This is a genomic window from Pseudomonas sp. PLMAX (assembly GCF_046042685.1).
Taxonomy (GTDB): Bacteria; Pseudomonadota; Gammaproteobacteria; order Pseudomonadales; family Pseudomonadaceae; genus Aquipseudomonas; species Aquipseudomonas putida_AE.
On sequence record NZ_CP064950.1, the window covers coordinates 114,395 to 228,010 of the forward strand.

The window sequence follows — 113,616 nt, forward strand, 5'->3', positions numbered from 1 at the left end:
GATAGATCGGCAACGACAGTTGATGCAGCGCCAGGATGAATGGGATCGCCGCCAGGCTGCCCCATGTACCAGGGGCGGGGTTGATAAGGCCAGACCCGAATCCCGTCGCTAACAGGTGCAGCGGGCGTTTAGGGTCTGGTCGGGCGATGGGTAGTGCAGTTTCAGTTTCAGGTGTTTCAGCGAACGCCATGTCGTATCCAGTAGGAGGCGGTGAAGTCCTCCTTATGCCGGAGGTGATTCAGGCGAAAGTCAGACCGCACCGTTTGAAAGAAAGGCTCAGGCAAACTGGTGTCAGCCTGGCCGTTGTAGTTCACCTCGCTCAGCACAAGGTGTGTTGCATGGGGCAGGGCGCCACTCCAGATCGAGACACCGCCGATCACAAAGACCTTGTGGTCGTGCCTCACCAGCTCCAGTGCCTGTTCAATCGATTTGACGACCTCAACACCCGGCAGAAAACCAACTTTCTCGCTGACGACAATGTTTCTGCGCTTTGGCAGTGGGCAGCCGATGGACTCAAAGGTCTTGCGGCCCATGATCACCGTCGCGTTCAGAGTGGTCTCTTTGAAGTGACGCAACTCCTCCGGAAGACTCCAGGGCAGGTTGTTTTTGAGACCGACCTGGCCCTGGTTACCGAACGCTGCGATCAAATGCAGTTGAGAGCTCACGCGAATTTTCCTCTATTGTTTTTATTGTGAAGGAATAACGATGAATCAGAATTGTCTACAGCATATCAAATCGGGAAGTCTTCTTGTCGCTTCTCTTCGCGAGCCTGAGCTAGACGGGTTACGAGGTCAAACGCGTTGATCTTTTTCGGCATCGGTGGCACTTCACCGTTGTCGATGAAACGACCAAGAACGTCGTCGATCACAGGATGGGTCAAACCTTCCACGTCGAGCACAATCTCGAAGGCGATACCGTCCTCGGTTTCGGTGTCTAGCAGGAAAAGCTCTTCACCGATAATGCCGACGCGATCAAGCAGAGCAGGGGTAATGGCAAGCTTCTCTCCCGGCAATTGACCCAAGTCGTAGGCGATCATCCTGGCGGCCTTGAGCTGCGCCGTCAGCATGGTGACCCGGTAATACACATCGCTCTCGCGCACCGGCAGAATGATGTTCATAAGTTGCTTTTGCGGGCTATCTTGGTCGTCAGATAACCAAAACCGGTCTGGCGACTCTTCACAGAGCCTGTCCCAAAGTCGATTTACGTCTTCTGCGCGATCCGGCCTCGATTTTTTAATCCAGCTCATAAGGAGCATTCCTGGGTGATATACGTATTTTGCAGTATATCTTTCGTCCATGCTCAGTCAATCAAAAGCGTCTAGCTAGATACCCAGCTCCTGGGTGAACTTGACTCCCTTGTACCCCAGGGAGTCAGTGAGCAAATGCTTAAATTCAGAGTTCACAAGCCATTCTAGATCGTCGTCTTTTCTAAGTTTACGAGAGCACAAGTCAAAAAGTGGCTTTAGTCTCTCTGGGTCAGCTTCTATCCTTTGCGAACTGAGCACTCCCATCGCTTTTCTCAAGAGCTTCAGAGCCGAGGAGTTTTCGTGGGTCATCCAGTCATCTGGCATCACGTTCTCGTACACCAGGGCATGGGCGAGCATCGCGATCAGAGTCTTGTCATCTGCTGGCGCAGGCTTGCCATCGGGCCCGAGGAATGAGGTTTCGTAGGTGCCGAGATCTGGGGACTGGGAATGCTTTATTTCCAGCTCGATCAAATCCTCTGGATTGAAACGGAAACCGCGTTTGATAAGTACCGCAGAAAGCCATGGGAGGCCGAGCTTTTCCGCCTTCTGGTGAAGCTTTGGCTTGTACTCATGGTTCCAACCACTTGCCAGCAGCCGCTGCGTAACCAACGACTTGTTGTCCTCTAGCCATCGCTTCATTCCCGGCCAGGCCGGGGCTGCTCTCTCAGGATCTGGACAAGCCCCATGAAAGACAGGACACCCTTTCCCCCTTACGATAAGGGATAGGCAAACGGTTATGTTTATGACTAATAGCAACGACAAGAGTGGGGAGCTTTTGGGCCAGGAGCGGCGGCGCCGCTGGAGCCCAGAGCAAAAGCTGGCCATGGTTCGCGAGAGCCTTGAGCCAGGACAAAGTGTGTCGGTGGTCGCTCGACGCAACGGCATCAATGCCAACCAGTTATTCCTGTGGCGCAAGCTGTATCAGGACGGCAGCCTGTCGGCGGTCAGTGCAGGCGAAGCCGTGGTGCCGGCCTCCGAGCTGAGCGATGCGCTCAAGCAGATCCGTGAACTGCAACGGATGCTGGGCAAGAAAACGATGGAAGCCGAAATCCTCAAAGAGGCCGTGGAGATCGCCCGGTCGCGAAAATGGATTGCGCACTCACCCTTGTTGCCGGGGGACGACCAGTGAAGCTGGTCAGTAAATGTCTCGGTGTAGCGCGCTCGCAATTAACGGTTCGAATCAAGCAATCGGTATCGCCCAAAGCGCGGCGAAGCCGGCCTGTGAACGATGTAGAGCTGGTCGCTGAAATTCAGCAAGAGGTCAGCGAACTGCCCAGCTATGGATACCGTCGCGTCTGGGGACTGCTGCGTCGAGCACGTGAAAAGCGCTCGCTGCCAGCGATCAACGTGAAACGGGTTTACCGGGTGATGCGTGACCACAACCTTTTGCTTGAACGCCGGATCAAACAACCCGGCGTGCCGCGTCGGCACGAAGGCCGTATTGCGATGCAAACCAGCGATACGCGTTGGTGCTCGGACGGCTTTGAGTTCCGCTGCGAGGACGGCGCCAAACTGAGCGTGACCTTCGCCCTCGATTGCTGTGATCGCGAAATTATCGGCTGGGTCGCCAGCCCGACCGGGTACAGCGGCGATGATATCCGCGACTTGATGCTGGAAAGCGTGGAGAAGCGTTTTGGTGATCAACTGCCCGCCACGCCGGTGCAATGGCTAAGTGACAACGGATCGGCGTACACCGCCGGACAGACACGCTTGTTTGCTCTACAGATCGGCTTACAGCCGGTGACCACCCCGGTACGCAGCCCGCAGAGCAACGGCATGGCCGAGAGCTTCGTGAAGACGATTAAGCGAGATTACGTGGCGCACATGCCCAAGCCGGATCGAGAAACGGCGTTGCGTAACTTGGCAATTGCCTTCGAGCACTACAACGAGCAGCATCCACACAGCGCCTTGAACTATCGCTCACCGAGGGAGTTCAGGCGCTTAGCGGCAGCATCAATTTAACGGGGAGTTGGTGTCCGGTTTGGTAGGGGCAAGTCCAGGATCATCTCTACCAGCTTCAAGGATTGCAGCGATAGCGTGTCCCTTGGGATCCATAGACGCATCGTTATCACTGATATCGAGACTGAAGATGTGGTCGAGGTATTCCTTGGCGATGTTGTCTTCGTATCCCACCCAAGCAAGCTCAAATGGGATCGTCACAAGATCAGATTCAAAGTCGGTGATCTTGAACAGGATATCGCCAGCGAAGCGCGGGTTCGCAGCCTGTACGAGCTTCATCTCGTGCTCAATGGTCTGGTAGCGCTTCAAGTTCTCCACCATCGCATGCACGAGCTGGGATACCACTTGCTCCTGGCCATCGTGGTTGGAGACTGTACTCGCATGGCCAGCGACCCTGTTTGCGTTCCTAACGGTCATTGGAATCGTAGAGACCAAGGTGATCAAGGGAACAGGATCAAGGAGCGTTGGAGAGCCGGTGGAAAGGTCATCCATCAGTCGTTGGAACTCATCACCAAGCGAGACCCGCATATCTTGCGAAAGAGGCTCTGAAAGGCTCTCAAGGGCCTTGCCGGCGCTGACCAACCTCTCGCACATAGCAGGAAGGCCCATTGGCAGCTTGATCTCTGTGATGGGTTGGAGGAGGTGGCCATGTGTGTTCAAGACTTAAACTCCAAGCTCTTGAGTGAAGAGACGTGCACGGTAAGTCAGGTTGTTGATCGCATACCTCTCCGCCCAGGTACCCACCAGCGGATCCATGGAGTGCTTAAGCGGTGTAGCATCGATGACCTGGTCGACGATCTTCTGGATGTCGCCAACACGAGCAAGCGATTTGTATTCTGGTTGGTCTAGCAGTTCCCCTGCAGCCCGGAGCGCCTTAAGCCCGCTGGCATTCGGGTCGAGGACAATGGTTTCTGGCATGACATCCTCATACACCATGGAGTAAGCGATCAGCGCCTTAAACGTGGCTTGTGACATCAGCGAAGAACTCTCAGAAGGAATCACCCCGGTGCGGAATGTCACGTCTGCACGCAGGCCCTTTTCATAGGCATGGTGCAGATCTTCAAATGTTGGACGATTGGTGCGAAAGGCGAGGGCTGCCGCGAGTCTAGGTAACTCGTAATCCTTTCTAACCTTCTCGATCAGCCTATCCGTGTTGAGATCGGTGACTTGATTCTGTGTGACACTTTCACATAGAAAGTCTTCGTTAGACTCGATCCAATTCATCAGCAGTTCTGTTGATTCGATGCAGCATTTATTCCCCTCGGAAACAGCTCGCTCAGTTCTCTCCAGATGGGCGATTGCATCATTGTTAAACTCTACCAATGAAGCCATGAAGGCCGACACTTCGCCTGCGGCAAATTCATCCATGGTCAGGCCCGCGCTCAACCTCAGTCCGCGTTCCAGGATTTTACTTGTCCCGGTGCCGCGCAGCTTATCGTTAAGTAGCGTTTCGTGACGGGACAGGTTGCGAAAAATTGCCCCAAGCAGATCCTGGGTGAATTCTGTCGGACTTGTCTGCTGGAGCGACTCAAGCGCCTCATCCAGGTAGTCACTGCCCATAGGGAATAGCTCAAGAGCCATTGCGATGACTTCTGGTGAGCCGTCCCTCTCGAGCGTTCTCAGGAAACCCCGACTGCAAGCTTTCAGCTGTTCAGCAGCAAAACCAACCAGGCTATGACTTTTGGCCTCAAACGCCTTTTCAGACGCCTTAGCGAAATCATGCATCAGCTCAATGAGTATGGCGGGCGTACCGCGCCTTTGTTCGAGAGCAATGCGCAGGGCATCACCGGTGGTTTGAAGCTCTCTTGTCAGCGAGGTCGCCATACTCTCTCCGTTAAACCCCGAGGGCCTGTGTGAACATCTTACCTCGCAGCTCCAAAGAACCTTCGAGGTAAGGGCTGATCATTTTGGTCATGAGCGGCTCAACAGACTCGCTCGGTTTTACGTGCTTGCTTAGGATCGCAAACAGGGGCTGGCACTCTGCAGGAGGTTTTGGCTGAATACCAGCCTCTCGCAGCTTTTTAAATGCGTCGACCAGACCACCAACAACCCAGGGCTGGCGCGTCTGAAACTCGGCGGGAAAGACGTTTTCCACCGCGATTGAGTACTTGAGCAACTCTCGGAGGTGTTTGATCTCTGGGTGGGGTTTCTCGGTGAATTGCGAGATGTAGCTTTCGTCCGGCTTCAGGCCGTAGGTCTTGTTCAGCCTCATCAGTTCCTTGGCATCCAGCATGTCGCTCCGGAAGTACAGGGCATTGGCAACTGAGTGCAAGCCCGCTTCGCGGAAGGCATCGACTCGTTCCTTTGACGTGATGCGCATTGGAAACTTGGCAACCATTGGAGCGATGAGCTCTTCTTTGGAACCAATCCAAGCAAGAAGGTCGCGTGCAGCTGCGTCCTTGTCTGGCAAGGAATTAGAGCTGGTGATGTCGAAGACGGCCTCGATGATGGTTCTGGCGCCCGATTTTGAGGGATTAGCCTGATGAAGGATCGACTCACAAAATTTCAGCGCCGGGGCTTTATCCGTGCAGCGTCCGAGCAGATTCCGGATAAGTCCGGTCGCTATGTTGGAGTCGGAGTCGATACGAAATGCATCGCTCTTGATGAGGTTGTCTACCCCCATGGATACAAGCGCGTCCTTATGATCACCCTTCACATCAGAGGCGATGTTGAATACCGCCCGCATGGTGGTCTCGAAGTAGTCGAAGTAGAGCTTCCCGCTTAATCCTGCAACCTCTTCGCACGTGAACATTGTGGGGGCGATACCGGCCAACATCAGTGCCCCTTGGTCGGCAACGCGATAGTTGCCGGCATCCACTGCGCTGTTCCTGACCGTGATGAACTGGTTCAGGAGCGAGTTGATGCGAAAGGGGTCGTGCTCAGGGGCGGCCAGGTTCTTCAGAATCTCGCCTTTGATTTGTTGCATGTCGCTCAGGAAGCGGGTGCTCATGGGGTTGGCCCTTCTTCTTCGAGTTCTTTTTTGGGGTTTTTTATGCGTTGCACGAATTCGATTTGCTCTGGAAACCACGCTACGGCAATCATCGTCCGCCCAACTGTATCGACTACTCCGTCATAACCGAGCACGTCCTTGAGAACGGTGTTTAGCTCTCGGATGTTGTCCCCATAGTGGTCATTGGCAAGAAGGTTTAAGGTATTGAGCAGTGGGGTTTCGTCATTTGCACTGTAAAGCTTGGCATGCTTTCTGATGACCACATCAAGCCGTTCACGGCCTAGATCGTAGTAGTCCCCCAAAACCTCCTCGTAGTCAGGCGCTCGGGTGATAATCTCAATGCATTGAGCCAGAGTCAGGGGTTGAATATGCTGAGAGTCCAGCGGGTTTTCAAGGTTCAGCCTCACCTTGTGAAGCGTTGGAGTATATGGAATCCCATTAGCCTGAACGACCCCATTCGGGATGCAGTAGCTTGTCGCCGTGGTTTTGCAAGGCGTGAAGTAGAACCCGGAGCCATACTGGTCGTTTCCCTGGTTCGTGAACTTATAGTCGAACGATTCGATGGTGCAGGGGGCACCATGATAGAAGAATCGTTTTTTAATTTTATGCATGGCTCAGCTCAATGGAAATCAGCTACTGCCACCAGTCTATGGGCAGCGGGATACCTGAGTCAAAAGGCCTGCGGGCCTGTCTAGACGCGGTGTGCGTGAAAGCGAAGAGCCCGGACGAGTGTCAGCCCGAACTCAATTTTTCGCTCAGACAATTGCCGTTAAATGCCAAGCTCATTCGTGAAGTGTCGCCCGAGCGTAGGGAGCTCCATTTTTGGGAGCTTAAACATGTCGAATCCAGCAGTGGCGAGCATCAGAATTTTATCCTGGGACAGGCCCTCAAGTCCCTCGTAGGAGAATTGATCTTTCGGCAGGATGGTCAGGAAGGTTTCCAGGCAATCATGCACGCGTTTGTGGAGGTGGGCGATGTCCTGGTGGTTTTTCAGCTGAGGGTCGCTGTCGGTGAAGGCGTTATAAGCTGCCAGGAGGTAATGGATCGCTTTGGAGTGATCGATGCCTGAGATGTCTTGGTCGGGCAGGCGCAATCTTGAGAGGGTGCCCAGCGCATGAAATTGCCCGAACGCGACATCCCCAGGTTCGGTACTCATCAACTCCGTGATAAGCCGCTTCACTATCGTTGTGCGGTTACATAAGCCTGGATAGATATTGGGATCGAGTTCGTCATCGTCTGGATCAAAACCCACAGGTAGTAGGTTCAGCTCTGTTACCAGGCTCCTCCCGTAGACTGGAAGCTTCGCTCCCTCCAGTTCGTTGGTGATCAAAGCAAGCACATGCTCGACATCATCCTCGTCAAAGCGCTCAACCTCGAACACTAGGGCGTAAGCTATACCGCGAGCGAAGGCCTTCTGAATCGTTTGATCTCGATGTGTTAAGCCGTATTCAATGATTTCTGCGGCAAACTCGTCTTGCCTGTAAGCCCGCTCGATCAGATCTTCAAAAAACATGGGCTTAAAATATTTGCTGTTTACGACCGCAGGGATGGTTACCCCCAACCGGGCGAACAGGTCGTCGTAGCTTCTGTTCGGTACATCCTGTGACCCTTCGGCGTCATAAAAATCCTTGTAAACGGCGAGGTTTGTTGTGTTTTTCGACTCAAGCTGGGCAGCGATTCGTGTCGCCGGCCACAGCTCTTTGTTGTCAAAAAACATCATCTGGTAAGCGACAGTGGCAAACCCATTTTCTGTTGCCAAGATCTCTTTCGCCTTTTCAGAAAGCTTTTCCGAGCCGGCGATGACTTCACAAAGCCTGTGCTCGACGTCCTTTGAACGTAAATTCCGACCCTCGACGTCGACCATCATCCCAGTGAAGTGGTTGTACTCTGAGAACTGCATACCGACATCACGGATGTTGGCATCGTTGATCAACATCAACTCCTGGACAACCTCGTTCCCATATCCAAGCTTTACCGCGAGTAACGCCGGCAGCATGGCGATATGGCAGGTGACCTGACTGTTGAAATCCTCAAAAGCCTTCTGATTTGGCTTTGGCGCTGAGGAAGGATCCTCGCCAATCGACAGATGCCCTGTTTTCTTGATGACGAAGTACTGTCCCTTGAGATCCTGAGGTACGACAGGCCTGAAGGACGCGCCAAGGGCTTCAAAACCACTGGTCAGGTATTGAGCGAAGGCGTCATATGGATCGAGGTTATTCACGGGGCGGTCTCAAGTATTTTCTTCTAGCGTACAGACTGAGCTCGCCGGCGCACAAAGCAAACAGGCCAAGATCCACTTGGCCTGCTAGTCAAGCAAGAGGGATGTAAGCTGTGGCTCCAAATCAGACCCACAGCTCAGGATTTACCCGTTGGCGTAGGTCAGAAGAGGGGAAAGCTGATCCTCATCCGTCAAAGCGCCATGATGACCTTTCCACAAGGTTTGGTCTTTCTCTCGAAGGCTTTGCACGATCCCACCCAGACCTGTGGGATAGACAATCAGATCTCCGAGACGTTGTTCAAACCTCATGGAACCGCCAAACAACCCTTCGTTAATAGCCTGGCTACGCGGGAGTACTGCGAAGTCATCTCCCAGTTTGTTTTTCCAGCGCTCGAGCACAGCAGTCACGCTGCCGGGTTTTACATAGACGTGCCGTGCTCGGATATCGCCGGCAATCCACGCAACACCTTCCTGCAAGTTGAGGTCACTGTCGAAGTCGAAGGTAACTTCGGGGGAAAGGGTCGTCATGCCATGATCGGCGGTGACCAGCAGTTGCGTCCCTTTGGCCAACGTTCTGGCGGTCGAGGAAATTAGAGTGTCGATCTCCTGGAGACAGTTGAGCCAAGCCTCCGAATGGGGGCCGTGGAAATGACCTGCGTGATCCAGTTCGCCGAGATAGACGTAAATCAGTTGTCGGGATGACTTTTTTAGGGCGTTCCCGATTCGACGGCCACAGTCAGAGTAGTCTTCGTAGGGAGTGAGGGTAGCTCCCTTGTAGACAGCCTTGCTGTAACGAGAGTCTGAGAATTTCACTGGGAGTATGCATTCGATGTCCAGGCCCAGTTCGCCGGCACATTCCCAAACAGTTTTTTCAGACTTGAAAAGCGGCGACTCAACGATCAGATCTTGATCGTGAAAAGGACTGCCGAATTTCCATGGAAGCGGAGTAAATGCGGTCTGAGTATCCAGCGCAAATCGGCTGCCAACGATGCCGTGCTGGCCGCTCTCTTGCCCGAGAGCAAAGGAAGCCAGACTGGTCGCAGTGGTAGCAGGATATCCAACCTTGAAAGACTGGCTACCGCCGAGCAGTGTTTTCAGAAAGGGTGCGTGTGCGTGATGCTCATTGAGTAGGAGATACCCCAAGCCGTCAACCATGAAAACGACCATGCTGTCTGTTCGTTTCAAGTTGAATCCAGCATCGGATGAGATCACCCCCAGGCTGGTCAGGATGCCATTGGATAGGCGAGCTATCCCTGACTTATCAAGGGTTGCGGAGGTGGCATCTACGCTTTGCATGCTGTTCAGTGATACATCAAGAGTCGTCCTTAACATTTGTCGCCTTCCTTTGGCGTGATGGAAAGTTAATTACTAACGGTCACCTCCGCATGTGTCAACCCTTGGTTCTTTCAGCTCAAGCGAGGAGGTTGGGGGTGATCTGTCCCTTCATCCAGTGATCATCAGTCTGCACGTGGCCCTGGCGCACGAACTTGGCCACGGCCTTGCGGAAGTCTCGGTAGTGGAAACTGCCAGCCAGGCGTACCACGTAGCCCTCACAGCGGCCCCAATCCTTCTCAGGATCGTACAGAGCCTTGATCGCCTTCTCGTCGAAGACCCCGCGCCAGATTTCTCTGACAGGCTTAACCCCGAGAATCTCGAAGTACTCCAGGGTTTCATCCCAACCAAGGCAGGTGTTGGTGTCATCCCACAGGCTGAACCCGTAGAAGTAAGAATCGAGGTTGTCGTACCCGATGGAGTGTCGGGCAAACAGATTCTCACCGCACAGGCGCCATCCCTCAGGAAGCGAGTAGGCAAACTTCGAGCTGAAGTTCTTCACCCAGTCACGAGAAGGGTGGCTCACACCATCAAGCGAACGCGCATGGAGGTAGTCCGAGTAAATCGTGGTGTTTTCACCATCGAATTTCTCAGTGACCACCACCTCCAGGCCAAGGAAGTGCGCGAGGGACAGCAAGATCCGGTCATCAGAGGTAATGCCCTGCGACCACGGCAGATGCATGGTACGCGGGTACTTCACCCACCAAGAGAACAGGCGAAGTGCATCACCCAGGCTCAGAACCTTCTGAACGCTCTCGTCCTGGAACAGCTCGCCGCGTAGTCGAGTTCCGTTCGGCAGAACTTGATTCCCCCAGCGGTCGTACCTCTCGTCATTGTAAAAATGACCAGGGATGACAACGCGCTCGATCTTGGCGTGCTTGCGGAGCTCTTCAACGCTGATTGCCGTGGTTTCAGAGGCCAGTCGGTGATCCTGGCACAGGGTTGCGCCGTTATCCAGGTAGTGACCGCCGCAGTCAAAAAGGCGAGACTCAAGCAGGTGATGAACTTCGTTTACCGGTGAGCCGCAGACAACACACTTATGCTTGTCACGGGCGAGGGTGCGCTCTCGGAATTGATCCTGAGGGAGCAGAATTGGACTTTTCATGGTTTACATCTCCACAGGCGCCGGCCCGTGAAAACGTACGGGGGAGGGGCGCTATTTAGGCTTGCAGTAGGAACTGCGTTTGGTGTTGGAATTGCGCAACAGAAGCTCCTCTTTGTTAGGTTGGAAAGTCGGGAAATTATACGGATAAGGGCTGTCATTACAACCCTTATCTTGAAGCCACTTTCAGATTGGTGGGAAATTTCGGCTGTTCACGTCGACTTCCAAATCCCGGAACACACCGATGATCTGAAACGAGGTCATCGATTGTGCTTTTGCAGTCAAAGCAACTTTTTTGACGCACATGTAGCTGCTATCGAGCGCTCCACCAGCTTTCGCCATGCACTCCTGGTATGCGGGCACAATGTAGGCATGCGCTGTCGAGCGGTTCATCAACTCACTCTGTTTGTCCTTGGCCGGATTCGGTGCCGATGCCCCGAAAACGATGAAGGCCCAGACAAGCACGGCGGCAATAACAGCGGCCACGACCATCAGCACAGTCTTAACCCAAGCCCAGCTGCGAGATGGGCGCCTGAAGGACAGGTTGGAGTCAACAACAGCACTGGATCGATCTTCAGGATCAGCAAACATAGAATACCCCCGATAAAAAGCAGCGAATTTACAGCCTAAGAAAAGTGCCGTCAATTCATGCCAATCGTTTGCTCTAGAAAGCCAGCCCGCTACGCGGAAGCAGCGACTGCCTCATCCACCTGCTCCGCAACAGCTTCGCGTTTCTTCAACGTGTCTGCTGTCCAGTACCGCAGGATGGGAAGCTTGGTGCCTTTCAGATCTCGGGTTGGATCGTAAGCTTTGATGTAGGCGATGGCGTAGCGATCCACGTGCACGAACCAACCGTAAGGCGAGTTCATGTGCGGCTTTTCGCTGAAACCAGGCTCTTTCATCAAATAGCGGACTTCACTTGCCCAGTGCCACACGGTGAACTGATCGCGCCCGTCCTTCGGGAGACCATCCAGCCAATACCGTGAACTGGTCACCATGAAGCGCATATACAGTGAGCGCCAAGCCTGCACTGCCAGCTCAGTGTCCATTTTGGACAGCGCCAGCATGAGTGGGCCGTACTTCGAGAATTCCTTGTCGCGAACCTTCGTGGCAAACCCGATCTGCGCTGCAGAAGCGCCTGACAGGGGAGGCAGATCCATTGGGAAGGTCTCTTTGCCAAAGTCTGCGGTCATCCAGGCTTCGAGCTGGCGGCGGCATTCACCGCATACCGACATGGACATGTCTCGGCGCTCAGACGCCAATTGGCGGGTACCACGATACGAGAGACTGGCGTCCTCGGAGTGACCACACGCCATCTTGATGTCAACGATGCGGTTCTTGGATGTAAACATGCTTGAATCCTCGTAGGTCGGCCCTCAGCGGGCGGTGGGGATAGCCTTATCAACGCTGAAGGCACGCTTATGCAGCGAAGCCAATGTTTCTTTGGATACAACACCTGGTAGGACGGAATCGACGCCGCAATGCGGGCAGATCGCGGTCTCGCCGCCATCAACCCACTCAGTGATTTCGGCTGGCGCCATGGTCTTCAGGCAGTGAAAGCAACCGCACTGCTCCAGCACCAGGGTCTTACAAAACTTAAACATCCTGTCAAACACCGTATTGCTTGTGTCAAACGCCGAGGTACTCGTCATGCTGCAACCTTCATTTTCTTCATTGCTGCCGATTCTATCTGACGAATACGCTCGCCCGAAACGCCCAATTGCGCTCCAGCTTCCATCAGCGTCAGTGGTGCTTCTTGCAGGTGGCGCATCTGAATCACCGTCGCCTCTTTTGGGGTCAGGCTGGAGAAAGCATTTTTCGTCATCGTATGGATGTCCCGCTCAAATTGGAGCTCCATCACGATTTCCTCGGGGGAGAGGTGGTCTGCGAGGCTCTCCATAAGGGGCAAGCCGTTCTCTTCCAATGGGCAATCCAGTGACAGCACAGCCTGACGGCGGATGCTGTAAGCGTTCATGACAATAGATACTGTCACATTGAGCTCCGCAGCAATCTCCTTGGCCAGCGCTTGTGTCATTTCAGAAAAGTCGAGCATGGTGCCCATGTAACGGAAGGCTTTGAGGAACTCCTTGCTTGTGGACACCGAGACAGTGCTCCACTGCAGGATCTTCTTCAGGCCGACTTCACGTTTGATCCGCGTGTAGGCGTAGGAGAAGAATCGGTGGCCACCGGTAACGTCAAACTCCCTGACGCAGTGGATTAACGACTCCATGGCGTCCTGGTACGTGTCATCCGTGTCGAAGCGATGCTTGTACTTGTTGGCGATGGACAGGCACAGCCGGTGGTGGAGCCGGGTGAGTCGATCCAGGGAACGTGCACACCCAGTCTCCTGGTGGCGCTGTACCAGCCGCAGGATCTCGCCCTCGTCTTTCGGATAGTCCGTAGGCGTACTGGTCGCCAGCAAGGCGTCTTCCGTGTTTGTGGTTGCGAGGGCTGATTTCATTGGGCTTGTATCCTTTCTTGATGTCGCAATTATATGCCATCAATTGACACATCGTCAATTCAAATATATCAATTCACCATCAGCTCTTTTCCAATTCTTTACACCTAAGTGTTTGATTCGTCTAGGGATGATCCATAGGATGAAGTCATCGATAACAACGAGAGGTTTTCCCATGAAAAGATCCGCTCTGGCCCTGGCATTCGCCCTGGCTATCCCGTCCTTCGCATTCGCCAGCGCCCCGGTTGCCGCGCAACTTCCTGTCATCGAGCATGGCGAACAAGCGCCTGGCCCGCATTGCGAGCACAAAGGTGAGCATGGCAAAGGTGGCCCAGGCTACGGTCATGGCTTCAAGCAGATCAAAAAAGATCTGGATCTGACTGATGCCCAGGCCAAGGTCGTGAAAGAAGCCAGCATGACCGAGATGCGTGCACACTTCCAAATCGTCCAGAAGTACCTGGACAAGCTGCCGGCTGAAGACCAGGCGACAATGAAGAAAGACCACGAAGCGGCCACGCAACTGCGTAAGGACGAGATCCTGAAAACGCTCAGTCCTGAGCAGCGCGTGAAGGCAGAAGCGTTCTTCGCCAAGCAGAAGGCGGACTACGAGAAATTCAGAGCTGATCACGAAAAGCCTAAGGGCTGATCGGCCAGAAACGAAATCACCCTGCGGGGTGATTTTTTGTGCCCGCTGAAACAAATTGATCCATGTTGACCCCTATTTCCTGGGGATTTTGTTGTCAAGAACAAATATTGATGATAAATTGCCAGCCTTAATTAGTCGCGCAGACTCCTGCCGGCATCCGCACCAATCAGTAGAGAAATGAAAAAGCTAAACGTTGTAATGCGCAGCGATCTCAGCATGCGCACGGGTAAAATGGCGAGCCAGGCCGGCCACGCCGCAATGAAAGTGCTCATGAGCCACATGCGCTCGGGTAAGGACGGCCTTCGCCTGGCCGGTAGCAAGATGACCGCACTGCGCAAGTTCCTTGCCGCACCGGAGGTGGACTTCAAATTTGCCGAATCGGAAGAGGCGGTGAGGGACTTCCTGGGCCTGACGAACGACTCGCAGCTGGTGATCGACAACGGCGCGACTGAGTTCAACGGCGTTAAAACCGTCACCTGCGCGGCCAGCGGCCTGTTCAGTGCAGCATGGGAAGACGCACCTTACGACTGTGCGGAAACCGAGAGCGAGCGTAAGGCCAAGCAGTACTTCATCTTCAGCCGCTCGACGAAGCTGAAAAAAGAAGTGGTGTGCACGCTGGCGGCGTTGGGTTGCTTGAACCAGATCGCCAAAATGCTCGAGCTGGACTCCCAGGCAGCCCGCGAGGAGTACCTGATCTCCAGCCGCACAAACATCGCTTTCGATTCCTGGATCAAGAGTGGTTATGCCAAGATAGGCCTTTCGGTTGCCGACGACGCAAGCCTGCTTGAGCTGCAGGCCAAATTTGACGAGAGGGGTTCGACTACCTCGCTGGTTGAGTTTGAAGGCGTGAAAATGCTGGCTGTAGGCCCTGAGTTCCACGCCAACATCGAGCATTTGACCGGTAGCCTCAAGCTGATTTGAGGGCAAGACATGAGATACCTGGCGATGTGCATCATGCTGATCAGCATCAGCGGGTGCAGTTCGACCCCCACCCAAGAGTGCGGGTACGCTCGCCAGGCCTTGGTCATTTTCGTGGACAGCCTGGTCTTCTCGACTAACGAGATGGGTCGGGTTGCCCGCGATGCCGCGAAGTGCTCCCTGTGACTTTCTCTACCAGCCCGGCGCCGGCCAACACTCCGAACGTGATCTTCGTCATCGACGAGGGAATGATTCAGTCTGAGACGCACTCAGGGCTGCCTGAGAAGCTGCGTGCGCTGGGTTACGGTGTTGAGGTGACCACATTCATCACCAAGGGTGAGAGTCGCGCTGTAACGGCCTACGGGCCCGATCAGTGCGTTGTGGCCTATGGCAGCATCGAGTTCGTTGAACAGCGCGTGCAGGCCATCCAGGGGATCCCAGGCTGCTACTACGCTCGTGACCGCTTCATGTGCTCCCACTACATGCCTCGCATCCCGCTTGAGTTGCTGGGTAATGCCGATGCTGTTTACTTGCCATTTGCTGAGTTCGAGCGGCGTCTTGATCAGTTGTATCGCTATTTCGGCGCAAGCCGCCTATTCGTCCGACCTGACAGCGGTATAAAGACCTTCACCGGCCTGTGCATCGACCGGGAGTCTGCTGCATTCGAGTTGTCGAGTTTAAAGCAGCTCACCCCGGTCACCGAGAAGAGCTTAGTCCTGGTCGCGCCGGCGAGCGTCATCGCAGCTGAGTACCGATTCTTTATCGTGGACGGGAAGGTGATCACCGGCAGTCGTTACCACGTGGGCGGTAAGATAAGCATTCACCCGTCGATCTCGCAGGCGTGCTTAAGGGTCGCCGAGCAGGTTGCCGCTTTACCGCGACAGATCGACCTGGCGTATGTCTGTGACGTGGGATTCTTTGACGGGGTGCCCAAGGTTGTAGAGCTCAATGCCTTCTCGACGTCAGGCCTTTACGCCTGCGATTCCCTGGCGCTGTTTAAGGCGGTCGCCGATCTCGCCTTGCGTGAGTTCAACTATGAGGTGGCAATGGAGGATTGAGGCCTAATGGTGCCTCGGTAAGCCTTCCATTGGACAATAGGCGTGATAGGCTAGCGTTGTTCCCAAATCAAGAAAAAGGGCCAACCCATGCTTATCCCGCTGTACCGCCAGTTTGTGGCTCGTTCGCTCGACCTCATCATCACCAATCGCTTTAAAAACTTCCTGCCGCACAGCCAGGTTCTTCCTGCGGATAAGCTTGCTCGTGTGCGTGAGCTCAACGCTCAGTTTTACACGGAAGCCATGACCGAACTGGTGGGCGGTGCAATCATGGAGGCACGTATGCGGATCCCGGTACTCGACCAGATTTCCGTGGCTCTGGCCGGCATGCTGGGCGTGGGCGCTGTAGCGCTGATTCTGTCTCTGGGTTGGACTGGGGTGACGGCAGTCTGCATGCCGATGATCCTGGTTGCGCTGGGCATGCTGTTCTATGTCCTGTCCCAGGGTAAGGATCTGATCAAGTCGTTCAACGAGTCCATGCTCACAAACAATTTGCGGAAAATGGCGGCAGGGCAGAGCGTGCTGTTCATCGTCCGGCTGATCGGCGTTGTGATTCTCCTGATGGGTACGATCACCGTCGCGCATCCGTTCATGTGGCTGTTACTGATCGCCGGCATCGCCTATGTGCTCTTTGCCCAGTACATGGACATGAGCAGGCTGATGCTCCATCTGGAGAGCAAGGATATTGACCGCACCGAGCTGGATGCTTTCGTCAAAGCAACGGCCCCTTTGTATAGCTTCTGGGCTCTGAGCCAGTTCGAGGACAGCATGGATCGTGGGCTTCGACTGACGCTCAAGATGATCCAGCGTTACCAGTTCCATACCGACACCGCTGCTGACTGACGCTCCACGAGAAACAAAAAAGCCACCGAATGGTGGCTTTTTTATTCATCCAGGTTAGAGGCGCTGCCAGTAGGCATAATGCTGCTTTTTAGCGTTATAGCCGCAGCCTGCCTGGGTAGGATCTTTAACTTCCTTCAGGTACTTGTAGCACTCATATCGACTGAACAGGGCAGTGCTACCTGTCTCGCTGGCCAGAATCCAACCTTTGGCTTGATCACCTTCAGGCAGGAAGTCGTTGGCGTTTTCGAGGATGTAGGCATTGTCCAGGGTGAGGACGCGGGGGAGGTAAGGCACAACACCGGCATCCACGAAGTATTTGAAGGTGAAGTCTTTCCCGTTTGACGTTTTCAATCGGCCATCCGGAGCAAACACCAGGGGATCGTTGTGAAGCGCCTTTTCTGAGTAGCTGATGGAGCCACTAACAAATTTGGCGACCCATTGTACTTCTCTCTGTTTTTGCTCGACCTGAGAGATCTGTAGATACACGATCACTGCCAACAGATACCCGAGACCAATGATCAACAGAACCAGTACACATACCTGTACGAATCGACTTGGCGACTCGCTCTCGACCGTCTCATTGGCCATCGTCTTCGACATTTCCATGCTTTTGGGGTCTCTTGTGGTAAAAAAATGAGCCACCCAGGAGGGCGGCTCTTTTTGTGTGCGATCAGCTGTCAGGTACGGGGCAGGGTAACGCCACGTTGGCCCTGGTACTTGCCGCCACGATCCTTGTAGGAGATTTCACACTCCTCGTCAGATTCTAGGAAGAGCATCTGAGCCACGCCTTCGTTGGCGTAGATCTTGGCCGGCAGGTTGGTGGTGTTGGAGAACTCCAGGGTCACGTGACCTTCCCACTCTGGCTCAAGCGGCGTGACGTTGACGATAATACCGCAGCGGGCATAGGTGCTTTTGCCAAGGCAGATGGTCAGCACGTTGCGTGGGATGCGGAAGTACTCGACGGTGCTGGCCAGCGCGAAGGAGTTTGGCGGAATGATGCAAACGTCGCTGTGGATGTCGACGAAGCTCTTCTCGTCGAAATTCTTAGGATCAACGATTGCCGAGTTGATGTTAGTGAATACCTTGAAGTGGTTGGTGCAACGCACATCGTAGCCGTAGCTCGACACACCGTAGGAAATCACTCGGCTGTCATCACTGCCGCGCACCTGGCGCTCAACGAATGGTTCGATCATGCCGTGCTCTTGCGCCATACGGCGAATCCACTTGTCCGATTTGATGCTCATTTGAAGCCTCGCTGTAAGGAGCCCACGAATATAGCGGTCGTGGTACTGATGGTCAATTTATGGAAATTGTTAGAAAGGGAAGTAGTGGTAGTAGATCATCAGGTCGATGAACATGACACTGCAGATGGCGAAGATGCCGAAGCGAATGGTCTGCTTGATCCCATCCACACAAAAATGATCTGGCGCCCGATGCTCGTCGACCAGGCGCGGGCCTGCGGTTCTAGCCCGGCGCAGGAATGACTTTGAGTCCTGGGCGGCTTCGACGTAAACCTTGCGCCATTTGGGGCGGAACCGCTTCCCCATATTGACCTCAAGGGCGTAGTGAAACTCGGCCTCTTCGGGGATCTCAGGGGTCAGCACCTGGTACATGGTGACCCGCCACTTCGTGGTGCCAGGGTCAAGGAAGGCGAACTTCTGCTGATTAACGCGGACTCGTTCCCCAAGCTGCTCCTGTGCGGGCAGCCTGTAGAGGCTCAAATAGATCAGGTATGCCGGTAGTGACAGCAGGCCAAAATATTCGAAAAAAGTGCCAAGCGTCACCATTTTCAGGTCATCGGGTGAGGGCCAGCGATCTTTCTGGCAATCAAAGTTTTCGCATTGTTGCAACTCTTTTCTTTAAAATCAACTGCTTAGACCAATTGGACGCAAAAATCAACCTGCCCAAATTCGCACGCCGGCAGTATCGACGTGGACAAATTTCTTCTCGATGTAGATCCCAACCCCGCCGACCCCAATGATTCGACTCATCGCCGCGAGCAGCTTCGTGGACACGCCAGGGACATGGATGTCGGCGGCTGTGCCTTGCATGTGTTGAGAGAGCCGGGCTGAACCCTTCGTCTTTCTGTTGTTTTCTGGCGTTCGGTAGCCGGAGAGGATTTTGATCTCGCCGCTGCGGCCCTCAAGGATGAGCCACTGCTGGATGATGAACAAGGTATCAAGGAGTAGGGGATCCATGGCCACTTGGGTGCGATAGGTTACGTCCCTCAGGATCCAGTTGGCCTTCGCGTATCCAGCCCGGTCGTAGCCAAAGCCCTTGCGCCAGTAACAGAAGGTGCTGTTCTCCTTCGAGGAGACGCGATAGAGGGTCAGGCACCGATCCTGGTCTAGGAGATTGTCCTTCCAGTCTCTTGCCTCTGCCGGCTGGATTGCGGCCAGGCTACCAAGAACACAGAGAACGACGAAAAGCAGCTTTCTGTAGATCATCATGAAATGGTCGACCAGGAGGAGGGAGCGTCAATTATTGCAAATCGTTCGTCGCCCAAAAAGCTAAATTCTGCTTGAGCGCTAGGTGGTAGGGATATATCGTGTGGCTAGAACAAAACTTTCTCATTAGGTTCCACAATGACCCAAAATATGAACCCCATTGCCCGCGAAAAGCTGACTAAGCTGGTACCGGTGCTCAACCAAGCCGCGAGCAAGCTTGAGCGCCTGTCGAAAACCGACCTTCCGAAAGAAGAATTGGTGGCCCTGGGGCAGCTGAACGACCGCGTGGCGGTGTATCTTCAGGAAATCGTGATGATGCTGGCCGACGACAGTCCGCTGCAGATCGATGCTGTGGTTGAGTTCATCGAAGTGGTCGAGTTCTGTGCAGACCAGATCGAAAAAATCGGGTAATTTCCTCCTGGATCTTGCATCCAGAAGAAAAAGGCACGGGTTTCCCCGTGCCTTTTTTGTTAGCCCATGCTTGGGCCGTCTTCACCGTAAGTAGGGTCGATGCTGCGCATGCGCTTGATCGCCTTGTAGCCGGCGCGAGCAATTTCGTGCGGCTCTTTACGGTCTTTCAGGATCTCGTCATCCCCGAAGAACACGAACTTCAGCTTGTCGGCCAGGCCCGGTTCGTCAATCCTGGTAGCCCTGAAGTAGTCAGCCATGCCATGGATGATCGCCTGCTCGGCGAACTGGGTTGGCGCTTTCAGGGTGCCGACCAGGTCTTGGCGTGCCTCGATGGCCGAAACGAAAGCTTGTTTGATGCCAAAGGTGTAGGCCGCTTTCAGCTCAGTGACACGGTCTGGCTGCGACAGCTCGTATCCCATGGTGCGCAGGATCGCGTTCTTCGTGGTGTTGGTGGACACCAGGACTTTGTCGATCCAGGCCTTCTCGTAGTCAACGGCGCCGGATACGCGCTTGTTGGTTTTCAGAAGGGTATCGGCAGTGCTATCGACCGCGTCGATGAACTCTTTGCCATGGCCCAGGTTGTTGAAGGCATGTGACCAGCGTTGGCGCAAACCAACGTTTTCGGCATGCAGCCCTTTGAGGAACACGAGGGCGCCAGCACCGCCGATTGCACTGCCAACGGCCATGAGGTTATTCGCGTTCTCACGAGCGAAGGTCATGACTTCGTTCTTCAGGTGTGCGGCGTGCGCTACGGTGTAGGAGGGCACTTCCATCAGACCGCCCGCGTGAATGGCGTAAGCAGTGATCGCGATGCCGGCGATGACGCCTGGGATGGCGATGTACAACCCGTCATCCAGCTTTTCCTGGCTCAGGTCGTAGTTCTTCAGGCGCTCAGTCTCGCGCTCGAGAACGTTGCGCAGTGCGTTCTGTAGTTTCACAGAGGGATCTCCATTTTTCTTTTATCTTATCTGGCAATACTTACAAAATGATAGGTCTTGAAACGCAAATCCCGGCCTGGGCCGGGATCTGATTCTGCCAGAAGCCTTACAGCGTTCGACCAAAGCCGATTTGCTCTGGTGCTTTAGGCGCTGGCGCCTGGACACTCAGCTCGCGGATTGCTTCGAAACTGGAACGCGCCAGCTGGTAGACGTCGAGCACTTCGCCTTTGTTGTCTGGGGTGGCCATCGACTTGAGGCTGTCCAGAAGTTTCAGCGGAGCCTGACGCCCTTTGTAGTAATCGAGCATGCCCGAGGCAATCGAACGCTGGGTGAACTGGTCGTGCAGGTTGCTATCAAGCACCGGCAGCTTGCCGGACGCGGCAGCGCAGGTGACAGCGTTTTTCAGGCCATGATGGTAAGCACGGGTCAAATCCGCCACAACAACCCGATTGTTTGGATCAAGGCCGTGTTTCATCAGGGTGCGGTCGGTCGAAGGGGTGCTCACTGCCAAGGTGCTTTTCAGCCAGTTGTGGCGAGCAGACACCTTGTCGGCCAGGGTATCGTTGGTACGGCTGATCGTGTCCCAGGTCTCTTTGGCCATGCGGGATGCAGCCAGACGCTCGTTTTGTTCGACACCTTTCTTGTGGTCGCGATTTTCGAGAATACCCACAGCTGTCAGTGCGGCACCGAGACCGCCCGTGATCGCGCCTAAGGCGTAAACCAAGTGGGTGTGATGCTCGGCGATGAGCTGGGTGTTCCCGGCGATTCTGGACGCCGTAGCGGCCAGCGCGGTGAAGATACCGTCCATGCCAGGGGCGAATGGAATGGAAGCTCCGGCTGCCATGAGGACAGCGGGCATTACCATGGACTTGGCTTTCTCCGCGCTGAACAGCGGGGATTTAGCTTCACGAGCCTCGCAATTTTGCAGGGCGGTACGAATATTTAGAGTCATCTGTGTTCTCCCTTTTCCTCAGTCTAGCTGGCGCGTACTGAAGAGTACAACATTAATAGTCAATTGCCATCTTGCTACACGCCCAGGACGTTGGTGAACGCCCGCGCCATATCGGTGTATTTCATCCGGGGGAGCTGGCGCGGATCCAGGCCGGACTCGACCAGGAGGGCGATATTCCTGGAGCTTTGCCCTTTGAAGACGGTGTGGTCGAAGTCATGGCTACGCAACAACTCGGTGATCATGGCCCTCACGCCGTCCCTGGCCACCTTGTCGACCTTGGATTTATGCTCAACAGGTTCTGCCCCATCTGGCATGGAGAAGTGATCAAGCGCCTGGAGCGCCTTCAGGGTGAATGCGTGAGGGTCAATTTCATGCGTATGTTGCAGATGGCCCTGACGCTCGATCTGCAGAAATGCATGGAAGTGAGCCAGGCAGTACTGTTCAGGTTCAAGCTCGGCAATCTCATTGGCCAGCAGGGCGAAAGTATCCTGAGGGCTCTCCAGCAGGTCATCAAAGGCAGTTGAGTCATTAATCATGCTCGACGCTTTGGTTACCGGCACTGTTGGGAGATAGTTAAGCCTCATGGTGAGGGTGGTGAGCGTACCTGGGATTTCCCATTTTTTGAGCTGGTCGATCAGCCATTGGTAGGCGTAAGACACCGAGGCGTTGTCCAAGCTGTCATCAGCCAGGCATGGGATGCTGGTCTCAAACCCTTTTATGAACGCTCCTTTTTGCGGCTCAGGAAGGCGTCTGAAATAAAATTCTAGGGCGTTTTTCCATACATCGTCTGAACCGTATGCGTGCGAGAGTAAGTGCTCATAGAAACCATGAACCGATAACCTTTTGCTCGCTAGTACCTCACTGAAGAAGCCCTTTCGATGGGCAAAATCGTATTTATTGGCGTTCGGCATGCTTGCTTCATCCAGCAAGCCCCAACCATATTCATCAAGATCAAGGTTGAGAAAATCGTGGGCTTCAGCGATCCCCTCAGTCACCTTGTCACTCAAACGCTGAAGGCGCTCGGGAATCCAGTTCGATGGATTTGCACTCGAAAGCATGGCGATTTTCATCGGCAGCTGGATTTCTGCCTCTGGGCTGTAGGTCTCCGGCATCCGATTGGCTTCCAATCCAAGTAGGAGGTCGCGGCTGATATGGAAGGCGTTCAAGGGAGAGTCTTGGAAGTCGAATGCCGTTTCCGGAAATTCCAGCTGAAGAAGCTCGGCTAGCTCGATGCCCTGGCTTTCCAGCTGGTGACGGATCACTGAGGCGGGGAGCTTCTTATGGATAGCCACAAGCGCTGGCAGGTAGCTGATGCAGGGGAGTTTGATCCGAGTGCTATCGTCGGGCAGGGTGAGCTCTACCTCCTGGCCCCGAGTCATATGGCTCAGATCAAAGGTATGTGATGTACCGTAGCGCTCGAAGGTATTCAAAATCGTGTGGACGGAGCCGGTCACGCTGATAGTCATATTTCCCCCTTGATAGACCTCCAATGTAGTCGTTGCGAGCACCTCCGGGCAATGAAACTCAGCGCCTCGGCAGAGCGGAACTGGCCGATCAACTCGTTAGGACGCATAATCGCCGCACTAGTGAGGATCACGTTGATGAAACTGAATTTCGAATTGCTCGACACCTTCGTTGAAGAAAATAGCCGCAGGCAGGGTGCCAGGGCGCGGCTGACCTTCGGGCCGCTGATGGTCTGGTTCCGGATCGCCGGCAGGATGATGAATGGCGTCCCTGGGCTGACCATTGATATAGCCGACGTTGAAGTAGAAGAAGGCGAGCGAAGGAAGGGTGCATTTCGGTCACTGCTGTCCCACATTGAGCCGTTGGCGAAAAAGCATGGGGTTGCTGTCTACGTGCAGTCGATTACAAACGAGCACGTTATTACTGAGTTGCAGAGAAGGGGTTACCAGTTCTCTATTGACGGGATCGGTTCAGATGCCTGGTTGTCACCTACTCTTATTAAGAGTCATGAGCTGGACAAGAGTGATTCGCCATCGCCATGACTCTTAATTCGTAGCCAAGCATGAACAAACTAGGCTAGTTCAAACTATTTTCACTTTTTTTGAAAAAGGGTGTTGACACCATTAAAGAGGTTCGCTTTAATGAACTCATACCAACGGAGACGCCGAACATGAACGCACATCACATCAATCAAATGCAAAAGCAGGCAAAGAATTATTTTGCTAAGTGGTGTGTGCCCATCGTGTAGGTAGCCTGTCTGGAGCCTACACTAGCGAAAGCAAAGTGAAGGCTTAAGAAAACGGGATCTAAGACCCCGGAGCCTTCAAAAGCTCCGGGGTTTTTCTTTGCCGGAAAGATACACAAACGTTGTATTGCAGTGGTAACTCAGTTGGTAGAGTGGGGGTGTGAAGAACCTCTGGTCACTGGTTCGAACCCAGTCCGCTGCACCAAATTATGGACTTCGACGCTGATGGCTGCGGAGAGATTTAAGAAGTAAAAAGTTTCAATTTGCATGTAGCTTAGTTGGGAGAGCACTTGGCTGTTAACCAAGGGGTCACAGGTTCGAGTCCTGTCGTGCAAGCCACTTTCAAGTCCTCTAAAAGAGTGAGAGGCAGACTCAAAGATACAGTTACGAGTACAGTTTAGATTGCATGTAGCTTAGTCAGGTAGAGCACTTAGCTGTTAACTAAGGGGTCTCTGGTTCGAATCCAGACGTGCAAGCCAATACATATTTATTGCCGAACTTTGGCGGTAAGTAGAAAGTTTTGAGGTGACGTGTCCGAGTGGCTAGGTGGGAGATTGCAAATCTTCTTATGTGAGTTCGATTCTCACCGTTATCTCCAGTGTTTGGGCGGGTAGGCAAGTTTGGTTCAAAGCCGGCAGACTGTAAATCTGTTCCCGAGGGTTCGTTGGTTCAAATCCAACCCCGCCCACCAATTTATGCCATATGTTTTGGCTAGATTGACCAGCAGATGCAAGGCTTTGGCCTGCTAGGAAGCTGAGACCCGACCCACTTCGTATGTGGCGATGCCCCTGGCGTTAAAGGGTGCACTGATTTTGCTGTAACAGGTGGCTAGCTCAGTTGGCAGAGCAGGGGGCTTTTAACCTCCAGGTCGTAGGGTTCGAATCCCACGCCACCTACCATTTTTCCGCAAATGTAGCTCAGTTGGCAGAGCGAGGGATTCATAGCCCCTAGGCCGCTGGTTCAAGCCCAGCCATTTGCACCATACAAGCAGCACCGGGAGGCAGGTTTTGATCCCAAAAAACGAAACACGCACGTTTAGCTCAGTTGGTAGAGCGCACCCCTGATAAGGGTGAGGTCTTCAGTTCAAATCTGGAATCGTGCACCAAAATTGTTCCGTGGTAACTCAGTCGGTAGAGTCCAGGCCTTGAAATAGTAGGTAGGAAGCCCAGGTTCGAACCCTGGTCGCGGAACCATTTTTGAAGGGCGAAAGAGTGGCCCAAGGCATAAAGAATTACGATTTTCGGGCGAGTAGTGCAAGTGATCAAAGCCGGCTGGCTGTAACCCGGCTCCCACGCGGTTCGTAGGTTTGAATCCTACCTCGCCCACCAAATGAGGCACCAGAGATCGGTCTAAAACACCGCTGGTGCCAGGCAACAAACGGGGTCATAGCTCAGTTGGGAGAGCGCCTGCCTTGCAAGCAGGAGGCCGAGGGTTCGATTCCCTTTGGCTCCACCAGCGTTACAGATCGTGGTTGTGATGGCTACGCATGCCGGCCTCCAAAGCCGTGCGGATGGGGTTCGAATCCCTGACGGTCTGCCACATAAAATGTGTTATAGATCAGTAGTTTATGGCACTTATTTAGGGGTTCAAGTTAAGTCTTGAACAGGATGAAAGCGAGGCGTGGGGCTGTTCATCAAGCACGGGAGGCAGTCCGTTACTGCCAAGATTTTGGGGTCGTTAGCTCAGCTGGAAGAGCAGTGGACTTTTAATCCAACGGTCGGGGGTTCGAGCCCCTCACGACCCACCAAACACACGGGGCAATAGCTCAGCTGGGAGAGCGCTTGCATGGCATGCAAGAGGTCGACGGTTCGATCCCGTCTTGTTCCACCACTTTGACACAGCAGTACGCAACACCAGGAGAGAGATCTCCACTGTTTCACGGGTCATTGGTGCAATGGCAGCATTTCGGATTCCAAATCCGACGATGGAAGTTCGAGTCTTTCCATGGCCCGCCACTTAGGAGTTCGACGTAGTTTCTGATACGTAGGACGTAATGAAAAACATGGGTGGCACGAATCTTACGCCACCCACCACATTGGAGCCTGCATGGCTCTGGAGCCTGATAGGGCATCAGGCAAGGTAACGCAGCGGCGGGGCGTTATCAGTTTTCAGGGGGTTAGCTCAGTTGGTTAGAGCATCTGCCTTACAAGCAGAGGGTCGCCGGTTCAAATCCGTCACTCCCTACCAGATAGAAGGCCTGTAGCTTAGTTGGTAGAGCGATCCCCTCTGAAGGGATGGACACCGGTTCGAGGCCGGTCGGGCCCGCCATTTCAATGACTTACGAGCGATTCTTGTAAGTTGTTATTAGGTTTGTGGTGACTGTAGTTCAGTTGGTAGAACAGTGGTGGCCTTGCCCCATACGCGCAGGTTCGATGCCTGTCAGTCGCCCCTAAGATGTAGGTCTGTAGCCAAGCTGGTAAGGCAACCGGTTTTGATCCGGTCACCGATGGTTCTTGAGTCCATCCAGACCCGCCACACCGTCAGCTGTCACCATGGGGTGAGAGCAGGCAAAAAGTTAATGGTGGTTGTAGCTCAGTTGGTTAGAGTGCTGGTTTGTGACACCAGAGGTCGCCGGGTTCGATCCCCGCCAACCACCCCATTTGTAGGTCTGTAGCTCAGTTGGTAGAGCAGTAGCCTTTGAAGCTATTGGTCGTTCGTTCGAATCGAACCAGGCCCGCCACACCGTCTGCTTTCACCAGGGCGTGAGAGCAGACAACAAATCCCTGAAAGCCTAAGAATTTCGTCTCAATAATTTTTTAGGCTGGAATTCTCCTCACAGAGTCCAGCATCAAAAAAAACGGCTTACGACTTTGATGTTCGGTGCCAATGACGTCCCATAGTCGACTTTGGCATTCCCAGCATTAAGAGCTTCATTGCAGGCAGGTCGATAATTCGCCGGTACCGGCGCCTGGTATCTCCAGCTCCTTCGAAAACAAAAACAGGCCTTTCGGCCTGTCTTGTCATTGCACTCGATTAGAAGGTCGCTCCCTCCTCAGAGAGCAGATCGTCCGGTAGCTTGATCCCAAGGTTGATCAGACGATAATCAAGCAGAATGCTGATTGCGTCCGTGTTCGCTACAGCTAGCGGCTCAGTCGAAGTGCTTGAAGTGCTGATCACGGAGATCACGTCCTTCGCTTTTTCGAACTCCACCTTATCGCCTGGCTTCGGAGGCTCTACGACTGGAGGCTCGGTCACCGGTGGCTCCGTAACGGGCGGCTCGATTACTGGTGGCTCTGTCACAGGAGGCTCTACAGGTGGCTCGGTAACAGGCGGCTCAGTCACCGGAGGCACCACTGGCTTCGTGATCTCAAAGGTGCCTGGCACTACGGTAAGGTCATAGTTCGAGCCGGCACTTAAGCTCCCTTGCTCGATGTTGTAACTGCCCACAAGCTCGCCTGCGTCACGCTCTAGGTCTCCCAGGATCGTATCAGCACCGAACAGGTTTCCGCTTTCCAGGCCCCACGTGAGGTCGCCGTCGAGCGACCCTTCGACCTTGGAACCGTTATCCGCTTTCACAACCAAGTTCGCCTTCGCGATATCGGCAGTGGTGGCGGTGGTAGTGTTGAAGGAGTAATTGTCTGCGTCGGCACCGCTGAGGGTGATCCCATCGACAGTAACTGTCTTGCCCGTGCCAGCGTTTTTGTCCGAAAAGCGGCTGTCGCCAGTGATGACCAGGTTGTCGCCGGCAATCCGATTGTCACCGAAGTCCACCTGAGCGTTGCTGGTGCCGTCGTAGGTCTTACCAATGCCTTTGGCCGTAACGTCGAGGATCGCCTTCCAGATCGTCGCTGAGGTCGTTGCAACGTCATTCCAGGAGTAATTCTGCGCATCGATGCCAGACACTGTGATGCCGTTGATCGTGATGGTCTTGTTCGTCCCGGCGTTCTTGTCAGAGAAGGTGGCGCCGGAAGATCCAATCACCAGGTCGTCTCCGGCAATGCGGTCATCGCCCAGGACAACTCCGGCAGAGGAGCTGCCATCATATGTCTTATCCAACCCTGATCCTGAAATCGTGAGATTTGCTTTGGCGATGTCTGCCGTGGTGGAGGAGGTAGACGCCCAAGTGTAGTTGTTCGCATCAGATCCGCTGAGACCGATATCGCTGACATCGACGGTTTTCCTGGTACCGGCGTTTTTGTCCGAGAAATTGGCTGTGTAGTCGAAGCTGATGTCATCGCCGGCGATACGATCATCGGTGAAATCCACCTCAGCCTTTGTCGACCCATCATAGATCTTATCGTGGGCGCTACCCTGAAAGCTCAGCGTGGCCTTATCGACAGTGCCGGTGATGTGGGTGTCAGCCACGATTTCATAGTTCGATGCTGCCGACCCGGTAACCTCCAGGTTAGAGACGTTGATGCCTTTGCCGGCGCCAGCGTTTTTGCTGTCAAAGTCGCCTTCCATTTTGATGACCAGGTCATCGCCTGCAAACGTGCCGGCCACTCCGTCGAAGGAAATCCCCGTCGTCCCGTCATACACCTTGGAGACGGAGCCTCCCGCGCTTGCCGTAAGCTGTTTTTTAGCCACGGTAAGCGTCAATGGGTTGGGCTGGTAGAGGTTAAAACCGAACTGCTCTGAGTACATCTGATCCAGGGCGTACGTGCCGGCGTTGCGAATAGCATTGCCGCCGCTGGTGTCAGAGCCAGTGATTGGGGTGTAAGCGCCCCAGAAGATGAGCCCGCCGCCGTTGCTGATGCCGAGGCTGGCCAGCTCATTGGCTGTCAGGTCTCGTCCAGCGTAGATCGCGTTTTTGCTGGTCTGTTTAACGGTGGTGTAGCCGCTGCCGGTGCCCAGGCGGAACTTGAGCAGCGGGGCGCCTTTACCATCGTACTGGCGCCACAGTCCGCCGCCGTTGCCGACCAAGTCGATCCCCCAAGTTGCGAAGGTCGATGCGCTCTTCATCTGAGCACTGGTTTTCCCAACACCGTAGAGGCTGGCGGCAGTCCCCGACAGGCCCATGTCCCACAGGGCTTCGTTGATTGTGTTGCCGCCCGTGGAGGTTTGCGCCACCAACCCGGAGGATGCCTTGCCCGAGGCGTAGACAAAGTTAAGCGTGGAGCCGTCGAGTCCGGACACCAGGCCTGCTGAGTTTGCCCCGGTCACCATGCCGGTCGCATAGGAGTTCGATATCGTCGCGCCGCTGGCGTAACCGATCAGGCCACCCGCGTAGTCACTGGCGGCAACCTCGGAAATCGCGAAGGTTTCGTTGAATGTAGACCCACCGGAATCGTAACCCGTGATCCCGCCAGCGTAGCGACCGTCAGCCCGTACTTTGCCAACCGAGTAGGCCTCGATCACCTGATTTTGAGTAGAGGAGCCGACCAGGCCACCGGCGCGGTCACCGCTGGCGTGTACATCACCACCATTCCAGGCCGTGGTCAGCGAAGAGTTGGCCATCGTGCCGAACAAGCCGCCGACATTGCTGCTGCCATTGACCGCCCCCAGGTTCCTTGACCAGGTGATCTTCGACGAGCCGGTCAGCGAGCCGCCGATACCGCCCGTGTTGTCGGCCCCAGAGATCACCCCGGTGTTGTAGAGATACTTGCCTGTCAGCGCATTGCCAAGACCAAAGATACCGCCGACGTTGCTGCCAGACCCGAGGGTGACAGTCGCGCCGTTTTGCACCGAAAGCAGGTTCGATCCAGAAGTCTGGCCAACCACGCCGCCCAGGTTGTCGTTCCCGTTCACTGTTCCGGAGAAATTGCTCAGCGAGTAGGAGCTCGATCCGATGTCATAGGCCGCCAGGGACGAGTTTGTGAACTTGCCGGCCAGGAAGCCAACGTTCGTGTTGCCGGTGACTGAGCCAGTTAGGGAAAGACCGGAGATCTTGGCGCCATTGGTGGTGGAGAAGAACCCAACATAATCCTCGGACGGACGCTTGATGGCCAGGTTGGTAATGCGGTGATTCAGGCCTTCAAAGACACCAGTGAAGGGATTACTCCCATCGCCAATTGGATCGAAGCCGAGCCCGCCGTTCCAGGTGGCCGAACTGACGGCGTTGATGTTCCTGGCCAATACATAGTGACCATTGAGATCAGGATTGTTGCTCAGCGCCCTCAGCGACGTGGTGTCGTCGATGACTGTGTAGGTGATGCCGTTCATGGCGAAGAAGTTGTTCCCACCATTCATGGTGAGCGTTCCACTGCCGCCATTGATCTGGAAGGCTGATGCAGGGTCGCCGCCCAGGCCGTAATTGATCGAGATGCCACCGGTGTCGCCATTGATGGTGACATCGCTGTTGAGAATGACGCTCTTATGAGCCTTGAGCGTCAACGTGGTGTTGGCCGACCAGGAGACCGCGCCATTGATTGTGAGGTTGCCTTCCTCTGTCCCGAGGGAGGAGGTCTCCAGTGTGACGTTGGAGTTCGCCAGGGCGTTCTCGAGGGTGGTCGCACCGATCCCGGATTCAGTGGAAGGGGCGGTGCCGGCAGTGACGGTGAAGTCAGTGGGATCGATCAGCCATTCTCCCGTCCGACCTCGTGCTGACTTGGTGGTGATCTTGGTGTTGTCTTTGATCGATACGATTTTGCCGGAGGTATCAATAAACCCACCATCGCCAGCATCCGGAGCGCTTGCATCCAGGGTGCCGCCGACCGTCACGACACCGGTGCCGTCCACCGGGCCACCGTCAAGCATGATCTTGCCGGCACGCATATTGAGCGTCTGGGCCTGGATGATGCCATCGTTGTTGACCACGGTGTCGGTGAGCGCATTGGCTGCACGGGCAGTCATCAAGACCTGCCCACCATCGGCAACGATGAGCCCCTGGTTGTCGACGAGCGCCCCGATGGCAGCCTTATCGACATGCAGATTGATCAACCCGTCGCCGGCGAAGTCCATGGTCACTGCATCGCCAGCAGCCAAGGCAGCAGTGCCGAGCTTGGCCAGAATTACGCCTTCGTTTTTGACGCTCTTGCCGATCAGAGCAACATAGCCACCTTGTGAAGCGTGGAGGGTACCCTGATTGATGACGGAGCCGGCCTTCGAGCCAGTTGAAAACTTGTAGTTCCCAGCTTGAAAGTCGCTGTCCTTCATATCGAGCGTAGAGGCAACGAGACCGCCGACGTTCACCTGGGAGTCTTTACCGAAGATCACGCCGTTGGGGTTGATGATGAACACCTGTCCATTGGCTTCGATATTGCCCATGATCGAGGAGCCGTCACTGCCAAGCACCCGGTTGAGGGTTATGGACTTAGAGTTCGGCTGCTCGAACACAACCTTGCCATCGGCGCCGATGTTAAAACTCTGCCAATTTATGCCTAATTTGTCCGAGACCTGCTTGATGGTGAGCTGGTTGGAACCGATGTTGACTATGGTTCCTTCACCAATGGAGATCTGGCCACCCTGGGGCAGGGTTGCGGCCATAGCCCCAGCGGGGGATAGCAGAAGCAGAGCGACGATAACTCTCAGCTTCTTGGCGCCAGATTTTGAGCTGGATTTGGTGCCTTCGGCCACCACAACCCACGAATTATGAGCCTTACTCCAGATATGGCTATGGATTCTGTTCATAATTTCTACGCATGCCCCTAAGTCCTTGATGCAAAACGACAATATTACACAATTGTTTAGGTCGGATGGGAAACAGCGGACGGGCGGAGTAAGTGCGGTGGTGCCCATGAGGCCTCGGTTAACTTCTGCCAGTCGTAGCCTTGCCAGCAACGAAGGTTTGTCCTCCGTTCAGCCTCCGTGATAGTGTTGTGACATCAGTCAATGGATTACGAGTGTCGACATGCAAGAAATCAAAGGAATGGGAAATGGACAGCTGGTGTTCACGTTCCTTTTTACGGCTGTAGCAGGCACGTTCATGTTTGCTATCCCGGTATTCATCGTGGTGTTCTTCTTCGCGGATTGGGCTACAGCTAAGTCCTCTACCTTGTGGTGGTCTGCCGGCGTCTCAACCATCTTTGCCTTCTTCTACACGCAGATCGACAAGTCTGCGCATGACATGAACGCCAAAAATCAGTTTGAAGCCAAAACCGCTATGCAGTCGGCGAGTTTCGAGGAGAAAATATCCTTCCAGTCTGGCGCCATTTACGTGGCTATCAACGAAGAGCTCACACAGCTGCTGATCTGCCGCCCTGGCGGTAAAGCTCAAATACTTCGAGCTGCAGATGTCTATGACATGGCGCTTGAGGTCGACGAAGAAGTCATTTCAAAGTCTTCCTCAGGCATGGGTGGTAGCTTGGTGGGCGCTGCTGTGGGCGGAGTCCTCACCGGTGGGGCAGGTGCCATAGTTGGCGCTGTGGCCGGGAACAGTGCCAAGCACGAAACGAAGTCAGGCATACGTTCGATTTCCATCAAAATGGCGGTGAACAGCCCAGATTCCCCGCTGGTTGTACTCGATTTCTTGAATTCTGGCGTCAGTCATGAGAAGTCCTCGATGGTCGCCAAGCATCACATGAAGACTGCCAATACCTGGTGGGCGCTGCTGACGGTCTTCATGCGCAAAGAAGCCGCCTGAACGGCGGATCGAAAAAAAGAAAACAGGCCCGAAGGCCTGTTTTTTGTTGGGTACTGCTTAGAAAGTCGCACCGTCTTCCGAGGTAAGGTCATCCGGCAGCTTCATGCCCAGATTGAGGAGGCGATAGCCGCTTCCGACTGATCCACTTTCCGCATTCACCATTGGTTCAACGGCAGCGGTCGCTGTCTTAGCCGCTACGCTGATTGTGGAAACAACGTCTTTCGCATTTTCCAGCTCCACATTCACCGGAGGCTTCGGCGGCTTCGGCGGCTCAACGACTGGCGGGGTAGGTGGATCGATCACAGGTGGCTCAATCGGGTCGACAATCACTGGTGGCTTAACCTTCTCGGTAATTTCGAAGATCCCCGGCACGACCGACAGCACGTAGTTTGAGCCAGCAGTCAGGTCACCCTGGTTGATGTCGTAAAGGCCGGCAGCTTCGCCGGAGTCTCTGGCTAGGGTTCCATCAATCGAGTCGTCACCGAAAAGGTTACCGCTCTGGATGTTCCAGCCAAGGTCACCGTCTGCCGAACCTTCCACCTTGGAAGCATTGTCCGCCTTGATGACCAGGTTCGCCTTGGTGATGTCAGCCTGAGCAGTCGCGGTAGTACTAACTGTGTAGTTGTCGGCGTCAGATCCGCTTAGGGTGATACCGCCCACTGTGACAGTCTTGCCGGTGCCGGCGTTTTTATCCGAGAACGTGCTGCTTCCATAGTTGGCCTGCAGTAGGTCACCACTTATGCGGTCATCACCAAGCGTCACTTGAGCGTTGTTCGTCCCGTCATAACCCTTATCCTGGGCATTGGCGAAGATGTTGAGCAGCGCCTTGCTGATCGTCGCAGTGGTTGTGGCCAGGCCATCCCAGGTGTAGTTCTGGGCGTCTGTGCCTGAAACGGCGATACCACCGACAGTGATGACCTTACCGGAGCCTGCGTTTTTGTCGGCGAATGAACCTGAGCCAGAAATGGTGAGGTTGTCCCCACTGATTCTGTCGTCAGTGAACGTCACGCCGGCTGAAGATGATCCGTCATAAACCTTATCCTGGCCCGAGGCGGAGATGTTGAGCACCGCTTTAGAAATGTCTGCTGTAGTCGACGCATCGGTATTAAAGCTGTAATTGTCGGCGTCCGTACCACCGAGCGTGATACCGCCAACGGTCACAGTTTTCCCGGTGCCGGCATTCTTGTCGCTGAATGTAGAGGAGCCAGATGAGATGACCAGGTTGTCACCGGCAATGCGGTCGTCCGAGAACGTCACGTCAGCAGCTGTACTCCCGTTATAGGACTTGTCCTGGCCGATGGCGCCGATGTTCAACACAGCCTTGCTGATGTCGGCGGTAGTGGTGACGGAGCCGCTCCAATCGTAATTGTCAGCGTCAGTTCCGGTGACCGTGATCCCATTCACGGTGATGGTTTTGCCGTTGCCAGCATTTTTGTCTGCAAATGCGCTTCCTGACGAGCTGATCACTAGGTCATCGCCTGCAATGCGATTGTCGCCCAGTCTCACGGTGGCTGAAGTTCCGCCGTCATAAACCCTGTTCGACCCGGACGCGGAGATGTTGAGGGTTGCCTTGGAAATGTCGGCGGTAGTGGAGGTCGACTCATTCCAGAGGTAATTGTCGGCGTCTGTACCAGTGACCGTAATCCCGCCGATGGTGACGGTTTTTCCAGTGCCGGCGTTTTTGTCCGAGAATGTCGATGAGCCAGAACTCAAGACGAGATCGTCACCGGCGATTCGGTTGTCGCCGAGGATCGTGCTGGCGGACGTGTTGCCATCGTAAGTTTTGCTGCCGCCTGAAGCGGATACGTTCAGGTTGGCCTTGGCGATATCGCCAGTGGTGACAGCAGAGGTGTTCCAGTTGTAGTTGAGTGCATCTTCACCCGTAACGGTAATTCCGTTGACGGTGATTGTCTTGCCAGTACCGGCGTTCTTGTCGGAAAAGTTCGAGCCTGCTGAGCCAATGACCAGGTCGTCGGTACCCAGACGATTGTCACTAAAGCTGACACCGGCAGAAGTCGATCCATCGTATATCTTGCTGTCACCCGAGGCCGACACGGTGAGATTGGCCTTATCGATAACGATGGTCTTGGGCGCAGTCTCGATGAGGTCGTAGCCGAACTGCGTCGAATAGAATTTGTCGGCGGTGTAGGTGCCGGCATTTCGAATGGCCTTGCCACCGTCATGCGTGTTCCCACCCAGTATGAATTCGTTATCCAGCACTTCCGGATCTTCATCGCCGAAATATGACCAGAAATTATCGGGAGTCATACCGGTGGTGTAACCGTATGCGCCGTCAGCCTTCAGTTCATCTTCAGTGACAGCGTGGCCAGAATAGGTGAGGTTTTTGTCATTGCCGCTGACCGTGGCTGTGGTCATTGCAAATCGGAGCATTGGCCCCGTGAATCCATCGTAGATGCGCCAGGCTTCACCGGTACCACCTTGCGTGCCAATATCCCAGTTGGCAAAGGTCGACGCTGAGTGCATCTCAGCCGTGGTTTTACCAAGACCATGCACACTGGTGGCCTGCCCCGACGATTGCGTATCCCAGAAGCTCTCAGTGATGGTGTTTCCGGCGCCGTTGCCGCTATATCCACCAACGTTCTGGCTGCCTACGACGGCGCCCAGGGAATAGGTGAACTTCACAGTGGAGTTGGCGACAGAGCCCAGGAAACCACCAATGTAGCGTGTTCCTGTCACATCACCGCCTGCATAGGCATTGATGATCTCGCCGGCAGCGTCTCTGCCGGCGAACCCGCCGACATAGTTCGTTCCAAAGACTGATGACAGTGAAAATGCGCGGTTTATTGAGCCGCCTGACAAGTCGCCGATCAGACCGCCCGTATAGGTCGTACCAGTTACGTCGCCATCCGCGTAGACATCATTGATGGTCAGGTTTACGGCCTTTCCGATGAGTCCGCCTGTTTGAGTCAGACCATTAACGGCGCCATTCGAATATGCTTCTGAAATGGTCGAATCTTTGGCAATACCGATCAGACCACCCGTGGCCTGAATCCCATTCACGCGGCCATAAGAGCCAGATCGAATAACGGTTGAGTTGACGCTCGATCCAATCAGGCCACCGGCATAGTTGGCACCGTTGACGGTACCAGCGTTAAAAGAGTTGGAGAGAGTGGAGTTTTTTGCGTAACCAACGATCCCACCGGTGTAGTCACTGTCAGCGTCTTGGCCGGTGACGATGCCGCCAAATCTTGTATTCGAAATCGTTGTTCCGGATTCAGCGTAGCCAACGATGCCACCGACATTGTTTGTCCCAGTGACGATGGCGCTGCTAGAAGAACCGTTGATGTTTACGTTTTTGGCATGCCCGATGATACCGCCCACGTCGTCGGCATTGGTGCCATGAATGGTGCCAAAGGTACGAACGTTGGTAACTGTACTGTTACTCAGGTAGCCAGCAAGAATGCCGCTATAGCCGAAGCCACCGACATCTGCATCCAAATCTAGGTTTCGGATTGATGCATTGTTCGCCCACCCGATCAACCCGGAATAGTCGTTGTCCAGTTTGATGTGAAGGTTGTAGATCGAGTTGCCAAAGCCTTCGATCACCAGTCCTTCGATTGCGCCTCGATCCCATCCACCAGGCGGTATGTAGCCGGCACCTGCGTTCCAGCCGCTGGTTGCATTTGCAGCCAAATCATCTGCGAGAAAAAAGCGTTGGCCATCTGCAGCGTTCGACAGCAGATTCAGATCGTTGACGGTTCTGAGTCTGATGAAGTCGACACCATTCTCCGAGTACGTTGAGTTAGTGCCCGAAAGACGAACTCGCTTGTTTGGAGTCAGGGTGAATCCGTTTGGGGCGTTGATTGCCAGACCCGCATTATTGCCGGTAGCACGAACGTCGGCGTTGATGTTGACCTTGTTGTGGGCGGTCAACGTCAACTTCGTATCGGCATGCCACAGCACGTCAGCATCGATATTGATATCACCGGCTTCCCCAATGTCTGTGTCGCTGGTCTGTAGCGTGACGTTCGTCGTGGCGAGGTTATTCTGAAGAGTGGTCGCGCCAATTTGTGAGGATGTCTGGGCCCCGGTGCCGGACACGACATGGAAATCAGTTGGGTCAACCAACCAGTCACCCGTTCTTCCTTCCTTCGACAGGGTAGTTACCTTGGTGCCATCTGCGATTATTACATGCGCACCGGAGGTTTCAATGAATCCGCCATCACCATGCACCGGTGCACTGGCGTCCAGAGTGCCCGCTACAGTCACGGTACCGCTGTCCATCCCGCCGTCCAGGAAGATCTTGCCACCACGGTTTTCAATGGTTTGGGCCTGAATCACTCCTTCATTGTTAACGACGGTATTCAGCAGGGCGTTGCTGGCGCGTGCGGTCATCAAGACCTGGCCACCGTCCGCCTGGATCAGGCCTTTGTTCTCAACCAGAGCGTTAATCGTGCTCTTGTCGACCTGAACTTTGATGAGCTCATCGCCGGAGAAGTCGAGCGTAACTGCGTCACCGGCTGCTAGGGTGGCGTTGCCTAGCTTGGCCTTGATCACACCATGGTTCTTCACCGTCTTGCCGAGAAGGGCGATGTAGCCGCCTTCGGCAGACTGGAGAGACCCAAGGTTCACGACGTCACCATTGCCGGCGCCGGCGTTAAACTTGTAATTGCCGCTTTTAAAGTCGGCATCGGTGATGTTCAGCGTTGAGGCGACCAAGCCGCCGACATTGACCTCTGCGCCTTTTCCGAAGATAACGCCATTGGGGTTGATCAGGAATACTTGGCCGTTGGCGTCGATCTTGCCCAGGATGGAGCTACCATCACTGCCGATTACCCGGTTGAGGGCGATGGAGTCTTTACCAGGCTGCTTGAAGAGAACGTGGCCATCTGCGCCGACGTTGAAGCTCTGCCAATTGATACCGAGTTTGTCGGTGATCTGATTGATCACGAGCTGGTTGCCGCCCGACACCATCGAGCCATCGCCAACCGTTATGACACCACCCTGTGGGAGGGTGGCGGCTATCGCGCCAGCGGGGGAGATGAGGAGCAGGGCGCTCATCATTCTCAGAGTTTTGGCGCCTGATTTCGAAGCTGACTTCGTGCCTTCAGCGACCACAACCCACGCGTTATGAGTTGTACTCCAGATGATGTTATGGACTCTGTTCAAGGTCTGTAAGCCTGTTGTCTTATTCTAGTTGGCGATTCGGACGAACTGATTCGTCAATATATAGACAATGTTAACGTATTGCACACTGGCATACCAACGAAACGGGCAATAAAAAACAGGCCTTTCGGCCTGTTTGTTCGGGCTTCCTGTTAGTAGGTTGCGCCGTTTTCAGAGGTGAGATCATCTGGCATCTTCATGCCCAGGTTGAGCAGACGATAGTCGCCTTTGACGCCACCGGCGTCCTCTTTTGGCAGCGCGTCTGTTGCCGCTGTTGAGTTGCTCACCTTCGCAGCCACGATGATCGACGAGACGATTTCCTTCGTGTGTTCCAGCTCCTCATTGACCGGAGGTTTTGGCGGCACAACGACCGGAGGCTCGATTGGGTCAACGACCACGGGCGGTTCAATCGGGTCAACGACTACAGGCGGTTTAACCATCTCAGTGATTTCGAACTCGCCTGGCACGACTGAAAGCTCGTAGTTCGAACCGGCTGTCAGATCACCCTGGTTGATGGCGTAGAGCCCTACATCCTCACCAGCGTCCCTGGCCAAAGATCCGTCAATCGAGTCGCTGCCGAAGAGATTGCCGCTTTGCACGTTCCAGCTAAGGTGCCCATCTGCCGAACCTTCAACCTTGGAAGCGTTGTCGGCTTTGATCACCAGGTTGGCTTTGGCGATATCAGCTTGCGAAGTAGCGGTCGTGTTAAAGGCGTAGTTATCAGCGTCGGCACCACTGAGGGTGATCCCACCGACCGTCACGGTCTTACCGGTGCCGGCGTTTTTGTCAGAGAACGAGCTGCTACCGAAGTTGGCCACCAGGTCATCACCGGCAATTCGATCATCACCTAGGGTCACCTGAGCATTGGTCGAGCCATCGTAGATCTTGTCCTTGGCATCAGCGAACACATTGAGCAGTGCTTTGCTGATCGTTGCCGTGGCCGTGGTTACCCCGTTCCACACGTAGTTCTGAGCGTCTGCGCCAGAAACCGTGATTCCGTCGATAGTTACGACCTTGCCGGCGCCGGCGTTCTTGTCAGCGAACGAACCTGAGCCGGAGAGGGTGAGGTCATCACCTGCAATGCGGTCGTCAGTCAGGGACACGCCAGCAGAAGTCGACCCATCGTAAACTTTGTCATGGCCGATGCCGCCGACGTTCAATGTCGCCTTGTCAATCGTGCCGGTGCTCGTGGTTGGCGCGGAGGCCACGTAGTAGTTATTGGCAGCGTCCCCTTCAAGCGTGATGCCGGAGATGGTTACGTTCTTGCCAGCACCCGCGTTTTTGTCATCAAACTTCGCGTCAACTTTGGCGGTAAGGACGTCATCACCCAAGGCAGTGAAGTCCAGGCTCACGTTGGCATCACGGGAGCCGTCGTAAATCTTGCTCGCGGTCGACGATCCGGTGATATCCAAAGCAGCTTTGTCGACTGTGATGGTCTTGGTGCCAGTCTCGACGATGTCATAGCCGAACTGCGTCGAATAGAACTGGTCGGCAGTGTAGGTGCCGGCATTGCGGATAGCTTTACCACCGTTGGTGGTGTTACCGCCCAGGATGTATTTTGCATCAAGATCGGCAGTGGAGTCGGAACCCCAGGTATTCCAGTACGGATCACGCTCAAGACTGGTCGAGTGACCATAAGGTGAATCGGCGTTTAGGTCGCCCTGGGTCACGTCCTTGGCGTTGTAGGTAAGGTTCTTATCACTGCCATCAACGGTGGCCTTGGTCATCGCAAAACGCAGCATAGGGCCCGTGAAGCCGTCGTAGATCCTCCAGGCCTCACCCGTGCCGCCTTGAGTCCCGATATCCCATCCAGCAAATGTCGCAGCGGAGTGCATTTCTGCAGTCGTCTTGCCTACGCCACCCGCACTCGTGGTTTGACCCGATTTCTCAACGTCCCAAAAGGAATTGGTGACCGTGTTGCCCGAGCCGCTGCCGATCAGGCCACCATTTTCTGGATCACCTGCTGGCGGGCCAGGTGGCTTTGGAGGCCCTGAAGGCCCAGGGAATCCAGGTGGAAGTCCGTCTGGGAAGTCCACTAGCAAGCCGGCAAGGATGTTATCCAAAACCCCCGGCGCAAAGCCGTCCGGAAAATTCTCCAGCAGCATAATCAGGGCTGCGTCAGGAAACCCACCTGGTATCCCGTTTAGAAACTCCTCAGGAAACTGAGCGCGTATTTCCTCGGAAGTAGGTGGTGGCGGTGGAGGGGGTAGAGCCCCGACCTTGCCAGTTGAATAGGAATATTCGACTGCCGAGTTTTTTGCTTTTCCTACTAATCCACCCACGTTATCGCCGGTTACGTCACCTGTTGCGTAGGAGTTGGAAATCGTCGTTCCATCCCTGATTTCGCCAACAAGACCACCGGAGTTATTACCAGTAATGTTTCCCGTGGCAAACACGTTTTTCACACGGCTGGAGGACAACGTGCCTGCTATGCCACCGGAGTTCTCTCCACTGATGTTTCCGGTGCTGTAGGCGTTATCCAGGTCGACTTCATAACCGTAGCCAATGAGTCCACCGTTGTATGTGCCACCCTCGATATCGATGGTTGAAAAAGAGTTTTTGATCTGGCTATCAGAAGCGTTGGCTACGAGGCCTCCGTTCTTGACGTCGTCGGAGTAAATCACTCCAGAGGAAGATACATTTTCCAGAACCGTTCCAGCATCCATAGAAGATGCGATACCACCAGCAAGGCCATCACCATGGATCACTACATTGGCGGAGCTGTTCTTGATTACCGCGTTGGAAATGCTTCCAGTCAGTCCGCCTGCACCAAGCCAAGTAGACGTCAGATCGACATCAGCGTGGACATCGTCCATATCCAGGCCGCCCCAATTCGCGCCACCGATGACGCCGGCAGTGGACTCGCCGGTCAATTTGCCAGAAACGTTGACGTTTCTCACGGTTGTGTTCTTGGCATCACCAACCAAAATTGAGGCGATGTCGCCATTGATTTCGGCATTTGTGATGTTGATATTCTTGATGGTAGCCCCATCTGTACGGCCTATTAGGGCAGCATAGTCGTTTGGACGACCGTTCACGTAGATGTTGTCGATGGTATGGCCAAGCCCATCTAAAACCCCAGCAAAAATGTTGTTGTAGGATGAGGTGATGTAGCCTTTTCCAGCATTAGCGCCATGCGTGGACGACGCGTCAATGTCCACGCCTAGGGCAAAGTAGTCGTTTGGATTCAGATTGCTGATCTTGTCCAGATCCGCCACGGTGCGAAGAACGATGTAGGACTTCCCGTTTTCAGTTAACGAACTGTTGGCGCCGGCCAGGTTTACTTTAGCGTCATCCTTGAGTTGGAAGCCCGTGACCTTTGAGGTATCACCATGGTTGAGCACCAGGCCACCGTTGGTGCCGTTCACGGAGATGTCTTGCTTGACGATGATGTCGTTGTGAGCCGTCAACGTGAGGGACGTATCCGCCGCCCATGCCACCTTACCGTTAACTGTGATGTCGCCGGCCTCTGAGCCTGACGCACTGGTCTGCAGCTCGACGTTGGTCGATGCCAGGGCGGACTCAAGGGTAGCGTTGCCAATACCGCTGGCAGTCTGAGGCGCCGAACCTTCGGAGATCTCGAAGTCGGTCGGGTCGACCAACCATCTGCCGGTCTTGCCGCTTTTCGAAAGGGTGGAGATGCGAGTACCGTCAGCAATCTTGACGTTGGCGCCGGAGGTTTCAATGAACCCACCGTTACCCGTGGCAGGGGCGCTGGCGTCCAGGGTGCCGGCAACCGCAACTGTACCGCTGTCCATTCCACCATCAAGGAAGATTCGACCGGACTTGTTGTTGATGGTCTGGGCCTGAATGACGCCTTCGTTGTTCACTACCGTGTCGAGCAGGGCATTGCTGGCCCGCGCCGTCATCAACACGCTACCGCCGTCAGCCTGAATCAACCCCTTGTTCGAGACCAGGGCCTTCATAGTCGTCTCATCAACCTGGATGTTGATCAGGCCATCACCAGAGAAGTCGAGCGTAACCGCTCCACCTGCTGCAAGGGCAGCCGATCCCATCTTAGCCTTGATGACGCCGTTGTTGCTGACTGTCTTGCCCAGAAGCGCGATATAGCCGCCTTCGGCGGATTGTAACGATCCCTCGTTGAGGATCCCGCCATTGCCGGCTTCCGCCTTGAACTTGAAGTTACCGTTTTTGAAGTCTTCGTCGCTGATGTTGAGGGTGGACGCGACCAAGCCGCCGACGTTGACCTCGGCGCCTTTGCCGAAAATGACGCCGTTGGGGTTGATCAGGAACACCTGGCCGTTGGCATCGATCTTACCGAGGATCGAACTGCCGTCTCTGCCGATCACGCGGTTTAGCGCGATGGAGTCTTTGCCCGGCTGATCGAAGATGACGTGGCCATCCGGCCCGACGTTGAAGCTTTGCCAGTTGATGCCGAGTTTGTCGCTGATCTGCTTGATGACCATCTGATTACCACCGTTGGTCACGATGGAGCCGTTGCCCACGGTAATCGAGCCGCCCTGGGGAAGGGTGGCAGCCATTGCGCCAGCGGGGAAAACAAGCAGTGCGAGCATCACTTTCAGGGCTTTTGCCCCGGACTTCGAACTGGACTTCGTGCCTTCGGCAACAACAACCCAGCACGAACGAGCAGTGCTCCAAATGATGTTATGGATTTTGTTCAAAACTGTGTGCCTTTCTTTTTATTTTTTGGGCGGTAAATCAGGATGACCGTCAATATATTGCTAATGTTAGCAAAAAGTTACTATGAAAAGCGAAGTCAATAAAAAACAGGCCTAAAGGCCTGTTTTGTTGGAGTTTCCGCTAGAAGGTCACGCCTTCCTCAGATGTCAGATCCTCGGGGAGCTTCATTCCGAGGTTGAGCAAGCGGTATTCGCTTTTGATCCCAGCATCCTCTTTATGCGGAACCTCAGAGGTCGAAGCTGAGTTGGTTGCCTTGGCCGCGACACTGATGGTGGAGATGACTTCCTTGGCATGCTCCAGCTCTACGTTCACCGGCGGTTTTGGTGGTTCAACGACAGGAGGGGTAGGCGGTTCGATTACAACTGGGGGTTCAATTACAACAGGTGGCTCAATCGGATCGACGATCACCGGTGGTTTAACCATCTGCGTGATTTCGAAAACACCAGGAACTACCAAAAGCACGTAGTTCGCGCCTGCTGTCAGGTCACCTTGGTTGATTGCGTATAGCCCCGCGTCCTCGCCGGCGTCTCTGGCCAGAGTCCCATCAATCGAGTCGCCAGCGTAGACAGTCCCGCTCTGCAGGTTCCAATGAAACTGCCCATCAGCAGATCCTTCGACCTTAGAGGCGTTGTCGGCTTTAATTACCAGGTTCGCTTTGGCTATATCGGCTTGCGCTGTGGCGGTTGTATTGAAGCTGTAGTTATCGACGTCAGCGCCACTGAGCGTGATTCCGCCAACGGTAACCGTTTTCCCGGTGCCAGCGTTCTTGTCGGAGAACGTGCTGGTGCTGTAGCTGGCCAACAGGTCGTCGCCGGCAATACGGTCGTCACCGAGGGTCACCTGGGCGTTGTTCGTGCCATCGTAAGTCCTGTCCTGGGCAGTGGCGAACACGTTGAGTAGAGCCTTGGTGATCGTCGCGGTAGTGGTTGCCAGGCCATTCCAGCTGTAGTTCTGGGCATCAGCGCCAGTCACAGTGATTCCATTCACGTTGACGACTTTACCCGCGCCGGCGTTCTTATCGCTGAACGATGCGGAGCTTGAGAGGGTGAGGTCATCTCCGGCTATGCGGTCATCCGTGAGCAACACACCAGCAGAAGTCGAGCCGTCATACGTTTTGTCCTGGCCGGAGGCAGACACGTTGAGCACAGCTTTGGAGATGTCTGCGGTCGTTGAAACCGACTCATTCCAATCGTAGTTCTGCGCATCGCCCCCGGTGACGGTGATTCCGTTCACGGTGATCGTCTTGCCGGTACCGGCATTTTTGTCAGAGAAGGTTGAGGTGCCAGACGAAATCGTAAGGTCATCCGAACCGAAGCGATCATCTCCCAGAGAGACAGTAGCGCCCTTCGTGCCGTTGTATACCTTGTTTTGCCCGATGGCCGAAACGTTGAGCTGTGCCTTGTCGATGTTGGCGGTTGTGGTCGCAGCCCCGTTCCAGCTGTAATTTTGCGCATCTGCGCCAGAGACCGTGATGCCACCCACGTTGATGGTCTTTCCGGTTCCTGCGTTTTTGTCAGCAAAAGTCGACGAGCCCGATGCAATGGTCAGGCTGTCGCCGCCGATGCGGTTGTCGGAGAGGGTTACTCCTGCTGCGGTTGTGCCGTCGTACGACTTGTCGTTTCCGCTGGCGCTGACGGTCAGGTTGGCTTTGTTGATGGTTGCATTGGTCTGGATGACCTCGCTCGGGTCGTAAAGCTCGTAGTTGGAAGCATCAGCTCCGCCGAGAGTGACTCCATTGACGGTGATGGTCTTGCCAGCGCCAGCGTTTTTGTCGCTATAGGTCGCGGCACCGGAAAGGAATAGATCGTCGCCGGATACCACACCAGTATTGGACAGATCTGCAGCAACGCCATCGGCGGTTAGGTTTACCGTGGCGGAGGTGCTGCCATCATAAATCTTGTCGCTACCAGTCGCTGCGACCGCGATTTTCCTGGTTGAGATATCCGCTGTTGCGGAGGACGTTTCTTCCCAGGTGTAGTTGACCGCATCCGCACCGCTAACGGTGATTCCATTTACGTTGACAGTCTTCCCGCTACCCGCATTTTTGTCTGCAAATGCTCCTGAACCGCTAATCGTGAGGCTATCGCTTCCTTTGCGGTCATCGCCAAATGAGACCGTAGTGTTGGTATTCCCGTCGTAAACCTTTCCTGCGGCGTAGGCGTCGATGTTCAAGTGTGCTTTTTCAACCACCAGAGTGGCTTGCGACGTGTTCAAAATGTCAAAGCCGAACTGCGACGAATACAGTCCATCAAGTACGTACGTACCCGCGTTGCGGATTGCATTTCCGTCGCTCGTCAATGACGTGAATAAGTCGCCGTTCGACTTGAAAAAACCAGAGGAACCACTGGTGCCAAACGAGTAATTCAGCCACAAGTCGCTCGAGGTCAGGTTATGCCCTTGGTACGTGATCGTGGCGTCCTGAACGTAACCCGTCGCGGACTCCATGAAGGCCCGCAGTAGGGGTGCGGTACGTCCTTCGTAGATCCGCCAGGTCTTGTTACTTCCGCCATCCAGGGCGATGTCCCAATTGCTGTAAATCGATGGATCAGTCAGATCAGCATGACCCACACCAGCTGCCGAGGTAGAGAGTCCTGATTTCGTGGTATCCCAGAATGACTCACTCACGGTTAAGCCTGAACCGGTACCAATGAGGCCACCTTTACTCCCACTGCCAGTTACCAATCCAGTGGAGTAGCTGTACAGCATCGCTATCTGGGTCGCGTTACCAAGAAGGCCGCCCACGTTGTTGTTGCCAGTCACACTACCCGATGCGTAGATGTTACTGAGGTTTGCCTGATCGATCCTGCCAACAAGGCCACCAACATCATTTTGTCCGGTGACCTTGGAGGTTGAGAATGAGTTCTGGATAGCGGCGAATTCAAACGCGCCCGCCAAACCACCTACACCGTCGCCTGTGCCATTAACCTGGCCCGAGCTGTAGGTTGTGTTGAAGTTACTTGCGTAAGCGTGACCAGCAATACCACCGACCTTCGCGTTACCGAATACGTTGCCAATGGCGTAGGCGTTGGTCAGAGAGCCCTGATTCAAGTCACCAATCAGCCCACCCACGTTGTCATGGCCGAAGACATTGCCAGTAGAAAACAGGTAATTCAGGTTCTGGAAGCTCACTTTACCCAATACACCGCCAACGGTGTCAGCCCCATTCACGGTTGCCGATGAGTTTGCGCGTTTGACATTGCCCTGGGTGAGGGCGCCTGCGACACCCCCAATATTGTTGATACCAGTCACCGACCCGCTACTGCGGACATTGTCGAACGTGGTGTTGCTGGTCACTCCGGACAAGAGGCCAACATTGTTTCTACCGGTTACTGAGCCGTTGACCCCGATGTTGGAAATTCTGGAAATCTGACTGTTGCCGATCAGCCCCACGTTGTCTTCGTTTGGCCGGTTTATGTAGAGATTGTTTACCGAGTGATTCAGACCATTCAAGGTTCCGAAGAAGGATCCCGACTGAGCTGCAGGCTTGTAGCCTAGCCCACCGTTCCAGCCTAATGTTGCGGAGGCGTCAATATCGCCGGCAAGCGCGAAACGGCCCCAGACGTTTGCAGGGTTGTCCAGCTTCAACAGATCATCGACCGTCCTAAGGACGATGAAATTCACACCGTTTTCAGCATAGGACGTGTTTGCGCCGTTTAGGTTGATGCTGCTGTAATCACCAAAGTTGATGCCCGCTGTTGTATCGGCACCGTGGTTCCCGTAATTCAGAGCGACACCGCTGTTGGCCCCGTTGGCATTGATGCTGTATTTAACGTTGATATCGCCGTGGGCGGTAAGGGTCAGCGTCGTATCAGCGTCCCAGGTGATTTCACCATTGACGTTGATGTTTCCCCGCTCAGATCCGCTGCTCGAGGTCTGAAGCTCTACGTTGGTACTGGACAGGTTTGAGATCAGAGTATCGGTACCAATACCTGAAACAGTGCCAGGAGCTGCACCCGATGAAATGGTGAAGTCAGTTGGGTCAACGAGCCATTTACCAGTCTTTCCACCGGCAGCTTTGGTCGTGATCTTAGCACCATCGGCCACCTTTACTGTTTTCCCGGAAGTCTCGATGAAACCACCGTCGCCTGTGGATGGGGCGCTCGCGTCCAGGGTGCCGGCAACCAGGACGGTGCCATTATCCATACCGCCATCGAGGAAGATCTTCCCGTTTCTGGTACCAATGCTTTGAGCCTGGATCACACCTTCGTTGTTGACGACAGTCTGAGTGAGCGCGTTCGAGGCCCTTGCGGTCATCAGAACATTTCCGCCATCGGCTTTGATCAGACCTTTGTTTTCTGCGAGAGCGTCGACCGCACTCTGGTCAACCTGCAGATTGATGAGCCCGTCACCAGCGAAATCCAGCGAAATGGAGCTGCCAGCCGCCAGGGCGGCAGTTCCTAGCTTGGCCTGGATCACTCCGTTGTTCTTGACTGATTTGCCAAGGAGCGCAATGTAGCCGCCTTCGGCAGAGTGCAACGATCCCTCGTTCAAGACCTGCCCATTGCTGGCGCCAGCCTTAAACTTGAAGTTACCGTTTTTGAAGTCTTCGTCACTGATGTTCAGAGTGGAGGCGACAAGGCCACCAACATTGACTTCGGAGCCCTTACCGAAGATGACGCCATTTGGGTTGATCAGGAAAACTTGGCCATTGGCGTCGATCTTTCCGAGGATCGCGCTTCCGTCGCTGCCGATCACACGGTTCAAGGCGATGGAGTTCTTACCTGGCTGGTCGAAGATTACGTGGCCATCGGGCCCGACATTGAAGCTCTGCCAGTTTATCCCGAGCTTGTCGGTCATCTGCTTGATGACCAGCTGGTTTCCACCGTTGGTCACGATAGAGCCATTGCCGACCGTAATCGAGCCACCCTGTGGGAGCGTTGCTGCCATAGCGCCGGCAGGGGCCAGGAGCAACAGCGCGATCATGGCCTTGAGTGTTTTAGAGCCAGACTTGGAGCGAGAGGTTGTACCTTCGGCAACAACGACCCAGGCATTACGGGCCGTGCACCAAATGACGTTATGGATTTTGTTCACAATGAGAGCCTGTTTTTATTATTTTGCGCCGGCTAGATGAGCGAGCGGTCTGGCAATATGTTGAATATATTATCTTGAATGCAACCGGCGAGTACAAAGAAAAACAGGCCCGAGGGCCTGTTTCTTGGGAAGAAAGGCTTTCTGGTTAGAACGCCTTGATCAGTTGAACCCAGAACTGATGGCTGTCCTGTTCCGATTCGCTGGCGCCAGCAGCTTTCCAGGCGCCGACCATGCTGATTTTCCAGTCACTACCGAAGATGTCGACACCCACACCAGTACCGGAACGGGTCGCCTTGTTGTTGGCGCTATCCCAAGGATCTTGGCTGTAGCGAACCTGGCCAAAGTCGTAGAAGGTGTTCAAGACCACCATATCGGTCAACGAGTAGCGCAGATCGAGGTTGGCCAGCCAGCCGGTATCACCGCTCGAGTCACCCTGTTTGAAGGCCCGCACCGCCTGGGCGCCACCGATATCAAACTTCTCGGCAGAGTCGAGGTTGTTATCGGAGGTCTGGCCGCTCAGCCTGGCCGTCAGGTTGAGTTTGTCGGTGATGCGCTGGGTGCGCGAGAACATCGCGTCAATTTTTGTGTAATGTCCGTCGCTGCGTGCCGACAGATCATCGATGAATTTGACGTCATCCGACTGTATGTTCAGGACACCGGCGTGGTAGTTCACGGCGAAGCTATTGAGGCCACCGCCCATGAAGTCGTCATACGCACTGCCGTTCAGGCCGAACGTCCAGCTATTGATGGTTTTCTGAGATTTGCTGTCAAACAGATCCACATCGTCCTTCAGCACTGTGTTGTCGTACTGCAGGCTGGCGCTGATGTTGCTCTGACGGGTACGCAGGATCGGGTACAGGGCATAGGCACTGGTGATCCTGGAGTTGCCCTTGGCGTCGAATTCCGAGAATTCCTTGCCCAGTCGGTAGTTCATCTCCGAATACGAGGCACCCATCTGCAATCCGGAGCCGCCAACCGGTGCCTGGTAAGCAATACGACTGTACTTCTGCTCATCCTCAGACGTCATCACCCTGGTCGTCAGCTGATCACCGATGCCCAGCGGGTTGTTGACGTTAAGAGTAAGCCCAACGCGGTTGGTACCGGTGTACTTGTTGCCGTAGTTGTCGGCGTCGATGTAACCGGAGACCAGGCCACTGGATTTCGTTTCGACGTCCAGCGCCGTAGTACCTACACGGGCGCCAGGCTTAAGCGTGGACTTGACCTCAACTGCCGGAAGGTCGGAGATCAGGAGCATCTGGCGCTCCAGGGCACTGCGCTCTACGACGTCATCGGTGTGCACATTGGACAGGTAACGCTGAATGGTCGCGTCGGATGCACGGGAGCTGTTGTTAACGCCGATTTGATCGTAACGACCTTCGAGTACCTGGATCTTTACCTTGCCCTCGGCGATTTCTTGGCGGGGCAGGTAGGCTTTAGCCAAAAAGTAGCCTTGTTGGTGGTAGTACTCAGAGATGCTGTCCGCGACGGCCTGGATTTCCCCAAGGGTCAATTCCTTGCCCTGGGATGACGCAGCGATCTGATTCAACGCATCCACAGGGAGAACGGAGCTGCCCTCGATGATGAACTGATTAACCAGGATAGCGGCTCCGCCCGGCTTTACGGCGACCTTGCCCTCAGCACCAGGGGACTGAAGCTGAACGTTAAAGTCAGAGGGACGGTAGCGGTTCTCAGGCTCAAGCGTACGGATGGCTTGGCCGGCATCAGGGACGTTCAAAGCATAGGCCGACGCCGCCTGCATGAGAATTGCGGCAGTGATGATGTTCCGGGTAAAGCGCATGAATGGGGCCTGCAGCGGCCTATAGAAAGGCCTGGTCTAAGAATTTGGCAATAATCATAAATTGTTTTGTCCCTAAGGAACATACTCGATGGCCCGATGTTAAGATTCCGTCCCGTGTGGCTCGCCCCTTACGCCAAAGGCGGGCTATGCTTCTGAACTGACCGTACAAGCCACGAAAGGATTTAAGCCGTGCCCACATCTCAAAACGACCATCTCGCTTTAGACCATATACCCACGCTGCCTGCCAGGGAGAGTGTTGTGGGCGAGGGTGTCTTTCTTTCGGCATGGCAACAGTTGATGGCTGACTCTGCCCAGGGTTATGGGGAAGGGCCGCATGCGTGCTTGCTGCATTCCATCCTGGCCCACCTCCCGGATCCGGTAGAGCAGCGCCATGCAACCGTAGCGGCAACGTTTGTGAAGTGGTTGGGTACAAACGGCGGGAGAGACCTGCTTGATCGTGCAGATCGGTTAAAGGGCAGGGGATTGACCCCGGTGCAGGCGTACTGCGCTGCCTGGGCGACCTTAAACCGGCGCGACCCGTGCATAAGTCATGGCATCCGCACCATTGAAGGCATTCTTGGGCCCATCGAGCTGGTAACCGAAGTTGACAACTATCGGCAGATTTCCAAATGGCTTCCAAAGCTAAGCGTTGCCGACTACGAGACGGTGGAGGGGGTTGTTGAATGGCTGCCATCACGTGAAGGCACGGAATTTTTAGAGAAGTGCCAGAACCAAATTCAAAAGCTGCATAGAGCACAGCGCCAGGCTGAGCTAGATGCGTTCAAGAAAAGAAGCTCCCAGTAAGGAACCGTAATGCGCGTTGAAACCATTAGCTACCTCAAAAAAAATGCTGCCAACTTGGATCTGGCTGAACCCATCGTCGTTACCCAAAATGGGCAGCCTGTCTACGTAGTCGAGTCGTACGCAGCCTATAAGCAAAGGCAAGAATCCATTGCATTAGTGAAACTTCTGGCAATTTCGAGCCGTGACGTCCAGCAAGGGCTGCTTTTTACCAGCGAAACCCTCAAGAAACGTTTGGCCAGACGCTTCGATCAGAATGCCCAGGGGAAAGAAGCGCAGATGTAATAGTCCCTCGAAGCTACCTTAGTGACCTCATCCAGCGAAATGGATGAGGTCATTTTTTTGTGCGCATGATGGCTTTTCAATTGTAGAATCGCGAGATCATAAGGAGATCGTCATGCGCTACGTAATGCTTCGGGACAAAAAAATCGTTGAAACAGACGACATGTATGAGTGGATGAAGGCAAACGAATTTCCCAACAAGCGTGTGGCCCGGACAGCTCTGCCTTCTGGAACCGAAATCAGCACAGACTTCTTCAAATGCTTGATCGGCAAGCTTGATGATCTCAAGGGTGGTTTTGAGTCGATGGTCTTCGGTGGGCCTCTTGATGGTCTACGGACTCGGTTCGACACCTGGGAAGAGGCCGAGGCTGGACATACTCTGTTCTGTACTGAAATCCAAAGGCTCGAAGCTGAGCTGAAGCAAAAAGCCGAAGAGGGCGCGAAGTGATTTATTACGTACTTGAAGATGGGAAAGTAGTTGAAACCGAGGATCCATACGTCCTGGAGCAAGCCCTGAGCACCGGAACCAACTCAGTTGGGAATACCCAGATCAATGACGAGTACAGGGTTTCTACCATGCTGATGGGACGTGATCTGAACCTGTACAGCATCATGTTTCCCGATCAGGATGCACCGAAACACTTGTTCGAGACCTGTGTACTTGGCGGGCCCAAGGGCGTTGAGGTCTCCCGTTATTCGACCCTTGAGGAAGCTCAGGCAGGACACGAAGAGGTCTGCGAGCAAATACGCCAGCGGATCGCTCAACAGCAGTAGGTCGATGAAGCTTCGCCCAGGTAGCGTGGCTTCTGGGCGGAGGATGTTGGTATCCTTGAGGTAGTCATCATGGGAGCAGGGCGGTAAGGCTGCATGAGCTCCCGATATCGTAGGATCACCATGAAAGATCAAAAGTTGAGCTGGATCGACCTCGAATCCACAGGGTTTACCGACCTCAATACGAGGGGTATCTACAAGCACAAGCTGCTTGAGATTGCCGTACTGATCACGACCAAAGACCTCAAGTACGTCGACGAGCTCAATCTGGTCATCGGCCATGACAAGAGAGAGGCTCAGTACTGGGCCGACGATTACGTGCTCAAGATGCACACTGAAAACGGGCTGTGGGATGAATGTGCTGCATCGTCCTTGACCTATGAGCAGGCCGAGGATGCCATCCTGGCGTTCTTCAAGAAGCATGATATCGGGGTGAGGCACAGCGCCCTTTGGGGGAACAGCGTCTACCTTGATCGGGCCTACATTGAAACCAAAATGCCAAGGCTCAGCGATCATCTGCACTACCAGAACGGCGACATCTCAGCCGTGAAGAATTTCATCAAACTAATTTCTCCAGAGTTTGAGCCGGTTAAAGCAAAGACCCATCGCGCTATGGATGACATCAAAGAGTCCGTTGCCGAGGCCCAGGTCTACATGGATCTGTTCAGGCCACAGCTGGAAAAGCTCCTCCAGATCAGGAAAGCCAAGGAACGTGCTATCCGCGAACGCGACGACGGCCCTGGTTTTGCCCCATAAATAGATCGTTGTCTACTCCAGGCGATCCGGTTTACCCAATTCCTGCGCAAGGGTAATCAGGGTGGTGGGGGTGTCAATTCATGGCATTTATTCGTAGGCCTTGCAGGGCCCGAATGGTAGAATTCCGCGTCATTTACCAGGGGACGAACCATGATCCAAGCCGCAATGCGCAATGAGCTGTCTGCCTATTTGGAGAAGAACCCGGCCACCGAGAATTCGGTGGTTCTTAAAGACCTGATTTCCCTCGGCGAGGATATCTTCGCACGCGGCGCCTCGCGGGCGCACGTCACTGCCTCGGCATGGATCATCAATGAGGAAGGCACTCACGCGCTGCTAATCGAGCACGCCAAGTACGACAAGTTCTGTCCTCCTGGTGGGCACGTCGACCAAGATGAAACAGCCCTGCAAGCATGTTTGAGAGAGGTTGGCGAGGAGGTGGGGTTGTACCTGCTCAAGCTCCTTTTCGCCGGGATCTTCGACATCGACATTCATCGTATTCCGGCCAGCGAAAAGAAGAACGAGCCAGAGCATTGGCACATCGATGTGCGCTACGCCTTCCGAGCAAGCAAAGACGAGGCTGTAAAGCTGAATCTCGATGAGTGCTTGTCGCATAAATGGCAGCCTATCGTTGAGCTGGCCAAGCTGGAAGACCAGTCGGTCTCCCGTCTGGCATTGAAGACGATACGCCAAATTGCTCCAAGCACATTGTCAGGCCTTGGGTATTCGCCATCTCAGATGGAGACGATTCGCCAGGCCATGGATAAGCCACAAGGGTTGATCGTTGTTGCAGGAACGTCATCTTCCGATCCGTCGAGTACGATTGCCGCATTGTGTGCTGAGGCCGTACAGAAATACAGGGTGGCTAACCCGCCTGAAAACGTCGGTGAAGTGGCAGAGCACTTTCTTGCCGGCTCCGCGATGCCTCCACGCGACCTATCTGAAAAGTTTCGGGAAGTAGTGCGGCTCGCCATGCGCTCCGACCCACAGTTCGTTATGACTGGGGAGGTCAGGGATCAGGAAAGCACAGAGCTCGCGACTTCTCTCGTGAGTTCTGGCCATTTGGTCGCAACGAGTACGCATGCCGCTAGCGCCATCAAAGCTGCTACCAGGCTCCGTTTCTTGGGTGTCAGTCCTGACGACCTGGCCAATCGTGACTTCCTGTCTGCTCTGGTTTTCCAGGTCAAACTTCCGCAGCTTTGCCCGCATTGCGCAATAGGGTTGGATGAGTTCAAGGAAGAGGCCGTAGACGGACATAGCGTGCAGTTGATCGACCGTATCCAGCGCCGTGTCGAACCTCATCTGATCGACAGCCTGCGGTTTCGCAATGAGAAAGCTTGCGCGAGCTGCGTCCGTGGCACTGTGGGTTTTACCCTGGCAGCTGAGGTCATCTCGCCTGACGACGTCATGCGCCAATGCTTTCTCGAAGGCAAGGATGACGAAGCGCTTGAGCACTACCGTGCACAGGGTGGCCAGGTAGCCATCGAACATGCGGTAGATAAAGCCCTTAAAGGTGTGGTTGATTTGCGGGATGTGGAGTTCCTGATGGGCCCGTTCTGCACCCAGCCGGCTTCGGCACAAGACTGATCTAAGGCCATGAGTGAAGAGGGCGCCAGCAAAAGCGCTAGCGCCCGTCAGTCGCAGCCGGTGGTATTGGCCTTGCACGCGTAGCTTTTGACATGCCAAGTCTGGTAGCCAACCCTGGCACCTCTAGTCTGGCAAAGAACCAGCGGTTGAGGTCAAAAAGAGCTTTCCTATCGCGTCTTGGGCCCAGGCGAGTACTGATTAAGAGAGGCGCAAACACCTGTGACGAACAAAGAAGCCCGCAGTCAAATGCGGGCTTTCTCTAATAGACGTGAGAATTCACCGAAAATGGCGGAGTTTCAACGTGGCTTTTCGGAATCACGCGTAGAGGTCAGGATGTAAATTATGTCGAAGCCAAGAATGGTTAAAGCGAGGCTGAGATAGCTTGCAGGAATTGGCAGCTTTCCTGACTCATATTTCGTTTGAGTTTCAGGAGCAATCGACAACGAATTTGCAATCGAAGCTTTTGATAGCTTCAGGCGCAAGCGTTCTTCTTGTAGCCTAGATCCAATAGCGTGTGGTAGCGCATTTAAGGAAACTAAGGTCTGACTTGATGACGAACCTTCATTAGGTAAGCTCGCTACGGTTGGCAAGGTTTTACCGTCTTGGTTATCCTTCGCCGGTATTTTATGTACAAGATTTTGTAGTTGTGATTTATATGTGATCAGTTTGTCGCTATCAATTGTTATTATTTCGAAAAAATTATAGGGAAGCTCCAACCACAGGGCCAGCCTTCTTCCCGTGCCTACGGAGAACGGTTCGGATAAATTGATGTAGTTATGCAACCTAGACGATGTGAAGCCAAACGTCTCCTCTAGCTGTTGAATCTCAATTCCTGACAGCAGTTCCTTGAGAACTAAGGTTCTAGACTCTTCTTGGATTTTTGCTTCATGCTTTGTCGGCTTTGCCTTGTAATGCTTACTGTTAAAAGGGTTTTTACTACCAGGTTCAACTTCCTCAAAGTAGTTGAACGGAACGTTTAGCTTTTGAGCTAATTTCCTTCCAACTCCTTTTGTAATTGGTACTTCGCCATTGATATACCTGGAAACCCCAATAGAACTCAAACCAAACTCATCCGAGAGAACAGGCGCGCTTATTCCGCCAATCAGCTCTTTAAAGACTACGGCTCTTGATCTATCGGTTGCTTTATATGATTTCAGCAAAGTCGACCTATGTGCATCAAAAAAAGAATTATACCTTTTTTGGTAATGCATTCAAATTTCGGTAGAAACCCGTCCTTCAGGGCTTTTTTGTCGGCTGAAGGCCTCGATGTAGCCGCAGGCACTGTACGTCCTGACAGTGGTATTATCAGCCACCAGCGTGGACATTCCGCGCACATTCATGGAAGGGGACAGCGTAGTGGCCGCATTCGACAGAGAATCCATGTATCACATGCTCGCAAAGCGTGATTGGGAGGGTTTGTCGAACACCCTCGTTACGCATGCCAAGGAGCTCAAGAACGATCCTGTTACTCAGCAGGCCATCCAGTTTTTTGAAAGCGACTTTTTTGCTGACAGCGCTGGGTACGCAAGCAAGGTGCGGTACCAGAAATTTGAAACCATCGCGCTTATGATCGAGCTCGGCAAGCATGGCTTTTCCAGAGGCTTCCTGGATCGCTTCGTCGACGAAAAGCTTAAGGTCATGCAGGAACTGAACATGAGCTCGCTGCTGAGCTTCGCGATTTCCAACCAACATCGGCCCTTGGCTCAACAGATCATCAAGGATAAGCAGTCCTCTCAACCTGAGCAGATCGCCAATGCCCGGCGCGGTGATGTCAGCGTTAAAGCCTCCCAGGTGCATGCGTCCGCACCGAAGATCGTGAAGCTCTTCAAGTCCCAGCAGGAAGAGAACTTTTTCGAGGCCGTACGCCGCGTGTTTCCTACCTACAACCCGTATCCAAACGTGGCCCTCAGCAGCGTGCTGGACATCGATGCATTCAAAGACGACCTGACGCCCAGGGAGCGCGACTACTTCTTCCGGGCGGTCGTCGACAGCGTGGTTTTTGATGCCCGAGACAGCTACACCCCGAAGTTCTTTTTTGAGCTCGATAGCGTGTACCACGACAGCACTCGCGCCAAAGAGAATGACGCCATGAAGGACTCGATTTTCAAGGCCGCGAACGTCAAGCTCATAAGGATCAGGGGGTTCGGGCAGAAAGCAGTAACCATCCAGGAGTTCGAGCGGTTGGTGCTGGATGTAATGGCTTCAAGTGGCAGCTAGGTAATTACGATCAACAAGATGATTACCCCGCCTCAATAACTATTATTATCGAGGCGGAAGTAGGGTTTATCGGCTAATTTTAAACGCGTACAGATTAATGACCCAATCCATTAACTAGGTGAGTGCCGACCATCATAAGGAGATCTTTGTTTCGTAAGAGCTCTTTAGGCTCCAGCAAACTAAACCCGAAAATCGGGCTGTTATCGGCATTACAGAAATCATAAAAAGCAGACTCGAGTTTTTTGACCGCAGTCTTTTTCATTTCTAGAATTGCCTTTGGTTCCTGATTCCTGTAATAAAATTGAGATGGGCGCAAATCCACAGCCAGGTAAACTGGCTGGGTACTGAAGTATTCAGACATTGTTTTGATTGCAAATGACAGGGCTTCGAAGCCCAATCCTTTCAGCTCTTTTTGATTCGTTCTCTGCATATGCTGGAGCACAACCAATGGGCCATACTCAAAAATCTCTGACAGTTCGTATGAGTTAATTTCTCTGACGCTGGCATCGTCCTTACCGCTTTCTTCTTTGCACAGGCTTACCAAAAGCTGCTTGGCAAGGTTAACATCCAAATCTGTTTGGAAATCAGCTGTAAAAATGAGGTCTCTGCCACTCAGAAAAGGATCCTCATCTGTATTATAGGTTGATCCGCAAATCAAAACCTTTACTTCTCCGGTATCTGATATACCTTGGCAGTACCAATTGTACGCATCGAGTATATCAACGCCCTCAGTATCGACCTGCGTCATTTGAAATTGGACTTCTACATCCATAATTTTCGTGGTCGCGGTGCACTGGCCTATTTTGCTGGACTCTTTAAGCTCGTAGCGAAGTTCAGAAAGTGAGTCGTTGGCCTCTGCCTGCATATACTCAAGCTGGGATTTGTATATGTCTGCAAGTTCATCAGGGCTTGCATCCTCCAAATCCTCGAAGTCAGAAGCGGATTTTTTGAATGCTTCCAGTGTGAACGCAGCAAGGTCACTGTTGATTCTGTTGATGCTGTCTTCCAATTCTTTTCGGTAAGAATCCTGGTTCTCAGCGACAGGCCAATTCATATCTCCAAGAGTAATTAGCCGATCTGCAGCCGGTGCGAGAAATACATTTATGGCTGGTTTAAGTAGTCTGGCTTCCAGCGATGCATTGAAATTCCACTGATTGATTTGTTTGAATAACTCACCTTCAAGACAGGCTTCTCTCATTTCATTCCTGGAGATTCCTGACTTCCTTAAAAACTCAGTGATTTCATCATAGACGCCCCTTTCGAACGCACCTTCGATTGCTTCCGCCGTTTTCCTTGCATGGATTTCCTGGAATCTGCTATCAAGATTTTCAAGTGCATTGCCGTTCCCAACTAGAAACAAATCGAGCAACGGCTCATTGATCATTTCTTGTTGCTTGTCGCTTAGTGGCATCAGAATCGTGGTTGCCAAGTCACGGAAGCTTTGGCAGTTGGAAGAGTGCATCCTCCTTTTTCTGTCTAGCTCGTAATGCCAGCATTTCAAGAACTCTGCTGAGATAGTGTTACCCACAGTTTCACTTAGCTCGAATTTGCGCGCACTTTCGTTAAAAAAACCAAGGTACGCTAAAGGCCATGACTTAAAAAAATCTTCGCAAATCGAATCTGCTAGAAGTCGTTCCTTTTTGAGTCTCTCTAGAATGGCAGCCTTTGCTTCGGTCTTTGACGTCTGGTCAGAGTCGGGATTTGATGCGCTTTTTTGTGCATCATGGAAATCGTCATACCCAAGGAATCTCGAAAGGAGCTCTTGAGCATTTGATAGCTTCAGCTTTCCATCTGGCCAATTCTTCGAAATGAACTTGGATAGGCTCGAGAACTTTCCATCAGTGAAATCGGAGGCGAATAAGGGTGTTTTCGGCATGACAGTCTCCTAAGGCGGTGTTCGCGGTGTCGGCTGCCCGCCAGTGCCTAAGGCATGACGTTGGGTAGATTTGGAGGTGTTTCCAGATTAACGCTCTCCACTAAAGCTTCGCGAACCGACCGCACGGGCGAGAATGACCGTTCGGGAAGGTTAACAGGATTGTGCCTAAACACGGAATCGAAAATTTTAAGTCGCACCACTATGAGCCTCAAGGAGCAACATCCACGCATGAGGCGGGCGTTAGGCTACGCAGCTCTGACTTGATGTTCTTACGGGCCGTATCTTCCCAGGCGGCAATGTTGGTTGGGTGTGAGTAAAGCTGAGGCATCGCCAGAAACGATTGCAGTAACTTGCTCCGCCCGGCCTGAAACAACACATCCGGCACCCATTGGTATTCTTGCCGCACAGCCCTCGTGTATTCGGCGTAGCCGGCTGGATGTAGCGCCAGCACGGATAGATCGATATCCACGACCAGGCCTGCATCATCTGCCTCAGAGGGGGAGGTATGCGCTGTGGCCATGATCAACCTTCTAACCTCGGCGATAAGATGGCCAAGTCCAACTGCCACCAGGTAGCGCTCGGCAAGGTCAGCGCTTTGGGCTTCGTTGTCGGTTGCCCTAGGGTCGTAGACGGCATCGTGCAGCCATAGCGAAAACTCAACGAGCTCAGGACGCCTTGCAAGGCCCTTCAGGGAGTCGAAGTGATTCAGAGCCGCAAGGATGTGGCTGACGTTGTGGTAGCGTCGGTGTGGCTCTGTGTAGAGGCTGACAAGCTCATCAAAGCTGCCTTGTGGAGCCTTTGCTCCCAAAGCGATCCAGAGCGAATCCCAGCGGTGCTCGTCCAAGTGGCCTGCCATCATTACCGTACCTCAATCCAAATGGCATTATTTGCCCTTAGTCTACTGTAACGCATGATCTCATAAGCGCGGGTAGTGTCTAGATACCCAAGACGTGTTAAGAACGGCTTAAACTGCGGTTAAGGAAACACCCCTTAAATTCAACCACAAGGAGCTTCTATGGCCCACCTAAGCCTGGAAGACATTTACCCAGCCGATGTCGCCGAGTACGGCCATATGCGTGTGGGGATGACCGACCGCTATGCGCGTGAGCACCGCTTCGTGGAAGGGATGACCTTCGGCGAGTTCCGTGCGCTCACGTCCGAGCTATTGCGTGATGAGGCAGTGCAAGTGGAGATCAGCGCCCAGCTCTCTGAGCTACCAGACGATTATGACCCATGGCTCTGGCAGATCGAGCGACGGCGTGCGGCACGACTCAGGCATGGTGACAACCTAGATGATGACTGAAGACTTATGCCGGAGGCCTAATGAGAAACAACTGCACCGTAAACATCCTTTACCTGCTTGATGTGCTGCAGAGCGAACACGGGGCTTATCCGCTCGGGAGACCGGCCTTCGTTACCTGGCTCGGCGCCGAGCTTGATAAAACTCCTGGTGATGCCGGTGTGCAGCGACTGATTGCCGAATACCCGGAGCACCTTAAGAGTCTTCTTGGCGTTACGGATACTCACAAAATGTAAAAGTAGGCGCTACGCGAAAAAACGACTCTCGTTGATTCACGGCTGAAACAACAATTTCTAACTCTGCTTTCGAGCGTGTTCGTGATTAGAGGATAGGGCCGAACGCACCGAATTTCGGGGCTCTTGCGGATTTACAGGCCTGAGCTAGCCTACGACAACATATGTCAGGCACTTAAACGAATACAGGTGAGGTCGCCATGGATATCAAGCGTCGGCAATTCATTCAAGCATCTACTGCTATTGTCGCGCTGGGTATGACTGATGGAGCCTTACTCCTAAGTGGGAACCAATCAGCAAATGCAGCGACAGCCTCAAAAAATGTTCGCAGAGACGTTACCGCGAACGTTGCTGGGTTGGATCAGGTAGCTGCTTATGAACGTGCTGTACGCTTGATGAAAGATCGCGAACCTAATGACCCACTGAGCTGGGAAAGCCAGGCGCAAATACATCAGAACCATTGCCCACATGGAAACTGGTGGTTCCTCCCATGGCATAGAGCTTATCTGTTTCACTTTGAGTCAATTTGCCAGAAGGTTCTGAGTGATCCGAGCTTCAGATTACCCTATTGGAATTGGACAAAAGATAGGTCGGTGCCAGCAGCATTCTGGGATGAGCGGACAAGCTTGTTTCAGCCCAATAGGGAAATAAGCCCAAACGATGAGGTGGAAGGTGATGTGACGGGGCGGACGCTCATCAACAGAATCATGAATAACAACGTTGATGTACTGCTGTATAGCGGTGCCACAAGAACTGATGACCAGCGCGAACCAGCGTCCCAGGGGGAGCTTGAATCAACCCCGCATAACGGAATCCATGTATTCGTGGGTGGTGAGATGGGTTCATTTCTTTCACCCAGGGATCCGATTTTTTGGCTTCACCATGCAAATGTCGACCGGCTCTGGCGGAGCTGGAGCGAACTCCACCAACACCGAAGCATCGGTGACAAACTGTGGAAGGATCACAAGCTAACCGAGTTTTTTGACGCTGATGGAAAGGTTGTAACGCATGTGACCTCCACTACGGAGGACTTCGCCAAGTTCAACGCTGAATACGATGTTCTGGAAACCGTAGTATCCACCAGTACCAAACGGCCAATGGAGCCTCTTTCATTCACCACGAAGGGCCTTGCTGGAAGGCAGCTAGTTGCGTTCAGCTCTGATGTGGGTGACCTGGGAATCGCAGGAAGCATGCAGCTGGCCATCGACACACCAATCAAGAATTCGATCTCCAAAGCCACAGCTCCTCTGCTTGCTGCGGAGGAAAAGCCAATTGACTCCGTGATCCTTATGAAAATTGAAGGCATCACTGTCAAGAACACAGAGACGAGACTGCGGGTGTTCATCAATTGCGATAAGCCGTCGCCGAACACTCCGATTGGCAGTCCATCCTTCGTCGCGACGATCAACTTTTTCGGGGTAGGGCACGGGGATCATGGCGGAGATGGGGTCAATTTCATATTCGATTGCACGTCCACCTTCGCGAAGCTGAAGAAAAGTGGTCTTTACAATGGCACCGGTGACATCAAGGTCTCTTTCGTGCCAATTGGGCGCAAGAATGCGAAGGAACCCTCGGTTCTCGATGATGTCAAACCTAAAAGGGTGACCTTCGTAGGCCTCTGACATGTCGCGCTCAACGCTTTACCGAACGTTTGCCGCTGCCCCATTCCTGATAGCGTTCAGCATCACTGGGGCATGCAGTGAGCCTACAGACTCGAAGGACACCTCTGTAGTCGTCCCGAAGGCAGGGGTGGAAACCCATGTGGCTGCCACTAAAGCGGAGATGGATTGCCTGGAGGATTGCACTCCCGTCCTAGTCATCGACGTTCAGCAGTTTCCTGACTCAGTGAATGGGCTGCAGATCGAGACAAGCCCCACCGGCAAAGCCGTCGAAGCAAAAATGATCCAGAAGCATTTCAAGACTCATGACGGCAGTGGGTCGTTTATGGTGCCGCTTGATAAGACAGACCTGGTCAAGGGCTATGACTTAAAGATCAAGCCGATTTACAAGACCAAGCAGCTTGATGATCAAGCGAACACGCTTGTGAACGAAATCAAGGTCGAAGCCATTCGGAACACCACCGCCCCGAAGTAGGCCCTTCGCGTCTCCCAGTAATACCCTCTCGAATCCCCCCGCAGATCTGCGACACGCATTCATAACAACCTGGATCGCGTAGGTGTGCGCTTTACGGTTGTCTGGCAAAATCCAACCGAACACCCCAGACGTCAATTCGCTAAAGGATGACCCCATTGAACGATCCAGTACTCACTGCATCCCTGGTGCAGGAAACCTTCTGGCAAAGAGACGACCGTTTTGCTGTGGTTGCCTTCAAAGCGAAGACCGCCGAAGAGGACTTACAGCGGCTTGGCTTACCTCGGATGCCAGTGGGTAGAGAGTTCTACAAGGAGCGGGGCGATTACTGGATCAAGGTTGGCGTTGTCAACACTGCTGAAGACCAAGGCGGTGATCATTACGGTATTCGCTTTACCGACAGCGAGCGGTGGAATGACCGATACATACTGACCATGGGAGGCCATTTGCTCTGGGATCTGGCGAGAACCGTGTGCGTGATTGGAACACCTCATTGCTCTCTGGTTAAGGAGACCCCAAGGGACAGCGGTGTCGGATCAGGTTATATCCCAGGGATGGCAATCGATCACTTGCCAATCCTTAGCCATGCGTATGGTGAACTGATCGTTGGCTTCCAGTTCGCACCAGAGCATTTACCCGGACAGCCTGGTGTCGGCAGGGGCGGATGCAAGGATGACTGGGCAATCAGAGTGTGATCGGCTTAGTGGCGTCTGACTCGCCATAATCCACTTGAGCAGGCCTGGTCTGTATGAACAGCTTCTGCTGTTTTGGGCTCAGGCATGATGGATCTTCGGGAGTCCGGAGCATACCCGCCGACTTCAAGCTGCATCAGGTATTCCTCCCACTCAGCACCGGCGCTATCGTCATGGAGGGTAGGATTGGCTTGAGGCTTGAGACCACGTTTCAGTCGATCACGACTGGCTGCATCCATCGCGTAGGTTGTGATCGTGTAACCATCCTGGAGCTTCTCCTGGACTTTGTCTTCCAGCAGCTTACTCAGTTCTGCCTTGTCCATTGTGATCCTCTTGCTTTCGACAGAGACCCAGTAAGCGTAGGAGATCTGTAGCAAGAGTCCAATTTAATGCTTCCGGATAAGATCAGCGATCATGCCCACCCGTGTTGGCATAGACCTAGCACTCAGCAGACGGTTCATCGCACCACCGAGCTGTCAGTGCATTGTTGTGGACTGCTGAGCCTTGGTTGCCAAATATTTCACGGATTCCAGTCGAGAATCGCCAAGCAGCTGAAGTGCACGAACTGCCTCTGCCGAGAACTCAAAACTGAATAGCCAAGGGGCAGGTTTTAAGGCGTCATAGCTCCATTTCGGAAGCATTTGCCATTGCCAAGAAGTCTCGCCTCGCTTGTATGTCACTGTCTCGCTGGACAGCCGATGACCAAGCTCAGCAAGCATGTCTTTTTCTTCATCGTCAGCCACCAAAAATTCAATTTTCATCCTGTTATATCCATTTAGCGTGTTTTTATCGGCTGCGTTTCTCGGCCCAGCGTGGGGTGGAAGGTGCGGCAAGCACGTCAGGTCTCCAAATTGCAAACCAAGCCCGATTCGCGAGTTGGGAAATCGGGTGTTGGGTTGAAACCCTGAAACGTAAAGGAGGCTTAGCCTACGATTTTCCGCAATCTGTGTCACACATTCCCCATGGTCTTCAGATTCATGCAACACACCTGGATTGCTGTCTTTATGCTAAATTATGGCTCAGCTATAATTATTCCTGATTCATAATTCTGGATAAAACGGATGATCTTCAATCGACCGCAGCTTGCAGAGCAGATGGCCCAACAGCTCCTTAACCCAGGAGTCCTGGACGAAGGGCTACGATCAGGCCTTTTCCTCTCCGGCTTACGGCGCACGGGGAAGACTACCTTCATCCTGGCTGACCTTATTCCTGCTCTGGAAGAGAAGGGCGCCCTGGTGGTCTATGTCGACCTTTGGAGTGACACCCTCACCAGTCCAACGGAGCTGCTGCATAAGGCACTTCTGAAGAAGCTCACAGAGCTACAGGAGCCATCGTCCAATGCCCTTGCTACCTTGAAGCGCATCAACGGCCTAGACCTTGGTGGTTTTGGCTTCAAATTCGGGTTCAAGCTCCAGGAGATCGGAAAGCCAGGCGGTACGACCCTCGCGCAAGTTCTGACAGAGGTGGTCGACCTGGCCAAAACGAATCTCGTGCTGATCGTGGATGAGGTTCAGCAGGCGATGACTACTGATGAGGGGCAAAACCTGCTGCTCGCGCTTAAAGCTGCAAGGGATGCGATCAACCCAAGGCCTACGACACCAGGGCACTTCCTGTTCATCGGCACCGGGTCGCATCGGGCCCAGCTGAGCGAGCTGACCACAAAGCGCAATCAAGCGTTCGCCGGCGCCACCTCGGCAAACTATCCGCTCCTTGGGAGCGACTACGTGCAATTCCTGATCGACAGGGTTTCTGAGCAGATTGCGTCCGATAGGTTGCCGTCCATGGCCGTAGCAAACAATGCGTTTGCAACCCTTGGCCATCGTCCGGAGGAAATGATCAAGGCGCTCAACCAGATGATTCGTCAAGGCAGCGATCCCGATGTCGTCCTGCCAATCATTGCCGGTACTCTGCGCTCTTCGGCTGCTGACAACGAGATCCTTAAGGTGGAAAGCCTCGGGCAGGTGGCTGTGGCTATCTTCGCCAAGATCGCAGCATCCGAAGAGCCCGTGAAGATGGTCTTCTCATCAGATGCAGCTAAGGAATACTCGGAGTTCGTTGGCAGAGAGGTCAAGGTCGATGAGATCCAGCCCGTGGTGAATGCCTTGATGGCTGACAACCTGATCATGCGCAAAGGACATGGGGCGTACACCGTCTCAGATCCGTTCGTGGGGGCGATCTGGCGTGAGTCGCAGCGGCTCTCTGTCTTTGGTAATGCGGTAGCTGAGAAGGGTGAGACTGAATGACATGGTCATCGCCTGCAGCGCTCAAACTTAAATCACGGAGCACCTGAAAGTGAATTCAAAGCACATCACTGAGACGAGTAAATTCCTCAGTTTCGTCTTGCGTCACTCACCAGAATCCATAGGCCTGGAACTCGATAGTGAAGGCTGGGCATCAATTGGCGACTTACAGAACGGCGCAAGACAGCAGGGCCGAGAAGTTGACAGCGACCTTCTGCTGGCGGTTGTTGATGGGAATGAAAAGAAGCGATTCTCCATTTCCGATGACGGCTTGAGGATCCGAGCTGTACAGGGGCATTCAGCGCCCACAGTTAACCTTCAACATGTCGAGAAAAAGCCGCCAGCTGTGCTTTACCACGGCACAGCGACACGCTTCATGAAGTCCATCCTGGCGCAGGGATTGCTACCTGGCGCACGTCACCATGTGCACCTTTCAGAATCGCGTGAGACAGCTGAATCGGTCGGTAAGCGCTATGGTTCCCCGGTGATCCTAGAATTGAAGGCTGATGCGATGTACAGCGCGGGCATCAAGTTCTACCAAGCCGATAATGGCGTGTGGCTAACCGACGCTGTTCCATGCGAATTTCTGATGGAGCCCAAATGAAAAGTCTGAGCAGCTGGCCACCACGTTTAGGCAGGGGGCGATTCCCGCCGACTCGGGCATCAACCGAAGCCTGGATGCGCCATCTACAGGTTCACCACGATGCCGGTGGTGAAATCACTGATGACGGATATCCAAGCCCCCAACACGATCTGGTCATGGGCAGATTGAGGCAGGGTTTTTGGCGAACGCAAAAACTTAGCGCCTACTCAGCTGAATTTGGTCATCCATGACCATAGATAGCTTGTTACATCGGGAAGGGGATCCGGTCGCATCTAATGCCAGTGAGCAGAAAAATCGCTGATCACTCATCCGATTCAAAGACCAGTTCAGGAAGCTAAGTTTCGGCTGACCCTGTTGGGTAGGCAACCACCAGTCGTTAACAGCGGTATATGAACTGTAAAGTTGAAGCCGTCTTTGCACGCCATGCCGCTATTTAGATGGTTGACTGCGATGCTTATGGCGCATGACCTTGAGGTGTACTTCCTGTCGGTGAAACTTACCATAGCCGGCACGCTGCGCTCGTCTGCGGCACTGATAGCTCACCACTTGAAATCAGGATAGAAGTCGAAATTCTCGTACTTCTCAAAGTCTGGCATATTGTCTCTGTTCAAATGCGCCCAGACGGGATCCAGAGAGTTGACTAGCATCCATAGTTGGGCTTTGCGTTTAGCTGGTGTCAGCTCAAGGAAATAATGCGTGCGGCTACCACCACGTTTGTACATGCTAGACGGCCCAGACGCCCCGATTCTTAACCCAGCTTCAAGAAACGAATTACTTGTACCCGGAAGCAACACCTCAATCGATGAAGCAACGATGTCCTCCAGAGAATACATAATAGCCTGATGATTTCGATTCAATGGCATGTGAGCCATAGCTGCCCTGATCAAGCCAGCCTGCCAAATCATATCCGTCCAAAACCAGTCGAACCCATAGATCGGTGTCTCGTCTTCTCCAAACCAGTCCCTAGTTGATTTTCGCCTTCCACGATCATATGCATGCCGGATCTCATAGAGAAGGCTGTAGAGTGGGCTAAGGTCTGTATTAGCGATTAAGTGACTTTTCTCTTGAACGTCAAAGATAAACTGATAGAGGGCCTTGAGCTCATAAATATCACCCCAAAGCACGATGCCCGCGTTTGACTTTCTCTTATCAAACAGCATGGAGTCGCTCCTCTGGTCAGCACTCTTAGGAAGATTTCTTTAGCTTAGTCTCTAATGTCACCAAAGAAAGCCCCTCCGACGAGGAGCCTAATGGATTCAACTGGCGACGGTGCGTGCGAGCTTCGTTTCCTCAATCCCATCATTGGCATGGAATATCGAAGTGCAGCATGGTCATCCATGACCATAGGTAGCGTTACATCGGTGAAGGGGAGGCTGCATCGAGTGATGGTTTGCTTGCAAATACCTCGCGAACCGCTTTCGCTGCAGCTTTACGACCATCGGCAATGACGTCATCAAGACCCTTAATCATATCGGTCGTGTCTTGCATCATGCTCTCGCGGTTTGCTGCCCGAATGGCCTCCTGCTCAGCCTTAGGCTTGGCATCGAATTCGATTCGCGATTTTACAGAGGTTTCAAACTCTTCACGTGTGTAGGACTCTCTAACATGCTTCAAGAGAAGACCAAGCATCACGTTGCCCTTGGAATCGAAATCCGGGCTGTCGAAGGTGAGAATCGGCAAATCCCAATCCACCAGCTTGTCGATGCTCGCCTTTAGCTGATGGGTAGTGATTTTGTCCTGAATCATCGAAAAGTGTGCGTAGGTGGCGCTGATCAGCATGTACTGCGGCTTCCTGCCATGGCGGTCGTCAACCCACTGCAGGTTGTGCAGGGAAAGTTGATCCACGAACGCTGCGGTTCTGTGAGTTTCGATATCCGATCCTTTGAACAGGGCCTTGGCGTCTTCAGGCCTGTAGTCATCGACACCATCGCAGTCTGGGTATTTTGCCTTGTAAGCCTCAAATCCACGCGGGATGGCATTAGTCAGGCCGGGAGCAATACGACCAGCAGCAATCTGCGCGGTAGTTACCTGCCTGGTGAAGTCCCATTTCTGGTCGACGTTCATCCCAGCTTGAGCATAGTTGTTGAGCTCGGTTGAGATATTGCTCAATGCCTGGATCAAGGCATCGTACATAGGCGCATAGTCCTTCTCGACTGGGTCTTCGTGCAAGGACTCAAGCAAGCTCGACCGCCTGCGCTGGATGTCCGAGATAAAGGTGCCAACCTCCAGTGCATCGAAGGTAGCTCTGCCATCATGGAATGCAGCCTTCTGGATAGAGCTGACAGCCGCGTGAAGGTTCTCAATGGGTTCCCATTGCTCAGAAATGAAGTCGACTACGGCCTGGATTTCTTCGCTGATGGACAGATCTGGTTTGAAAGCTTTCACGGAGGATCCTTACTTTTCTTTAACGATACCTGTGGAGTGCAGGTCGGTTCCAGATGCTGAGGACGCCGGCGCTTCGCTCAACCTCCAGGAAGGCACCGCTCAGCACGCTAACGCCACTTTTGTTCACTCCCATAGTCGAACCCTATGAGAGCTGTGCACGCCATTTCTAGCGGCGTGCCGGAGGCGAGATCGTGTATGAGGTGAGACTCGATGAGTTCGTGCTGCAGTGCGAGGTGACCTACTTAGAGGACGTGCCGCCAACACCGGGTATCGATACAAGCGACTGGGATGCATACGGATACAGGGAGATGGAGTTTCAGGTGATTTCTGGCCAGATCTGCGATGAGGAAGGGGTGGCCATCGACGCGGGTCGCAATGCATGCGCTGCGCTGGCGGAAAAATATGCTGAGTTCATCGAGCAGGAGCTGTGGCGTCAGATTGAAAAGGAACGACAGGATGTTGCTTGATTCACCCTAGTGCGTTGGATGAGCCCAGTGATCAGCTGGGCTCAGAGCGATTAATGTCAGTTGCAATTATTACTTTTTTTCAAATATTGGGGATAACAACTATGAGCTTGTCAGTGTCCTGGAGTGTGTCATATATCAGATCTTCAACTCGCCCAACATCGTAATGTTTGCTATATGTAATATCGTCAATATCGGTTTCTGGCAACCAGTCTGGGTATTGCATCGGAGCGGCGTAAGCAAAAACCGTTACATCCCCATATTCTTTCTTGAGTTGATCCAAGCATTTGACGAGAAAAGGCCCTGAGATTCCAGTGGTTGCTGAGTTTGACTTATTCCACGATGAAATAGTAATAATCACATCAGAGTCTGGCCATCTTCCATCTTTGAATAGATCATCAATCTCACGATCACTAAGCCCATCAGTCTCTAATTCCTTTGGCATTGGAATGTCGTCATATTTGATGCGCTCGACTAGCTGAAATTCCCTGGTGAAGCCAGAGTCTTCTATATAAGGGAATTGAAAATTACCATCTAGTGTTTGCTCTATAGAGAACTCATAAATACCACCAGAAGCGTAGGCTAGAACTGCTCCTTTCTGGTTTTTCAACTGAGCCATCCAAAATGTTCCGCAAAGCTGACTACTATTAAACTCATCGACCATTGGCATGGTCGAGAAAATTATCTCGTTATCATCGTAGACCGATCCTTCCTTCTCTTTCCAGCCTCTTGCTTGACTGAAGTTAAATTTATCAACAAAAAAACCGTTGCGGTTCTTATGAAAAAGAAATAGCTCTCTTGCTTCACTTGAGCCAAAATCAGCGATAAACATTTCTAGCAGAATATCACTGATTTTTCGGTAGTCTTCTTCAGAAATCGCGGGAAGTAACCCAGATGACCAAGAATCCTGTAGTATGGTTGATTTAACTAATGCATTATGGGTGTATTTGAACACAAGATCTTTATATGCCCCTGTTCTTTCAGTGGCATCTTTAGATGTCTGGACAATATCTGCCTCCAATAGTTCAGAGACCGTATATTGCATCAACTCATAAGACACGTCAGAGTCGCAATTTCGTAACAATCTAGAAAAATCATCTCGATGCGAAGGCTCGTTATTGTCTGAAAGCTCAATATCCTGTTCGCTTTTACAGTTTAGTGAAACATATAGGTAGTATTCGTACAGTCTAGTTATAGTTGTTTCGTCAAATCTCAAAACATATCTACGCTCACTATAGATATCAAGTCTTTCATAATTCAAAACTTCGAAGCATCGATCAAAATCGGACGCATCTGACAGGTCGGATTCAATGATTTTGAGAAGGTTTCGCTTCACATCTAATAGGGTTGGAGTCATTACAACATCGATCAAAAAAACTGTGTTACTAAACTCCATTAGATTTGGGCCGCTATACCTTGTGGAAGTCTCATTCATTTCTGAGATGCCGCTGTAGCCAAGGGATCTGGACACAATATCAAGGAGCTGCGTATGACTTTTCTTGCCTTCAGGGTTGAGAAACTTCTTGATTAGCTTCGCAATTTTCGCTGGCTTGTGAGCTTCTATATCAGCTTTGGTAACAATGGCTTTCATATCATTCTCTAGCGGCATCAAAAGAGGTGTCGGCTCCCTCTCATGCCTGTGAAGGATATGAGTAGGTGATGGTGTGAGATCTCGAATGGAACGTCTCGTGCACAAGGGCTTCAGCAGGCCGACCGCTGGTATGAGACTTAACCTACGCGAAATCATAGCAGCAGTTTTCTGGGAAGTGAACCTGGCTCACCAATCCTTGCGAGGCTTAGATTTGTGATGCGCCGCGAGGCGGAGACGTAGGGTATGGAGATCGACTGGGGGCTCAGGAATCAAACTCTACGGGCCATTCATTAGGGTAGTTGGCCAGGTGCATTTCAAGCTGACGGTGCGCACCCTCGATAAACACCGAAGTATCTGGGATGCCATCGTCGAAGAACGCCATAGGCCTAATGATGACCCGGCCAGCAGGTGTTACCCAATCCACTGCGATGAAATGCACCCCTGGGATTGATGACAAAGGAGGAATGAGACTCCAGGTTTTCGTGATCCTGGCGTAAGCAGCCAGGGCTGTTGCGAAGTAGTCACCCAACTCCCGGCGCTTTAGAACATCTTTTTCTGCGTCGAACTGCCCAACAACCGAGGCTAGCAGCTGATTCCCAGGTATCCCTGCGTCATCAATTTCCTTAAAGACCCCAGTGCCATTGCTCATGTCACGGTAAGCCTCTGATGTTAGCTGACAGCCGATTCTCGGGCCGCGCACCAGGCTCATAGAGTAAAGCCAGAATCGCACGGAGCTTGGATCTGGTGCTGCTTGCCATAACGTCCAATCAGAGCCTGCGAGCGAGGCTTCGAGCTTCTTACGCATTGCTTCGGCGAGATCCATGATTGGGCTCCATAGGTAGGTGAAATTCGCAGCGAGAGGGGAGCTTGGCGGTGTACAACCCAGTGGGTATTGAAAGCCACCCCCTATCGGTTAATGAACGCTTTTACTTGAGCTGTCTCTGGTGAGTAGGTCGATGGTTGGATCAATGTGATTATCCGCAAAGACTTTGACCAGGCCATCATCCCCATCTTTAAGGTGCTCGATGTTGAGCCCATCAACGCCACCTGCAATGAAGGCGCCGTCTGAGACGATCTCCTCAATCGACGTAGATCCTGCATGGAGGATTAGAGGCAACCATTTCTCGTCGCTGTAAACCCTCCCCCAATGCACGACGCATTTTTCGGTCTCTTCATCGCCCAATCGCATAGGCGGGCCGATAAAAAGGATTCCGCGACGGATTTGTCTTGATGATAAATACTCACCTACGACTTCTTCTGCTTGAAGGATGGCGGGGTTGTCCAGGAAGGGGAAATTCATCTCGCTGACAATGAAGACTGGTATGGGGTCGGCAGCGTGATCGATCTGGAAGCTTGGCTCACCAAATTTCCAGCCCTTGCTAATCGAATCTTTGCAGATGCTGAAACCCAGGTGCTTGATGACAGCCAACCAGCCGGCTGCGCTTACCGGCATCCCTGAGCGAAACTCATGATACATCTCGGCCATGACCTCGAATGGCGATGGGACATTCGTCTTAATCTTCCTTCGAGGGTAAAACGGCTTGTCGTTGAACCGCTTATTGAAAGAACGGCGGCGCTGCATCTCGAACTCTTCAGGGATTCGGTCACCAGTGGGGCTGAGGTTATCAAGGAATTCAGCTATGAAGGGTTCGTCAAAACCCCGATGCGTCAGAACCTTCTGGTAGTGTGCAATCCGCTCCTCATACGCCCCCTGATCCCTGGCTTTAAGCTGGACGTCCTGCATGACCATGAAGGATTGGGCGTAGGAATGCATCAGAGAAACGTTCTCTAGGTCGTCGAACCTCAGAAAAATCGACTCTCTCTCTGCAATCTCTTTGATCAGCTCAGCCGCCGAGGGGAAGCGACACAGTTCTGCGTAGATGTCCAAGCTGTGTGATGGTAGCAAGCCAGTCGTGGCAGATAGGGCGTCTACCCAGAGCATCACTTCATCGATTGAGATCGCTGTGCAGTGCATCGTTGACGTCCTCTTGGCGTACCTTCTGTTCGAACCCGATTCCTTTACATGTCTGCAACTTCGCAGAATGACTCCCAGTCACCGGCCTTTATCTGGTTCAGTACGAAAGACGACATGCGCTGTATAGCTGGAAGCTCGGCAGCCTGCACCAGGGATGTTAATCCCAACGAATCAACACGTGACTCAAAACCGTTGAGGGTATCTTTGTTCTCTTTACGAGCGCGAACAACGAATTGGCTCTCTAGACGTTCGAGGTGGATTCTGACTATCTCGCCATTGAATTCGAACTCTCTTAGCACTAGAGAATTAGTTTCCTTCGTGGGTGCCGGGGCAGGTGAGTCCCAGCCCCCAGTACCACCAATTGGAATCAGATTTATGAGTCCGATTTTTGCTTCAGTCACTTCATAACAGGAAGAATTTCTGATCAATTCTAAGAGTGGCTCTTCGACCAGAATAACCTCGCTCTCAACGAAGCCTCCGGATGCATAGTAGACAGGGTGACCAACCATATCTTCATGTTGGGCACGCTCTGACGCATCGAAATGTACCCAACCTTTTGTTTTCTGCAAAATTATCCGCACCCCAAATGGGGCCTTACCTGGATTTTCCACGCGGATGTACGGGTGATCGGTCTTTTGGTTTGTCGTGCAGATAGCGTCAAAACCAAGGTGCTTCAAAAATTTCGTAAGGCGATCAGCTACCGAGCGGCAGATGGCAGCCTGCTCTCGTTGCTCCTTACCTGCATTCCAATATTCTTGATTTCGCATGCCGACACCCAAAAACTTGAAATTTCAGATCAGGTTAGCATGCCATCAGCTTTATAGCCGCCCAGCCAGCCGGCAACCCTGTGCCAGGCAGGGATCTCAAGCTATCGTGATGGAAGGGCGTTTCTTGCAGAATCAATGAAACGAGAAGTAAGCAGCACCGTAATCGTCGTCAAGCCTAGGATGGCGGTTCGCAATGTATCGTTGGATAGCCCGGTACTCCCGGTTGTACCCGTACTGATGCGGGTACTTGCCACCTTGGTCTGGCCAAAGCATCTGCTTATAGGTCGGCTTCCTACCCATGTCTTCGAAGTAGGCATCGGCCTGGACTGTGTAAGGAGCTGCTTCGTCGTTCTCCACGGTCTCAAGGAGCATCGTCACATCCCAGAGATCTTTAATCATGCGCCCATCCTTCGGACGGTGGCACATTCTCAGCTGGTTGAAGTACTCCATGATGGCGCCATGGATGACCTCAGGCGGAAGGCCGAAGACAATGAGCTCCGGTGCGCCAATATTGGTCATCCCAATTGTGTAGCTGAAAGGTGGGGAATTCTCAGACCCAAACACATGCTGAATGTGCAACCCATCTCGGGCTATGTTGCTCGTAACCATAGCTCTGATTCGCCGGGCAATCTCGCTGTCACTGGGTCTCATGGTTGACTCATTGTTTATTGAACCTAGGGTTAGGTTAACAACCAAGCAACAGGTAGGTAAACAAGCCAGATCCCCAATGGTTGAGGGAGGGGCAGGGATGCAAAATACACCGGGGCCGGTGGCGGACGGGAAATGGGAGCTAAGGCGCGAGTGCCGTTGTGGCACCCGCATTTAACCTCTTGGTCTACTTAAGGAAGCTCAATTCCGGCTGGCCATGAGGAGTTGGCAAGCACCACCCATGAACAGCGGAATACGAGCTGTAAAAGTTGAAGCCATCCTTGCACGCCACGCCGCTATTCAGATGGTTGACTGCGATGCTTATGGCGCAAGATCTAGAGCTGTACTTGCGGTCAGTGAAACTCACTTTGCTCTGGATGTTTTTCATAAGCTGCTGGGCGGAAGTCCTAAGCCCAAGAGATACGGTGAAACGCTTACCATCGTTGTTGTAGACCAGTGGTGTGAAGACGTCCCCATTCGATTCTTTGAAAATTGCATACGCAGGAACAAGGAAGAACTTCGTAACCCCAGTACTTGCGAGCTCGGCCTGAATCATGGCTATCGTTTCCGCGTGGCCTTCAGGGCTGAATTGAGCGTGCACCACAGCGAAGAACACGTCTGATGGGATGTCGTTGAGCTTGAAGATCTCCAATGGCAACGTTGGATGCTTAGAAACAGGGCCAATATTCCAGTCCATGGCGGACAGCACACAGGCCCAGCTGTTGCCTGGGCTGGTTGTCACTGGCTTCTCAAGCTTCGAAACTCTTACGCCAAGGGCTGAGTCGGTAAGCCAGTCCACGATGTCCTGAGTTTTCGACTCTTTTGGGTCGTGCATTTTTAACAGAACGAGGCCGTATTCATGGTCGGCGTTCTCAATGTCGCCCTGGATGTGGTATTCGGCTAATTGGATTAGAGCTGCGTTATACAGGCCATCAGTTTCAAGTGACCCGTCCATTTCGAGGCGTGGGAGCCCGCTATCAACAGCATCGATTACCTTCTTGAGCCATCTGGCTGAGCGGTTGGCGTTGCTTTTGTCGCCTTTCCTGTACCCCCAGAATGCAACGTTGGCTGCGTTAAACATTCCGATGAGTAGACTCAAGTCTGCCGCTTTTTCATAAATTTCAATGGCAGCGGCATGGTCTGGCTTCCCATTGATCAGGCCATCCCTAACGATAGGGCAGTAGTTGACGTAGCAGGCAGCTTTTTCGTTTGGTGTTTTGGCTTCGGCAATAGCCATCTGAAAGTATTTCTCGGCTCGTTCAAACTGGGCTACGGTGCGACCGTTTTGTAGGTATCCAGTCGCTGCATTGTAGGCAGCCATTTGCACACCAATGTCAGCTGCCCTGGCCGTCATATCATTCACTTCTGAAGAATGTGAATGCGTGATACTGGCAACGTTCATCAGTGTGTTGATAACGAGCTCGGCTATAACCCGATTCAAAACGTCGTCAACCTGTGAGACAAAATCGCCCTGAATTTTGTTGTACGCTTCGTGATCAGCAGGAGCAATGTCTACCGAATCTATTATCTGAACGACCAATGTGGCTGCTTGGTTGAGCTTGCCGTTTTCAGCAATTTTCAACGCTTGCGCCCAACGTTTATCGGTCGATGGAAGCACTATTCGAGTTAGCTGGTTATGTGCAATGAGCAGGATTTCTGAGCGCTTCGACATTTCGGATTCCGGTATCAGTTCGATCAATCTGCGATGAAAACACAGCATCCAATATGCAGTAAACCGTCGTGTCAGCTGCGTATTGAGGACATGAAGCCATATGAGTGTTCAGGCATGGATCTCAGATAGCACACCGACCTGGCGAGCGTTAGAATGCCCGCGCCAGGCGCCATTCACGCCGAAAGGAATCAACGAATGAATCATCTGTACGCTCCTCCATACGACAGCCCAATCGAAGACCTGTTTGCCAAGCACTACACGGAATGGGCGGCGCCTGGGGTGAACTTAACACCACAGGAGCATGTGAATACAGTCTGCGGGCTTTTTATCCTGGACTTCGTGATATCCACGCCTGATGGTTACCGAGTAGCTGTTGAGTGCGATGGAAAGGAATTTCACGACGAGTCACGGGATGAATGGCGTGATGGCATGATCCTGGGTGAGGGTGCTGTGGATGCGATCTACCGCCTTCGCGGGGAGGACATAAACTTCCGTCTTGAGGAGGTGCTGTACGTTCTGTTGCGCTTGGAGCCTTCCATTTTTGCTGCCAAAGCAGAGGCTCGATTTAAGGTGTTAGCCAGCCCTGAAGTGGTTAGATTGAACTACACCCATGACGTCGATACGTACATCACGAGGTTTGCCAGGGGTGTGGATCGTGGGTTTCTCCACCTGGAGGCTAGGCGTAGGGTAATACCTGTTGGGCAGAGGCGTTTCTGGAAGACAGCCTTCGCTTACGCGGCGTCGGTCAATGGTGGGCGGCTAGACGATGTGATCGATCAGTTCAGACGCCAAAATGGTCGCAATCAATCCCATTGAGTCGACCGACAGATGATGACAAAGCTGGAAGGGTCTTGGCTTAGGCTGTTCTGACAACGCATTTTAGAATTCAGGCCCTTCAGGGATCATCACCATCTCGACAGGGTCGAGCTCATCAAGATCGGCGTTGATCTCGAAGAGACTCACTACCGTGGCTGCCGACGCTCGATACTCCGGACATTGGCTGCTTACGTCGTGGAATGGCTCGCCAGCCCAGTAGCTATCAGCGCACCGGGTTAAGAACCGCAGATCGGGGCTGGTAGCTTCGAGCTCGATCTGTGCTTGCGTGTACCAGGCCAGGTCAGACAGCTCTGCCTTCCCTTTGGGCTCAACCTCGTAAATCGCATCGATGCAGCCACCAGACGAGTCGATCAGATCTGGGTCGGCGGAAAGGAAAACGCTGTTGGCCCTTGAGGTCATATTCTCGGGTCTGCGCTGCTCGAATAGCTCTTCGAGCCTAGATCCGCGTTTATGCTCCATGGAAACGTAACCATCAGGCTGAGGGAGCAGGGGCGCTCCGTTGACGAAGTGCTTGTGAGAGCCGTGGTAGAGGGCTGCAGGAGACATGGTGCTGAGGTGACAGGCAAAGGGTTTCATGAAGCATCTCTTGATGAGCATGGCTCGTTTGATCATATGCGGTGCGAGGTGGAAGACTCAAGAAAACGAGTAGGCGTGGGTAAGGGTGAGAGACTGGGGAGAGGGGAAGAGATCGCGCTCTGCTTGACCAGCATGCGAGCTTTTGCGATATTTCGAGAAGGGTTCTGCAGGATCCTGCTTATCCGTCTAGGCAAATCGCTTCGCGTAAACTGCGTTTCACCCAATCACTCACGCACAGACCAACCTTCAGGGCTGGATGCGCTCACGGATAACGCTCGTTTTGCCCTCAAAGGCGTCTGCGATGACATACGAAATCCCCCCTCAATCCAGCAATTGCTTGAAACGTCTGGCTAGGCAGCTCAAAAGTGACGATGTGAGTCACATGCGAGCCCTTGAAATCACCGCCCAAAAATTTGGGTACCCTGGCTGGAAGAAAGCAGAGCAATTGCTACCAGATGCACCGTTCAAAATCACCATCGAAGCATCTTACGATCCTGAAAATGGATCTAAAGGGAAAGTGGTTCTAACTTTGCCGTTTAAAAAACCTATTCATGAACTTTTTTACAGAACCCCGAAGAAGGATGACTTGAATTGGTTTACTTACAGCAAGGCTAGGGATAGGTTCAAGCTGATCTTCCCCTCAAAGTCCATAGGTGGGGCAAGACAGCGCGTGACGGAAGCTTTCAGGTGCTTGTATTTCATGCAAGAAACAGGGCTGATTCCGTCGTATATGATAAAGGCAAAGAATGTAACGGCAAAACAGATGCCGTATTCAACTTATTCTGAAAATTCGCAAGCGCCTTACTTCGATCACGCATCTTTTTGGCAAAACCCAAAGAGCAAGCATTTGGTTATTTTAAATGAGCCATACAAGCATTTCGTGTTCAATTACAAAGGCGTTATCACAAAGACCGATTATGGCAAAGAAGTCGATGATTGGATGAGTCGTTTTGGTTTCAAAGGGGAGAGCATTGATCATCGAGGACTATACACGGCGACCTGTACCTTCCTAATGATCCATGATAGCTCAGACTACGATTTAAAGGACTTGGTCAGCGCTTTTGACAGGGTTCCTGAGTGTCTACTTGCGTCTGAGTGGGAATACCTAGAAGACAATTTTATCACCTCTCCGTAGCTTTAGTCCTACCGTAGGTTAAGCAGCAAGGCTTGGTTTATAGCCTTGCTGTGGTAGAGCGAATCCTGTTCACGTCTTGCGCGATCTCTCGATTTCTTCCTGGATGTCACTGAAAACGCCTTCAAGAACTGCATGGCGGCCTTCAGCTTGCAGGTGCTTCGCCAGTTGGTGTAGTGCCTCAGCCTCTTCAGGCTTAAGTATCAGATCGCAGTAGACCATTCCGAGCTTGGCTATCTGCTCATTGCAGTATTCCTTGCTCTTGTCATCCATGGCCTTAATCCCTCGTATAGCTGTAAAAGTTGAGTTAGCCCGCCCATGGGGCGGAAATTACGATTCTCTCAAGAATGCGCCCCTCATACCATCTTCTCACACTCTTAAGGTTGAGCATGGATGTTGGTTTAGTGCGTCAGCCCTGCAATAAATCAACGTATGGGTAGGCCTTTAACTGAACTGGACAAGCCATTTTTGTGACAGACAAACCTTGATTACTCCTTTTCATAGGTAGCCGGCAATGTGTCATAATTAAGTTTCATGGGCTCTCGATCCCTAACCTGCATATCAAAAAACGATATGGACTTTCGCCGACCGTCTTTATGCTCGAATTCATAACTGGTTGGCAGAGGACTATCTTTTCTGTAAAAGCCCTCTGCCTCAAGCTCCCTGATAAGAAGGCAGAGAGTTGGAATGCCGCGTAAGATCTCAAAATTATAAGATCCAACTGTTCCTGTTATATTTCCTTGGTTAATTTTCCCTGGCTCTTCAGCTCTTTTAGCATACCTACGTAACTCTTTTAGAGCTAACTCAAGCATCTCATCGAAGCCAATCGACGAATCAGAAGTCACTGTGAGATGGAGCTCTTTGCGATCCGGCATCAGTTCCATAACCGTAATCTCCCGAAAAAGGGCTGAGAAAGGGCTGAGAAAGTATAGCGTACAGACCGCAGCTTCGTGCCTTGCTGGATTTTCAAGCGCACTAAGAGACATCGATATGAGAAGTGAACAGAAAAGGGGGCGGATGTTAAGCCGCCATGCTGGCGGAAATTACCTTTATTTTTACACGATCCCCCTCATCCCGTCTTCCAAAGCTCTTTAGGTTCAGCAGGGTGGTGTAGCGCACCACACCGGCACTCAACCTACCTATGGGGTTCTCACAAAATGTTCGACTACGAAATCGACTTTGCTCTGGAATGCTCGCCGATAGCTGACCGGCCAAGGCTCACCAGGATTCTTACTGACCTATCCCTGGATGACCTGGAGTGGGTGAATGAGCACGTTCGCCAGGCAGTCAGTCGATTCAATTACTTCCTGAGTCAAAAGCCAGGCTCAGCAGGAGGGACAGCCTATTCCGCCCTGGTGAGCGCCATCAAGACGGTGCAGATTGCCCATGAGTGAGGAGTAGGGCAGTAGAGCGAAGAAATGAAGTGCTTTGTAAGCAAAATTGAACCGTTGCGAATTAAGGACACAAACCTATCGCATTGATTACAAAGAATTTTCCATCAGGTTTTTTGCATTCAGGACACAGAATTTGCGCAATCAGGACACTTTTCATAGGAATTTGTCCTCATTGTTCGTTCCTTTTGGGGTTTTGTCCGAGTTTCACAAATATTTTCATCGGATTTTGCCCATGTTTCGCAATATTGGCCAACATGAAGGATTCGCATGCAGATGATATTTCAGATGAAAATAGCTCAACTAAATAAGCATTTAAGAGTTTTATCTAACAAAATCAATGAGATACATGCGCAGAAGTAGATGGACAGTCTTTAGCCCACCGCACATCTCTGGCTACCTACGGGGTCATGTCATAGGCGGAATCCCACCTGGATGCCTTTTTAACCGTTGGCTCCGGCCCTTCCTCCATGACATAAGCCCAGTGATGCGAGACGCCGTCCTTCATAAGCTTCCTGAGGCGATGGTAGCCATCCTCAAGAACGGAGTCGTCGACCAGCAATGGCGGCATTGTCACTACAGGTAGGCTGTCCACTGCCTTTTGACGGGACTTGCTCGGAATGTTGTGATCGGAGGATCTCAGCAGCAGCGTGCTGAGCTCAATCCAGGTTAGCCGGCCACGTAACCCAAAGTACTGCTCCTCGATCTGCTCTTGTGAGATCTCGTAAGGTGAAAGATCTGCCACGTACTCAGCAATCGCTTGCGAGCTTTCGAGCAATTCAGGCCAGGTTGCTGCGGCTGCTGTCTCTGCGTTTACATCATGTGTCATGTGCGTTGTTCTGCCAGATTCTTGGTTTTGCATTCATCCAGCGTTGCACAGGCGCACGACACAATTCCACATCTACCCAGGCAGCTCGACATGTTCATGACCAGGTCATGGCTACCTCGATTTCAAGCTCCTTTAATAGAAGGGTTCTACTTTCATTTTTTGATGCGAAAACGCAGAAAAACGGAGAGGGGGCGGAAAATCCATATATGTAATATTCGATAATGGGTAGAACCGTATTTTACAGATCTGTTGATTTGAGCTATGCTGCGCAAGCTTTTGACACCATTCAGATACGGAAACCTCATGGCCACCAATCCGCTGCCTCTGTTCGAATCACACGACAGATTCCTGGAGCTTAACCACAACAACCTGTCATGTGAACAACCGGTCGTTGTCAGCTTCTTGAAATCGTTTCCTGCTGAGCTCGAAGCCATCGACGGCTACAAGGCAGTCCGCGCATTCCTGCGATCGTACGAAGGCAACACGGCGACGTTCAATTCCTATCGTACGCACGTCGAGCGTTTGCTCCTATGGTCGCTGATCGTCTGCAAGAAGCCGCTGCTTGAAATGACCCGTCAGGATGGCGAGCGCTTCATGGAGTTCTGCATCAAGCCGGCTCCTGAATGGATCGGGCCCGTCGTAAAAGCCAGGTTCCAGCGTATCGGTGGCCGTAAAGCCAAGGAAACTGACACTTTTGCCATGAATGAGGCTTGGCGCCCTTTCTTCTACACAACGCCAAAACGCACCATCAAAATCGCCAAAGAAGAAAACCGCGAGGTTGAGGCTACGCCTTACAAGATGGCTCAGGATACCATTGGCCAAGTGTTCGCCGTCTGCGGCAGTTTCTTCCAATTTGCCACGGATGAAGGCCTGACAAATCAGGCAAACCCGATCCGAGCCATCAAGCAAAAGTCGAAATACAAGCAACGTAGCACCAGCCACGTGAAGGCTAAGTCATTGACGCCGCTCCAGTGGAGCTTTGTCCTGGACACCGCCAAAATCATGGCTGATGAGGATCCTGACAACCACGAACGCACCCTCTTCATCGTGGCCACGATTTTCTCGATGTACCTACGGGTATCCGACCTGGTTGGCCGGGACAACTGGGAGCCGATGATGCGCGACTTCCAGAAGGACTCAAATGGCAACTGGTGGTTCTACGTCATCGGTAAGGGCAACAAGGCAGCCAAGATCAGCGTGAAAGACGAATACATGAAGATCTGGATGACCAGGTACAGACGCTTTCTGGGAATGACGTCTGCACCCTCCCCTGATGACCAGGCGCCTTTGGTTGCTTCGCTCAGAGGCCGGCCAGGATTGTCTGAGGGTCATATCCGCAGCCTAGTTCAAGAGGTCTTCGACAAGGCATTCCAGCGCATGCGAGACGATGGCCGTACAGAGGAGGAAGTCGACAGCTTGCGCTCTGCATCGCTTCACTGGCTCCGGCACACCTCGGCAACCTTCGACGCCAAGGTGCGTGAGCACAAAGACCTTCAGGCGGATCTGCGTCACGAGAGCTTGGCCACCACGACCGACACGTATTACAACAGCCTTGATGAAGAGCGCCACCGCTCGAACAAGAATCTAAGCATTGAAGATAGATAACTGCGATCTCAAGATTGCAAACCACTACTTTGGATGTAAGAAAAATGACCCACAAGATCATAATCTCAATGAAAGTCGAGCCAGATAGTCAAAAAGGCTTTGAAAATCAACAATTTTGTTCTGAAGATATAGATTATCAGCCAATGGTTGACTGGCTTGAAAAAAACATTCTTTCAGGAGATAAGGTGTCTATTTATTTTCCTGATACGTATATTGATGTCAACTTCGGAAGTTCGAACCAGCATCCTGACGCAGTACTAAACAACTTCCAAGAATACATGCTTGCATTTATGAATAACTCCAAAAAGCCAAGTAAAAAACGGGTTGTCAAGGTCATTGATGACTTGAGCTTTGTCACCAAAGAAAACCTTATCTCAAAAGCTCCTCAGTGGATAACCTTCATGGTTAAAGGGAGCACAAAATTGACGACTGGTGTGTGGTCATATTTGTTTGTCGACATGTGTCCACTCACCAAAGGCGATGATTCGAATCGGAGGCATTGGCCAGTACATAGCCTTAAGATAAGTCAGACAAGCTTCAAAGAAGTTACTGAATCATGTTTCGGTCTTAAGTTTAAAGACTTTCTCTCAACAGTCGTGGTGGTTCTTGAAAGTGATCAAGTTGGAGGCGATGGGAAATATGCACTTTGATGAACACCACCGTACGAACAAAAAACATCAGAATTGAGGTTCGCTAGAAATGACATGGAACGAAAGTGAATTCGAGCTGGTGAACGTCGACAGCCAAACGGCCCTGGCCACGCCGCAAGATCGCTACTTCGATGCCGGAGGAATTGCGGCCTACTCCTGCCTGATTCCGGTGTCCCATGCTGTGGCGAAGGTTGTTCACTTCGTCACCGGTGCTGATGGTGAGGAGTACGGCCAGTTTGCAACCAAAGCCAGGGCTAAGGATGAGGCTGCCGCCGTGGTACGCCTGCGTGCTCAGTAACATGAGGCATCGGCATGAATCAACGATAGGTAGATCCGCAACTGGGGAGTAGAGCATGCAAATAACATACGAAGCACTAGACGGAAAAATGAAAACCGTTGAAACTTCAACGCATCAGCACGTCATAAAAAACACACTTGAAGATGGAAGTGTTGAATTCGTTCCAAATTTTATTATTGGCAATGAAGATGAGCCATTGGCTATTTTCTCCAAAATTAGAGATGTAATATTATGTTTGCCTGAGTATATAGAGCCGACACAAGCACCTTGGATGCTCAGCCACATCGACGAGCTGATAGATCTTGCGCGTAAAGGGGCTGTGTGGATTGTGCAGCCTCCCCAAGGTCACGGTTCTTACAATTTGTTTGAACATCACTGTCTTGATAAAGATGCTATTTATACATCAAGGTTTTACTTCATTCTGCATTTTGTGTCGGCGCATATTTATGGTGGAAATATTGGAAAGTTCAATCGAGGGAGCAAAACCCTTAGCTACTCTAAAAAAGGGGTTTTAAAAGGCGCTTCCAATGTCGAGTGCATATATTTTCCCAGGGATGTTGGAGATTACCTAAAATCGTCCAGATTTAATCTTTCAATGAGCTGGGTTTGGAGTAATAGAAGAGTTGCCTTCAAAGCCCAAGGTATCAAAACGTCAATTGACGAAATAAACTTGGCCCTGTCGCCATCTGATGGGTTTTTTATTGGTTCTGTTGGCGGGTATAAAAAAACAAAATCACCATCTTGGGTTAAGGCGATCCAAGGATCATTTTCTAACACTCCAGCTTTTAGTAACTATTATGAGCTTGATTTCTCGATTTACTTTGCCACTTACATTGACGTGTTGGATGCTATTGGTCATGGAAAGATTGTCAGAGTAAACGTTCCTTTGGAAGCTGTGTTTTACCACTCCAATGATTTGGTAAGTGCATTTTGTGCAACAAAATACCTGCCAGTAATTAATGCTAGAGAGCACTCTGTCCAGGATTGCACGAAGGCAATTAAAGATGACAACGCGAAGAGAAGATTTGCTTAGCACAACGTCTGGTTGGATCATGGACTGGGTTATTAGCATGGACTCATGGATCTGCATTGATTTCATGATCAGTATTGACAGGCGGATAAGCATCCGTCAGGATCTGCGCGTGGCTTCCCTTAGGTCACGCGGTCGGCCTGCATAAGCCTTTGTGCGAGTAAGGATCTCCTAGCACCATTTCACAACCGTCTTCGTTAGCACGCAGGACAGCCGACACCTCGCCATGTGCCCGGAGATATCTGCATGAAAATCCCAGTCTGCAAAGCTGATTTTGACAACCAAGCAATCGCCAAGATCGCTCGCCTCGTGTCTAAAACGAGCCATTCTGAAAAGATAGGTCTTTCAAAGGCGAAAGAGGTTCTGTCCATGGCTCTAGGGTACAAGGACTACCACGACCTCAATAAATCAATCTGCCAAGACGACCCACCCCATGTAGGTTCGCAAGATCAGATCAAGCACGCTATCTCTGACAACGTGGCCACGCGCTTTGCTCCTGACTTGACGCATGGCATCCTGCTTTCCCTTGAGTATTGGGGACTCCACCGGCTTCGAGTATTTACGGTACCCCAGCAGTCTGACCTACCCAGTGAAGTCATCCAGGACATCTCTCAAAGAGTGCGTTCGAGCCTTGGCCAGCATTTAGGCAGACGTCTTTCAATGGCCAAACCTAGCGGTGATGAGGCTTTAGGTGCTTCGCAAACGGTAGCCCAGTACCTAACGAAGAGCCTTCCTCCCCTTCTTGTTGTTAAAGACCTGGTTCACGCTGAAATCAACGATATGATTTCGCCGGAGTACGCCTGTCCATTCTTTGTGCTCGATGAGTATCGGATGATGGCAAAGAAAGGTGTGAGCGGAAGCGATATCCGATCACTGATAAATCTGGAACCATTGAAGCTTGATTTCCTAGAGGCTGTGTCGACTGAATTTGAAGCTCAGCTGGCCGTGGATATACCGACCTTCTTGGCCCGCTATGGCTTACGTCAGCAAAGCGTAGGGTTGACCTTCCACGACCTCACCGGCCCGAATCTATTCGACTAACACAACATCACCGACCACGGCCCGGCGCACCTTCACCTTCGATGAGAAGGTGAAGGTTCTCAAAGACCTCCAGGCTTATCTGCGCCACGAAAGCCAGGCCAACACGACAGATACGAACTACAACAGCTTTGATGAAGAGTGTCATCGGTAATGACGAAATTAAACTAAAAACAACTAAAATAATCCTCAAAATACTCAGATCTTTTAGACAGAAGCCTTTTTATCATCGTTACGGCAGCGATCATTGTTTCTGGACTGTCAACCAATTCCACCATGCACTGAATTGAGTCAATCACACTTGTCTGAACCATGACTTCAGAGCACTCTATACCAAGCATATCAAGGTTTTCTTCAATCTCATTGGAGTTATAGCGCCGTGGGTTCATGATGCTAATGTGAACCCCACCATCAAATATGGTCACGAAAAAATGATTTCTATTTTTTGAGCGCCTCGGGGTTACAAGCTCAATGAAATCATAGATTTCAACCTTCTCGGATATTTCATTTACGGGCCATACGAAATTCCAACAGTCGATGTCGTGAAATATGCAGTTGCCAGTAATGATTCGCTTCAGCCCATGATACATATGGGCTGGTAAATCGTCCTCGCACTCCTCAATGTAACCAATATGATCCAAATCTATTTGTGGATCCTCCCATAGCTCATTATCGCAAATAAGCATATGGAAAGTACTTATAAGATAGATGTTGTCCTCATAACTCAGATGCAGGCGATTACCATGTTCATCATAACATTCATCGTCATCGTCATCGTCATCGTCATCCTCGTCACCCTCTTCATCGTCATGCATCCAGTCCTCAAATGGACTTCGCGTAAACGGATCAAAGCCATTTTTTCCAAATGGATTAGTAGGCCTATCAACAACAGAACAAATATCCAAAATGCCAACACGCTCAGAAATTGCGCAGACTTTTCCCTCTAGTGGTTGTTGAGCATCAGGAGCAGGTCTCCAGTCGTTCCTTTGATGGTGTAGTCTTACAGCGTTAGCCAGACTCAAATCTTTTATCAGAGAGCTTGTATTGCGACTTACAGATTTTACTAACTTTCGTTTGATAGATAGCTCGTACTCCTGCTCATTTACGTAGGATATGAAGCCATTTAAGTTATCAATGTCTCTTGGTAGGTTGCTGATACTATCGAATGAATATCCAGGCAGCGATTTGGCCAAGTCTGACTCAATTGACGAAAACCCAATTGAATCTACCATCGCTGCCTGCTTAATATTATTCTTTTCCGATACTGACAATGACCTGATTAAATGTTTACCGAAAATCAACTTGCATGGCATTAAATCCATAACACCGGGGCTTTTGGCGACCATAATCAGCTTTGATAAATCTAAACCCGATCTCACCCTGAATACACTTAATAAAAACGAGCCTGTTTCAATACACTCTACACATGCAACTCCAATTGGTTCGGCGGTCGAATCACCTTTCGAAACAAGATCTATACCGGCAGGGAAATATTTGACCCTGTTATCTGGACTGATAAAATATACAGATGAAACATCAATTGAAATTGAGTAGGTTCCAAATCTTCCGCTCATACATCACCCCTCTACAACAGTAACCGTGACATCACATCATGCTTAAGATTTTATAATCTTAAGACCCGAACTCAAAAAGAGTCATTGCTGTCATAAGGAGATTTGGGTGACCATGGCAGTTTTTCTGATAACCAACGCTATGGAAAGGAATTGACCTATTTCCGAATACGCTTCCGTTGTTGGTTGCCTTATTCCAAATACTAAGAACTCTCGATTTTGAGGAGTAATAGTTTGGGATTAAAGTTTGTTCGGTATCGTCTAGTGGAGGAATTGGGTATTCAAGAGGTTCTACCTTAGCAAGCACATAATCAATGTGATGCGCATCTACAGGATTGAAGTCAAATGCGTGGTTTATTAAGGATTTCCCAATGCCCATGCTTTGATAGTCTCTAGATACTTCCCAATGAGTTATAATAGCAGGATGCGATATCGTAACCTTGCTTTTGAATCCCGCTGTCATTCCTAAAGAAACAACGGCTTCAATACATGCAGCATTTTCTATCTCATCACAAAACAGACCAAGCGTCTTAAGGGTACACGATGGGTTAATAATGTGATTTACCACTAAGTAACCTGAAACAAATCCGCTAGTATCAAATGCCAGTGCCGTAATTTGATGTAGACTCACTCCAGAATAACTGTTTGATTTAAAGGTGGCTGTTTTGTACAGCTTGACCAAATGCCCATTTTCAAGCTTTCTTTCCGACCCTGGAATTAAACCGGCAGGTGGCTTACCCTCTCTATATTGACTGAAAAAGCTACCATCAATAAAGCCAGAAGTACCAGCCTGCCTAGTTATATACCCATTAACACTGTCAGTTAATCGCCCTTGGAACAACTTGAGAATTACTTTATAAACCTCCTCACGAGTTTTGTCTCTAGCAAGACCGTCAATTAGCCTGTTCTTTTCGCTGCTAATCAGATCCGGAGAAAACATTACTTTAACAAAGAGTGGAAGATTAGCCTCGGCATAAGAATGAATAGCGGCCATAATCGAAGCTGCAATGGCCTCTACTACTGGCATCTCAACAATTCTATTCCCAGTGTCAAAAAATATTGTCTTTTGAAGAAAAAAGCCAACATCAACATTCTCCAGATTACCCCATTTCACCGCAACCCCTTTCCTGGTTGGGACATGGGACAAACAAGTCATTAGGTAGTATTTTCCTGGTTCTTGATGAAGGTTATGGATGATTTCCAAAATCTCTCGTTCATCAATATAGTTGCCTGTGGATTTTGCTTTAGAGTCAGTGAAGACTTTCTTTGCAGCGACGGCCGATTCTTGTATTTTGGATCCAGTTCTAATAGACAAAATCATAGCCGAGGCAACTATGAACTTGTTGAAGAAGTCATTCTCTCGATTTTCAGTAATGTTCCACAGACTTGCTATCAGCTTTACGGTATCACCCGAACTTTTACGCTGACCTTCAGAGAGCAAATGGAAACTTTCGGTAAAGCTCAGGTACGCTTTCCAGCTTGAGAAGAAACACATGTTTGCCGCAAGGTTCAAGCATTCAGTTCGCTTGAACTTCTCACCCAAGGCCTTTGAAAGCAACTCGGCTTTTTGCTTCATGTGTGATATGGATTTTTTTGCAACCCCTTGAGCACTTTCTTGTGTTGAGGGGAACGCAATATTTGCAAGCTCCAAGCTATTCTTGAGATGTGCACCAGGGTCAGCAGGATCCCTGGTTTCGTTCATAAAGGCTTGGAAAAGAGTATTTCCATTATGAAAATCATCAGCAGCGCTCATACCGTCTCCTTGTCCTGGAAGCTTCTAAAAGCTAACTACGGCTCACGCGTATGTATCCAGGCACTTGAGGGCAAGGGCTGAGTTGAGTACACCGATTTCCTTCAGCGCTGGGGAGTCCCCTTAACCTACGTGAGCGGGAAGGAGCGCTAATCCTTTCGCAAAATATATGTCGAAATCCCATCAAAATCAAGGTTCTCAGGAGATCTTTGGTCTCCCAGAGGCCACTGCCGAGCTAAGGCGCGCATCAATGGTGTCATCGCTCAGCTGATGCTTGATATGAGAGTTGAATCAACACTCAGATCAGCCTCTGCAGTGGCTGGTTTCCATTTTCAGCGGGGGCACCATGTGCGAGACTCCAGTGACCGGCACACCAGAATAGAAAATCATGGCTAAAACAAAATCCGCCCCTGCCAACTGCTACAAGGTTCTGCTCCTAGGGTCGGAGTACGAGGTAGGCCTCAAAGTCTTCAACCGCCTGGAGTTCCTAGAGCCAGGCGCGAGATACCAGGTGTCGACTCGGGAAAAGCCTAAGCACATGACCGGCTTCCCGTTAACCTCGGCGGACATTGGGCCCCTAGCCTCCCAGCAGGCCTTCGACGAATCCCTGAAGGCCTTTGACAATTCGCAGCTACGGTTTGAGCTACCAGCGTCGCAGGAGATCATCAGCACCACTGAGCTCTACTCCAGGGCTCAGCTGGAGACGCCCGATCCAGAAGGCTCTCACTATCGATCCTACGACCTCTATTCCAAGCGTCATTTCAGGGTGTCATACGCACGGCTTTTGGATAGTCACAAGGCTTCACTGGTCGAGCGCTTTAAAACCGCCTTCGAAGAGAACATGCCGGTAAATGCATCGAGCGGTTTGTGTCCAAAGCAACAAGCCTTCAGTCACGCACCGGTGGTGGCCACGTCACAGGCTCTTGAGGTTTACCAGGGGCTGGCTGCACAGGGGCACGTCTATTCGCAGTACTTGGCCGGCCTGCTGTTAGCTACCGCAACAGGTGGCTACAGCTCCTCCTGTGTCAGTTACCTGCTGACTGCGCACGAGCACAAGCATCCAGAGGCGCTGAAGGTGCTCGCGGAGTTCCTCCTGGGCTGTGAGGACTACCTAGGGGCTATGCAGTGCGCCCTGCTCTCCTTAGCTGGCGGTCACAAAGACGTAGCTGGGGCGCTGCACAAGGTGTCTAACGGAGTAGATCCGGCTATGCGCACTGAAATGGTCACCCGCCTTGGTGAGCGTGGATTCTCTAAAATTACTTCTACACTCGTTACTCACCTCAACTAATGCCCGTGTGCTTTCGAAGATCATCCACCTAAACTTCATCTGTCAGTATTTCGAATGATCAAAGTGCAGCTGGAGTGCTTAGATATGATATTTGCTTGCGATGTGTAACAAGATTTCATCAATCGTCGCCTTATCAACAAATACAGCTGGAACAGCGAGCACAGCGTTGACTTGCGTCCAAACCGCAATAATTGAACACGGATCTTGATGGCCAATTCCTAGTTTCGTAAGAATCTCATATATCCATCCGTGCTTACGGTCGTCAAGCCAAAATTGAAGATCAAAATCCGATATTTCCGGTTTTGACGATAGTCATGTACGCCTCTTGCAAAATCAACGAAATTTCATTCGTAGAAAAAGACTGTTTAAGGCCATCCATTGCGTTGTAGAATTTTTGTTTGGACTCTTGTGCGTCACAAAGCCTCAAGTACTCAGGCTCTGTGAGCCTTTTCTTGGGTGCGTTTTTAGTAGTAGGAGAATGATTTTGCATTGAATTGCCTCTTATTATCATTTTGATTCATTTGATATTGTTTATATTACCTGAAAAATAGACAAATAACGGTCTGAGGTGCAGAGATTCACGGCTTTTGCAAGCTTTTATGCGTGCAAATCAGCTTAGTTCAGAGTTATATCGATTACTTCAGCTTGAAAGCGCTGAGATGAGATTATTGCAGCTTGGTAAGTGAACGATAAACAAGCATCGGAAAGATCCGCTATGCACAGAGCACAGCGAATGCTGGTGATCCTACTACTCTCCCGGTTAAAGACCGCTCACTCCATTATGGCGCTTGGGTGGAGCAACTGAAGAAGGACTTCATCTGTCAGCACCGTGTCCCGGTCAATCGACAGCCGCTCAGCAACCGCCTCGATGTAGGGCAGCAATTTGGTCTGACCTTTGGGGGCAAAGCCGCTTTTTCCGGTTCGGTAGTACGAAGCGCCACCGAATGAGTCGCCACGGTCGATTACGATCCGCTTCTGTCGCCCACTGGCTGGGTTTACAACCTTCACCAGGCGATAGCGATTCATGTTGTGCTGCTGCATCGACAGGATAAGGATCTGCCCTGCATACGGTGGATGCAGGTCGAAGTGCTCCTTGACCAGTTCATCTGTGAAGTTCAGCAGGCGGCGGGCGAACAACAGAACGTATGGCTCTGCGATAGAGGGGCCATTCAAGGTTTTGCTCATCTAATGCCGCCTTCCTAGAGGATTGGTTCGGTAGCATCGTTGATTTGGTCATGGCATGCCAGTGTCACAAGGGCCCAGAAGATTTCTTTCGAGGCCACCGCCCAATCATTTTCGGCGCAACTAGGTGCTTGCGCTACGACTGCAATCACCTAGATATCCCCGGCCCCGTGCAAGAGGAGAATCAAAATCTCCCAACCTGAGTGGTTAGCTTAAGTTCTGTCGTAGTGATGATATGTGATCACAAAAACACCATCTTGCCAGTGTTGATCAATAAGCTATCCTTTCTAAGATCAGGTGGTTCGATTAGTTACAATATTACATAGTGTTATTCCATTATTGGTGGTGGTATGAGTCAGATAATTCAGCCTACAAGTTATTCGAATTATGCGCCATTAAGATACGAGGTAACTAGAAAATCCTGCCTCAAAATTGCTGAAAAATATCAGTATAACTTACGAAAACTAGATAAATTTATTTTGAGTGAGAAAGTTCTTTATGAGGTAACACCAGCAATTGAAATCCACCGACTAGGTGGAGCTCTGGAGTCATTCAAAATTGTTCAGGACGAAGTTGAGAAGATGATCTCCTATATTGAGTTCTATTCTAGCAATAGGATTATATATGATTTTCACAGGATACTTACTGGTGCATTACTCGAAACAGATGTAGACAAAATCATGCTAGAAACAATTCCAAGAACTCAAGAAAGCTGCTACCTTCATTTCGGTGATTTTAATTGGCCGCCTGAGTACCCGTCAGGGTTGGAGGGGGTTTATGTTTCTTTCAGGTCGTACAAGGATGGTGATCGCTCGATATTTTTCAACCCGGTTTACAAGCATCAGTTCTCAGTTCCGCTTCATATCAACGCAGAGAAAGAATCAGAAACTAATTACTTCGAAATATTCTTTCGTGATTCAACTGAAGGAATATCTGCTTGTCTTGAGAATATTGCAGACGAAATTGCAGAGTCAAATGAGGAATGGTTGGACTTATTATTAAATGCACCTCCTGAAATAGCGGCTCCAATCTCTCTTTTTGCAGGAGCCGCAGTGCGAGACCCCGGTGACCCAAGGATTAACTCCATGGTTGCAAAAATCTCAATTAACTGTTTGCTGTATCTCGCTGCAGTACCAGAAGACACCCATGAAGAATGGGACGATAGAGCCCCACATGAACTTGTTAAACAAGCGACCATTTCAGAAAAAGCAGGAACAAGGAAAACCGCCGAAAGAACACTCGCGAATCAGCATTACATAAAAGTTAGAATGATTGGTAAACATTTCACGCAGCATCATGCTGCTCATAGTGTCAGTTCGGGCAAAAAATCAACGCACATTCGAAAGGGGCATTTCCGTAATCAGGCCTATGGGCATGATTGGTCTCAACACCGTGTCATATTTATTGCGCCAAAAATAATAAACCTTGGTGATAGCGAAATACCTGGAAGAATTTTCGACATCTAGTCACCGACTGCAACGATCTAAAGACGACTTCAAATGGGACTGCTCATCCCCAAGATCCTGGGTGCAGTTCCCGCTGTCGGTTATCCGCCAAGACGTTCACGTCGTCAAAAACGTCTTGTTCAGCTTCACCGGCCAAGGTTGGAAGGAATCAGTGTATCCTTCATCGCCACCTTCCAAGTGCGGAAAATACAGTGGTAGTCGAGGCCCGCTATGCCAAGACCCCACCCTTCCGGCTGCCTAATCATCAAAGGAGATCAACGTGGACACGGAACTCATCACACGGGTCAAAGAACAGCTCGGCAGCACCCTGGTCTGTCCTGATCCTGGCACCCGCCGTAAGCTTAAGCACAAAGTCACCCGGCTTGCATTCTCTGAAATGGTCAAGATCGAGGGTGTCGATGCAGGAGAACTGTTTGACAGTATCCATCAGTGTTTCGAGGAGCATAGCCTTAAGCGCCCCTACCACGACTGGTATCACACCTGCTGCGTGGTCGAAGGCACCATCCAGGGTCTGCGCTATTACTTGAAGGGCAATCTCTCAGACCTCTCCGCCACTGAGCAAAAGGAGGTTAACTCGACGATCCTCGCGGCAGCGTTCCACGACGTCGGGCACACTGGAGTGAAGGAGCCTGACATTGTGAACATTTCGCGCTCTATCATGATCGCCCACCGTTTCCTGGTAGACGCCGGCATCCAAGGCAATGGGAGTTCGGCAGTGGCGGTGGACATCCCTTTCCTACTGGAAACTCTGCAGAGCACCCAGTATCCGTTCAAGCGTGAACCTCTAAACGAGTATCAGGCCATCCTCCGTGATGCAGATCTGCTGCAAATCCTCGAGCCGACCTGGTTCGATGACCTTTACATCAACATGTACCAGGAATTCCTAGAGGGCAGTCCAACACTGGGGTTCCAGCAGTTTTGCCTCAACGAGATGGATTTCATCAAAAGCGCCAAATTCTTCTCGCAGTGGTTCCGCGATGAGAAGCACCACGCCTTCTTGGGTACTGCTGTAACTCGTGTTGAGAAGGCCTACGCCGCTGTGTGCAGCTAAGCCTCCAAACAGATCAAACGGTCGGGCTTGGCGCTTACGTATCGGAGTAGCGCCAATGCCACGGCTCATAGGCATACCCGCTAGTGTTGTTGAGCGGGAATGACATTTCGAAACCGTAGTCGCTGGCGTGCTGTGAGAGCCACACAAACGCCTCAGTCTCTTCAAATTCACGTTCCAGATCCTTGCTGCCGGGCGTGCCTACATCAATCGCGCAACCCGTGTGATGTTCACTGAAGAACGGCGGCGCGGAGAACTCAAGAATTTCATCAATGCTGAGCCCCTTTTGGATTTTGCGCTCGATGATCTCGATCTGCCGCTTCACGCTTCTGAAGGCGGAGATGATATTGAGTTCAACCCCATCTCTAGAGGCGGCATCCTTTAACCTTTGCCACGCCTTAGCTGCTGCCGGCGCCAGCATGTGTTTCCTCCCTTCCTGGCCAGTCTCAGCCACTTCAAGGGAGGTTGCTTCTACAAACTCTACAAGGTTTCGCGCCAGCACCATGGCAACGGGAATGCCGAGAGCTTGTAGAATGCGCATGGCTGCGGGCGTAAATGTCGGCATGTGTGCAAGACCTGGTAGTGAGCGTTGGCGGAGTTTCCAAGGAACCACTCGATTACTGTAGGCGCCATTTAAAAACCTGGCGAGGGAGAGTCTTCATCTTCAAGGTCATCTTCGTCATCCATAGACCATCTTGCTGGTTCAGTGGTGAGTGAGCTCAGATTCTCGACCATGTAGCTTGCGACGAAACCAAAATGACCGAGAGCAATCTGCATATCAGCATCCGTAAATGTGCTGAACAGAGCCAGTTCAGTCGCAGTCGTTGGCTGAATGTGCACCGGCGATCCATTGAGCGGATTGGTCAGGTGCTCGATCAACGTAGGCTTTGCATGTACGCCATTTACGTCGAGGAGGCATTCCGTTTGAGCGTTCCACAACCCTGTTGTAAGTAGGTAGCCGTCTTCAGTCACTACCTTCATCAGTGGGGCCTCAGGAAAGCTTAAAGCCAAGGCCAGGGTGAGTCCTGGATTCGACTTATAGGCATAGATCGTCTTGACCACACGACCGTAAGTCTCGTCACCCATTATGTCGTAGAGCGCATCACTGTCCTCAAGCCGCACTGGAAAGTGAGCAATGCTTCCCTCAAGAAACCGCTTTGCGAAGGCAATTCCCGCTTGGGGGTTACCAGAGTCGTGGATCACCGTGTTGCCCAACGAGTCGAGGATCTTGTCTAGATTTTTAGCTGCCCCATCTAGCCCGGCCTTAAGCTCGAAACGATCTGCACTGTCGATTACCTTGTTCATGCGTCCCCCTTTAGCTCTCATGACGCATTCTGGCCTTTGAGCTGGTGACTGCGCTACCCTGCCATGCTCGATAAGCGTGTAAACGACTTTTGACCGAACCTGATTCTGGACATCGACACCGCATGCCTAAAGCCAGTTACCCCAAGGACTCAACGCAGTATGGAGCGTACAGGTGGCACCATGCCTGGCAAATCGACGTAGCCAAGCGTGTAGCACGCCATAAGTCCGGGCTGGTCTACGATTTCGTGTGTGGTTTTCAGGGGGCAAAAGAAGAGCCCCTGGGCGGTCGCTGTCCATCCTTTGCCTGGCAGGGTGAGCTTAGGGGTGGTATGCAGGCACTTCCCTCTGATCAACCTGAGCATGTGGCAATCCGGTTGTGCCGGGAAGCCTGTATGTTGTTCGGTAGCTTGGCCTGGGACGCTTGCCAGGATTGCTCAAAGCACACGGCTGGCAGCGACTATTACATGATCAAGCACGATCTTTGGGCTCAGGTGCATCCGAACCGTTACGGCATGTTGTGTCTGTCCTGCCTTCAGGCTCGGCTAGGCAGGCGTTTGGAAGAGGCTGACCTTCTCCCGGCTGCTGTAAATCATCTGAATAGAGCAATTGATGCCGTACTTGGACGATCACCCTACACAGCGGATGACCCTATTTCAGAGTCTCTGTGCCACGAAGACTGTCGTCCTGTTCCTTGGGATGAGCAAACCATGAGTCCACTGCCGTAGCGCATGCCAACGCGTCTCCAAGCGCCCTGTGGGCTTTTGCAATTGGCAGCCCGGTCAAGATCTCTGAAGCGGCCTCCCGGCCTACAAACGCCTCCAGAGGCTGCACAGAGAACGTCGGTTCAATGCCGGCTGCCTCATACAACACGTCAAGCCAAAAGCAGTCCACCGGGTTGTCTGAGCAAAGCGTTTTACCCTCAAACAGTTCATTCATCTCAACCGCCACTTCCAGCGGCAGCCTACCTTCGCAGAAGAGCTGCTCACGGCCTATCCCGTGCATGTCCTCGGCGTCATGGCTCCAATGATCCCAATAAGGCACTGGCCGCAATAGGGTCTGGAACTGGCCGCCTGGGTACACGACAGCAACCTCGATGGGATAGCTGTCCGGAGCCATACCTGAGGCTTCGAAGTCGATGAAGTGAATTGGTCGCATAGCCTATGCCGTCTGAACGTTTTGTATATGCCGGCGCAGCACGCTTAGGAATACCGCTGTTTCCATCTGCAATGCCGTCCTTGGGGCCTTGTGCTTGCCTCGTGGCAGAACAAGCAGCGATGCCGCAGTATCTCGACCTGGCACGAGGGGCCAAATGATCCTGATGGCTTCACCGTAGACAGAGTAGTCCTCGCCCACTACCTCGGAGAGATCCCAGGCATCGGTGTCCTCAGTGATGTGGTAAACGTTGGCCAGGCCGACCAACTGTTCTCTCAGGCGCTCTGGATTGATCGGTGGGTCGCACGACCAGTTGCTACTTATGACGATGAGAGGCGCTTTGCGAAATGGGTTCACGACGTCGAGCAGGAATTTTTCCGCCGTCGCCAGCGTAAGCGGCTTTGTGTACAACCCAGGTGTTGCCCCTACCGGCCTGCAGGTCTCCATCAGGTTTACGATCAGTCTAGGTCGAGAAGAGTTCTGGCCCCGTTCAGCGTTGCCTGCGTTACTGACCCGGAGATTCACGGTGCATTCAACCTCATGGTCACCAGGCTTCTGGCTTATGAGGGCTTCGGTGATCCAGCGGCGTCTTTCAACGTTGCGGTCATCGTGACTGTAGACAGCTTTGAGGTTCTCACCCTGGCTGTCATCGGTCACGAAGGTTTCGAGTCGGCCATTCTCAGGAAGGCTGTACTCGCCGGCGCCGAGCATCAATTCGTCAGGAGAGATAAATACCCGCGTTTTCCATTTGATCCATGCAGCAAATTCAGAAACCACTTTTCTGAAGCCATCCTCAGGCTCAAGGCGTAGGCAGTTGGAGTAGATGAGAGTCGTCTTGATAGAGGGTTCAGCTACATCAATCATTGAATGGGCTACCTTGCCTGCCCTGGGTCTAAACCAGGGGCATAGGGATATTGGGGTGGATCATACGATTTGGCCTGGAATTATAGGCCCTACAGCCATTTACCGCACCTTCCCCTGTCCTTTCAATCGAGGAAAATGTCAGAATCCCCCGACCAAACCCTTTCAATGGAATGACAAGGCTTGCCACGATGCCGCCACAACTGAAAAAAACCACGTATGACGTCTACCCGCTGTTCTGGGACAGGACTATCGCTTCTTCCCGTAAGGGCCTATCTAAAAGTGAATCCTCTAAAATCACCGATACCGATCTGATAAGGCGTTACTGCCGTTTAAACCCAGGCTTCACCGGTGAGCATGGCTTTTACTCTCTCGCCGAAGATCGTTACTTTAAGTCCGGTGGAAGCCAGGTCATTTTTCCTGAATCATCGGTCGTCCTGGATAACCTCCTGAAAGCACGATACGCGATGCAATCACCTGAAGGGTTTACCCTGCCCTTCAGCAGCCTCGTTTTGTCGCCAATGCGTGGCTACAGATACCAAGGTGTCGAAATCCCCAGCATCTTTGCCACATGGGTTCCGAGTGCACAGTACCGTTCCGAGATTCTTGATCCCTTTCTTGGTGAGCTCGGGGTTGCTCCATCGCAGGTTTCTTACGAGGATCTCCCGGATCAGGGGATGCTGATCATCTGCTATGCGATAAGGAACGGCGCCGGCCATAGGCGCACAGCGATCTACGGTGAAGACTTGCCTGAGCTTTTGGCTGCAAAAGACTCGACTGCCTTTGTTACATCGATGCGGCGACTGTCACTCATGCACCCAGATCAAACGGCAGATGATGACGATGTTAAGCGGCAATTCTTTTGCCTACGGTTGATCGCCGCCCTGGGTGTTTACCACTTGGCTACCGAAGGGCGTCGTTTAAGACTTGGCTTCCCCACGACCACACAGCCAAGGCTCGATGGGCGCAGGCCTGGGCAGGCGATGAGTCCAATCACCCTGACAAATGCGTTTCCAAGTTTTGGAGAAGGTGTTACCCCGGTAGGCCATTTCAGAACCTGGTACTTCAGGCAGCTGCGCGACAAAATGTACTACCGGGGAGAGTATGAGCACTTGCCCCAAGGCTCCAGGTACACGTTCGTGACTGAAGCTCTTATAGGCGACTTGACCGCTAACACTCAGGCTTAACGCGACAGGCCTTCGAACCCTTCATGGTCGAGTTCGGGGGCTTTCTTGGCAGTCAGGGCGTCGAGGTGCTCATCCATAAACTGGGAGGCAAAGCCGAATAGCTCCAGGGCATGCCGGCAGTGTCTCTCGTCGAATAGACCGTAGCCGATGACTTCAGAGAGGGTTGTCGGCTCAATCCTGATACCCGCGTGCCCGGTGATGCGCTCCCACTGCGCGATGAGGTTTGCCGAGCTGATGATGCCGTTCGCGTTAAGACAGTCTCCAACGCTTCCCCCTACCCCTGGACGCTTATTAGAGACACAGGTGTGGAGCGGTACACCGGCAGGGTCGACTACCTTTACGAGGTGTAATCCAGGTACCTGATCGAAGAGCGCTACAGCCATGGATTCGCACAGACTGTTCGCGTAACACAGGGTGATGTTCATCAGCTGGTTGTGCACCGCTGGGTCGACGTCCTGTAGGTCGTGCAGTGCAGCACTGTCCTCAAGCATGCAGTGGAAGGCTGGGATCTCTCCAGCGACAAACCTCTCTCCAAAAGCTATCCCGGCTTTGCCGGAACCAACGACTGCCCTTGGCTTGGCCTTCGCTGCATTCAGGACGACTTTGAGTGTGCTGCTCGATTTCATTCTTGATCCCTGACTCTTATTTTTTTGTTTGTCTGGTGCAAGGATTTAGTCTACTGGGTGCCAGAAGTCGGTGTCGAGGTTGCAAGGGCGCTTCTGGGTTGGTTGGATTCTGTCAATTTACGGCGTATCTTTACGCCTTTCTGGCCGTCTGTCCCTTTTAAAGAAACGCTCTGGAGTCCCCTTATGCAGCATGAAACCCTGCTGGTTGGTTCAGTTCTCACACTCGATACCGGCACATACACCGCTGATGCTTATCGGCAGCCTGATGGCAGCTGGGAGATCCATGGCGTCGGCGCTGCTGGGCTCTTCAAGATCATGCTTGAAGATGCTGAGCGGGTTAGCCGAAAAGTTGCTTTTCTACCACGGCAGGCTTTAAAAAAGGCGATGCGGACGGCGAATCTCAGCCTTAAACGCACAGGTGCATGCACGCTGTCGGACGGAACCGAGGTGTGCTGTTCGTCAATGCTAACGAGGAAAGTTAAAACCTACTCGGTGCCAGGGTTTGAAAACGCTCAGGGCATGATGAAGTTTGGCGATTCAGCGGTGGGCGCAGAGTGAAGGAGTCGACTGCAATACTTGTTTATGCCGTCCTGATCGAGGAATGTGGGGCCAGGCCAGACGCTGAGATCGCATTCGTGCAAGCTTTCAGCCGAGATGCAGAGCTTGCCAGGGAGTTCAGGATCAATGGAAGCCTGGGATTCGGCGGCAAGTTCCGGTATCCAGCTTTGAGCGTGGATTGCTATCCGGAAGACATGACGCCGGCACGCGCAAAGATGATCGCCTCAGCGAATGAGCGCCTGTCGATTCATCGAAGTTCTGACTGACTGTGCCCTGGTCGCAGCATTAGGATTTCGATAACTGACACCGAAATCCTTATTACCGATGGATTAGGCTCGCTGCAGTGTTGGCACGAGCCGCTCCAGGTCAATGGCGCACATCATCTGGTTGAAATCCCGGTACCACTTCAGGTACGTGGAGAAATCACCGTCCTGCGGCGATGTCAGAACACGCTGCAAGTACACAAAGCCGGTTGCCATTGGGATGTATTCCAGATCTGGTGCCCCCTCCTTCCCGGTGAAGTAGATCGCTTCTTCGAATGTGAGAGGGATCTGTGCTGCCGGCGACTTGCGGTGCTGCGAAGCCAGAATCGTGGCGTCGATGACTAAGCCGTTTTCAAGAGTGATCCAGCAATGCGCGTCGATTGGTTTGCCAATGGGAACGCCGTTAACCATATCGACCCGGCAACCACCGTCAAGGTCGCTGGCAAGACGCTCACGGGCGATGTTGACGTAGAGACCGTCTTTTAGGCGAACATCGCCTACGGTCACCGTGTGGCGAATCTCCATGGCACCGATGATGTACGACAGCTCACGAGCGATGAGGAAGCAGCGGCCTGGTAGATCATCAGTCGAGTCGATGAACTGCTGGAAGTCTTTGGCAATGGTCGCTACCAGCGCCGGGACGTCGACCTGAAGGCTCGGGTCAATCCGCAGTGGGTAGTTCGACATGCCGGCATAGCGAAAGTCAGTCCAGGCGCGGGCTTCGTTAAAACGTGAGATGTAGTCAATCATGATGGCTCGATTCCATTCGGTTCGGGCCGCAGATATTAGCTGCTTTGACAGCAAAAAACCGCCCATTAGGCGGTTCTTAGTTCGTTACTTTCACAGGAGACGGTATTAGCCGTGTCGCCGGGGTGGAGTCCTGCACTCTTCGCCCGACCAGTGATTTAAGCTTACAGATGCACCAAGCGGCATGCAAGGCTCTAGGACGGTTAATTCGTGATGTCGCGAATCCCAACAGGATTGAAAATATGAGCGATCTGGCCATCCAGTTCTTTCGCGAGATCGCCAAGCAGGCAGACTTTCGCCTGATCTGGCTGCGTGTCCAGGAACCGACTGATTTTCGTCAGCAGCGGCGTTGGCCCTAGGCGCATTTCCAGGACTATCAGATCACCGTCATTGCCGAATGGGAGGTTCAGCATCGACTCAAGAGCAGCCTTGCCTATCAGAGTGAGCACAGGCCCTTCTGGAGTCATTTCTCCGCCAGACCAGCTGACATAAATGGTTTTGCCTTTGTAGTTGAGCTCAAAAACGGTGAAGCTCATGGCGGCGCCTTTATCGTGGCCGTAGGCGGCAATGATCTGCTCCATGGTGTCTACATTAGGCTTGGAGCCGATAATGAGCTTCATGTCGATTTTTTGCATCAGGGTCATCCGTGTGTTGCGTTAATTTGGGTAGGCGGAAGATCGACGCCTGAGTGGGTATAGTTTATCTCTTTTGCGGGAATTTGCGAAGATACAAACTCGTGGAATGCTTGAATTTACTGGGCAAATCGTTGATTTGATGACTGTCAATTTACGGCAATTAACGCTTTGTGTTAAGATTTCATCCTCTTTTGACGGGCAAGAGGCTTGAAACCTCGATGATGCAACACATCCGCCACCGACATGACGTCCATGCCGATGAACTTGAGTCCGTTTACGGCACCTGTCCCCATGGCCGGCAAGCTTTGCTCACCTGGCTCAGCGAGCAGAATGACCTTGCCGAGCACATCAATGCCTCTCCGACCGTCTTTTTCGGAATGATCGACATCCGGTATGAGCGATGGGTGCTAACTGGTAATCACGGTGGCACTAAGTCACCAAGACCGGCATCCTGGCCAGACTGAATTTCGCGCTTGCCTTGGTCTTAAATCTGTACTATTTTGCCTCCCCTAAACCAACGGGAGGATCCCATGGTCACGGACACTACAAGCCCTTCCCCCGAGAGAATTGCAAGACCTCGAGCAGGCAATCTTGATGACTTTGGCCTCCGCGTGCGCAGAGCACGTCGGGATCTCGTTCTCACCATCCAGGGGTTCTCTACTGCGTCAGGTATTCCGACCTCGACGCTGAAGAACTATGAGCTCGGGCACTCAAAACCTACCGCTGAAAACCTCCAGAAGATGTATGCCGCTGGGGTCAATCCTATGTGGGTGCTGCTGGGGCACAACCCTGTTCTTCTCTTCAAGCCAAAGTTCACGCCGGCGCAGAAGGCGAAGCTCCTTTTGAGAAAAAAGCGAGCTGATGCATTGGCGGCTGCCAAGACTACACCTCCAGTGAATTCCGAAGAGCCGACCGAGCCGTTGTAGTCGGATGGCTTGAACCGCATTTTCGGGTGGCCAAGGTGTCGCCCCTACCTTGTTGAGCGAGGCTCTTACGATGCACAAGATCGAAAAATTAACCCCTAAGTCCTTTTACAAGGAAAATCCTGGGAAGCTTCCCGAGTCATTGGCGCTCCTCGACGGGCGAGAGTTCCACTCAGTCGCGAAGATACGCCTGGATGGCAATGTAAACCGCACGCTGTTTGCGCTGTTTCGACCAAAACACCTCGATGCGCTTTTTGAGTACTTCAACGGAAAAATCAAGGTAGTCAGGCAAGCAGCGAAGGCTCAAAAGAAGGACTCTGCCGCAAAGCTAAAAATCAAAGACGCGGCACTGAGGGTCGTTCGCAAAAAGCTCAAGACGGCTCAAGCCGATCTCGAGCAAGCCGAAGACTTGGTACAGGATCTTAGAGCTGAGCGTGACGAAGCCATCACGAAAGTCCAAGCTCTCTCCAAGAAACAGGGGAAGCCTTCTGAAGAGGCAAAAGAGCTCAAGGCGGTGAAAAGTGAGCTTGAAAGGATCAAGGGACTTTTTGAGCAGAAAAATAGTGAAAACAAGAGCTTGAACACGCAGCTGAAGAACTTTCAAGCCGGGGATCAGAAGGACAAAAACGATCTGAGCAAAGCTCTAAAGGCCAACGCTGATCTCACGAAGTTCATCAGCGATTTGAGGGCTGCGCTCGTGGGAAGCGGTGTCAAATTGGAGGAAATCGCCCCTGAGAAGTCCGGAATGAGTACCCCCGGCACTGTCCTTTCAGGCAGCACCATAAAGATCACATGGCCAAAGCCATACCGAGGCTGATAGCTAAAATGAGACAGCCACGCGGTTCAATGCCTGGCTGTCGACCCTCATGGAATTAGCAGTCCCTGCCCTGGGTGAAGCTTCTCGATGTGCTTGTTGAGCTCGTCCATGGTTACGTCAACACGAACCACACTTAACTGTCCCCGCCCTCGCCACTTGCGTGTTTTGCCCTTGTAAGCGCCGGTATCAATCGCCACCAGGTTGCCCAGAACGAGTGGACGCCTGACGATGTTGTGGCCGACATACACGCGCTCAATCCCTGGCACCGGCGTGGCGTCTTTGTCTTTGACGCGATCTCGGTTGCTCAGCAGCAGACGGCGCTGTTCGAAGTCAGGGTGATTGATCAGGTCGACGATATTGTCCCAATGCATACCGCTTGGCACGTCAGCGTGAATCATCCCTACCCGGCCAATCTTCGTTTGAAGCTCAGTGGCGATAGGCAGCTTGCTGACCTTATCGATGAACTCTCGACGGAACTCCATCGAGGTCTTCCCCCACCAGTCAAAACCGGAGCGTTTGTATTCCAGGGCTTTCTTAAGTTCGACGGCAGACGGGTTGCCATCCCGATAGAGCTTCAAAATAAAAGCTTCATGATTCCCAATGATTGGGCGCCACCAGTCCAGGCCCAGGAAGTCGAGCACCATCTCGTTATGGGGCCCACGATCAACGAGGTCGCCGACCGGGTAGGCAACGTCACACGACTCATCGAAACCGACCGCTGCCAGCCTTTTCTTGAGCAGCTGGTAGCAGCCGTGAATGTCACTGATAGCAAAGCTCCGGCCCTTAGTGTTGAGCGGGAACCTCTGAATCCAATTCTGCTGCATGGGAAACCCTTAAACTTACTTCTGCCTGGCGATCAGCATTTTGGCGAAGCTGGCCAGATCTTGTAATGATGACTCCGCAGCACGATCCAGATACCACCCGCGCATACCAAATTCGCTCGGGCCTGCCTGATCGCACCGCTGTGAATCGCCAACCATGTCGACCATGGAAGGCTGAACACCCAACCTGGTGCACACGTCCTGGTAAATCTTGGCGTCCGGTTTAACCGCGCCCACCTCGAAGCTGTAGCTGTATCCATCCAGATCCGGGTAAAGGCGCTCTATGGCAGCAGCGTAAGGCTTCGCCAGGTTGCTGCATACCGCGACCTTGAAACCGGCGCCTTTGAGCATAGCCACCGCCTCCAGGCCGTCCTGGAAGGCCGTAATTGCCGACAGCTCGGTATCCAACTGCTCTTGAATGGCTTCCAGCGCAAGCGGGTCGACCTCGATCCCAAGATGCAAAGCAGCCTCTTCCAGCCCCCACGGGTTGGTCATTAGCACTTTCGCATCATCTGGCTTTGGCCGGCGCCCCTGCTTGATCCCATGCTTCAGGATCTGGCGATACGGATGACTCCCCTCGTGAATCTTCACCAGAGTACCAAATGCGTCGAAAATTACAGCCTGCATGGTGCGCTCCTGTGCTCAGCCACTAGGTTAATAGCTTTCAACGAGTGATTCGATGAATTTGAGGTCGAGGGTTAAGGGCTGGATATCTAGCGCCATCCCCAACGCCGTGAGGACTCGAATGAGCGTGTGGGTTGAGGTGTTATCCCCTGACTCCAGCGCGATGATCGTCTTTCTGGCGCAGCCGGCTCGCTTCGCCAACTCGGCTTGAGTGAGTTTCTTGCCCGTCCGAACCTCTTGGATTCGATTTCCCACCATTACTGGATTGATCAGCAGCGCCATAATGTCACCTATATTACACTTATTGCTCTATTTTGATCACAATGTCCAATATAGGTGACATTCGTCAATCGGTTTATGACAGCCTCCACGCTAATGCCAGGCAAAAGTGAAAGGGAAACCCGTCGCCGGATCTCCCCTTCGTGTTGCGTGTCAGCCGATGCCTGACTAAGCGATACCTGGCGCTTAAAACCTGACCTCGCTTGAGGGTGCTCGCTCGGGCCCGCAGGCAAGCCTGCTTCATGTTTTATGACCACCGGGCATTCAAGTGGTCTTCGTCATTTTATGGATATGTTCAGACCAGTGTCAACGCAGCCGACGATGCGTAGGCCAGGGCTCAGGGACAGAAATCGGCGCTTTCACTGACCCGGCGTTTTGCGTAGATGGCCTGGGCTTTTTCATTGTCCTTCAGAGCGAAGTCCATGAACTCCGTAAGCAGAGGCTCGAGCTTTTGCTTGAGGCCACTATCAGCAGGCTCCAGGTAAAGATATGCCTTTGGACTGGCGAGCGCGGCAATCGAAGCCCGGTCAATGCGGTTACCCGTTTCTACGATAAAGTCGATCAGCTCGTCAGAGAACACCCCATGGCCACGCAAGTCCTCGACTTCCTCGGGGTACTCGAATTCAGGCTGATAGCGGTACCAGTCCGGATGACCTTTGGGGATGATGCGATAGTCGGCGCCTTCCAAGAGCTGGTCAGCCGTCATGTCGAGCACTGACATGTCAGGCAGGATGTTCCAGTAGTGCAGGCAGATCGGAGTCACGCAGTCCTTGGCCATGATCGTGCCGGATGTTCTTGCGAATCCGTGTTTGTACTGGATGTAATCGGAGACCTCATGACACAGCCCTGGAATCGACCACTTGGGCCCGCCGTAATGGGTGAAGTCTTCACGGGACTCACTGCGAGCTCGCAGGAAATCGTCAATCAGAGCCTGGCTGACCAAGGGACTGGTTTCAGGGATATCGCTGCTCAGGCGCAAGAAGGAATCCACGTACTCATCGCGGTGATTCAGCAGCGTGGCCGCGATCCATGGGTCTTTCTTTAGCGCGTCCGTGAAGACAACCTTCGCTTCAGCCGGGCCGGCGACTTCGACCGCTATCGTGTTTTCCTGGCCATCAACGAGGTGCAGCTGCATGAGTGAATTCCCTTGAGTCTATCCATCAAGAATAGCGACGGAGCTAACGGGCCTTCAATCAGAAAGCACCGTAAGTGTGTCAACAAAACGCACCATCCCGACCGCATGTAGATAACTGCCATGATATCTGCACGGTGCATTTGTTGACACACGACTAAATCATTGAAAATTCAGGAACTTATCGTGAAATGAGGCCAGGAAAAACCTGTCAACGTTGACACGGTTAAGTCTCAGGATTTCGCAGGGTCGCTTAAGGCGCCGTACCGTCCCAGAAATGCAGTGGTACCTGTGACTCATTGCTGAGAATCCATCCAGTTCTTCCGCCAATCAAGGTGGTGGCAGCGTGTTTGCGTACAAACCCAACGTGCTGTGCCGCCAACAAGGCCATATCCCGGATAAGGGGTGTGATCGAACTGGAGGACTGGAACAGGGGTGTGAGATGACGACTGGCGGACTGGTAGTAGCCAAGGTGCTCACGGCGCCACTCAGAGTACTTTGAGAAAATAGCGGGCCAATGTACCGCTGAACTCTTACCAACGGCCTGTGCAATCGCCCTGGCATCCACGAGACCCATGTTGGCGCCCTGCCCCAGCTGCGGGCTCATGGAATGGGCGCAGTCACCAATCGCCAACACCCTGTCGTAATGCCAGGCAGGCATCTCGATGTCGGTGTACGTGGCCAGCGCAAACTGATCCTCCGATTGCAACTGTTCGAGCAGTGGGTCGGCCACGGTGCCAACCAACGCCCTTACCTTTTGTTTCCAGCTCTCCAGCGTGCCATCGACGCCGAACAGTGATGAGTCTGATTCAACCGGGCGGCTCCAGAACAGGCTACACAGGCGCTTCGTGCTGTTAACCGACTCACCAATCGGCAGGATGCCAAACATCTGATGGCTCTGGTTGTACCATTGGCGCAGTACAGGCTCATTCAGGCTTTCTGGTAACTCTAAGGTCGCCCAGAGTGCGCCCCATTTGTAAGGCGATGAACGATGGTGAATCGGCGCCTTGTATTGAAGCGTAGAGCTTCGTCCACTGGCCAGGATAAGGGCGTCATACTCGTCGGCGCCGATCTGGTCATCGGACAGAACCTCCATAACGGCGGCTGTTGTATGCGGTGTTAGCGCTCGTTCTGTCACGCTGAGCTTGACCTTGGATGCGCTGGAGAAATCACTGACCTCAACACCAAAGCGGAACCGTACGCCACAGCGCTTGGCTTCCTCGTACAGCACCTTCAGGAGAATACTGCGGTGAATGCCCAGGCCGTGGGCCCCTGGCTTCCAGTGCTCATAGCGGGTGTCCAGGATGACTCGACCGCTAAGCGGCGACGTTCCAAGTACACCTTTGAGTGGAGCGCCCTTGCGCAGGCACTCATCGAGCAGCCCAAGATCCTTCAGTACGGCCATTCCAGAAGGTTGCAGCATGATGCCTGAACCAATCGCCTCGAGGGTGGGTGCCCGCTCAAACACATGGACATCCTGACCCGAACGTTTCAGGTAAATTGACGCAGCCAGCCCGGCTACGCCGGCACCGACGATTGCTACGGTCATACAGATTCCCTTTGAGTGATCGTTATTCCAGAGGCTGTCAATTTACACGCTTTCAAAGTAACTCTGAAGCCCGCCGCCCTTCCATTCTGCTAAAGTTCTGTGATTGTTTTGGCAATAGCCTGTTGAGCTACAGGCCAGGACGAAAGGCACTCTGCCGGCGTTTGACTGCAAAGGCTCCACCGCCATATTTACCGACATTTCCCAGGAGGCTATAGCTTGTCGTTCGACTACATAGGTCTCAAGCGCACCAAGAACGCAATGGAGGTCAGCCTCACGCCTGCGAGCGCCACATTCGAACCATCCGTGCTGGTGTGGTGGTTAGACGCCACCTTGGAGATGTACAGGCGAGGAAACACACGGGCTGTGGTCGACGGCCCTACCCAGGCGTTCCTCGACGAGAATCGAGCTAGGGCTGAGACATCATTTGCGGCGTTAAGTACGCCTGGCCGGCTGCTGGTAACGTCCGCCATCACGGCATACGAGTCGCACCTATACCATGGCATCGATAAGAACCTGCTGTTGATCGCAGCGGCTGCAGAGCACGCCCAGGCCCTGGGTTCACTGCCGGTGGTCGAGAAGTCGATCCGGTACACGATCAAAAAACATCGGGACAGCAGCTCCCAGCGGGTCATGACGGTACGTTCCGACGTGATGAAGGACTTCGGTTTCGAGGGCGCAGGGCTGGCGCTCAATGCATTGATCAACGCCATTAGCCGGGACTTAAATAAAAAGGTCTCGATCTGGAATTTGCACGAAGTATTCGGCGGGCATGGCGGATCCCGCGTGGCGCCGGAGTACGTCAGCGACCAGGTGTTTTTCCTGCATAGGCACCTTGTCGAGTACCTGTGTAACAACTTGTCCTTGACCGAAGTGAAGGAGCGCCTCGGTGTGATCAAGACGCTACACGACTACTTCGAAACCCTCGAGATTCCTGGTTAGACCTGGCCATGGCCAGACCGAAATGATGTCAGTGTGATAGAATTCTCAGTGCCTAAGCACTCTTGAAAGGAATCACCGTTGACTGAACAAGATACTTCCCCTACTGAACGTGTTAGCACGTTTTCTGGATGCACCATATCCATTCTTGGTGTCCTCCCCGAGGAGTTTGCACGGCACCTTGGCCAGGCGACTGAATTGTGCCTACGAGAGTGCGGCAAGGGTATAGACCTTGGCACCCTAGACGGAGTTACGATTGCCGAGGATTACTTACAGGCGCTGAACCAGCAGGATAGAGGCTATCAGACCAATCATGTGCTCACCCCGACAAAAGACATGGCCACCGGCGTAGCCATGTCACCCAGGGTGCTTCGAGATGGTCAGGTGAAAACCCACATTCTTTTGGACGCCAGTGTATTCAAGCCGCTTGCAGACACGAAGGAGCCAGGTTTCGCTCAAGCTTTTTATCTTCTTGCGCACGAATGTGCCCATGTAGAGGTTACGGCCAGATTCGATTCCGTCTTTCCGGGCGAGCTCCTCAGAAGGACGTTCCACAGGATGGAACAAAAGCTGCAGTGGGATGTGATCTTGCCAGCGTGGGACGAGTACGCTGCATGCCGCAGAAGCTGTGGGATTGGCGCCGATCAGACCGAGCATTACGAGCTAATCCTGCTCGATTACCTTGAGAAAACACCAGCTGAAAACAATGCTGCCATAAGTGCGTATCAAAAAGATCTGAATGGCGATCAGCTACTGAGGGAGGTCTACCGGGTGCATGGAGACCTTCTGAGGATCGCGAGCTATTACCTTGGTCATCTCGCTGGCGCTGGTGAATCGTGGCAAGGCAGAGCCGCTATCCGCCAGGCATTGACCGGGTCGTGGTTTCATCCATTTTTGGAACGGCTGGATGCGTGCCTCACCAGCATCTGGGCAGAGTATGGGAAATGGGAAGATCAATCAGACTTCGAGGAAATCGGCGCCATTGTGGATGACATGACGGAACAAGCAGGCGTCTACTGGATTCCCATGCAAGACGGGAACACTCAGGTGCAGCTCACGGACAATGCCTTTTTAGACTGACGCGAAGCTGCAAAAAAACAAACCCCGGAGGTTGGCCCACCGGGGTTATTTTATGTTCTCGCTGTCACCCACCATCCGGTTGGAAGAGAACATGGGCCGATCCTAACAGAGCAATGCGTCCAAATCATTTCGTTTTGCCATACGCCTTTACATCAAAAGGCAAACCGCTTGGTGTGACGACAAAATCTACATCGCGCAGACCAGCCCATCATTGGTAATTCTTTGCCCATTGATCTGCATCAGGTTTACTTTTCTGACTCTATCAACGTCAATATCGCCCTTGAATATCAGGCCATTGGAGCTGATGACTGACACGTCGTAGTTCTTCGAAATGGTGCCGGTTTCTTTTGCGACCTTACTCAAAGCACCGCCAATGGATTTGGCAAGGCTGGCAACAGAATGGGCATCATGTGGCTTCAGGTCTTTGCCTTTGCCTGCCATGAAGTCGTCGAATATCGCGGTGGCTTCTCGTTTGAAGTCATCTCCCGGCTGACCGGCCAGGGTGCGGGGAATTGCGAATAGAATTTCGCCCGGTTCATGGTCGGTGAGTTCTTTCAGGCGACCGCCAGTTTTCAGCTCGTCGTGAATAACGGTGAACAATCTGGCTTGATTGTTGATGGTCGTGGAGACATACATCAGGGTAATTTCCCCCGGAAAGTACTTTCCAAACGGCTTTATCAATTCGTCGATCAGGCCATCAGACATGCCTCGGAGCTCGGCCTCATCAACAATCGCCCTGCCCTCGAGGTATCTGTTGGCCCAATCCATAGCTTGGCCACAACCTCCTGCGACTGTGGCATGGTTATCGGATTGATGAACCTTCACGTATTTGTCGTCAGCCAGTTGCCCCTGGCGAAACATATATTTGTCGGCTATCAGAACCGTTTGCGAACCCAGATGCATCGCCACCAAAATCGTCATTCTTCTTACCCAATCTCATCAAAATTGCCGGCGACACCGTATAGGTAAAGCTTACCAGCGGAGATACCGCTACAGCGATACCCTAAACCCCACACACCAGAGATCGATCCTGGCAAACCAGGTGCCATCGTGTTTGCCCACGCCAGCGCGGATCATGCGGTTTTTGGGGTCGAGCGGAATTTTCGCGAACTTCAGGTTCTGCATGGCAGCCTCTTTATTTTTATTGTTATGTGGGCTTTGGTAAACCGATTAATCAGGGGGTATAGCCGTCGACCTCGTACTCCCAACGCTTTTCCATGAGCTGATTCAGGTTCACAACGCGGCGCTTCTTGAAGTTGATCTGACCCTGGACGGTCAACCCAGTCGAACTTTTAACGCCAACATCGAACAGACTGGAAATGCTTGGGGTGGTCTCAGCAAGTCGAGTGAGCACCTTACCGACAGAGAAGAGCAACTCGGTAAGGCCTTTGGTATTTCCAGGATTCAGGGTGTGGGCCTTGGTCGCCATGAACTCGTTGAGTATCTCAGCAAGCTCAGCTCGCAAGTCCATCCCCTCTTCTTTCGACAGCCCTGCTGGGATGCCAATTTCGAACTGACCTTTTAACAACTCACGCTGTTCCCTAACTCGACCGCCATTCGGTAGATCCACGAGATCAAGGTAAAAGAGTTTTGCCCTCTCCTCAGCTGTCGAAGCGATCAACAAGGCCGTACGCTGATGTTCTAAGGCCGTACCGTCTCCGAAAGGATCTTGAGCATGCTTTAGGAGCGCTTCAGATAGCTTCGCTACATCCTCACCATTGGAAATATCCTTGTCCTTGATGTGATTTAACGCAAAGGTACCCAATGCATGGCTTCCACCTTTAACCGCTGCATGATTCATTGCAACTTTCAACTTTTCTTGGGTGTCGTTGACGATCATGCTGCCCGTTTCTGACAAACGCTTATCAGAAATCAGGATGGTGTGGGTGCCGAGATGCATACCGACGAGTACAGTCATTTGCCCAGATCCTTACAATGTTGGCGAAGGGTCATCTGCCCTTAGTGCTTTTTCCTGCCGGGCCAAGATCGTCTTGACCGGATTACCCTTAACCTCAATGACGCCCTGGAGCTCGATGCCGAGCTTGCTCGCGGCGAACCACCGGTGATGTCCATCTTCAAGCGAGAACACGCCGTGGTCGTCGACAGAGACCTCCACAGGCTCATCGAAACAGACCGACCTTACCCAGTCCATGCCGCTCTGCTCGAACTTGTACTCTGGGTTGACCAGGTCGTCTTTCCACTTGATCTTCAGCTCCCTGGGCTTGAACGAGCAAATGTCGCCACCCTTGCAGCCGTAAGCCATGAGATCGAGCTCGTCGACGTCCATTTCCTCCAGCTCGCGCTGGGTGTAGATCTTGCCACCCGTTCCGGTGGGACGTGGTTTGCTCACAACGAAGGCCCTTCATCATCGTAGGTGTGGCGCCTGGCACGGGTACTGGTGACTTCAGGCTCATCAGGTTCATCGGATTCATGTTCGAAACTAGCACGGAATGCCTTGCCGTCGTCAGACAGGCTCTCTGAGTGTTCGATGTGGCCATAAACTTCCTGGGCGCGGTTGAGCAGCTCGGTAGCAAGCCCTTGTCGGCGCATATCGTTGGCCACGTAGATTTGGTCGATGACACCATCTTCAATTCGCAGGCCGGCTACCACCTCCCCGTCACGATAGAGTCGGAAGCGCGGACAGTCAGCCATGACCATATCCAGGTCATAGTCGATTTCGACCACTTCACCCTCATACCCGTAAGCACCACCGATGCGGGCGTCATTCGGTTTTAGCAGCACCCTGGCGGCGCCGTTGTCGATCATCAGCTCGTGAGCGAGTCGGTCGAGAGGTTCAACGAATGTTGGTGGCAGACCGTCATGGGTAAAGAAGAACTCGAAGCCAGCCCGCTGCATGAAGACGACAGGCTCTGCATCAGTTTCAACCCTGTAGGCGCCAGCCCATTCGTCAACGGCGATGTAGTCATCCAGCGTCTCCCCGTCTTCAAGCAAGCCACTGAGGTCACAAACCTCAGAGAACTCATCAAATTGGATGCGCTCAGCCTTAGCCACCAGAGAATGCCAGACCTGGTCGCCTTCGTCGTTGACGCGCAGACGGTTACAGGAAAGCGCGTACTGGAGTTTGTTGTCGGTCATGAGACTAAATCTTCGGAGGTGTCGTGCGTCTTTACATCATATGGGGTGAGCGCAGTCTTCTGAAAGCGGTCGATCTTCGCTTGCGGCTATGCTTCCCTTAGCGGATGGCGCGGATAGTATTGAAATACGTAGGTGTCTGATATCCCTTGTGATCTCAAAGAATTCCTGACCGGGGAAGGCTTTTCGTGGGACATGAAAAAGGCCACCCTTGCGAGGTGGCCTTAGCTTCAAACTTCCTTGCCCTTGGATCTTCAGTGGTGCTCTTAACCTGCTGACGATGTAGCCCAAGCGCCTACACCTTCAGAGTACACATGCCGAACATGTGGTGTCTATCAGGCGCTGGTGCGCATCGCAGAAACCGCTGCCTCGGCATTGGCCCGGCGAGCAGCTTCCGCCACTTCCTTCAGGACAACGGTTTTACCGATAGGCGCCAGGGAGATCCCTGCCAGCTTCAGGTGCTGAATGCCGAACGGGATACCGATGATGCTGATGAAGCACAGAATGGCCGAGCCGACGTGACCCAGCGCCAGCCAGATGCCGGCGAACAGGAACCAGATAATGTTGCCCAGCATGCCAAAGCCACTGTTGCCGATGTCGTCAGTCTGGCTCAGCTCTTTGCGGCTAACCGCCTCTTTCCCGAACGGAAAGAACGAGAACTGGCCGATGACGAAGCACGCCCTGCCCCACGGGATGCCCACGATGGTAAGGAACGCGATGAGACCGATGAACCACCAGGCCAGACCCATAACGATCCCGCCCAGGATGAACCACAGAAAATTGCCAATTGCGCGCATTGCATGTTCCCTATGCCGGCTGTTCCGACAGGCTATTGTGAAAAGGGTTGTAGGGTTATCTGTCGAGCCCTGAAGACTCGTAAGACTGGCGAATCAAACCGCGTTCAGGTCTGGCGTCCCAGAAAGCCTTCTTTTCGGGCTCACTGGCGCCGCTCAAAAGCGAGTTTAGTACCACGCTCAAGGACGAGTCCGGCTGCTGCAGCATGCGAGGATCACGCGCTTTATCCAATATGGCATGTTCAAGCCACTGAGGATAACCTTGCGCCCGGTCTTTCAGGATCAGTGCGTCGATTGCAGATGTGCCCAGCAGAAAGCCGGAGAGGACAATCTTGGGATCAGCGACCCGCCCTTCAAGGCGCTGAGCAAGCGTCTGCAGGTTTCGGCCAAAGTTCACCCTGCCCTCTGGGCTGTGGTAATGGAATCCACGATCAAAGAACGAGGCGCCTCGGTTCATATCAAGGAACTTCGATTGGAAGGCGATCTCGTAGAAGCTGTCGTGATCATCCAGCCTGTCCAGGTTCTTTTGGAAGTCCTCGGGGGAGCTCCGCTCGTCATGCAGCAACCCGTTGAAGATCTCCTCAGTCGCCGTCACGCACTCATCGACTGATACGAGGGGAGCGCCATCGTTCACCAGACGCAAGATCTTGGCTATCGATGGATCTTTTCGGCCAAGAGGAGAATGGTCGGCAATGCTCGAAAAAACATACTTGAAGAAGGCTGCATGATCATCCCAGTCAGGGGACTTAACGCGAGTCTTCTCCAGTTTTTCCATGAAGACGCTCAGGTTCGCAACGTGCTCCTGTGCGTGCTCCGCGTTGTTTGCGGCGTATCGAACATCTTCAAAGGTCGCGTACCTGCTGGCCAAGACGTAGCCCGCGCTGCTTTTGGTAAATGGCTCGTAGGCGTTGATCTTTAACGAATGAGCATTGAGACCCAGTGCATCAGCTTTGACCTGAAAACCCTTCTGGGTGGCGCTGACGTAGCCGAACAGTCGAGGGTGATCCACCAAATCGCCGATTTCTTCCAGGGCGGCGTGGTATTCACGTTCAGGCAGGAATGGAGAAGCCGCCACTACGCCAAGGGCGCAATAATAAGGCTCGACGATCCTTTCAGCGAAAAGCTGAACGCTCGTCGGCACCTCGGTGCTAAGAACCTCAAGTACCTTGAGTTCTCGAGCCGCTAAGACCAGATCTAGACAGACCTCAGAGAACTCATTGGACTTCAGTTTCTCCATATCGGGCTGAAGAATCGTGCGCCCAGCGCTTTCGAAGTAGTTTCTGAACTCTTCTGGAGTAAATTTCATTTTTTCGTCTTCTAGAAAAGGCTTCTACGCCATCGTAGCACTGTGCCAGATACCGAAACAATTGATCGTGCCATGCCACAAATTCGAGCAAGCGAACATTCTGGATGGAGGCTACCCACCCCACCGAACATTGTGGCTCTTCCTGTTAGGCCTTGGCGCAGGTAACAGCTTCGATTTTCAATTTGAGGAAGGTTCGCATCTGAAAAGCCAGGCTTTTTTCAGGAGTGAGGCCGGTCACATCCGATAGGAAGTTCACACAGTCGTCGACGCGGAGGTACGGATCCCCTTCCTTGTCTCGTAGAACCATATGCGGGTATTTCAATTTGTCTTGCTCCAGCACTGCAGCAGGCGCTGTGGACACAGATGCTCCGCACAAATGCAGATAGCGCTCCATGGCCTGCTCAAGGCTTTTAGTAGCCCAGGGCGCCAATGCTGCAAGGATGTTGTCAGCCTGCTGCATGGTCATGGCCAACACTTCAGAAATCGGACGGGTCATGGGTGAGGCCTACTTAAAATGAATGTTTGGCCAGCTGACGCTTGCGGTCTTCCAACTGCTCGGCGGTCACGTAGCGGCCACGCTGGAGGTTCAGGTTGCTGCGAGAGTATGAGCGAACGAGTCTTTGCGCCACTGCCTGTTGAGTTACCTCGGTGGTACTCGCTGGGATGACGACAAGCGATGGGAGCAGCGACTCGATAACTCTTCTTAGCCAAAGGAGCGGCCTGTTTTCGCCTTGTTCTTGCTGCATTATCTTCGTGACCTTAGGGCTGGTTTTGAGTGATCAAATTGTGTCAATAAATCCTATTGTTTGCTACCGAGTGTTCCCGCTAACGGTAGACGAAGGATCTGCCCTGCTTGATCACCCTGATTTGACACAGGAGAGTTGAGAACTTAAGGTTGCGTCCCTGCTTAGGCAGGCAACATATTGAAATACTTGGGGATTCAGTGCTGGCATGCGTGCCGGCAGCGGCTGAATCCATACCGGTTAGATTTTGCTGGAGACTGATATGGCCAACACCTGCCCTATCTGCGAAAAGGGAACCCTGGTAGAGCAACAGGGGCACAACACCATCCCGTACAAGGGGTTTAGACTCAGCGTCCCGTTTGTCTATTCCCGCTGTACGCAATGTGAGTCAGAGGTCGCCACGGGCGATCAACTTACGCGAAACAAGCAAACCTGCCTGGACATGAAAACCGACGTCAGAGTCCACATCAATCAGCTAATGGCTTCCACTTTCTGATCCTCGCGATGTATTGCCGGGTGGTGCTGAGCAACCATTCGAGCAAAGTCGGTCGCCTGCACGCGCCTTGGAGGGCTGTTTCCATATCCGGCACGAATTTCACGTGCGGATGAAAGGCCCATGACCCCAGCGGGCGACCGGTTTCACGATCAATCGTAATCCCTGGGGTCACCACGAAAACTTTGATACCCACGGCAAGCGCCATCCCTACTTCCACCAGGGCGCCCTTCAGCGGTAGATCCTCAGGCTCGACATACAGCACGAGCCTCTCGGACGAGCACACCTC

At 52.5% G+C, this 113,616-nt stretch carries 110 protein-coding genes, 18 tRNA genes and 1 pseudogene (2 of these 129 only partly in view); 59 read left to right on the forward strand and 70 right to left on the reverse strand.

Annotation, left to right across the window (positions count from 1 at the left end):
* The 4 genes from DKB71_RS33025 to DKB71_RS33040 form a co-directional block, all read right to left on the reverse strand.
* A protein-coding gene (locus DKB71_RS33025) for a phosphatidylglycerophosphatase A (protein WP_408601922.1) crosses the window boundary here: on the reverse strand, positions 1-190 show its start. Its footprint begins 347 nt before the window's first position; the window shows 190 of its 537 coding nt (coding positions 1-190); it begins with the start codon at positions 188-190; its stop codon lies beyond the left edge, outside the window.
* Entirely contained in the window at positions 177-665 is a 489-nt protein-coding gene (locus tag DKB71_RS33030) for a dihydrofolate reductase (protein ID WP_408601923.1), read from the reverse strand. Before DKB71_RS33030 ends, DKB71_RS33025 begins: the two co-directional genes overlap by 14 nt.
* A gap of 65 nt (positions 666-730) precedes the next feature.
* Positions 731-1,246 carry a hypothetical protein gene (locus DKB71_RS33035; protein ID WP_408601924.1) on the reverse strand — a complete coding sequence of 172 codons (516 nt, stop codon included), beginning with the start codon at positions 1,244-1,246 and terminating at the stop codon, positions 731-733.
* 75 nt (positions 1,247-1,321) lie between these two features.
* On the reverse strand, positions 1,322-1,885 hold the full coding sequence (locus tag DKB71_RS33040) for a hypothetical protein (RefSeq protein ID WP_408601925.1): 564 nt from the start codon (positions 1,883-1,885) through the stop codon (positions 1,322-1,324).
* 103 nt (positions 1,886-1,988) lie between these two features.
* Here DKB71_RS33040 and DKB71_RS33045 point away from each other — a divergent pair.
* A protein-coding gene (locus DKB71_RS33045; protein WP_408601926.1) for an IS3 family transposase occupies positions 1,989-3,208 on the forward strand; the annotation gives its coding sequence in 2 pieces (ribosomal slippage) (positions 1,989-2,334 and positions 2,334-3,208; 1,221 coding nt in all).
* Here DKB71_RS33045 and DKB71_RS33050 read toward each other — a convergent pair.
* The 11 genes from DKB71_RS33050 to DKB71_RS33100 form a co-directional block, all read right to left on the reverse strand.
* Complete coding sequence (locus tag DKB71_RS33050; protein WP_408601927.1) at positions 3,200-3,865, reverse strand: hypothetical protein; 666 nt, start codon at positions 3,863-3,865, stop codon at positions 3,200-3,202. The two genes, DKB71_RS33045 and DKB71_RS33050, sit on opposite strands and share 9 nt — an antisense overlap.
* A gap of 3 nt (positions 3,866-3,868) precedes the next feature.
* Positions 3,869-5,029, reverse strand: coding sequence for a hypothetical protein (locus DKB71_RS33055; RefSeq protein WP_408601928.1), 1,161 nt, complete (start codon positions 5,027-5,029; stop codon positions 3,869-3,871).
* 10 nt (positions 5,030-5,039) lie between these two features.
* Positions 5,040-6,155, reverse strand: a complete 1,116-nt coding sequence (locus DKB71_RS33060) for a hypothetical protein (RefSeq protein WP_408601929.1) — start codon at positions 6,153-6,155, stop codon at positions 5,040-5,042.
* Positions 6,152-6,766: a hypothetical protein gene (locus tag DKB71_RS33065; RefSeq protein ID WP_408601930.1), complete on the reverse strand. Its 615-nt coding sequence runs from the start codon at positions 6,764-6,766 to the stop codon at positions 6,152-6,154. Before DKB71_RS33065 ends, DKB71_RS33060 begins: the two co-directional genes overlap by 4 nt.
* A gap of 158 nt (positions 6,767-6,924) precedes the next feature.
* Positions 6,925-8,376 (reverse strand): hypothetical protein, encoded by a 1,452-nt coding sequence (locus DKB71_RS33070; protein WP_408601931.1) that lies wholly within the window; start codon positions 8,374-8,376, stop codon positions 6,925-6,927.
* A gap of 141 nt (positions 8,377-8,517) precedes the next feature.
* Positions 8,518-9,705 (reverse strand): alkaline phosphatase family protein, encoded by a 1,188-nt coding sequence (locus tag DKB71_RS33075; RefSeq protein ID WP_408601932.1) that lies wholly within the window; start codon positions 9,703-9,705, stop codon positions 8,518-8,520.
* Positions 9,706-9,784: 79 nt separating this feature from the next.
* Positions 9,785-10,810 carry an RNA ligase family protein gene (locus DKB71_RS33080; RefSeq protein ID WP_408601933.1) on the reverse strand — a complete coding sequence of 342 codons (1,026 nt, stop codon included), beginning with the start codon at positions 10,808-10,810 and terminating at the stop codon, positions 9,785-9,787.
* Positions 10,811-10,993: 183 nt separating this feature from the next.
* Entirely contained in the window at positions 10,994-11,398 is a 405-nt protein-coding gene (locus tag DKB71_RS33085) for a hypothetical protein (protein WP_408601934.1), read from the reverse strand.
* Positions 11,399-11,487: 89 nt separating this feature from the next.
* Positions 11,488-12,159 (reverse strand): hypothetical protein, encoded by a 672-nt coding sequence (locus tag DKB71_RS33090; protein WP_408601935.1) that lies wholly within the window; start codon positions 12,157-12,159, stop codon positions 11,488-11,490.
* A 24-nt stretch (positions 12,160-12,183) separates the two neighbouring features.
* The gene (locus tag DKB71_RS33095; RefSeq protein ID WP_408601936.1) at positions 12,184-12,459 is read right to left on the reverse strand and encodes a hypothetical protein; all 276 of its coding nucleotides are present in this window, start codon (positions 12,457-12,459) and stop codon (positions 12,184-12,186) included.
* On the reverse strand, positions 12,456-13,268 hold the full coding sequence (locus DKB71_RS33100; protein ID WP_408601937.1) for a sigma-70 family RNA polymerase sigma factor: 813 nt from the start codon (positions 13,266-13,268) through the stop codon (positions 12,456-12,458). The genes DKB71_RS33095 and DKB71_RS33100 overlap by 4 nt, the downstream gene beginning before the upstream one ends.
* A gap of 172 nt (positions 13,269-13,440) precedes the next feature.
* Between DKB71_RS33100 and DKB71_RS33105 the strand changes: the two genes are divergently transcribed.
* From DKB71_RS33105 to DKB71_RS33120, 4 genes are all read left to right on the forward strand, one after another.
* Positions 13,441-13,911: a hypothetical protein gene (locus DKB71_RS33105; protein ID WP_408601938.1), complete on the forward strand. Its 471-nt coding sequence runs from the start codon at positions 13,441-13,443 to the stop codon at positions 13,909-13,911.
* 177 nt (positions 13,912-14,088) lie between these two features.
* Positions 14,089-14,832 carry a peptidyl-tRNA hydrolase gene (locus tag DKB71_RS33110; RefSeq protein ID WP_408601939.1) on the forward strand — a complete coding sequence of 248 codons (744 nt, stop codon included), beginning with the start codon at positions 14,089-14,091 and terminating at the stop codon, positions 14,830-14,832.
* 179 nt (positions 14,833-15,011) lie between these two features.
* Positions 15,012-15,887 carry an ATP-grasp domain-containing protein gene (locus DKB71_RS33115; RefSeq protein ID WP_408601940.1) on the forward strand — a complete coding sequence of 292 codons (876 nt, stop codon included), beginning with the start codon at positions 15,012-15,014 and terminating at the stop codon, positions 15,885-15,887.
* Positions 15,888-15,974: 87 nt separating this feature from the next.
* Positions 15,975-16,727 carry a hypothetical protein gene (locus DKB71_RS33120; RefSeq protein WP_408601941.1) on the forward strand — a complete coding sequence of 251 codons (753 nt, stop codon included), beginning with the start codon at positions 15,975-15,977 and terminating at the stop codon, positions 16,725-16,727.
* Between the two features lie 54 nt (positions 16,728-16,781).
* Here the strand turns inward: DKB71_RS33120 and DKB71_RS33125 are convergent, their stop codons facing one another.
* The 4 genes from DKB71_RS33125 to DKB71_RS33140 form a co-directional block, all read right to left on the reverse strand.
* Positions 16,782-17,333: a hypothetical protein gene (locus DKB71_RS33125; RefSeq protein ID WP_408601942.1), complete on the reverse strand. Its 552-nt coding sequence runs from the start codon at positions 17,331-17,333 to the stop codon at positions 16,782-16,784.
* Positions 17,334-17,404: 71 nt separating this feature from the next.
* Positions 17,405-17,971 carry a dCTP deaminase gene (dcd, locus tag DKB71_RS33130; protein ID WP_408601943.1) on the reverse strand — a complete coding sequence of 189 codons (567 nt, stop codon included), beginning with the start codon at positions 17,969-17,971 and terminating at the stop codon, positions 17,405-17,407.
* A gap of 69 nt (positions 17,972-18,040) precedes the next feature.
* Positions 18,041-18,577: a hypothetical protein gene (locus tag DKB71_RS33135; protein ID WP_408601944.1), complete on the reverse strand. Its 537-nt coding sequence runs from the start codon at positions 18,575-18,577 to the stop codon at positions 18,041-18,043.
* A gap of 45 nt (positions 18,578-18,622) precedes the next feature.
* Complete coding sequence (locus DKB71_RS33140) at positions 18,623-19,177, reverse strand: YcbK family protein (RefSeq protein ID WP_408601945.1); 555 nt, start codon at positions 19,175-19,177, stop codon at positions 18,623-18,625.
* 135 nt (positions 19,178-19,312) lie between these two features.
* Between DKB71_RS33140 and DKB71_RS33145 the strand changes: the two genes are divergently transcribed.
* Entirely contained in the window at positions 19,313-19,585 is a 273-nt protein-coding gene (locus DKB71_RS33145; protein WP_408601946.1) for a hypothetical protein, read from the forward strand.
* A 59-nt stretch (positions 19,586-19,644) separates the two neighbouring features.
* Here DKB71_RS33145 and DKB71_RS33150 read toward each other — a convergent pair whose 3' ends face one another.
* From DKB71_RS33150 to DKB71_RS33160, 3 genes are all read right to left on the reverse strand, one after another.
* Entirely contained in the window at positions 19,645-20,523 is an 879-nt protein-coding gene (locus tag DKB71_RS33150; protein WP_408601947.1) for a hypothetical protein, read from the reverse strand.
* Between the two features lie 106 nt (positions 20,524-20,629).
* Positions 20,630-21,475 (reverse strand): hypothetical protein, encoded by an 846-nt coding sequence (locus DKB71_RS33155; RefSeq protein ID WP_408601948.1) that lies wholly within the window; start codon positions 21,473-21,475, stop codon positions 20,630-20,632.
* A gap of 74 nt (positions 21,476-21,549) precedes the next feature.
* Positions 21,550-22,941, reverse strand: a complete 1,392-nt coding sequence (locus DKB71_RS33160) for a hypothetical protein (RefSeq protein WP_408601949.1) — start codon at positions 22,939-22,941, stop codon at positions 21,550-21,552.
* Positions 22,942-23,076: 135 nt separating this feature from the next.
* On the opposite strand from DKB71_RS33160, the gene DKB71_RS33165 reads away from it, so the two are divergent.
* From DKB71_RS33165 to DKB71_RS33255, 19 genes are all read left to right on the forward strand, one after another.
* Complete coding sequence (locus tag DKB71_RS33165; RefSeq protein WP_408601950.1) at positions 23,077-23,481, forward strand: hypothetical protein; 405 nt, start codon at positions 23,077-23,079, stop codon at positions 23,479-23,481.
* Between the two features lie 332 nt (positions 23,482-23,813).
* A tRNA-Phe gene (locus DKB71_RS33170) sits at positions 23,814-23,889 on the forward strand.
* 58 nt (positions 23,890-23,947) lie between these two features.
* Positions 23,948-24,023, forward strand: a tRNA-Asn gene (locus tag DKB71_RS33175).
* Between the two features lie 63 nt (positions 24,024-24,086).
* Positions 24,087-24,163: transfer RNA gene (locus DKB71_RS33180), tRNA-Asn, on the forward strand.
* Positions 24,164-24,208: 45 nt separating this feature from the next.
* A tRNA-Cys gene (locus DKB71_RS33185) sits at positions 24,209-24,282 on the forward strand.
* 6 nt (positions 24,283-24,288) lie between these two features.
* Positions 24,289-24,375, forward strand: a tRNA-Tyr gene (locus DKB71_RS33190).
* 131 nt (positions 24,376-24,506) lie between these two features.
* Positions 24,507-24,583, forward strand: a tRNA-Lys gene (locus tag DKB71_RS33195).
* 7 nt (positions 24,584-24,590) lie between these two features.
* A tRNA-Met gene (locus DKB71_RS33200) sits at positions 24,591-24,666 on the forward strand.
* A gap of 47 nt (positions 24,667-24,713) precedes the next feature.
* Positions 24,714-24,789 (forward strand) — tRNA-Ile (locus tag DKB71_RS33205).
* 7 nt (positions 24,790-24,796) lie between these two features.
* Positions 24,797-24,877: transfer RNA gene (locus DKB71_RS33210), tRNA-OTHER, on the forward strand.
* Positions 24,878-24,926: 49 nt separating this feature from the next.
* Positions 24,927-25,012 (forward strand) — tRNA-Tyr (locus tag DKB71_RS33215).
* A 51-nt stretch (positions 25,013-25,063) separates the two neighbouring features.
* Positions 25,064-25,139: transfer RNA gene (locus DKB71_RS33220), tRNA-Ala, on the forward strand.
* Between the two features lie 7 nt (positions 25,140-25,146).
* Positions 25,147-25,223 (forward strand) — tRNA-Trp (locus DKB71_RS33225).
* A 132-nt stretch (positions 25,224-25,355) separates the two neighbouring features.
* Positions 25,356-25,431: transfer RNA gene (locus DKB71_RS33230), tRNA-Lys, on the forward strand.
* Between the two features lie 7 nt (positions 25,432-25,438).
* Positions 25,439-25,514 (forward strand) — tRNA-Ala (locus tag DKB71_RS33235).
* Positions 25,515-25,564: 50 nt separating this feature from the next.
* Positions 25,565-25,639 (forward strand) — tRNA-Trp (locus DKB71_RS33240).
* 155 nt (positions 25,640-25,794) lie between these two features.
* Positions 25,795-25,871, forward strand: a tRNA-Val gene (locus DKB71_RS33245).
* A gap of 128 nt (positions 25,872-25,999) precedes the next feature.
* A tRNA-OTHER gene (locus tag DKB71_RS33250) sits at positions 26,000-26,072 on the forward strand.
* 133 nt (positions 26,073-26,205) lie between these two features.
* Positions 26,206-26,283 (forward strand) — tRNA-His (locus tag DKB71_RS33255).
* A 374-nt stretch (positions 26,284-26,657) separates the two neighbouring features.
* On the opposite strand, the gene DKB71_RS33260 is transcribed toward DKB71_RS33255, so the two are convergent.
* Positions 26,658-31,193 carry a YDG domain-containing protein gene (locus tag DKB71_RS33260; protein WP_408601951.1) on the reverse strand — a complete coding sequence of 1,512 codons (4,536 nt, stop codon included), beginning with the start codon at positions 31,191-31,193 and terminating at the stop codon, positions 26,658-26,660.
* Between the two features lie 220 nt (positions 31,194-31,413).
* Between DKB71_RS33260 and DKB71_RS33265 the strand changes: the two genes are divergently transcribed.
* Complete coding sequence (locus DKB71_RS33265; protein ID WP_408601952.1) at positions 31,414-32,145, forward strand: hypothetical protein; 732 nt, start codon at positions 31,414-31,416, stop codon at positions 32,143-32,145.
* A gap of 57 nt (positions 32,146-32,202) precedes the next feature.
* Here DKB71_RS33265 and DKB71_RS33270 read toward each other — a convergent pair whose 3' ends face one another.
* The 5 genes and pseudogenes from DKB71_RS33270 to DKB71_RS33290 form a co-directional block, all read right to left on the reverse strand.
* A complete protein-coding gene (locus tag DKB71_RS33270; RefSeq protein WP_408602318.1) occupies positions 32,203-37,170 on the reverse strand; it encodes a YDG domain-containing protein in 4,968 nt (1,655 codons plus the stop codon).
* A gap of 12 nt (positions 37,171-37,182) precedes the next feature.
* A pseudogene (locus DKB71_RS33275) lies at positions 37,183-37,275 on the reverse strand (ESPR-type extended signal peptide-containing protein); the annotation flags it as partial.
* Positions 37,276-37,424: 149 nt separating this feature from the next.
* Positions 37,425-41,915: a YDG domain-containing protein gene (locus tag DKB71_RS33280; protein WP_408601953.1), complete on the reverse strand. Its 4,491-nt coding sequence runs from the start codon at positions 41,913-41,915 to the stop codon at positions 37,425-37,427.
* Between the two features lie 139 nt (positions 41,916-42,054).
* A complete protein-coding gene (locus tag DKB71_RS33285; RefSeq protein ID WP_408601954.1) occupies positions 42,055-46,965 on the reverse strand; it encodes a YDG domain-containing protein in 4,911 nt (1,636 codons plus the stop codon).
* Between the two features lie 145 nt (positions 46,966-47,110).
* A complete protein-coding gene (locus DKB71_RS33290) occupies positions 47,111-48,763 on the reverse strand; it encodes a ShlB/FhaC/HecB family hemolysin secretion/activation protein (RefSeq protein ID WP_408601955.1) in 1,653 nt (550 codons plus the stop codon).
* A gap of 189 nt (positions 48,764-48,952) precedes the next feature.
* On the opposite strand from DKB71_RS33290, the gene DKB71_RS33295 reads away from it, so the two are divergent.
* From DKB71_RS33295 to DKB71_RS33320, 6 genes are all read left to right on the forward strand, one after another.
* The gene (locus DKB71_RS33295) at positions 48,953-49,567 is read left to right on the forward strand and encodes a hypothetical protein (protein WP_408601956.1); all 615 of its coding nucleotides are present in this window, start codon (positions 48,953-48,955) and stop codon (positions 49,565-49,567) included.
* A gap of 9 nt (positions 49,568-49,576) precedes the next feature.
* A complete protein-coding gene (locus DKB71_RS33300; protein ID WP_408601957.1) occupies positions 49,577-49,849 on the forward strand; it encodes a type II toxin-antitoxin system Phd/YefM family antitoxin in 273 nt (90 codons plus the stop codon).
* A gap of 112 nt (positions 49,850-49,961) precedes the next feature.
* Positions 49,962-50,294, forward strand: coding sequence for a hypothetical protein (locus tag DKB71_RS33305; protein ID WP_408601958.1), 333 nt, complete (start codon positions 49,962-49,964; stop codon positions 50,292-50,294).
* On the forward strand, positions 50,291-50,620 hold the full coding sequence (locus tag DKB71_RS33310; protein ID WP_408601959.1) for a hypothetical protein: 330 nt from the start codon (positions 50,291-50,293) through the stop codon (positions 50,618-50,620). Before DKB71_RS33305 ends, DKB71_RS33310 begins: the two co-directional genes overlap by 4 nt.
* Before the next feature lie 120 nt (positions 50,621-50,740).
* Positions 50,741-51,373, forward strand: a complete 633-nt coding sequence (orn, locus tag DKB71_RS33315; protein ID WP_408601960.1) for an oligoribonuclease — start codon at positions 50,741-50,743, stop codon at positions 51,371-51,373.
* A gap of 150 nt (positions 51,374-51,523) precedes the next feature.
* The gene (locus tag DKB71_RS33320; RefSeq protein WP_408601961.1) at positions 51,524-52,957 is read left to right on the forward strand and encodes an ATPase, T2SS/T4P/T4SS family; all 1,434 of its coding nucleotides are present in this window, start codon (positions 51,524-51,526) and stop codon (positions 52,955-52,957) included.
* A 296-nt stretch (positions 52,958-53,253) separates the two neighbouring features.
* Here DKB71_RS33320 and DKB71_RS33325 read toward each other — a convergent pair whose 3' ends face one another.
* Positions 53,254-54,168, reverse strand: coding sequence for a helix-turn-helix domain-containing protein (locus DKB71_RS33325; protein ID WP_408601962.1), 915 nt, complete (start codon positions 54,166-54,168; stop codon positions 53,254-53,256).
* Between the two features lie 145 nt (positions 54,169-54,313).
* Between DKB71_RS33325 and DKB71_RS33330 the strand changes: the two genes are divergently transcribed.
* Positions 54,314-55,174: a DUF2726 domain-containing protein gene (locus DKB71_RS33330; protein WP_408601963.1), complete on the forward strand. Its 861-nt coding sequence runs from the start codon at positions 54,314-54,316 to the stop codon at positions 55,172-55,174.
* A gap of 94 nt (positions 55,175-55,268) precedes the next feature.
* Here the strand turns inward: DKB71_RS33330 and DKB71_RS33335 are convergent, their stop codons facing one another.
* Both DKB71_RS33335 and DKB71_RS33340 read right to left on the reverse strand, forming a co-directional pair.
* Positions 55,269-57,050 (reverse strand): hypothetical protein, encoded by a 1,782-nt coding sequence (locus tag DKB71_RS33335; RefSeq protein WP_408601964.1) that lies wholly within the window; start codon positions 57,048-57,050, stop codon positions 55,269-55,271.
* A 208-nt stretch (positions 57,051-57,258) separates the two neighbouring features.
* Entirely contained in the window at positions 57,259-57,894 is a 636-nt protein-coding gene (locus DKB71_RS33340) for a hypothetical protein (protein ID WP_408601965.1), read from the reverse strand.
* 171 nt (positions 57,895-58,065) lie between these two features.
* Here DKB71_RS33340 and DKB71_RS33345 point away from each other — a divergent pair, with 171 nt between their 5' ends.
* The 5 genes from DKB71_RS33345 to DKB71_RS33365 all read left to right on the forward strand — a co-directional run bounded on the left by DKB71_RS33345 (position 58,066) and on the right by DKB71_RS33365 (position 61,369).
* On the forward strand, positions 58,066-58,353 hold the full coding sequence (locus tag DKB71_RS33345; RefSeq protein ID WP_408601966.1) for a hypothetical protein: 288 nt from the start codon (positions 58,066-58,068) through the stop codon (positions 58,351-58,353).
* Between the two features lie 20 nt (positions 58,354-58,373).
* Entirely contained in the window at positions 58,374-58,586 is a 213-nt protein-coding gene (locus DKB71_RS33350; protein ID WP_408601967.1) for a hypothetical protein, read from the forward strand.
* Positions 58,587-58,783: 197 nt separating this feature from the next.
* Positions 58,784-60,205, forward strand: coding sequence for a tyrosinase family protein (locus DKB71_RS33355; protein WP_408601968.1), 1,422 nt, complete (start codon positions 58,784-58,786; stop codon positions 60,203-60,205).
* Positions 60,206-60,344: 139 nt separating this feature from the next.
* A complete protein-coding gene (locus tag DKB71_RS33360) occupies positions 60,345-60,677 on the forward strand; it encodes a hypothetical protein (RefSeq protein WP_408601969.1) in 333 nt (110 codons plus the stop codon).
* Positions 60,678-60,832: 155 nt separating this feature from the next.
* Positions 60,833-61,369, forward strand: coding sequence for a hypothetical protein (locus tag DKB71_RS33365; protein WP_408601970.1), 537 nt, complete (start codon positions 60,833-60,835; stop codon positions 61,367-61,369).
* Between the two features lie 5 nt (positions 61,370-61,374).
* Here DKB71_RS33365 and DKB71_RS33370 read toward each other — a convergent pair whose 3' ends face one another.
* Together DKB71_RS33370 and DKB71_RS33375 are read right to left on the reverse strand one after the other, a co-directional pair.
* Positions 61,375-61,689, reverse strand: a complete 315-nt coding sequence (locus DKB71_RS33370) for a hypothetical protein (RefSeq protein ID WP_408601971.1) — start codon at positions 61,687-61,689, stop codon at positions 61,375-61,377.
* Between the two features lie 153 nt (positions 61,690-61,842).
* Entirely contained in the window at positions 61,843-62,127 is a 285-nt protein-coding gene (locus tag DKB71_RS33375; RefSeq protein ID WP_408601972.1) for a hypothetical protein, read from the reverse strand.
* 300 nt (positions 62,128-62,427) lie between these two features.
* On the opposite strand from DKB71_RS33375, the gene DKB71_RS33380 reads away from it, so the two are divergent.
* Positions 62,428-63,609 carry an ATP-binding protein gene (locus tag DKB71_RS33380; RefSeq protein ID WP_408601973.1) on the forward strand — a complete coding sequence of 394 codons (1,182 nt, stop codon included), beginning with the start codon at positions 62,428-62,430 and terminating at the stop codon, positions 63,607-63,609.
* A gap of 49 nt (positions 63,610-63,658) precedes the next feature.
* On the forward strand, positions 63,659-64,210 hold the full coding sequence (locus tag DKB71_RS33385; RefSeq protein WP_408601974.1) for an RNA 2'-phosphotransferase: 552 nt from the start codon (positions 63,659-63,661) through the stop codon (positions 64,208-64,210).
* Positions 64,211-64,749: 539 nt separating this feature from the next.
* Here DKB71_RS33385 and DKB71_RS33390 read toward each other — a convergent pair.
* Positions 64,750-65,370, reverse strand: a complete 621-nt coding sequence (locus DKB71_RS33390; protein WP_408601975.1) for a DUF6904 family protein — start codon at positions 65,368-65,370, stop codon at positions 64,750-64,752.
* Positions 65,371-65,563: 193 nt separating this feature from the next.
* Positions 65,564-66,595, reverse strand: coding sequence for a hypothetical protein (locus DKB71_RS33395; protein WP_408601976.1), 1,032 nt, complete (start codon positions 66,593-66,595; stop codon positions 65,564-65,566).
* 191 nt (positions 66,596-66,786) lie between these two features.
* Here DKB71_RS33395 and DKB71_RS33400 point away from each other — a divergent pair, with 191 nt between their 5' ends.
* Entirely contained in the window at positions 66,787-67,062 is a 276-nt protein-coding gene (locus DKB71_RS33400) for a hypothetical protein (RefSeq protein WP_408601977.1), read from the forward strand.
* 79 nt (positions 67,063-67,141) lie between these two features.
* On the opposite strand, the gene DKB71_RS33405 is transcribed toward DKB71_RS33400, so the two are convergent.
* From DKB71_RS33405 to DKB71_RS33430, 6 genes are all read right to left on the reverse strand, one after another.
* On the reverse strand, positions 67,142-68,650 hold the full coding sequence (locus tag DKB71_RS33405) for a hypothetical protein (RefSeq protein ID WP_408601978.1): 1,509 nt from the start codon (positions 68,648-68,650) through the stop codon (positions 67,142-67,144).
* 262 nt (positions 68,651-68,912) lie between these two features.
* A complete protein-coding gene (locus DKB71_RS33410; RefSeq protein WP_408601979.1) occupies positions 68,913-69,473 on the reverse strand; it encodes a hypothetical protein in 561 nt (186 codons plus the stop codon).
* Positions 69,474-69,563: 90 nt separating this feature from the next.
* Entirely contained in the window at positions 69,564-70,625 is a 1,062-nt protein-coding gene (locus DKB71_RS33415) for a hypothetical protein (protein ID WP_408601980.1), read from the reverse strand.
* Between the two features lie 44 nt (positions 70,626-70,669).
* Positions 70,670-71,392, reverse strand: a complete 723-nt coding sequence (locus tag DKB71_RS33420; RefSeq protein WP_408601981.1) for a hypothetical protein — start codon at positions 71,390-71,392, stop codon at positions 70,670-70,672.
* 132 nt (positions 71,393-71,524) lie between these two features.
* Positions 71,525-72,043: a DUF4262 domain-containing protein gene (locus tag DKB71_RS33425; RefSeq protein ID WP_408601982.1), complete on the reverse strand. Its 519-nt coding sequence runs from the start codon at positions 72,041-72,043 to the stop codon at positions 71,525-71,527.
* A gap of 184 nt (positions 72,044-72,227) precedes the next feature.
* Positions 72,228-73,712: a hypothetical protein gene (locus DKB71_RS33430; RefSeq protein WP_408601983.1), complete on the reverse strand. Its 1,485-nt coding sequence runs from the start codon at positions 73,710-73,712 to the stop codon at positions 72,228-72,230.
* Between the two features lie 195 nt (positions 73,713-73,907).
* Between DKB71_RS33430 and DKB71_RS33435 the strand changes: the two genes are divergently transcribed.
* The gene (locus DKB71_RS33435) at positions 73,908-74,528 is read left to right on the forward strand and encodes a hypothetical protein (RefSeq protein WP_408601984.1); all 621 of its coding nucleotides are present in this window, start codon (positions 73,908-73,910) and stop codon (positions 74,526-74,528) included.
* Positions 74,529-74,591: 63 nt separating this feature from the next.
* Here the strand turns inward: DKB71_RS33435 and DKB71_RS33440 are convergent, their stop codons facing one another.
* Positions 74,592-75,125: a hypothetical protein gene (locus tag DKB71_RS33440; RefSeq protein WP_408601985.1), complete on the reverse strand. Its 534-nt coding sequence runs from the start codon at positions 75,123-75,125 to the stop codon at positions 74,592-74,594.
* A 301-nt stretch (positions 75,126-75,426) separates the two neighbouring features.
* On the opposite strand from DKB71_RS33440, the gene DKB71_RS33445 reads away from it, so the two are divergent.
* Entirely contained in the window at positions 75,427-76,260 is an 834-nt protein-coding gene (locus tag DKB71_RS33445) for a hypothetical protein (RefSeq protein ID WP_408601986.1), read from the forward strand.
* Between the two features lie 69 nt (positions 76,261-76,329).
* On the opposite strand, the gene DKB71_RS33450 is transcribed toward DKB71_RS33445, so the two are convergent.
* Both DKB71_RS33450 and DKB71_RS33455 read right to left on the reverse strand, forming a co-directional pair.
* Complete coding sequence (locus DKB71_RS33450; protein ID WP_408601987.1) at positions 76,330-76,530, reverse strand: hypothetical protein; 201 nt, start codon at positions 76,528-76,530, stop codon at positions 76,330-76,332.
* Between the two features lie 215 nt (positions 76,531-76,745).
* Entirely contained in the window at positions 76,746-77,141 is a 396-nt protein-coding gene (locus tag DKB71_RS33455; protein ID WP_408601988.1) for a hypothetical protein, read from the reverse strand.
* 273 nt (positions 77,142-77,414) lie between these two features.
* Between DKB71_RS33455 and DKB71_RS33460 the strand changes: the two genes are divergently transcribed.
* Positions 77,415-77,651, forward strand: coding sequence for a hypothetical protein (locus DKB71_RS33460; protein ID WP_408601989.1), 237 nt, complete (start codon positions 77,415-77,417; stop codon positions 77,649-77,651).
* 397 nt (positions 77,652-78,048) lie between these two features.
* On the opposite strand, the gene DKB71_RS33465 is transcribed toward DKB71_RS33460, so the two are convergent.
* Positions 78,049-78,510: a hypothetical protein gene (locus tag DKB71_RS33465; protein WP_408601990.1), complete on the reverse strand. Its 462-nt coding sequence runs from the start codon at positions 78,508-78,510 to the stop codon at positions 78,049-78,051.
* 270 nt (positions 78,511-78,780) lie between these two features.
* Here DKB71_RS33465 and DKB71_RS33470 point away from each other — a divergent pair, with 270 nt between their 5' ends.
* The 5 genes from DKB71_RS33470 to DKB71_RS33490 all read left to right on the forward strand — a co-directional run bounded on the left by DKB71_RS33470 (position 78,781) and on the right by DKB71_RS33490 (position 83,101).
* Positions 78,781-80,082, forward strand: a complete 1,302-nt coding sequence (locus DKB71_RS33470; protein WP_408601991.1) for a tyrosine-type recombinase/integrase — start codon at positions 78,781-78,783, stop codon at positions 80,080-80,082.
* Positions 80,083-80,126: 44 nt separating this feature from the next.
* Positions 80,127-80,732 carry a hypothetical protein gene (locus DKB71_RS33475; RefSeq protein ID WP_408601992.1) on the forward strand — a complete coding sequence of 202 codons (606 nt, stop codon included), beginning with the start codon at positions 80,127-80,129 and terminating at the stop codon, positions 80,730-80,732.
* A 49-nt stretch (positions 80,733-80,781) separates the two neighbouring features.
* Positions 80,782-81,030 carry a hypothetical protein gene (locus tag DKB71_RS33480; RefSeq protein WP_408601993.1) on the forward strand — a complete coding sequence of 83 codons (249 nt, stop codon included), beginning with the start codon at positions 80,782-80,784 and terminating at the stop codon, positions 81,028-81,030.
* Between the two features lie 55 nt (positions 81,031-81,085).
* Positions 81,086-82,063: a hypothetical protein gene (locus DKB71_RS33485; protein WP_408601994.1), complete on the forward strand. Its 978-nt coding sequence runs from the start codon at positions 81,086-81,088 to the stop codon at positions 82,061-82,063.
* Between the two features lie 243 nt (positions 82,064-82,306).
* Positions 82,307-83,101, forward strand: coding sequence for a hypothetical protein (locus tag DKB71_RS33490; protein ID WP_408601995.1), 795 nt, complete (start codon positions 82,307-82,309; stop codon positions 83,099-83,101).
* A gap of 164 nt (positions 83,102-83,265) precedes the next feature.
* On the opposite strand, the gene DKB71_RS33495 is transcribed toward DKB71_RS33490, so the two are convergent.
* The gene (locus DKB71_RS33495) at positions 83,266-84,672 is read right to left on the reverse strand and encodes a hypothetical protein (RefSeq protein WP_408601996.1); all 1,407 of its coding nucleotides are present in this window, start codon (positions 84,670-84,672) and stop codon (positions 83,266-83,268) included.
* A gap of 58 nt (positions 84,673-84,730) precedes the next feature.
* Positions 84,731-86,422, reverse strand: a complete 1,692-nt coding sequence (locus DKB71_RS33500; protein ID WP_408601997.1) for a hypothetical protein — start codon at positions 86,420-86,422, stop codon at positions 84,731-84,733.
* A gap of 385 nt (positions 86,423-86,807) precedes the next feature.
* On the opposite strand from DKB71_RS33500, the gene DKB71_RS33505 reads away from it, so the two are divergent.
* A complete protein-coding gene (locus tag DKB71_RS33505; RefSeq protein ID WP_408601998.1) occupies positions 86,808-87,707 on the forward strand; it encodes a hypothetical protein in 900 nt (299 codons plus the stop codon).
* A 771-nt stretch (positions 87,708-88,478) separates the two neighbouring features.
* Here the strand turns inward: DKB71_RS33505 and DKB71_RS33510 are convergent.
* A complete protein-coding gene (locus DKB71_RS33510; protein WP_408601999.1) occupies positions 88,479-88,892 on the reverse strand; it encodes a hypothetical protein in 414 nt (137 codons plus the stop codon).
* A gap of 347 nt (positions 88,893-89,239) precedes the next feature.
* Between DKB71_RS33510 and DKB71_RS33515 the strand changes: the two genes are divergently transcribed.
* The gene (locus DKB71_RS33515; protein ID WP_408602000.1) at positions 89,240-90,355 is read left to right on the forward strand and encodes a hypothetical protein; all 1,116 of its coding nucleotides are present in this window, start codon (positions 89,240-89,242) and stop codon (positions 90,353-90,355) included.
* A gap of 259 nt (positions 90,356-90,614) precedes the next feature.
* On the forward strand, positions 90,615-91,406 hold the full coding sequence (locus DKB71_RS33520) for a hypothetical protein (protein WP_408602001.1): 792 nt from the start codon (positions 90,615-90,617) through the stop codon (positions 91,404-91,406).
* Between the two features lie 34 nt (positions 91,407-91,440).
* Here DKB71_RS33520 and DKB71_RS33525 read toward each other — a convergent pair whose 3' ends face one another.
* The 4 genes from DKB71_RS33525 to DKB71_RS33540 form a co-directional block, all read right to left on the reverse strand.
* The gene (locus DKB71_RS33525; protein ID WP_408602002.1) at positions 91,441-91,968 is read right to left on the reverse strand and encodes a D-alanyl-D-alanine carboxypeptidase family protein; all 528 of its coding nucleotides are present in this window, start codon (positions 91,966-91,968) and stop codon (positions 91,441-91,443) included.
* Between the two features lie 68 nt (positions 91,969-92,036).
* On the reverse strand, positions 92,037-92,708 hold the full coding sequence (locus DKB71_RS33530; protein ID WP_408602003.1) for a hypothetical protein: 672 nt from the start codon (positions 92,706-92,708) through the stop codon (positions 92,037-92,039).
* Positions 92,709-93,356: 648 nt separating this feature from the next.
* Positions 93,357-93,863, reverse strand: a complete 507-nt coding sequence (locus DKB71_RS33535) for a hypothetical protein (RefSeq protein WP_408602004.1) — start codon at positions 93,861-93,863, stop codon at positions 93,357-93,359.
* Between the two features lie 3 nt (positions 93,864-93,866).
* Entirely contained in the window at positions 93,867-94,724 is an 858-nt protein-coding gene (locus DKB71_RS33540) for a hypothetical protein (RefSeq protein ID WP_408602005.1), read from the reverse strand.
* Between the two features lie 188 nt (positions 94,725-94,912).
* Between DKB71_RS33540 and DKB71_RS33545 the strand changes: the two genes are divergently transcribed.
* Positions 94,913-95,908, forward strand: a complete 996-nt coding sequence (locus DKB71_RS33545) for a hypothetical protein (protein WP_408602006.1) — start codon at positions 94,913-94,915, stop codon at positions 95,906-95,908.
* On the opposite strand, the gene DKB71_RS33550 is transcribed toward DKB71_RS33545, so the two are convergent.
* Positions 95,905-96,534 carry a hypothetical protein gene (locus tag DKB71_RS33550; RefSeq protein WP_408602007.1) on the reverse strand — a complete coding sequence of 210 codons (630 nt, stop codon included), beginning with the start codon at positions 96,532-96,534 and terminating at the stop codon, positions 95,905-95,907. The genes DKB71_RS33545 and DKB71_RS33550 overlap by 4 nt on opposite strands.
* 183 nt (positions 96,535-96,717) lie before the next feature.
* Between DKB71_RS33550 and DKB71_RS33555 the strand changes: the two genes are divergently transcribed.
* On the forward strand, positions 96,718-97,092 hold the full coding sequence (locus tag DKB71_RS33555; protein ID WP_408602008.1) for a hypothetical protein: 375 nt from the start codon (positions 96,718-96,720) through the stop codon (positions 97,090-97,092).
* Positions 97,089-97,358, forward strand: coding sequence for a hypothetical protein (locus DKB71_RS33560; RefSeq protein WP_408602009.1), 270 nt, complete (start codon positions 97,089-97,091; stop codon positions 97,356-97,358). Before DKB71_RS33555 ends, DKB71_RS33560 begins: the two co-directional genes overlap by 4 nt.
* Before the next feature lie 63 nt (positions 97,359-97,421).
* Here the strand turns inward: DKB71_RS33560 and DKB71_RS33565 are convergent, their stop codons facing one another.
* The 3 genes from DKB71_RS33565 to DKB71_RS33575 all read right to left on the reverse strand — a co-directional run bounded on the left by DKB71_RS33565 (position 97,422) and on the right by DKB71_RS33575 (position 99,084).
* A complete protein-coding gene (locus DKB71_RS33565) occupies positions 97,422-98,105 on the reverse strand; it encodes a hypothetical protein (RefSeq protein ID WP_408602010.1) in 684 nt (227 codons plus the stop codon).
* A gap of 200 nt (positions 98,106-98,305) precedes the next feature.
* Positions 98,306-98,737 carry a hypothetical protein gene (locus tag DKB71_RS33570; RefSeq protein ID WP_408602011.1) on the reverse strand — a complete coding sequence of 144 codons (432 nt, stop codon included), beginning with the start codon at positions 98,735-98,737 and terminating at the stop codon, positions 98,306-98,308.
* 173 nt (positions 98,738-98,910) lie between these two features.
* Complete coding sequence (locus tag DKB71_RS33575; protein WP_408602012.1) at positions 98,911-99,084, reverse strand: hypothetical protein; 174 nt, start codon at positions 99,082-99,084, stop codon at positions 98,911-98,913.
* A gap of 183 nt (positions 99,085-99,267) precedes the next feature.
* Between DKB71_RS33575 and DKB71_RS33580 the strand changes: the two genes are divergently transcribed.
* Positions 99,268-99,663, forward strand: coding sequence for a helix-turn-helix domain-containing protein (locus tag DKB71_RS33580; protein ID WP_408602013.1), 396 nt, complete (start codon positions 99,268-99,270; stop codon positions 99,661-99,663).
* Positions 99,664-99,733: 70 nt separating this feature from the next.
* Positions 99,734-100,477, forward strand: a complete 744-nt coding sequence (locus DKB71_RS33585) for a hypothetical protein (RefSeq protein WP_408602014.1) — start codon at positions 99,734-99,736, stop codon at positions 100,475-100,477.
* Positions 100,478-100,524: 47 nt separating this feature from the next.
* Here the strand turns inward: DKB71_RS33585 and DKB71_RS33590 are convergent, their stop codons facing one another.
* From DKB71_RS33590 to DKB71_RS33610, 5 genes are all read right to left on the reverse strand, one after another.
* Positions 100,525-101,301, reverse strand: a complete 777-nt coding sequence (locus DKB71_RS33590) for a metallophosphoesterase (RefSeq protein ID WP_408602015.1) — start codon at positions 101,299-101,301, stop codon at positions 100,525-100,527.
* A gap of 15 nt (positions 101,302-101,316) precedes the next feature.
* Complete coding sequence (locus DKB71_RS33595; RefSeq protein WP_408602016.1) at positions 101,317-101,925, reverse strand: HAD family hydrolase; 609 nt, start codon at positions 101,923-101,925, stop codon at positions 101,317-101,319.
* A 27-nt stretch (positions 101,926-101,952) separates the two neighbouring features.
* Positions 101,953-102,204, reverse strand: coding sequence for a helix-turn-helix transcriptional regulator (locus DKB71_RS33600; protein WP_408602017.1), 252 nt, complete (start codon positions 102,202-102,204; stop codon positions 101,953-101,955).
* A 334-nt stretch (positions 102,205-102,538) separates the two neighbouring features.
* A complete protein-coding gene (locus DKB71_RS33605; protein ID WP_408602018.1) occupies positions 102,539-103,336 on the reverse strand; it encodes a hypothetical protein in 798 nt (265 codons plus the stop codon).
* Between the two features lie 250 nt (positions 103,337-103,586).
* Positions 103,587-104,882 carry an FAD-dependent oxidoreductase gene (locus DKB71_RS33610; RefSeq protein ID WP_408602019.1) on the reverse strand — a complete coding sequence of 432 codons (1,296 nt, stop codon included), beginning with the start codon at positions 104,880-104,882 and terminating at the stop codon, positions 103,587-103,589.
* A gap of 216 nt (positions 104,883-105,098) precedes the next feature.
* Here DKB71_RS33610 and DKB71_RS33615 point away from each other — a divergent pair, with 216 nt between their 5' ends.
* Both DKB71_RS33615 and DKB71_RS33620 read left to right on the forward strand, forming a co-directional pair.
* Positions 105,099-105,821 (forward strand): hypothetical protein, encoded by a 723-nt coding sequence (locus DKB71_RS33615; protein WP_408602020.1) that lies wholly within the window; start codon positions 105,099-105,101, stop codon positions 105,819-105,821.
* A 78-nt stretch (positions 105,822-105,899) separates the two neighbouring features.
* Positions 105,900-106,898 carry a hypothetical protein gene (locus DKB71_RS33620; protein ID WP_408602021.1) on the forward strand — a complete coding sequence of 333 codons (999 nt, stop codon included), beginning with the start codon at positions 105,900-105,902 and terminating at the stop codon, positions 106,896-106,898.
* Between the two features lie 186 nt (positions 106,899-107,084).
* Here DKB71_RS33620 and DKB71_RS33625 read toward each other — a convergent pair whose 3' ends face one another.
* The 9 genes from DKB71_RS33625 to DKB71_RS33665 all read right to left on the reverse strand — a co-directional run.
* Positions 107,085-107,819: a hypothetical protein gene (locus DKB71_RS33625; protein ID WP_408602022.1), complete on the reverse strand. Its 735-nt coding sequence runs from the start codon at positions 107,817-107,819 to the stop codon at positions 107,085-107,087.
* Between the two features lie 69 nt (positions 107,820-107,888).
* Entirely contained in the window at positions 107,889-108,023 is a 135-nt protein-coding gene (locus tag DKB71_RS33630; protein ID WP_408602023.1) for a hypothetical protein, read from the reverse strand.
* 49 nt (positions 108,024-108,072) lie between these two features.
* Entirely contained in the window at positions 108,073-108,816 is a 744-nt protein-coding gene (locus DKB71_RS33635) for a hypothetical protein (RefSeq protein WP_408602024.1), read from the reverse strand.
* Between the two features lie 12 nt (positions 108,817-108,828).
* Positions 108,829-109,248, reverse strand: a complete 420-nt coding sequence (locus tag DKB71_RS33640; RefSeq protein WP_408602025.1) for a ParB/Srx family N-terminal domain-containing protein — start codon at positions 109,246-109,248, stop codon at positions 108,829-108,831.
* Positions 109,245-109,994: a GNAT family N-acetyltransferase gene (locus DKB71_RS33645; protein ID WP_408602026.1), complete on the reverse strand. Its 750-nt coding sequence runs from the start codon at positions 109,992-109,994 to the stop codon at positions 109,245-109,247. Before DKB71_RS33645 ends, DKB71_RS33640 begins: the two co-directional genes overlap by 4 nt.
* Positions 109,995-110,326: 332 nt before the next feature.
* Positions 110,327-110,788 carry a YccF domain-containing protein gene (locus DKB71_RS33650; RefSeq protein WP_408602027.1) on the reverse strand — a complete coding sequence of 154 codons (462 nt, stop codon included), beginning with the start codon at positions 110,786-110,788 and terminating at the stop codon, positions 110,327-110,329.
* A gap of 55 nt (positions 110,789-110,843) precedes the next feature.
* Positions 110,844-112,091, reverse strand: a complete 1,248-nt coding sequence (locus tag DKB71_RS33655) for a hypothetical protein (protein WP_408602028.1) — start codon at positions 112,089-112,091, stop codon at positions 110,844-110,846.
* A 145-nt stretch (positions 112,092-112,236) separates the two neighbouring features.
* The gene (locus DKB71_RS33660; protein WP_408602029.1) at positions 112,237-112,587 is read right to left on the reverse strand and encodes a hypothetical protein; all 351 of its coding nucleotides are present in this window, start codon (positions 112,585-112,587) and stop codon (positions 112,237-112,239) included.
* 714 nt (positions 112,588-113,301) lie between these two features.
* Positions 113,302-113,616, reverse strand: the 3' portion of a protein-coding gene (locus DKB71_RS33665) for a hypothetical protein (RefSeq protein WP_408602030.1). The gene runs 189 nt beyond the window's last position; the window shows 315 of its 504 coding nt (coding positions 190-504); the start codon falls outside the window, past its right edge; its stop codon occupies positions 113,302-113,304.

Excerpts from the sequence above, each read along its gene's own strand:
- DKB71_RS33375 (WP_408601972.1), bottom strand. The coding sequence starts at position 62,127 with ATGAAAATTGAATTTTTGGTGGCTGACGATGAAGAAAAAGACATGCTT.
- DKB71_RS33585 (WP_408602014.1), top strand. The coding sequence starts at position 99,734 with ATGCACAAGATCGAAAAATTAACCCCTAAGTCCTTTTACAAGGAAAAT.
- DKB71_RS33300 (WP_408601957.1), top strand. The coding sequence starts at position 49,577 with ATGCGCGTTGAAACCATTAGCTACCTCAAAAAAAATGCTGCCAACTTG.
- DKB71_RS33325 (WP_408601962.1), bottom strand. The coding sequence starts at position 54,168 with ATGCATTACCAAAAAAGGTATAATTCTTTTTTTGATGCACATAGGTCG.
- DKB71_RS33265 (WP_408601952.1), top strand. The coding sequence starts at position 31,414 with ATGCAAGAAATCAAAGGAATGGGAAATGGACAGCTGGTGTTCACGTTC.
- DKB71_RS33645 (WP_408602026.1), bottom strand. The coding sequence starts at position 109,994 with ATGACCGACAACAAACTCCAGTACGCGCTTTCCTGTAACCGTCTGCGC.
- DKB71_RS33125 (WP_408601942.1), bottom strand. The coding sequence starts at position 17,333 with ATGGAAATGTCGAAGACGATGGCCAATGAGACGGTCGAGAGCGAGTCG.
- DKB71_RS33435 (WP_408601984.1), top strand. The coding sequence starts at position 73,908 with ATGAATCATCTGTACGCTCCTCCATACGACAGCCCAATCGAAGACCTG.
- DKB71_RS33465 (WP_408601990.1), bottom strand. The coding sequence starts at position 78,510 with ATGCAAAACCAAGAATCTGGCAGAACAACGCACATGACACATGATGTA.
- DKB71_RS33535 (WP_408602004.1), bottom strand. The coding sequence starts at position 93,863 with ATGCGACCAATTCACTTCATCGACTTCGAAGCCTCAGGTATGGCTCCG.
- DKB71_RS33055 (WP_408601928.1), bottom strand. The coding sequence starts at position 5,029 with ATGGCGACCTCGCTGACAAGAGAGCTTCAAACCACCGGTGATGCCCTG.
- DKB71_RS33545 (WP_408602006.1), top strand. The coding sequence starts at position 94,913 with ATGCCGCCACAACTGAAAAAAACCACGTATGACGTCTACCCGCTGTTC.
- DKB71_RS33540 (WP_408602005.1), bottom strand. The coding sequence starts at position 94,724 with ATGATTGATGTAGCTGAACCCTCTATCAAGACGACTCTCATCTACTCC.
- DKB71_RS33605 (WP_408602018.1), bottom strand. The coding sequence starts at position 103,336 with ATGCAGCTGCACCTCGTTGATGGCCAGGAAAACACGATAGCGGTCGAA.
- DKB71_RS33345 (WP_408601966.1), top strand. The coding sequence starts at position 58,066 with ATGGCCCACCTAAGCCTGGAAGACATTTACCCAGCCGATGTCGCCGAG.
- DKB71_RS33635 (WP_408602024.1), bottom strand. The coding sequence starts at position 108,816 with ATGACTGTACTCGTCGGTATGCATCTCGGCACCCACACCATCCTGATT.
- DKB71_RS33145 (WP_408601946.1), top strand. The coding sequence starts at position 19,313 with ATGACCCAAAATATGAACCCCATTGCCCGCGAAAAGCTGACTAAGCTG.
- DKB71_RS33650 (WP_408602027.1), bottom strand. The coding sequence starts at position 110,788 with ATGCGCGCAATTGGCAATTTTCTGTGGTTCATCCTGGGCGGGATCGTT.
- DKB71_RS33100 (WP_408601937.1), bottom strand. The coding sequence starts at position 13,268 with ATGAAATCAGCCCTCGCAACCACAAACACGGAAGACGCCTTGCTGGCG.
- DKB71_RS33600 (WP_408602017.1), bottom strand. The coding sequence starts at position 102,204 with ATGGCGCTGCTGATCAATCCAGTAATGGTGGGAAATCGAATCCAAGAG.
- DKB71_RS33260 (WP_408601951.1), bottom strand. The coding sequence starts at position 31,193 with ATGAACAGAATCCATAGCCATATCTGGAGTAAGGCTCATAATTCGTGG.
- DKB71_RS33085 (WP_408601934.1), bottom strand. The coding sequence starts at position 11,398 with ATGTTTGCTGATCCTGAAGATCGATCCAGTGCTGTTGTTGACTCCAAC.
- DKB71_RS33405 (WP_408601978.1), bottom strand. The coding sequence starts at position 68,650 with ATGAAAGCCATTGTTACCAAAGCTGATATAGAAGCTCACAAGCCAGCG.
- DKB71_RS33120 (WP_408601941.1), top strand. The coding sequence starts at position 15,975 with ATGCTTATCCCGCTGTACCGCCAGTTTGTGGCTCGTTCGCTCGACCTC.
- DKB71_RS33460 (WP_408601989.1), top strand. The coding sequence starts at position 77,415 with ATGTTCGACTACGAAATCGACTTTGCTCTGGAATGCTCGCCGATAGCT.
- DKB71_RS33445 (WP_408601986.1), top strand. The coding sequence starts at position 75,427 with ATGACATACGAAATCCCCCCTCAATCCAGCAATTGCTTGAAACGTCTG.
- DKB71_RS33270 (WP_408602318.1), bottom strand. The coding sequence starts at position 37,170 with ATGATGAGCGCCCTGCTCCTCATCTCCCCCGCTGGCGCGATAGCCGCC.
- DKB71_RS33515 (WP_408602000.1), top strand. The coding sequence starts at position 89,240 with ATGAGTCAGATAATTCAGCCTACAAGTTATTCGAATTATGCGCCATTA.
- DKB71_RS33350 (WP_408601967.1), top strand. The coding sequence starts at position 58,374 with ATGAGAAACAACTGCACCGTAAACATCCTTTACCTGCTTGATGTGCTG.
- DKB71_RS33370 (WP_408601971.1), bottom strand. The coding sequence starts at position 61,689 with ATGGACAAGGCAGAACTGAGTAAGCTGCTGGAAGACAAAGTCCAGGAG.
- DKB71_RS33630 (WP_408602023.1), bottom strand. The coding sequence starts at position 108,023 with ATGCAGAACCTGAAGTTCGCGAAAATTCCGCTCGACCCCAAAAACCGC.
- DKB71_RS33580 (WP_408602013.1), top strand. The coding sequence starts at position 99,268 with ATGGTCACGGACACTACAAGCCCTTCCCCCGAGAGAATTGCAAGACCT.
- DKB71_RS33065 (WP_408601930.1), bottom strand. The coding sequence starts at position 6,766 with ATGCATAAAATTAAAAAACGATTCTTCTATCATGGTGCCCCCTGCACC.
- DKB71_RS33455 (WP_408601988.1), bottom strand. The coding sequence starts at position 77,141 with ATGGAACTGATGCCGGATCGCAAAGAGCTCCATCTCACAGTGACTTCT.
- orn (WP_408601960.1), top strand. The coding sequence starts at position 50,741 with ATGAAAGATCAAAAGTTGAGCTGGATCGACCTCGAATCCACAGGGTTT.
- DKB71_RS33080 (WP_408601933.1), bottom strand. The coding sequence starts at position 10,810 with ATGAAAAGTCCAATTCTGCTCCCTCAGGATCAATTCCGAGAGCGCACC.
- DKB71_RS33530 (WP_408602003.1), bottom strand. The coding sequence starts at position 92,708 with ATGAACAAGGTAATCGACAGTGCAGATCGTTTCGAGCTTAAGGCCGGG.
- DKB71_RS33105 (WP_408601938.1), top strand. The coding sequence starts at position 13,441 with ATGAAAAGATCCGCTCTGGCCCTGGCATTCGCCCTGGCTATCCCGTCC.
- DKB71_RS33570 (WP_408602011.1), bottom strand. The coding sequence starts at position 98,737 with ATGCAAAAAATCGACATGAAGCTCATTATCGGCTCCAAGCCTAATGTA.
- DKB71_RS33430 (WP_408601983.1), bottom strand. The coding sequence starts at position 73,712 with ATGTCGAAGCGCTCAGAAATCCTGCTCATTGCACATAACCAGCTAACT.
- DKB71_RS33625 (WP_408602022.1), bottom strand. The coding sequence starts at position 107,819 with ATGACGATTTTGGTGGCGATGCATCTGGGTTCGCAAACGGTTCTGATA.
- DKB71_RS33035 (WP_408601924.1), bottom strand. The coding sequence starts at position 1,246 with ATGAGCTGGATTAAAAAATCGAGGCCGGATCGCGCAGAAGACGTAAAT.
- DKB71_RS33610 (WP_408602019.1), bottom strand. The coding sequence starts at position 104,882 with ATGACCGTAGCAATCGTCGGTGCCGGCGTAGCCGGGCTGGCTGCGTCA.
- DKB71_RS33040 (WP_408601925.1), bottom strand. The coding sequence starts at position 1,885 with ATGAAGCGATGGCTAGAGGACAACAAGTCGTTGGTTACGCAGCGGCTG.
- DKB71_RS33110 (WP_408601939.1), top strand. The coding sequence starts at position 14,089 with ATGAAAAAGCTAAACGTTGTAATGCGCAGCGATCTCAGCATGCGCACG.
- DKB71_RS33505 (WP_408601998.1), top strand. The coding sequence starts at position 86,808 with ATGGCTAAAACAAAATCCGCCCCTGCCAACTGCTACAAGGTTCTGCTC.
- DKB71_RS33555 (WP_408602008.1), top strand. The coding sequence starts at position 96,718 with ATGCAGCATGAAACCCTGCTGGTTGGTTCAGTTCTCACACTCGATACC.
- DKB71_RS33425 (WP_408601982.1), bottom strand. The coding sequence starts at position 72,043 with ATGAGACCCAGTGACAGCGAGATTGCCCGGCGAATCAGAGCTATGGTT.
- DKB71_RS33490 (WP_408601995.1), top strand. The coding sequence starts at position 82,307 with ATGAAAATCCCAGTCTGCAAAGCTGATTTTGACAACCAAGCAATCGCC.
- DKB71_RS33450 (WP_408601987.1), bottom strand. The coding sequence starts at position 76,530 with ATGGATGACAAGAGCAAGGAATACTGCAATGAGCAGATAGCCAAGCTC.
- dcd (WP_408601943.1), bottom strand. The coding sequence starts at position 17,971 with ATGAGCATCAAATCGGACAAGTGGATTCGCCGTATGGCGCAAGAGCAC.
- DKB71_RS33380 (WP_408601973.1), top strand. The coding sequence starts at position 62,428 with ATGATCTTCAATCGACCGCAGCTTGCAGAGCAGATGGCCCAACAGCTC.
- DKB71_RS33500 (WP_408601997.1), bottom strand. The coding sequence starts at position 86,422 with ATGAGCGCTGCTGATGATTTTCATAATGGAAATACTCTTTTCCAAGCC.
- DKB71_RS33475 (WP_408601992.1), top strand. The coding sequence starts at position 80,127 with ATGACCCACAAGATCATAATCTCAATGAAAGTCGAGCCAGATAGTCAA.
- DKB71_RS33355 (WP_408601968.1), top strand. The coding sequence starts at position 58,784 with ATGGATATCAAGCGTCGGCAATTCATTCAAGCATCTACTGCTATTGTC.
- DKB71_RS33060 (WP_408601929.1), bottom strand. The coding sequence starts at position 6,155 with ATGAGCACCCGCTTCCTGAGCGACATGCAACAAATCAAAGGCGAGATT.
- DKB71_RS33495 (WP_408601996.1), bottom strand. The coding sequence starts at position 84,672 with ATGAGCGGAAGATTTGGAACCTACTCAATTTCAATTGATGTTTCATCT.
- DKB71_RS33290 (WP_408601955.1), bottom strand. The coding sequence starts at position 48,763 with ATGCGCTTTACCCGGAACATCATCACTGCCGCAATTCTCATGCAGGCG.
- DKB71_RS33415 (WP_408601980.1), bottom strand. The coding sequence starts at position 70,625 with ATGCACTGCACAGCGATCTCAATCGATGAAGTGATGCTCTGGGTAGAC.
- DKB71_RS33595 (WP_408602016.1), bottom strand. The coding sequence starts at position 101,925 with ATGCAGGCTGTAATTTTCGACGCATTTGGTACTCTGGTGAAGATTCAC.
- DKB71_RS33335 (WP_408601964.1), bottom strand. The coding sequence starts at position 57,050 with ATGCCGAAAACACCCTTATTCGCCTCCGATTTCACTGATGGAAAGTTC.
- DKB71_RS33565 (WP_408602010.1), bottom strand. The coding sequence starts at position 98,105 with ATGATTGACTACATCTCACGTTTTAACGAAGCCCGCGCCTGGACTGAC.
- DKB71_RS33485 (WP_408601994.1), top strand. The coding sequence starts at position 81,086 with ATGCAAATAACATACGAAGCACTAGACGGAAAAATGAAAACCGTTGAA.
- DKB71_RS33075 (WP_408601932.1), bottom strand. The coding sequence starts at position 9,705 with ATGTTAAGGACGACTCTTGATGTATCACTGAACAGCATGCAAAGCGTA.
- DKB71_RS33470 (WP_408601991.1), top strand. The coding sequence starts at position 78,781 with ATGGCCACCAATCCGCTGCCTCTGTTCGAATCACACGACAGATTCCTG.
- DKB71_RS33660 (WP_408602029.1), bottom strand. The coding sequence starts at position 112,587 with ATGACCCGTCCGATTTCTGAAGTGTTGGCCATGACCATGCAGCAGGCT.
- DKB71_RS33420 (WP_408601981.1), bottom strand. The coding sequence starts at position 71,392 with ATGCGAAATCAAGAATATTGGAATGCAGGTAAGGAGCAACGAGAGCAG.
- DKB71_RS33510 (WP_408601999.1), bottom strand. The coding sequence starts at position 88,892 with ATGAGCAAAACCTTGAATGGCCCCTCTATCGCAGAGCCATACGTTCTG.
- DKB71_RS33165 (WP_408601950.1), top strand. The coding sequence starts at position 23,077 with ATGAAACTGAATTTCGAATTGCTCGACACCTTCGTTGAAGAAAATAGC.
- DKB71_RS33390 (WP_408601975.1), bottom strand. The coding sequence starts at position 65,370 with ATGCTGTTTGATAAGAGAAAGTCAAACGCGGGCATCGTGCTTTGGGGT.
- DKB71_RS33480 (WP_408601993.1), top strand. The coding sequence starts at position 80,782 with ATGACATGGAACGAAAGTGAATTCGAGCTGGTGAACGTCGACAGCCAA.
- DKB71_RS33655 (WP_408602028.1), bottom strand. The coding sequence starts at position 112,091 with ATGAAATTTACTCCAGAAGAGTTCAGAAACTACTTCGAAAGCGCTGGG.
- DKB71_RS33140 (WP_408601945.1), bottom strand. The coding sequence starts at position 19,177 with ATGATGATCTACAGAAAGCTGCTTTTCGTCGTTCTCTGTGTTCTTGGT.
- DKB71_RS33320 (WP_408601961.1), top strand. The coding sequence starts at position 51,524 with ATGATCCAAGCCGCAATGCGCAATGAGCTGTCTGCCTATTTGGAGAAG.
- DKB71_RS33160 (WP_408601949.1), bottom strand. The coding sequence starts at position 22,941 with ATGACTATCAGCGTGACCGGCTCCGTCCACACGATTTTGAATACCTTC.
- DKB71_RS33525 (WP_408602002.1), bottom strand. The coding sequence starts at position 91,968 with ATGCCGACATTTACGCCCGCAGCCATGCGCATTCTACAAGCTCTCGGC.
- DKB71_RS33155 (WP_408601948.1), bottom strand. The coding sequence starts at position 21,475 with ATGACTCTAAATATTCGTACCGCCCTGCAAAATTGCGAGGCTCGTGAA.
- DKB71_RS33440 (WP_408601985.1), bottom strand. The coding sequence starts at position 75,125 with ATGAAACCCTTTGCCTGTCACCTCAGCACCATGTCTCCTGCAGCCCTC.
- DKB71_RS33090 (WP_408601935.1), bottom strand. The coding sequence starts at position 12,159 with ATGTTTACATCCAAGAACCGCATCGTTGACATCAAGATGGCGTGTGGT.
- DKB71_RS33550 (WP_408602007.1), bottom strand. The coding sequence starts at position 96,534 with ATGAAATCGAGCAGCACACTCAAAGTCGTCCTGAATGCAGCGAAGGCC.
- DKB71_RS33095 (WP_408601936.1), bottom strand. The coding sequence starts at position 12,459 with ATGACGAGTACCTCGGCGTTTGACACAAGCAATACGGTGTTTGACAGG.
- DKB71_RS33305 (WP_408601958.1), top strand. The coding sequence starts at position 49,962 with ATGCGCTACGTAATGCTTCGGGACAAAAAAATCGTTGAAACAGACGAC.
- DKB71_RS33410 (WP_408601979.1), bottom strand. The coding sequence starts at position 69,473 with ATGGATCTCGCCGAAGCAATGCGTAAGAAGCTCGAAGCCTCGCTCGCA.
- DKB71_RS33590 (WP_408602015.1), bottom strand. The coding sequence starts at position 101,301 with ATGCAGCAGAATTGGATTCAGAGGTTCCCGCTCAACACTAAGGGCCGG.